Source organism: Crossiella cryophila (assembly GCF_014204915.1).
Taxonomy (GTDB): Bacteria; Actinomycetota; Actinomycetes; order Mycobacteriales; family Pseudonocardiaceae; genus Crossiella; species Crossiella cryophila.
This window is the reverse complement of record NZ_JACHMH010000001.1, coordinates 966,182-1,079,605: the sequence shown is the minus strand read 5'-3', so window position 1 is coordinate 1,079,605 and position 113,424 is coordinate 966,182. Positions and strand designations below refer to the sequence as shown.

At 71.0% G+C, this 113,424-nt stretch carries 107 protein-coding genes (2 of these 107 only partly in view); 52 read left to right on the top strand and 55 right to left on the bottom strand.

Going from position 1 to position 113,424, the window contains the following annotated elements; all coding sequences use genetic code 11:
- The 5 genes from rplI to HNR67_RS05150 all read right to left on the bottom strand — a co-directional run.
- Positions 1 to 72, bottom strand: partial view of a 50S ribosomal protein L9 gene (gene rplI, locus HNR67_RS05170; protein ID WP_185000971.1) — the 5' portion only. Its footprint begins 381 nt before the window's first position; 72 of the gene's 453 nt are visible here — the first part of the coding sequence; its start codon is at positions 70 to 72; its stop codon lies off the left edge, out of view.
- 28 nt (positions 73 to 100) lie between these two features.
- Entirely contained in the window at positions 101 to 340 is a 240-nt protein-coding gene (gene rpsR / locus HNR67_RS05165) for a 30S ribosomal protein S18 (RefSeq protein ID WP_086781836.1), read from the bottom strand.
- Positions 341 to 421: 81 nt separating this feature from the next.
- Positions 422 to 931: a single-stranded DNA-binding protein gene (locus HNR67_RS05160; protein WP_185000970.1), complete on the bottom strand. Its 510-nt coding sequence runs from the start codon at positions 929 to 931 to the stop codon at positions 422 to 424.
- Positions 932 to 949: 18 nt separating this feature from the next.
- On the bottom strand, positions 950 to 1,297 hold the full coding sequence (gene rpsF / locus HNR67_RS05155; protein WP_185000969.1) for a 30S ribosomal protein S6: 348 nt from the start codon (positions 1,295 to 1,297) through the stop codon (positions 950 to 952).
- A 115-nt stretch (positions 1,298 to 1,412) separates the two neighbouring features.
- Positions 1,413 to 2,411: a hypothetical protein gene (locus tag HNR67_RS05150; protein WP_185000968.1), complete on the bottom strand. Its 999-nt coding sequence runs from the start codon at positions 2,409 to 2,411 to the stop codon at positions 1,413 to 1,415.
- A gap of 154 nt (positions 2,412 to 2,565) precedes the next feature.
- Here HNR67_RS05150 and HNR67_RS05145 point away from each other — a divergent pair, with 154 nt between their 5' ends.
- From HNR67_RS05145 to HNR67_RS05130, 4 genes are all read left to right on the top strand, one after another.
- Positions 2,566 to 3,336 (top strand): deoxyribonuclease IV, encoded by a 771-nt coding sequence (locus HNR67_RS05145; RefSeq protein ID WP_185000967.1) that lies wholly within the window; start codon positions 2,566 to 2,568, stop codon positions 3,334 to 3,336.
- Complete coding sequence (locus HNR67_RS05140; RefSeq protein WP_221489777.1) at positions 3,333 to 4,688, top strand: hypothetical protein; 1,356 nt, start codon at positions 3,333 to 3,335, stop codon at positions 4,686 to 4,688. The genes HNR67_RS05145 and HNR67_RS05140 overlap by 4 nt, the downstream gene beginning before the upstream one ends.
- A 13-nt stretch (positions 4,689 to 4,701) precedes the next feature.
- Complete coding sequence (locus tag HNR67_RS05135; RefSeq protein ID WP_185000966.1) at positions 4,702 to 5,898, top strand: SGNH/GDSL hydrolase family protein; 1,197 nt, start codon at positions 4,702 to 4,704, stop codon at positions 5,896 to 5,898.
- Positions 5,899 to 5,990: 92 nt separating this feature from the next.
- A complete protein-coding gene (locus tag HNR67_RS05130; protein WP_185000965.1) occupies positions 5,991 to 7,214 on the top strand; it encodes an SGNH/GDSL hydrolase family protein in 1,224 nt (407 codons plus the stop codon).
- Here HNR67_RS05130 and HNR67_RS05125 read toward each other — a convergent pair.
- From HNR67_RS05125 to HNR67_RS05110, 4 genes are all read right to left on the bottom strand, one after another.
- Complete coding sequence (locus HNR67_RS05125; protein ID WP_185010164.1) at positions 7,195 to 8,745, bottom strand: glycosyltransferase family 87 protein; 1,551 nt, start codon at positions 8,743 to 8,745, stop codon at positions 7,195 to 7,197. The genes HNR67_RS05130 and HNR67_RS05125 overlap by 20 nt on opposite strands.
- An 88-nt stretch (positions 8,746 to 8,833) precedes the next feature.
- Positions 8,834 to 9,205: a hypothetical protein gene (locus HNR67_RS05120; protein WP_185000964.1), complete on the bottom strand. Its 372-nt coding sequence runs from the start codon at positions 9,203 to 9,205 to the stop codon at positions 8,834 to 8,836.
- A gap of 147 nt (positions 9,206 to 9,352) precedes the next feature.
- Positions 9,353 to 12,013 (bottom strand): transglycosylase domain-containing protein, encoded by a 2,661-nt coding sequence (locus tag HNR67_RS05115; protein WP_185000963.1) that lies wholly within the window; start codon positions 12,011 to 12,013, stop codon positions 9,353 to 9,355.
- Between the two features lie 289 nt (positions 12,014 to 12,302).
- The gene (locus HNR67_RS05110) at positions 12,303 to 12,707 is read right to left on the bottom strand and encodes a DUF5318 domain-containing protein (protein ID WP_185000962.1); all 405 of its coding nucleotides are present in this window, start codon (positions 12,705 to 12,707) and stop codon (positions 12,303 to 12,305) included.
- A 166-nt stretch (positions 12,708 to 12,873) separates the two neighbouring features.
- On the opposite strand from HNR67_RS05110, the gene HNR67_RS05105 reads away from it, so the two are divergent.
- Together HNR67_RS05105 and HNR67_RS05100 are read left to right on the top strand one after the other, a co-directional pair.
- Positions 12,874 to 13,401, top strand: a complete 528-nt coding sequence (locus HNR67_RS05105; RefSeq protein ID WP_185000961.1) for a PadR family transcriptional regulator — start codon at positions 12,874 to 12,876, stop codon at positions 13,399 to 13,401.
- A gap of 26 nt (positions 13,402 to 13,427) precedes the next feature.
- Complete coding sequence (locus HNR67_RS05100; protein ID WP_185000960.1) at positions 13,428 to 14,513, top strand: inositol-3-phosphate synthase; 1,086 nt, start codon at positions 13,428 to 13,430, stop codon at positions 14,511 to 14,513.
- A gap of 6 nt (positions 14,514 to 14,519) precedes the next feature.
- Here the strand turns inward: HNR67_RS05100 and HNR67_RS05095 are convergent, their stop codons facing one another.
- Positions 14,520 to 15,560, bottom strand: a complete 1,041-nt coding sequence (locus HNR67_RS05095; RefSeq protein WP_185000959.1) for a zinc-dependent alcohol dehydrogenase family protein — start codon at positions 15,558 to 15,560, stop codon at positions 14,520 to 14,522.
- A gap of 35 nt (positions 15,561 to 15,595) precedes the next feature.
- Here HNR67_RS05095 and HNR67_RS05090 point away from each other — a divergent pair, with 35 nt between their 5' ends.
- The gene (locus HNR67_RS05090) at positions 15,596 to 18,391 is read left to right on the top strand and encodes an FAD-binding and (Fe-S)-binding domain-containing protein (protein ID WP_312986471.1); all 2,796 of its coding nucleotides are present in this window, start codon (positions 15,596 to 15,598) and stop codon (positions 18,389 to 18,391) included.
- Here HNR67_RS05090 and HNR67_RS05085 read toward each other — a convergent pair.
- Positions 18,357 to 18,872: an SgcJ/EcaC family oxidoreductase gene (locus HNR67_RS05085; RefSeq protein WP_185000958.1), complete on the bottom strand. Its 516-nt coding sequence runs from the start codon at positions 18,870 to 18,872 to the stop codon at positions 18,357 to 18,359. The genes HNR67_RS05090 and HNR67_RS05085 overlap by 35 nt on opposite strands.
- 140 nt (positions 18,873 to 19,012) lie before the next feature.
- Here HNR67_RS05085 and HNR67_RS05080 point away from each other — a divergent pair, with 140 nt between their 5' ends.
- Positions 19,013 to 19,450, top strand: coding sequence for a MarR family transcriptional regulator (locus HNR67_RS05080; protein WP_312986470.1), 438 nt, complete (start codon positions 19,013 to 19,015; stop codon positions 19,448 to 19,450).
- A 220-nt stretch (positions 19,451 to 19,670) separates the two neighbouring features.
- Positions 19,671 to 21,794, top strand: a complete 2,124-nt coding sequence (locus tag HNR67_RS05075) for a PhoX family protein (protein ID WP_312986468.1) — start codon at positions 19,671 to 19,673, stop codon at positions 21,792 to 21,794.
- A 13-nt stretch (positions 21,795 to 21,807) separates the two neighbouring features.
- On the opposite strand, the gene HNR67_RS05070 is transcribed toward HNR67_RS05075, so the two are convergent.
- Entirely contained in the window at positions 21,808 to 23,109 is a 1,302-nt protein-coding gene (locus HNR67_RS05070) for an MFS transporter (protein WP_185000957.1), read from the bottom strand.
- A gap of 39 nt (positions 23,110 to 23,148) precedes the next feature.
- On the opposite strand from HNR67_RS05070, the gene HNR67_RS05065 reads away from it, so the two are divergent.
- The 3 genes from HNR67_RS05065 to HNR67_RS05055 all read left to right on the top strand — a co-directional run bounded on the left by HNR67_RS05065 (position 23,149) and on the right by HNR67_RS05055 (position 26,058).
- Positions 23,149 to 23,838 (top strand): SDR family oxidoreductase, encoded by a 690-nt coding sequence (locus HNR67_RS05065; RefSeq protein ID WP_185000956.1) that lies wholly within the window; start codon positions 23,149 to 23,151, stop codon positions 23,836 to 23,838.
- Positions 23,839 to 23,922: 84 nt separating this feature from the next.
- Positions 23,923 to 24,534, top strand: coding sequence for a PadR family transcriptional regulator (locus HNR67_RS05060; protein WP_246492460.1), 612 nt, complete (start codon positions 23,923 to 23,925; stop codon positions 24,532 to 24,534).
- Positions 24,535 to 24,573: 39 nt separating this feature from the next.
- Positions 24,574 to 26,058, top strand: coding sequence for an FAD-dependent monooxygenase (locus tag HNR67_RS05055; protein WP_185000955.1), 1,485 nt, complete (start codon positions 24,574 to 24,576; stop codon positions 26,056 to 26,058).
- Here HNR67_RS05055 and HNR67_RS05050 read toward each other — a convergent pair.
- The 6 genes from HNR67_RS05050 to HNR67_RS05025 form a co-directional block, all read right to left on the bottom strand.
- Positions 26,055 to 27,386 (bottom strand): amidohydrolase family protein, encoded by a 1,332-nt coding sequence (locus HNR67_RS05050; RefSeq protein ID WP_185000954.1) that lies wholly within the window; start codon positions 27,384 to 27,386, stop codon positions 26,055 to 26,057. The genes HNR67_RS05055 and HNR67_RS05050 overlap by 4 nt on opposite strands.
- On the bottom strand, positions 27,340 to 28,548 hold the full coding sequence (locus HNR67_RS05045; RefSeq protein WP_185000953.1) for a VanZ family protein: 1,209 nt from the start codon (positions 28,546 to 28,548) through the stop codon (positions 27,340 to 27,342). The genes HNR67_RS05050 and HNR67_RS05045 overlap by 47 nt, the downstream gene beginning before the upstream one ends.
- Positions 28,549 to 28,622: 74 nt before the next feature.
- Complete coding sequence (locus tag HNR67_RS05040) at positions 28,623 to 29,762, bottom strand: VanZ family protein (protein ID WP_185000952.1); 1,140 nt, start codon at positions 29,760 to 29,762, stop codon at positions 28,623 to 28,625.
- A 110-nt stretch (positions 29,763 to 29,872) separates the two neighbouring features.
- On the bottom strand, positions 29,873 to 31,027 hold the full coding sequence (locus tag HNR67_RS05035) for a nitric oxide synthase oxygenase (RefSeq protein ID WP_312986463.1): 1,155 nt from the start codon (positions 31,025 to 31,027) through the stop codon (positions 29,873 to 29,875).
- A gap of 125 nt (positions 31,028 to 31,152) precedes the next feature.
- Complete coding sequence (gene trmB, locus HNR67_RS05030; RefSeq protein WP_185000950.1) at positions 31,153 to 31,875, bottom strand: tRNA (guanosine(46)-N7)-methyltransferase TrmB; 723 nt, start codon at positions 31,873 to 31,875, stop codon at positions 31,153 to 31,155.
- A gap of 82 nt (positions 31,876 to 31,957) precedes the next feature.
- Positions 31,958 to 32,575 carry a hypothetical protein gene (locus HNR67_RS05025; RefSeq protein ID WP_312986461.1) on the bottom strand — a complete coding sequence of 206 codons (618 nt, stop codon included), beginning with the start codon at positions 32,573 to 32,575 and terminating at the stop codon, positions 31,958 to 31,960.
- Positions 32,576 to 32,750: 175 nt separating this feature from the next.
- Here HNR67_RS05025 and HNR67_RS44125 point away from each other — a divergent pair, with 175 nt between their 5' ends.
- Entirely contained in the window at positions 32,751 to 33,218 is a 468-nt protein-coding gene (locus HNR67_RS44125; RefSeq protein WP_312986460.1) for a universal stress protein, read from the top strand.
- Positions 33,219 to 33,385: 167 nt separating this feature from the next.
- Here the strand turns inward: HNR67_RS44125 and HNR67_RS05015 are convergent, their stop codons facing one another.
- Positions 33,386 to 33,775: a hypothetical protein gene (locus tag HNR67_RS05015; protein ID WP_185000948.1), complete on the bottom strand. Its 390-nt coding sequence runs from the start codon at positions 33,773 to 33,775 to the stop codon at positions 33,386 to 33,388.
- A 123-nt stretch (positions 33,776 to 33,898) separates the two neighbouring features.
- On the opposite strand from HNR67_RS05015, the gene HNR67_RS05010 reads away from it, so the two are divergent.
- The 3 genes from HNR67_RS05010 to HNR67_RS05000 are packed head-to-tail and all read left to right on the top strand — an operon-like array spanning position 33,899 to position 35,897.
- Positions 33,899 to 34,333, top strand: a complete 435-nt coding sequence (locus tag HNR67_RS05010; protein WP_185000947.1) for a PPOX class F420-dependent oxidoreductase — start codon at positions 33,899 to 33,901, stop codon at positions 34,331 to 34,333.
- Between the two features lie 56 nt (positions 34,334 to 34,389).
- Positions 34,390 to 34,983: a TetR/AcrR family transcriptional regulator gene (locus HNR67_RS05005; protein WP_185000946.1), complete on the top strand. Its 594-nt coding sequence runs from the start codon at positions 34,390 to 34,392 to the stop codon at positions 34,981 to 34,983.
- Positions 34,980 to 35,897 (top strand): SDR family oxidoreductase, encoded by a 918-nt coding sequence (locus HNR67_RS05000; protein ID WP_185000945.1) that lies wholly within the window; start codon positions 34,980 to 34,982, stop codon positions 35,895 to 35,897. The genes HNR67_RS05005 and HNR67_RS05000 overlap by 4 nt, the downstream gene beginning before the upstream one ends.
- 2 nt (positions 35,898 to 35,899) lie before the next feature.
- On the opposite strand, the gene HNR67_RS04995 is transcribed toward HNR67_RS05000, so the two are convergent.
- Entirely contained in the window at positions 35,900 to 36,559 is a 660-nt protein-coding gene (locus HNR67_RS04995; protein WP_185000944.1) for a response regulator, read from the bottom strand.
- Between the two features lie 27 nt (positions 36,560 to 36,586).
- Positions 36,587 to 37,774: a sensor histidine kinase gene (locus HNR67_RS04990; RefSeq protein ID WP_312986455.1), complete on the bottom strand. Its 1,188-nt coding sequence runs from the start codon at positions 37,772 to 37,774 to the stop codon at positions 36,587 to 36,589.
- A gap of 118 nt (positions 37,775 to 37,892) precedes the next feature.
- On the opposite strand from HNR67_RS04990, the gene HNR67_RS04985 reads away from it, so the two are divergent.
- The 6 genes from HNR67_RS04985 to HNR67_RS04960 all read left to right on the top strand — a co-directional run bounded on the left by HNR67_RS04985 (position 37,893) and on the right by HNR67_RS04960 (position 45,574).
- Positions 37,893 to 39,416 carry a dynamin family protein gene (locus HNR67_RS04985; protein WP_185000943.1) on the top strand — a complete coding sequence of 508 codons (1,524 nt, stop codon included), beginning with the start codon at positions 37,893 to 37,895 and terminating at the stop codon, positions 39,414 to 39,416.
- Positions 39,374 to 39,772: a nucleotide exchange factor GrpE gene (grpE, locus tag HNR67_RS04980; protein WP_407645172.1), complete on the top strand. Its 399-nt coding sequence runs from the start codon at positions 39,374 to 39,376 to the stop codon at positions 39,770 to 39,772. Before HNR67_RS04985 ends, grpE begins: the two co-directional genes overlap by 43 nt.
- A complete protein-coding gene (locus tag HNR67_RS04975) occupies positions 39,769 to 41,643 on the top strand; it encodes a dynamin family protein (RefSeq protein WP_185000941.1) in 1,875 nt (624 codons plus the stop codon). Before grpE ends, HNR67_RS04975 begins: the two co-directional genes overlap by 4 nt.
- A 121-nt stretch (positions 41,644 to 41,764) precedes the next feature.
- Positions 41,765 to 42,496 (top strand): hypothetical protein, encoded by a 732-nt coding sequence (locus tag HNR67_RS04970; RefSeq protein WP_185000940.1) that lies wholly within the window; start codon positions 41,765 to 41,767, stop codon positions 42,494 to 42,496.
- A 295-nt stretch (positions 42,497 to 42,791) separates the two neighbouring features.
- The gene (locus HNR67_RS04965) at positions 42,792 to 44,612 is read left to right on the top strand and encodes a phosphoenolpyruvate carboxykinase (GTP) (RefSeq protein ID WP_185000939.1); all 1,821 of its coding nucleotides are present in this window, start codon (positions 42,792 to 42,794) and stop codon (positions 44,610 to 44,612) included.
- Positions 44,613 to 44,713: 101 nt separating this feature from the next.
- Complete coding sequence (locus HNR67_RS04960) at positions 44,714 to 45,574, top strand: helix-turn-helix domain-containing protein (protein ID WP_185000938.1); 861 nt, start codon at positions 44,714 to 44,716, stop codon at positions 45,572 to 45,574.
- On the opposite strand, the gene HNR67_RS04955 is transcribed toward HNR67_RS04960, so the two are convergent.
- Both HNR67_RS04955 and HNR67_RS04950 read right to left on the bottom strand, forming a co-directional pair.
- The gene (locus HNR67_RS04955; protein WP_185000937.1) at positions 45,571 to 47,145 is read right to left on the bottom strand and encodes an alpha/beta hydrolase; all 1,575 of its coding nucleotides are present in this window, start codon (positions 47,143 to 47,145) and stop codon (positions 45,571 to 45,573) included. The genes HNR67_RS04960 and HNR67_RS04955 overlap by 4 nt on opposite strands.
- 291 nt (positions 47,146 to 47,436) lie before the next feature.
- Positions 47,437 to 48,312: a septum formation family protein gene (locus HNR67_RS04950; protein WP_185000936.1), complete on the bottom strand. Its 876-nt coding sequence runs from the start codon at positions 48,310 to 48,312 to the stop codon at positions 47,437 to 47,439.
- 211 nt (positions 48,313 to 48,523) lie between these two features.
- On the opposite strand from HNR67_RS04950, the gene HNR67_RS04945 reads away from it, so the two are divergent.
- A complete protein-coding gene (locus HNR67_RS04945) occupies positions 48,524 to 48,814 on the top strand; it encodes a DUF3311 domain-containing protein (RefSeq protein WP_185000935.1) in 291 nt (96 codons plus the stop codon).
- A complete protein-coding gene (gene mctP / locus HNR67_RS04940) occupies positions 48,811 to 50,463 on the top strand; it encodes a monocarboxylate uptake permease MctP (RefSeq protein ID WP_185000934.1) in 1,653 nt (550 codons plus the stop codon). Before HNR67_RS04945 ends, mctP begins: the two co-directional genes overlap by 4 nt.
- Here the strand turns inward: mctP and HNR67_RS04935 are convergent.
- Positions 50,415 to 51,443, bottom strand: coding sequence for an alkaline phosphatase D family protein (locus tag HNR67_RS04935; RefSeq protein ID WP_185000933.1), 1,029 nt, complete (start codon positions 51,441 to 51,443; stop codon positions 50,415 to 50,417). The two genes, mctP and HNR67_RS04935, sit on opposite strands and share 49 nt — an antisense overlap.
- An 81-nt stretch (positions 51,444 to 51,524) precedes the next feature.
- Here HNR67_RS04935 and HNR67_RS04930 point away from each other — a divergent pair, with 81 nt between their 5' ends.
- Complete coding sequence (locus HNR67_RS04930; protein WP_185000932.1) at positions 51,525 to 52,949, top strand: M20/M25/M40 family metallo-hydrolase; 1,425 nt, start codon at positions 51,525 to 51,527, stop codon at positions 52,947 to 52,949.
- A 24-nt stretch (positions 52,950 to 52,973) separates the two neighbouring features.
- Here HNR67_RS04930 and HNR67_RS04925 read toward each other — a convergent pair whose 3' ends face one another.
- From HNR67_RS04925 to HNR67_RS04905, 5 genes are read right to left on the bottom strand one after another with little or no spacing between them, the layout of a single operon-like run.
- Positions 52,974 to 53,924, bottom strand: coding sequence for a DMT family transporter (locus HNR67_RS04925; protein WP_185000931.1), 951 nt, complete (start codon positions 53,922 to 53,924; stop codon positions 52,974 to 52,976).
- Positions 53,925 to 53,954: 30 nt separating this feature from the next.
- The gene (locus HNR67_RS04920; RefSeq protein ID WP_185000930.1) at positions 53,955 to 54,869 is read right to left on the bottom strand and encodes a spermine/spermidine synthase domain-containing protein; all 915 of its coding nucleotides are present in this window, start codon (positions 54,867 to 54,869) and stop codon (positions 53,955 to 53,957) included.
- Positions 54,866 to 55,687, bottom strand: a complete 822-nt coding sequence (locus HNR67_RS04915; protein WP_185000929.1) for an SAM-dependent methyltransferase — start codon at positions 55,685 to 55,687, stop codon at positions 54,866 to 54,868. The genes HNR67_RS04920 and HNR67_RS04915 overlap by 4 nt, the downstream gene beginning before the upstream one ends.
- Positions 55,684 to 56,601 (bottom strand): spermine/spermidine synthase domain-containing protein, encoded by a 918-nt coding sequence (locus tag HNR67_RS04910; protein WP_185000928.1) that lies wholly within the window; start codon positions 56,599 to 56,601, stop codon positions 55,684 to 55,686. Before HNR67_RS04910 ends, HNR67_RS04915 begins: the two co-directional genes overlap by 4 nt.
- Positions 56,594 to 57,757: a diaminopimelate decarboxylase family protein gene (locus HNR67_RS04905; protein ID WP_185000927.1), complete on the bottom strand. Its 1,164-nt coding sequence runs from the start codon at positions 57,755 to 57,757 to the stop codon at positions 56,594 to 56,596. Before HNR67_RS04905 ends, HNR67_RS04910 begins: the two co-directional genes overlap by 8 nt.
- A 305-nt stretch (positions 57,758 to 58,062) precedes the next feature.
- Here HNR67_RS04905 and HNR67_RS04900 point away from each other — a divergent pair, with 305 nt between their 5' ends.
- From HNR67_RS04900 to HNR67_RS04885, 4 genes are all read left to right on the top strand, one after another.
- A complete protein-coding gene (locus HNR67_RS04900; protein WP_312986449.1) occupies positions 58,063 to 58,869 on the top strand; it encodes a transporter substrate-binding domain-containing protein in 807 nt (268 codons plus the stop codon).
- Positions 58,870 to 58,949: 80 nt separating this feature from the next.
- Positions 58,950 to 59,744 carry an amino acid ABC transporter permease gene (locus HNR67_RS04895; RefSeq protein WP_185010148.1) on the top strand — a complete coding sequence of 265 codons (795 nt, stop codon included), beginning with the start codon at positions 58,950 to 58,952 and terminating at the stop codon, positions 59,742 to 59,744.
- Complete coding sequence (locus tag HNR67_RS04890) at positions 59,744 to 60,511, top strand: amino acid ABC transporter ATP-binding protein (RefSeq protein ID WP_281403228.1); 768 nt, start codon at positions 59,744 to 59,746, stop codon at positions 60,509 to 60,511. Before HNR67_RS04895 ends, HNR67_RS04890 begins: the two co-directional genes overlap by 1 nt.
- A 126-nt stretch (positions 60,512 to 60,637) precedes the next feature.
- Complete coding sequence (locus HNR67_RS04885) at positions 60,638 to 61,540, top strand: ROK family protein (RefSeq protein ID WP_185000925.1); 903 nt, start codon at positions 60,638 to 60,640, stop codon at positions 61,538 to 61,540.
- A 6-nt stretch (positions 61,541 to 61,546) separates the two neighbouring features.
- Here the strand turns inward: HNR67_RS04885 and HNR67_RS04880 are convergent, their stop codons facing one another.
- On the bottom strand, positions 61,547 to 62,257 hold the full coding sequence (locus tag HNR67_RS04880; RefSeq protein ID WP_185000924.1) for a TetR/AcrR family transcriptional regulator: 711 nt from the start codon (positions 62,255 to 62,257) through the stop codon (positions 61,547 to 61,549).
- A gap of 93 nt (positions 62,258 to 62,350) precedes the next feature.
- Between HNR67_RS04880 and HNR67_RS04875 the strand changes: the two genes are divergently transcribed.
- A complete protein-coding gene (locus HNR67_RS04875) occupies positions 62,351 to 62,899 on the top strand; it encodes an SCP2 sterol-binding domain-containing protein (RefSeq protein ID WP_185000923.1) in 549 nt (182 codons plus the stop codon).
- A gap of 13 nt (positions 62,900 to 62,912) precedes the next feature.
- The gene (locus tag HNR67_RS04870) at positions 62,913 to 64,124 is read left to right on the top strand and encodes an acyl-CoA dehydrogenase family protein (protein WP_185000922.1); all 1,212 of its coding nucleotides are present in this window, start codon (positions 62,913 to 62,915) and stop codon (positions 64,122 to 64,124) included.
- A gap of 97 nt (positions 64,125 to 64,221) precedes the next feature.
- On the opposite strand, the gene HNR67_RS04865 is transcribed toward HNR67_RS04870, so the two are convergent.
- The gene (locus HNR67_RS04865; RefSeq protein ID WP_185000921.1) at positions 64,222 to 64,974 is read right to left on the bottom strand and encodes a DUF2470 domain-containing protein; all 753 of its coding nucleotides are present in this window, start codon (positions 64,972 to 64,974) and stop codon (positions 64,222 to 64,224) included.
- A 116-nt stretch (positions 64,975 to 65,090) separates the two neighbouring features.
- On the opposite strand from HNR67_RS04865, the gene HNR67_RS04860 reads away from it, so the two are divergent.
- Positions 65,091 to 66,191 carry a hypothetical protein gene (locus HNR67_RS04860; protein ID WP_185000920.1) on the top strand — a complete coding sequence of 367 codons (1,101 nt, stop codon included), beginning with the start codon at positions 65,091 to 65,093 and terminating at the stop codon, positions 66,189 to 66,191.
- Here HNR67_RS04860 and HNR67_RS04855 read toward each other — a convergent pair.
- The 6 genes from HNR67_RS04855 to HNR67_RS04830 form a co-directional block, all read right to left on the bottom strand.
- Positions 66,188 to 67,360: a VWA domain-containing protein gene (locus HNR67_RS04855; protein WP_185000919.1), complete on the bottom strand. Its 1,173-nt coding sequence runs from the start codon at positions 67,358 to 67,360 to the stop codon at positions 66,188 to 66,190. The two genes, HNR67_RS04860 and HNR67_RS04855, sit on opposite strands and share 4 nt — an antisense overlap.
- Positions 67,357 to 69,594 (bottom strand): DUF5682 family protein, encoded by a 2,238-nt coding sequence (locus tag HNR67_RS04850; RefSeq protein WP_185000918.1) that lies wholly within the window; start codon positions 69,592 to 69,594, stop codon positions 67,357 to 67,359. Before HNR67_RS04850 ends, HNR67_RS04855 begins: the two co-directional genes overlap by 4 nt.
- Positions 69,594 to 70,688 (bottom strand): ATP-binding protein, encoded by a 1,095-nt coding sequence (locus HNR67_RS04845; RefSeq protein ID WP_185000917.1) that lies wholly within the window; start codon positions 70,686 to 70,688, stop codon positions 69,594 to 69,596. The genes HNR67_RS04850 and HNR67_RS04845 overlap by 1 nt, the downstream gene beginning before the upstream one ends.
- Positions 70,685 to 72,100, bottom strand: coding sequence for a DUF5691 domain-containing protein (locus tag HNR67_RS04840; protein ID WP_185000916.1), 1,416 nt, complete (start codon positions 72,098 to 72,100; stop codon positions 70,685 to 70,687). The genes HNR67_RS04845 and HNR67_RS04840 overlap by 4 nt, the downstream gene beginning before the upstream one ends.
- A complete protein-coding gene (locus tag HNR67_RS04835) occupies positions 72,097 to 73,395 on the bottom strand; it encodes an SWIM zinc finger family protein (protein ID WP_185000915.1) in 1,299 nt (432 codons plus the stop codon). The genes HNR67_RS04840 and HNR67_RS04835 overlap by 4 nt, the downstream gene beginning before the upstream one ends.
- A gap of 84 nt (positions 73,396 to 73,479) precedes the next feature.
- Positions 73,480 to 74,667, bottom strand: a complete 1,188-nt coding sequence (locus HNR67_RS04830) for a homogentisate 1,2-dioxygenase (protein ID WP_185000914.1) — start codon at positions 74,665 to 74,667, stop codon at positions 73,480 to 73,482.
- Positions 74,668 to 74,736: 69 nt separating this feature from the next.
- On the opposite strand from HNR67_RS04830, the gene HNR67_RS44115 reads away from it, so the two are divergent.
- From HNR67_RS44115 to HNR67_RS04815, 3 genes are read left to right on the top strand one after another with little or no spacing between them, the layout of a single operon-like run.
- Complete coding sequence (locus HNR67_RS44115; protein ID WP_185000913.1) at positions 74,737 to 75,627, top strand: hypothetical protein; 891 nt, start codon at positions 74,737 to 74,739, stop codon at positions 75,625 to 75,627.
- Complete coding sequence (gene fahA, locus HNR67_RS04820; RefSeq protein WP_185000912.1) at positions 75,624 to 76,817, top strand: fumarylacetoacetase; 1,194 nt, start codon at positions 75,624 to 75,626, stop codon at positions 76,815 to 76,817. Before HNR67_RS44115 ends, fahA begins: the two co-directional genes overlap by 4 nt.
- 8 nt (positions 76,818 to 76,825) lie before the next feature.
- Positions 76,826 to 77,473: an IclR family transcriptional regulator gene (locus HNR67_RS04815; protein WP_185000911.1), complete on the top strand. Its 648-nt coding sequence runs from the start codon at positions 76,826 to 76,828 to the stop codon at positions 77,471 to 77,473.
- Between the two features lie 6 nt (positions 77,474 to 77,479).
- On the opposite strand, the gene HNR67_RS04810 is transcribed toward HNR67_RS04815, so the two are convergent.
- A complete protein-coding gene (locus HNR67_RS04810) occupies positions 77,480 to 77,959 on the bottom strand; it encodes a DUF1203 domain-containing protein (RefSeq protein ID WP_185000910.1) in 480 nt (159 codons plus the stop codon).
- Positions 77,960 to 78,001: 42 nt separating this feature from the next.
- A complete protein-coding gene (locus HNR67_RS04805; protein ID WP_185000909.1) occupies positions 78,002 to 78,607 on the bottom strand; it encodes a TMEM165/GDT1 family protein in 606 nt (201 codons plus the stop codon).
- A 364-nt stretch (positions 78,608 to 78,971) separates the two neighbouring features.
- Here HNR67_RS04805 and HNR67_RS04800 point away from each other — a divergent pair, with 364 nt between their 5' ends.
- From HNR67_RS04800 to HNR67_RS04775, 6 genes are all read left to right on the top strand, one after another.
- Positions 78,972 to 80,462, top strand: a complete 1,491-nt coding sequence (locus HNR67_RS04800; RefSeq protein ID WP_185000908.1) for a cytochrome ubiquinol oxidase subunit I — start codon at positions 78,972 to 78,974, stop codon at positions 80,460 to 80,462.
- Between the two features lie 11 nt (positions 80,463 to 80,473).
- Positions 80,474 to 81,454 (top strand): cytochrome d ubiquinol oxidase subunit II, encoded by a 981-nt coding sequence (cydB, locus tag HNR67_RS04795; protein ID WP_185010145.1) that lies wholly within the window; start codon positions 80,474 to 80,476, stop codon positions 81,452 to 81,454.
- A complete protein-coding gene (gene cydD, locus HNR67_RS45535; RefSeq protein ID WP_185000907.1) occupies positions 81,451 to 84,879 on the top strand; it encodes a thiol reductant ABC exporter subunit CydD in 3,429 nt (1,142 codons plus the stop codon). The genes cydB and cydD overlap by 4 nt, the downstream gene beginning before the upstream one ends.
- A gap of 8 nt (positions 84,880 to 84,887) precedes the next feature.
- A complete protein-coding gene (locus HNR67_RS04785) occupies positions 84,888 to 86,021 on the top strand; it encodes a GAF domain-containing sensor histidine kinase (RefSeq protein WP_185000906.1) in 1,134 nt (377 codons plus the stop codon).
- A 247-nt stretch (positions 86,022 to 86,268) separates the two neighbouring features.
- The gene (locus HNR67_RS04780; RefSeq protein WP_185000905.1) at positions 86,269 to 86,697 is read left to right on the top strand and encodes an XRE family transcriptional regulator; all 429 of its coding nucleotides are present in this window, start codon (positions 86,269 to 86,271) and stop codon (positions 86,695 to 86,697) included.
- The gene (locus HNR67_RS04775; RefSeq protein WP_185000904.1) at positions 86,694 to 87,320 is read left to right on the top strand and encodes a hypothetical protein; all 627 of its coding nucleotides are present in this window, start codon (positions 86,694 to 86,696) and stop codon (positions 87,318 to 87,320) included. Before HNR67_RS04780 ends, HNR67_RS04775 begins: the two co-directional genes overlap by 4 nt.
- Here the strand turns inward: HNR67_RS04775 and HNR67_RS04770 are convergent.
- Genes HNR67_RS04770 through pdhA form a run of 3 tightly spaced genes read right to left on the bottom strand, consistent with a single transcriptional unit; the run spans position 87,317 to position 90,912 of the window.
- Positions 87,317 to 88,654, bottom strand: a complete 1,338-nt coding sequence (locus HNR67_RS04770; RefSeq protein WP_185000903.1) for a dihydrolipoamide acetyltransferase family protein — start codon at positions 88,652 to 88,654, stop codon at positions 87,317 to 87,319. The genes HNR67_RS04775 and HNR67_RS04770 overlap by 4 nt on opposite strands.
- A 9-nt stretch (positions 88,655 to 88,663) precedes the next feature.
- Positions 88,664 to 89,686: an alpha-ketoacid dehydrogenase subunit beta gene (locus tag HNR67_RS04765; protein ID WP_185000902.1), complete on the bottom strand. Its 1,023-nt coding sequence runs from the start codon at positions 89,684 to 89,686 to the stop codon at positions 88,664 to 88,666.
- Positions 89,686 to 90,912 (bottom strand): pyruvate dehydrogenase (acetyl-transferring) E1 component subunit alpha, encoded by a 1,227-nt coding sequence (gene pdhA / locus HNR67_RS04760; protein WP_185000901.1) that lies wholly within the window; start codon positions 90,910 to 90,912, stop codon positions 89,686 to 89,688. The genes HNR67_RS04765 and pdhA overlap by 1 nt, the downstream gene beginning before the upstream one ends.
- A 367-nt stretch (positions 90,913 to 91,279) precedes the next feature.
- On the opposite strand from pdhA, the gene HNR67_RS04755 reads away from it, so the two are divergent.
- Entirely contained in the window at positions 91,280 to 92,263 is a 984-nt protein-coding gene (locus tag HNR67_RS04755; protein ID WP_185000900.1) for an ABC transporter substrate-binding protein, read from the top strand.
- A 2-nt stretch (positions 92,264 to 92,265) separates the two neighbouring features.
- Here HNR67_RS04755 and HNR67_RS04750 read toward each other — a convergent pair whose 3' ends face one another.
- Positions 92,266 to 93,024 carry a sugar phosphate isomerase/epimerase family protein gene (locus HNR67_RS04750; protein WP_185000899.1) on the bottom strand — a complete coding sequence of 253 codons (759 nt, stop codon included), beginning with the start codon at positions 93,022 to 93,024 and terminating at the stop codon, positions 92,266 to 92,268.
- 63 nt (positions 93,025 to 93,087) lie between these two features.
- Here HNR67_RS04750 and HNR67_RS04745 point away from each other — a divergent pair, with 63 nt between their 5' ends.
- Positions 93,088 to 94,224: a GTP-binding protein gene (locus tag HNR67_RS04745; protein ID WP_185000898.1), complete on the top strand. Its 1,137-nt coding sequence runs from the start codon at positions 93,088 to 93,090 to the stop codon at positions 94,222 to 94,224.
- On the opposite strand, the gene HNR67_RS04740 is transcribed toward HNR67_RS04745, so the two are convergent.
- Positions 94,218 to 95,219: a LacI family DNA-binding transcriptional regulator gene (locus HNR67_RS04740; protein WP_185000897.1), complete on the bottom strand. Its 1,002-nt coding sequence runs from the start codon at positions 95,217 to 95,219 to the stop codon at positions 94,218 to 94,220. The genes HNR67_RS04745 and HNR67_RS04740 overlap by 7 nt on opposite strands.
- Positions 95,220 to 95,365: 146 nt before the next feature.
- Between HNR67_RS04740 and HNR67_RS04735 the strand changes: the two genes are divergently transcribed.
- The 4 genes from HNR67_RS04735 to HNR67_RS04725 are packed head-to-tail and all read left to right on the top strand — an operon-like array spanning position 95,366 to position 98,758.
- Complete coding sequence (locus HNR67_RS04735) at positions 95,366 to 96,322, top strand: substrate-binding domain-containing protein (RefSeq protein WP_221490424.1); 957 nt, start codon at positions 95,366 to 95,368, stop codon at positions 96,320 to 96,322.
- A 2-nt stretch (positions 96,323 to 96,324) separates the two neighbouring features.
- Positions 96,325 to 97,275 (top strand): ABC transporter permease, encoded by a 951-nt coding sequence (locus HNR67_RS44100; protein WP_246492459.1) that lies wholly within the window; start codon positions 96,325 to 96,327, stop codon positions 97,273 to 97,275.
- Positions 97,272 to 98,096 carry an ATP-binding cassette domain-containing protein gene (locus HNR67_RS04730; protein ID WP_312986436.1) on the top strand — a complete coding sequence of 275 codons (825 nt, stop codon included), beginning with the start codon at positions 97,272 to 97,274 and terminating at the stop codon, positions 98,094 to 98,096. Before HNR67_RS44100 ends, HNR67_RS04730 begins: the two co-directional genes overlap by 4 nt.
- The gene (locus HNR67_RS04725) at positions 98,096 to 98,758 is read left to right on the top strand and encodes a nucleoside/nucleotide kinase family protein (RefSeq protein ID WP_185010142.1); all 663 of its coding nucleotides are present in this window, start codon (positions 98,096 to 98,098) and stop codon (positions 98,756 to 98,758) included. Before HNR67_RS04730 ends, HNR67_RS04725 begins: the two co-directional genes overlap by 1 nt.
- Here HNR67_RS04725 and HNR67_RS04720 read toward each other — a convergent pair.
- Positions 98,739 to 99,413, bottom strand: coding sequence for a DedA family protein (locus HNR67_RS04720; protein WP_185000894.1), 675 nt, complete (start codon positions 99,411 to 99,413; stop codon positions 98,739 to 98,741). The two genes, HNR67_RS04725 and HNR67_RS04720, sit on opposite strands and share 20 nt — an antisense overlap.
- A gap of 99 nt (positions 99,414 to 99,512) precedes the next feature.
- Here HNR67_RS04720 and HNR67_RS04715 point away from each other — a divergent pair, with 99 nt between their 5' ends.
- A complete protein-coding gene (locus tag HNR67_RS04715; protein WP_185010140.1) occupies positions 99,513 to 100,904 on the top strand; it encodes an FAD-binding oxidoreductase in 1,392 nt (463 codons plus the stop codon).
- On the opposite strand, the gene HNR67_RS04710 is transcribed toward HNR67_RS04715, so the two are convergent.
- The 7 genes from HNR67_RS04710 to HNR67_RS04680 all read right to left on the bottom strand — a co-directional run bounded on the left by HNR67_RS04710 (position 100,873) and on the right by HNR67_RS04680 (position 108,423).
- Positions 100,873 to 101,478, bottom strand: coding sequence for a TetR/AcrR family transcriptional regulator (locus HNR67_RS04710; protein ID WP_185000893.1), 606 nt, complete (start codon positions 101,476 to 101,478; stop codon positions 100,873 to 100,875). The two genes, HNR67_RS04715 and HNR67_RS04710, sit on opposite strands and share 32 nt — an antisense overlap.
- Complete coding sequence (locus tag HNR67_RS45530) at positions 101,475 to 102,956, bottom strand: FAD-dependent monooxygenase (RefSeq protein ID WP_312986434.1); 1,482 nt, start codon at positions 102,954 to 102,956, stop codon at positions 101,475 to 101,477. Before HNR67_RS45530 ends, HNR67_RS04710 begins: the two co-directional genes overlap by 4 nt.
- Positions 102,957 to 103,090: 134 nt before the next feature.
- Positions 103,091 to 103,798, bottom strand: coding sequence for a VTT domain-containing protein (locus HNR67_RS04700; protein WP_312986432.1), 708 nt, complete (start codon positions 103,796 to 103,798; stop codon positions 103,091 to 103,093).
- Between the two features lie 1,361 nt (positions 103,799 to 105,159).
- Positions 105,160 to 105,429, bottom strand: coding sequence for a hypothetical protein (locus tag HNR67_RS04695; RefSeq protein ID WP_185000891.1), 270 nt, complete (start codon positions 105,427 to 105,429; stop codon positions 105,160 to 105,162).
- A 36-nt stretch (positions 105,430 to 105,465) separates the two neighbouring features.
- Entirely contained in the window at positions 105,466 to 106,605 is a 1,140-nt protein-coding gene (gene nagA, locus HNR67_RS04690) for an N-acetylglucosamine-6-phosphate deacetylase (protein WP_185000890.1), read from the bottom strand.
- On the bottom strand, positions 106,605 to 107,534 hold the full coding sequence (locus tag HNR67_RS04685) for an ROK family protein (protein ID WP_312986430.1): 930 nt from the start codon (positions 107,532 to 107,534) through the stop codon (positions 106,605 to 106,607). The genes nagA and HNR67_RS04685 overlap by 1 nt, the downstream gene beginning before the upstream one ends.
- Before the next feature lie 265 nt (positions 107,535 to 107,799).
- Positions 107,800 to 108,423, bottom strand: coding sequence for an RNA polymerase sigma factor (locus HNR67_RS04680; protein WP_185000889.1), 624 nt, complete (start codon positions 108,421 to 108,423; stop codon positions 107,800 to 107,802).
- A 149-nt stretch (positions 108,424 to 108,572) separates the two neighbouring features.
- Here HNR67_RS04680 and HNR67_RS04675 point away from each other — a divergent pair, with 149 nt between their 5' ends.
- Positions 108,573 to 108,857 (top strand): YciI family protein, encoded by a 285-nt coding sequence (locus tag HNR67_RS04675; protein ID WP_185000888.1) that lies wholly within the window; start codon positions 108,573 to 108,575, stop codon positions 108,855 to 108,857.
- 50 nt (positions 108,858 to 108,907) lie between these two features.
- Here the strand turns inward: HNR67_RS04675 and HNR67_RS04670 are convergent, their stop codons facing one another.
- Positions 108,908 to 109,843, bottom strand: coding sequence for an aldo/keto reductase (locus tag HNR67_RS04670; RefSeq protein WP_185000887.1), 936 nt, complete (start codon positions 109,841 to 109,843; stop codon positions 108,908 to 108,910).
- Positions 109,844 to 109,926: 83 nt separating this feature from the next.
- Between HNR67_RS04670 and HNR67_RS04665 the strand changes: the two genes are divergently transcribed.
- Complete coding sequence (locus tag HNR67_RS04665) at positions 109,927 to 110,478, top strand: hypothetical protein (protein ID WP_185000886.1); 552 nt, start codon at positions 109,927 to 109,929, stop codon at positions 110,476 to 110,478.
- Here the strand turns inward: HNR67_RS04665 and HNR67_RS04660 are convergent.
- On the bottom strand, positions 110,453 to 111,034 hold the full coding sequence (locus HNR67_RS04660; protein WP_185000885.1) for a TetR/AcrR family transcriptional regulator: 582 nt from the start codon (positions 111,032 to 111,034) through the stop codon (positions 110,453 to 110,455). The genes HNR67_RS04665 and HNR67_RS04660 overlap by 26 nt on opposite strands.
- Positions 111,035 to 111,126: 92 nt before the next feature.
- Here HNR67_RS04660 and HNR67_RS04655 point away from each other — a divergent pair, with 92 nt between their 5' ends.
- The gene (locus HNR67_RS04655) at positions 111,127 to 111,807 is read left to right on the top strand and encodes an alpha/beta fold hydrolase (protein WP_185000884.1); all 681 of its coding nucleotides are present in this window, start codon (positions 111,127 to 111,129) and stop codon (positions 111,805 to 111,807) included.
- Between the two features lie 262 nt (positions 111,808 to 112,069).
- On the opposite strand, the gene HNR67_RS04650 is transcribed toward HNR67_RS04655, so the two are convergent.
- Positions 112,070 to 112,453 (bottom strand): hypothetical protein, encoded by a 384-nt coding sequence (locus HNR67_RS04650; RefSeq protein ID WP_185000883.1) that lies wholly within the window; start codon positions 112,451 to 112,453, stop codon positions 112,070 to 112,072.
- Between the two features lie 187 nt (positions 112,454 to 112,640).
- Here HNR67_RS04650 and fbaA point away from each other — a divergent pair, with 187 nt between their 5' ends.
- Positions 112,641 to 113,424, top strand: the 5' portion of a protein-coding gene (fbaA, locus tag HNR67_RS04645; RefSeq protein WP_185000882.1) for a class II fructose-bisphosphate aldolase. Its footprint extends 251 nt past the window's final position; 784 of the gene's 1,035 nt are visible here — the first part of the coding sequence; the start codon lies at positions 112,641 to 112,643; its stop codon lies off the right edge, out of view.

The window sequence follows — 113,424 nt, the reverse complement described above, 5'->3', positions numbered from 1 at the left end:
GCCGTCCTTCACCTCGACGATGTCACCAGGACCACCGAGGCCGGTCACGTCAGCGGTGAGAATGAGCTTCATCGCCAACTCCTCTCTAATGGTCTCTGGGTCAGCGAGCGGTTGAGGTGTAGGGCAGCAGCGCCATCTCGCGCGAGTTCTTCACCGCGATGGCGACGTCCCGCTGGTGCTGGGAGCAGTTGCCGGTCACCCGGCGGGCGCGGATCTTGCCGCGGTCGGAAATGAACTTCCGGAGCAGCGCGGTGTCCTTGTAGTCGATCAGGTGCGCGGTCTTGTCCTTGCAGAACGCGCAGACCTTCTTCTTCGGCTTGCGCACAGGCGGCTTAGCCATGTGTCGTCCTCCTGGAGCTGGACGTGGTCGTGTTCGGAGTCTCTTGGGGTGCGGTGCTGGAGCGCTGGCGAGGCAGCCGGATCAGAACGGCGGCTCGTCGTTGAAGCCGCCACCGCCGCCGGAGCTGGCCGCCGGGGGCGCGGAGCCCCACGGGTCGTCGGCAGGAGCACTGCCGCCGCCGGACGCGCCGTACCCACCGCCGCCGCCACCCTGGCCGCCGCCACCGCGACTGGCGCGGTTGACCTTGGCCGTGGCATAGCGCAGCGAGGGGCCGATCTCGTCGACCTCCAGCTCGATGACGGTGCGCTTCTCGCCTTCCTTCGTGTCGAAGGAGCGCTGGCGCAGGCGTCCCTGGGCGACCACGCGCATACCGCGGGTCAGGGACTCGGCGGCGTTCTCCGCCGCCTGGCGCCAGATGCTGCACCGCAGGAACAGCGCTTCGCCGTCCTTCCACTCGCCGCTCGCGCGGTCGAGTGTGCGGGGCGTGGAGGCGATGGTGAAGCTCGCCACGGCCGCGCCGGACTGGGTGAAGCGCAGTTCCGGATCGGCGGTCAGGTTTCCGACCACCGTGATTACCGTCTCACCAGCCATGATTCGCGTACTCCCGCGTCAGGACTTGGGGCCCTTGGACGCCTTGGCAGCAGCCTTCGCGGCGGCCTTGGCGAACTTGGCGGGGTCGCGGCGCAGAACCTTGGTACGCAGGACGGTGTCCTGCAGGTTCAGCTGGCGGTCGAGCTCCTTGACCGCGTCCGGCGAGCTGTTGATGTCGATGACCGTGTAAATCCCCTCAGGGGACTTGTTGATCTCGAACGACAACCGGCGCTTGCCCCAGACATCGACCTTCTCCACGTTCCCGCCCGAAGTGCGGATGACGTTGAGGAAAGTGTCCAGCGTGGGAGCGACGGTGCGCTCATCCACGTTGGGGTCCAGGATGACCATCAGTTCATAGTGACGCACGTAGACCTCACCTCCTGTGGACTAATTCGGCCACGGACGTTCCGTGGCAGGAGGGTCGTCGCGTCAGCAACCCGAGCAGGCTAACAGCCCAGTGCCGGTTGCTCCCAATCGGTGATCAGGCGGTACGCCGAAGTACCCAGGTACGGACCAGGCCCGCGGTCACCATGGACAGCGCGAGCACCGCGAGCAGCACCGGAGCCGCCACCCGGCCCGCGCCGTCGGTGGGCAGTGCGCGGGCCTGACCGGCCGAGGCCACTCCGTCGCCGCCCTCGGGCAGCCCGTAGGCGCCTGCCGAGCCGGGCGAGGCCTGGCCGTAGCGGTCGCCGGGGGCCAGCGCGCCCAGTCCGCCGGGCACGGCCGCGGGCAGTCCGGAGTAGTCGTAGAGCGGCACCCGGCCGTAGTCGTAGAGGCCACCGCCCTCCAGGCGCGGCAGCTGGAAGTCCGGGATCGGCGTGCCGGCGCCAGGAGTGCCGGGCGGCGGGGTGCCGGGGTTGGACGAGCCGGGCGGCGGGGTGCCGGGGTTGGACGAGCCGGGCGGCGGCGTGCCAGGCGGCGGGTTGCCGGGGCCGGGGCCGGGCTGGCCGGGATTGGTGGTGCCGGGCGGCGGCTTGGGCGAGGACGATCCGCCTGGCAGGTTCTTCGCGCCCTCCTGGATCGGCGCGGCCACCGCGTTCAGCGTCTTGACCGTCACCCCGCAGCCCGCGCTGAGCACCTGCTGCACGCCCTTGAGCACCTCGCCGAGGATCGGCCCGAGCAGTGGGATCCGGCGCAGCGCGTCGATCACCCGGCCGGCGATCTGCCCGCCGGTGATGAACCCGCCCTTGCCGTCGGGCACCGCGCCGATCGGGATCGGCGGCAGCGCGCGCACGGCCTTGTCCACGGCGCCGGCCAGCGGCGGGCCGAGCAACGGCACCCGCCGGACCACCTCGACCACCGGCGCGGCGACCGCACCGGCGCTGAGCTGGATGGGCTGACCGGGTTTGCCCTGGACAGTGGCCCCGCAGTCGCCGATCAGGATCGGTTCAGCAGCCTGGGCGGAACCGGCTAGACCCACCATGCTGACCATGGCGAGCAGCACTGTTGCCACGGAAAGTCCTGCGAGTCGAGCGAGCATGCCCATCCCTCCGGTGCGTACCGACCGGTAACGTTCCTTAGGTGCAACGACGGTAGGTCGCCAAGGTGACGGTTGCCACCCCAAACCATGACGGAATGACGCACAACCTCTACTCGGGGAGTGGGCGTCGGACCCGCCGACTACGCTCTCCGGCATGCGCATCGGGGCACACGTCGCCGACGACAACCCGCTCGGCTCGGCGCAGGACCGCGGCGCCGAGGTCGTCCAGTTCTTCCTGTCCAACCCGCAGAGCTGGGAGTCACCCAAGCCGCACCCGCAGGCCGAGGCCCTGCGGGAGGCCGGGATCTCGGTCTTCGTGCACTCGCCATACGTGATCAACGTGGCCTCGCTGAACAACCGGATCCGCATCCCCTCGCGCAAGTCGGTGGTGCAGCAGGCCGAGGCGGCCAAGGCCAGCGGCGCGCTGGGCCTGGTGGTGCACGGCGGGCACGTCACCAAGGGCGACGACCCGGCCGACGGCATCGCGAACTGGCGCAAGCTGTTCGAGCGGCAGGCCGAGGCCGGTGGGTTCGCGGTGCCGGTGCTGATCGAGAACACCGCGGGCGGGGACAACGCGATGGCCCGCCGCTTCGACATGCTGTCCCGGCTCTGGGACGCCGTCGGCGAGTTCGGCGCCGGGTTCTGCCTGGACACCTGCCACGCGCACGCCGCGGGTGAGGACCTGGTCGGCATCGTGGAGCGGGTCAAGGCGATCACCGGCCGGATCGACCTGGTGCACCTGAACAACTCCAGGGACGAGTTCGGCTCGTCAAGGGACCGGCACGCCAACATCGACACCGGCACCATCGAGCCGGGGGTGCTGGCCGCGGTGGTCAACGCCGCCCAGGCCCCGGTGGTGGTGGAGACCCCAGGTGACGGGCAGGCAGGCGACATCGCCTACCTGCGTTCCCAGCTACCCGCGTGATCCGCTTCGGCAGGACCGCGCTCGCCGCGCTGGTCCTGCTGTGCGGACTGCTGCTGATCGGCGGCTACGCGAACAAGGCGCGCTGCGCCGGACCCGAGTTCGACCAGTGGGGCCGCAGCGCGCCGGAGTACGCCAACCGGCACGGCGACCTCTGCTACTCCGACATCCAGCACCTGTGGCTGGGCCGGGAGGTCGACCGGCACGTCTTCCCCTACCTCGGTGGCGGCCTCGGCGAGGACGGCCAGCTCATCGGCGGTTCGGTGGAGTACCCGGTGCTCAGCGGCCTGCTGATCTGGGCCGGGGCGATCTTCGCCAACAACGACGCGGACTTCCTGCTGTACTCCAGCCTGTTGCTGGCCCCCTTCGGCCTGCTGGTGGCCTGGCTGCTGGGCGGGCTGGCCCGCTGGCGCGCGCTGATCTGGGCGCTGGCCCCAGGGCTGGTGCTGCACGCCTTCCACAACTGGGACCTGCCCGCGGTGGCCTGCGCGGTCGGCGCGGTGTACGCGGTGCACCGCGGCTGGGGCCGGGAGGGCGCGAGCCGTCCGCTGGTGGAGCGGGCGATGGTGGCAGGCGTGCTGCTCGGCCTTGGCGCCGCGCTGAAGCTGTACCCGGGCTTCTTCGCGCTGCCGCTGGCGTTGTACGTGCTCACCGGCGGGGCGCACGGCCGCTGGCTGCCGGGCGGGAAGCGCTGGGACATCGCGGGCGCGGTCCGGGTGCTGCTGTCCACCGTGGTCACCGTGGTGCTGGTGAACCTGCCGTTCGCGGTGCTGGGTTACGAGGGCTGGCGGGCCTCCTTCGTCTTCCAGCAGGAGCGCAAGGTCGACATCACCACCAACTCGATCTGGTTCTGGGCCTTCCGCCCGGAGTCCGATCCGGCCAACGCGGACTTCCAGGCGCTGGTCGGCTGGCTGTCCCCGACCTTGATCGGCCTGGCCTTCCTGCTGGCCTGCCTGGTCGGCTGGCTGCGCTGGAGCGGCACCGGCGAGTACCCGTGGGTCGGTGTGTCCGGCGCGATGCTGTGCGGATTCCTGTTGCTGCACAAGGTGCACTCCCCGCAGTACACGCTGTGGCTGCTGCCCTTCTTCGTGCTGCTCGCGGTGCGCTGGGGCTGGGTGCTGGCCTACACCGTGGCCGATCTGGCGCTGGGTGTCGGGGTGTTCCTCTGGTACCACGCGATCGAGTTCGGCCTGCCCATGTCGATCTACGACAGCCTGCCCGCGCAGGCGGTGATGATCGGGGTGTGGGGCAAGGTCGCGCTGCTGCTCGCGTTGTTCCTGATCCTGCCGTCCACGCCGGTCACCTTCGCGCCGGAATCAGGTGAACGGCGAATGGTCACGCTCTCATCGCGCTGATTGGGTCTGCCCCATGGTGTTCAGCGGAAAGCGCTTCCTCGCGAGCACGGCCGTGCTGGCCCTGCTGGTCTCCGGCAGCCCGGCCACGGCCGCGCCCGGTCCCGGCTGGATCGGCACCTGGGCGGCCGCGCCCACCTCGGCGGTGCCCGGCTCGGAGCAGGGCTATGCCAACCACTCGATGCGCAACATCGTGCACACCAGCATCGGCGGCAGCCAGGCGCGGGTGCGGCTGTCCAATGCCTTCGGCACCGCACCGGTGCTCTTCGGCCGGGTCACCCTCGCGCTGGCCGCGGGCCCGGACACCCCGGCCGCGGTGCCCGGCAGCATGCGCGTGCTGACCTTCGGCGGCGCCACCTCGGTGACCGCGCCCGCCGGGGCCGACCTGGTCAGCGACCCGGTCGCGCTGACCGTGCCCGCCGACGGCGACCTGCTGGTCACCACGTTCACCCCGGAGCCCTCCGGCCCGGTCACCCACCACTCGATGGCGATGCAGCACTCCTACTTCAGCCGCGACGGCGACCACGCCGCGGCCGAGTCCGGGGCCGCCTTCACCGAGCAGACCGGCAGCTGGCACTACGTCAGCGCGGTGGACGTGCGCGGCACCGCCGCCCGCGGCAGCGTGGTGGCGCTGGGCGATTCGATCACCGACGGCTGGAACGCGGGCATGAACACCAACCTGCGCTGGCCCGATCAGCTCGCCGACCGGCTGAACTCCCGCTTCGGCGTGCTCAACGCCGGGATCAGCGGCAACCGGGTGCTGCTGGACGGCGGCCCGCTCGGGGTGAGCGCGCAGGCCAGGCTGGACCGCGATGTGCTCGCCGCGGCCGGGGTGCGCACGGTGATCGTCTTCCAGGGAATCAACGACATCCTGCAGGAACCCCGGCAGCGCGACGCCCGCAAGATCATCGAGGGGCTCAAGCAGATCGCGCAGCGGGCCAAGGCCCGTGGCCTGCGGGTGCTCGGCGGCACCATCGCGCCGATCAAGGGCATCTGGGGCTTCACCGAGGAGCTGGACGCCCCGCGGCAGGAGGTCAACCGGTTCCTGCGCAACAACCCGTACTTCGACGGCCTGGTCGACTTCGACGCGGCGCTGCGCGATGGCTCGGACCCACTGCGGATGGCCCCGGCCTACGACTCCGGCGACCACCTGCACCCCAACGCCGCCGGTTTCCGCGCGATGGCCGCCGCCGTGCCGCTCTCAGCACTGTGAACCGGAATCAGAGGATCGGCGGATGGTCCCGCTCCCAGCGCGCTGATTAGGTCGAACGCGTCCCCGTCGACGTGGCTGCAGGAGGCTCGCGAATGGCGTCCAACGGTAAGCGCTGGCTGGTTGCGTTCAGTGTGGTGGCGTTGCTGGCCTCGGGTGGTCAGGCCGTCGGCGAGCCCTCGGCCGCGCCACCGGGCAACTGGGTGGGCACCTGGGCGGCCGCACCCTCGGCCGCGCTGTCCAACACCGAGTCCGGCTACCCGAACTACTCGATCCGCAACATCGTGCACACCAGCATCGGCGGCGCCCAGGTCAGGGTCCGGCTGTCCAACGCCTTCGGCCGCGCGCCGGTGCTGTTCGGTCAGGTCACGGTGGCGCTGGCGGCCGGGGCGGACACGCCGGCCGCGGTGCCGGGCACGATGCGCACGCTGACCTTCGGCGGCGAGCGGGAGATCACCGCGCCGCCCTTCGCCGACGTGCTCAGCGATCCGGTCGCGCTGAACGTGCCAGCCGATGCCAACCTGCTGGTCACCACGTTCACCCCGAACCCATCGGGCCCGGTCACCTACCACTCGCTGACCATGCAGAACTCCTACTTCACCCGTAACGGCAACCACGCCGGGGCCGAGTCGGGGGCGGCCTTCACCGAGCAGACCCGGCAGTGGCACTACGTCTCCGGCGTGGACGTGCGCGCGCCGGGCGTGCGCGGCAGCGTGGTGGCGCTGGGCGACTCGATCACCGACGGCGCGAACTCCACCTGGGGCGCCAACCTGCGCTGGCCGGACCAGCTCGCCGACCGGATGAAGGCCGGTCCGGCGCACCTGCGGCTGGGCGTGCTCAACGCGGGCATCAGCGGCAACCGGCTGCTGCTGGACGGCGGCGGCGCCGGGGTGAACGCGCTGGCCAGGCTGGACCGGGACGTGCTGGCGGCCACCGGCGCCCGCACGGTGATCGTCTACGAGGGCATCAACGACATCCAGCAGACCCCGCACCAGACCGATCCGAACCGGATCATCGCCGCGCTCAAGCAGATCGCGCAGCGCAGCAAGGACCGAGGGCTGCGCGTGCTCGGCGCCACCATCACCCCATTCAAGGGCTGGCACTCCTACAGCGAGCAGCTCGAAGCCACCCGGCAGGCGGTCAACCGCTACATCCGCAACAACACCGACTACGACGGCCTGATCGACTTCGACGCGACCATCCGCGATCCGCAGGACCCGCAGCGGATCAAGCCCGAGTACGACCAGGGCGACCACCTGCACCCCGGCGACGCCGGGTTCAAGGCGATGGCCGCCGCGGTCAGCCTGTCAGCGCTGTAGTCGCGGCCTCGGCCTGCTCGCGCTGCTTCTTCGCGGCGCGGGCAGGCCCGAGCACGAAGGCATCCGGCGCGCCGTCCAGCGGACCGCCTGCCGGATCGTCCACCCCGAAGGCCCGCACCCGGTCCAGCTCCGGCCGGTAGATCTCACGCAGGATCAGCACGCACAGCAGCACCACGAAGACATCCCGGATGACCACCGCGCCCAGGAACCAGTCCTGTGGCAGACCCTTGTTGTCCGGGCCGAGGTAGAAGTACATCCGCGGCGCCCAGACCAGTGCGTCCACCACCATCCAGGCCAGCAGCAGCCGCCAGCGCGGCAGCGCAAGCACGGCCAGCGGCACCAGCCACAGCGAGTACTGCGGACTCCACACCTTGTTGGTCAGCAGGAAGGCCGCCACCACCAGGAAGGCCAGCTGGGCCACTCGCGGCCGGCGCGGCGCGGACAGCGCCACCCAGCCGATTCCCGCGCAGCACAACAGGAACAGCACCGCGGTGACCGTGTTCAGCACGGTCGGCGAGGCCCCGGCAGGCAGCGGACCATCGAAGCCGCTCCAGCCGGTGAAGTACTGGATGACGTTGTAGATGCTGTCCGGGTCGACCCCGCGTTCGGAGTTGAGCCGGAAGAACTCCCGCCAGCCGTCCGGGTAGAGGAAGTAGATCGGCGCGTTCACCGCGGCCCAGGCCAGCGCCGCGGTCCAGGTGGTCCGCCACCAGTGCCCCATCCGCCCGGATCTCAGGCACAGCACCAGCAACGGCCCGAGGAAGAACAACGGATAGAGCTTCGCCGCCGCGCCCAGCCCCAGCAGCACCCCGGCCAGCCCCGGCCGGTTCCGCGCCCAGGCCAGCAGCGCCACCGCGGCGAACGCGGTGGCCAGGGTGTCGAAGTTGGTGAAGGCGTGCACCACGACCAGCAGCGAGACCGCCGCGATGGCCGCGTCCCACGGCCGCCGCCCGGTGAGTTTGAAGGTGGCCCAGATGGTCACCAGCCAGGCCAGCGCCAGCCACAGCGAGCTGAAGTTGAAGTAGACGATCACGGCCATCGCGTTGGGCAGCCAGCCACTGCTGGCGATGGCCACCCAGCCATGCGCGAGCTGGGCGTTGAACCACTGGAACAACCCGCTGAGCACGGGGTACTCCATGTAGCGGATCTGCCCGTCCGGCGTCCCGTTGTCGTCCTTCCAGGACGTCTTGTACGGGAACAGCCCCTTGTCCAGCCGCTCCGCGGTGTAGAGCGGAACGGTGTCGGAGTAGCACATCGCCACGTACTGCCGGGAATCCCGCCAGTCCAGCTGCACCACACCCTGGTCGTCCACATACTCCTGCACACACGGCGCCTTGGCCGTGTACCCCAGCGCCAGCGTCAGGGTGGCCAGCAACAACACCACCCGCAACGGCGTCCAGAACCAGTGCCGCCCCACCACCGCATGCCGCCCCAGCAACCCACCGATCGGCTTGCTGGCCTGCCGCGCGATGGGCTCGGACCAGGTCGAGACCTCCCGCTCCCGCGGTGTCAGCGACTCGGTGTCCGCGATCCGTTTGGACGCGGGCGGCGCCTGGCTCCAGTCGCCATCGGTGGCCTGCGGCTCGGGCCGCTCCGGTGCATGGGACACCTGGCGGATGCTACGGGCAGGACGGCAGGCCGGTGACCGAGGTTCCGGAACCCGGGTCGAACGGCGACCGCAACACGATCTCGAAACACCCCTCCGCCGACACCGAGCCGAACGCCCCCGACCCGGTGGCCCGAACCAGGGCCACCACGGTGATCCGGCCCTCCTGCCGATCGAACTTCTTCAGCTCGCCCTGGCTGTACTTGAGGATTTCCACGGCCGCGGGCTCGGCCAGCCCACCCGGGTCGGCCGCCTGTTTCCGCAGGCTCTCCGCGGCCTCCCCGGCGAACCGGACCGTCAGCCCGTCCACCTCGCCCTGCCGGGAGTTCCCAGCCAGGTAGAACGCGAAGCCGACACCCAGCACGACCAGCAACAGAACGGCCACAGCTCCGGAAAAACCCCAGGCGGGCCAGGCCCTCCGCCCGGCCCGCTCGGCGTGATGATCGGTCATGAGCCCTGGTAACCGGCCTTCCGCAAGGTCTACCCGACACGAAAAAGGCGGGGAGGTGAAACTGCCACCTCCCCGCCCTGATCATTCGCCGTTGCCGCCACCTCCGCGGCCGCCGCGTGGCTGGCCACCCGGTGGCGGATCCTCTTCGGAGGTCTTGGTCGGTTTGCCGGTGCCGGTGGTGGTCGGCTTGCAGCTCGGGAAGGGCCAGCCGCCGCAGGTCGGGGTCGGCCTGGTGTTGGTCGGCCTGCTGCTGGTCGGTTCCTCGCTGCTGGTCGGCGGGACCGAGCTTTCCGAGGTGGAGGTCGCCGAGGTGTTGCTGGTGCTGGTCACCGGCGCCTCGAACTGGCCGATCGGGTTGGCCTCGGGGAAGTTCTCGACCTTGGTGCCGTTGAGGTAGGAGTCCATGAACTCCTTCCAGACCCACCCGGGCTCGTCCTTGCCGTACATGTCCTTCAGGGAGGACTGCATACGGCCTTCCTTCCACTTGCCCCGGAGAATCTCGTTCTGGTCGGTGCCGACCCAGACCGCGGTGGAGACCGACGGGGTGTAACCCACCATCCAGGCACGCGAGTTGTGGCTGCTGCCCTTCTCCTTCTCGTACTGGTGGGTGCCGGTCTTGGAGGCGGACAGCCTGCCCTTGTCCAGTGCCACCCCGGAGGACTTGGCCACCGGCTTGAGCGCCTCGGTCACGTTGCGCGCGATGTCGGTGTTGTGCTTGCTGTCGTTCTGGTCGAAGGCGGGCTTGGCGGGCTCGTTGTGCTCAAGCAGGGTTTTGCCCGTGGCGTCGACCACCTTGGCCACGAAGTGCTGCTCGTTCTTCATGCCGTCGTTGGCGAAGGTGGCGTAGGCCGCGGACATGTCCATGGTCCGGACCTCGTAGCCGCCCAGCGCGATACCCGCGGACGGAGAACCGCCGTTGCCCAGCCCCAGGCTCGGCTTGTTGTTGATCTCGGCCGGGATCCCGGCCTCCTGGGCCGCCTTGGCCACCGTCTTGGTACCCACCTGCAGGGCGAGGTCGACGAAGGCGGTGTTGACCGAGAACTGGGTCATCTGCCGGATCGAGCACTGGGTGCACGAGTATTTGCCCGCGTTGGACACGGTGTAACCGCTGTTGCCCTTGCCGAAGGTGCGCGGCGAGCTGGCGTCGAAGGTCGAGCCGAGGCCGATGTCCTTCTCCAGCGCCGCGGCCACCACGAATGCCTTGAACGAGGAGCCCGGCGGCTGTGCGGCCTTGGCGTAGTCGAAGCCCTTGCCGTCCCGGCTGCCGTAGTAGGCCAGCACACCGCCGGTCTTCGGGTCGGTGGCCACCAGTGCCGACTTCAGGTTCTCCGGCTGGCCGGTGGCGAAGACCACCTTCTGCACGGCGGCCTCGGCGGCCTCCTGCGCCTTCTTGTCGATCGTGGTGGTGATCGTGTAGCCGTTCTTCTGCGCCGTGGCCATCTTGATCTGCTTGCGTTCCAGCTCGAGTTCGACCTGCTGCTGGATCAGGGCCCTCGTGCCCTTGATACCGCCACGCGCGGCGATCGCTTCCGCCCGGTCGCGCAGCTGGCCGGGCTGGTCGCCGTCCTCCGGGAACTGCATCTGGTCGCGGGCGGCCTTCTGGATCTTGCCGTTCTCGACCATCTTGTCCAGCACGTCGTTCCAGCGCTTGACCGACTTCTCCCGGTTGATCGCCGGGTCCCACTCGTACGGGCGCTGGATGACCGCGGCCAGCAGAGCGGCTTCCTCCGGGCGGTTGATCTCCTTGGCACTCTTGTTGAAGTACGCCTTGGCCGCCGCCTCGATGCCCTCGGCACCACGGCCGTAGGTGATCACATTGAGGTAGTTGGTCAGGATGTCGTTCTTGGAGTACTGGGCGTCCATCTTCGCCGACTTCACCAGCTCGGTGAACTTACGGGTCAGCGTGGGCCGGTCATCGCCGGTGGAGATCTTGATGTACTGCTGGGTGATACCGGAGCCACCGCCGGTGCCGCCGGTGAGGTTGTTGAACACCGCGCGCACGATGCCGATCGGGTCGAAGCCCGGGTTCTCGTAGAAGTTCTTGTCCTCGGTCGAGAGCACCGCTTCCTTGATGACCTGCGGGATCTCCTCGAACTTCAGCTGGACCCGCTCGCCGCCCTTCGGCACCACCTTGGCCAGCTCGCTGCCGTCGGCGTAGTTGATCGTGACCACCTGGTTGTGGCCCTTGAAGACCTCTTCCGGGGTGAGCACCGTGACGAACTGATAGGCCACGATGAAGGCCACCACCGGCGCCAGGATGGCCAGGCCGGTGAGCACGTAACCGGTGCGGCGGACGCGGCGCCAGATCTTCTTCTTGCGCAGTTTGCGTTCCTCCTCCGGATCCGGTGCGTCGGCGTCGACCACGTGGCTGTCGTCGTAGTCCGGGTCGCCGGGCAGGGGTTCGCGGTGGGTGAGCAGTTCGGGCTCACGCGGGTACGGGTCCTCGACCGGCGGGAACAGGTCGGTGGGCGCCTCGCCGGGGTGCTGGCGCGGCGGCATGCCACCGGGGCCGCCAGGTCCACCGGGTCCGTTCGGGCCGCCGTTGAACGGGGGGCGCTGGCCGGGCGGGCCGGGCGGGCGACCGCCGGGGCCACCGGGCATCGGCGCGCCGCCGGGCGGGGTGTTCGGACCGCCGTGACCCATCGGGGCGCCGCCGGGGGGCGTGTTCGGGCCGCCGTAGGGCATCGGGCCGCCGCGGGGCGGGGTGTTCGGGCCGCCGGGGCCGCCCGGTCCACCCGGCATCGGGGGACGGCCGCCCTGTGGGGGCATCGGGGGGCGCGGGCCGCCGGGAGGCCCGCCCTGCGGCCCACCCGGGGGCGGGCCCTGGCGGGGGCCCGGCGGCGGAGTGTCGTCCTCGTCCCAGTTGGGCACCCACTGCCCGGTGTGCTCACCGGTCTGTTCAGGTCCACTCGGCCGGCCGTCACGCCGTCGGTCGTCGCGCTCGTTCACGAAAAGGCCCTTCCACCGCCGTCGCACGGTGCGACGTCGTTTGGCGGTCGTTCGTCAGTACGTACCAGCGACATGAGCCGGATCACTCCGCGGCAGTCTTCCTTTGGGAGCTGTCGCTGCGCAGTCCACCCGTCCCCAGGACGTATGACTGCACCAGGTGGTTCCAGCTGCAGGTGCGGCACACCTCGACTACGTAGACGCTGAACTCCTCGAAGAGGGTTGCCATCCTGGCGAGTTCTTCAGCTGTGCGGGCCGAACCCGCAGCGTGCTTCAGCTCGTCGCCGTAGACCCAGGACACCAGCGTCAGGGGTTCCTTGCGGCACACGGGGCAGGTCACCGTGCTCGGTTCACCGTGGAACTTCGCCGCTCGGAGCAGGTATGGACTCGCGTCGCACACCTCCATGACCCCAGACCGGCCGGAGTAGACCTCGGCGAGCAGCGCACGGCGCTGCAACGCGTAGTCCACCACCTGCCGCTGGGTTCGCACCCCATCAGACTACGTGGCTGACACAAGGCCCCGGTGAGCCGTTCAGGGCAGTGCTGCCGGGTCGTTGCCCATCTCACGCCCGGAAGCCGGTGCTGTCGATGTATCGGCCCGATATAGTCCGGCTGCCTGTCAACCGTGTCACAGCCACGTCCGGAAGGGGTGCCAGATGCTGGAGCTGGCGATCCTCGGCATCCTGCACCGGGCCCCGATGCACGGCTACGAGCTGCGCAAACAGCTGGGCTGCCTGCTCTGCGGGCATCGCCCGGCGTTCTCCTTCGGCTCGCTCTACCCCACCCTGCGGCGGTTGCAGCGAGCCGGACTGATCGCCGAGGACGGCGGCGAGCCCAGCGCGTCGGCCGGCCGGGCGCGGCGGGTGTACGGACTGAGCGCGGCAGGCCGGGAGCACTTCGCCGGCCTGCTCGCCGAGGTCACCCCGCAGCACTGGGAGGACGACTGCTTCGGCGTCCGGCTGGCCTTCTTCTCCCGCACACCGCCGGAGGCGCGGCTGCGGATCCTGGCCGGCAGGCGGCGCTGCGTGGCGGAACGGCAGGAACGGATCAGGTCCACCCTGGACCGCTCCTGCGAGCACGTCGACCACTACACCCGGCAGTTGCAGCGACTCGGCCTGGACGGCGCCGAGCGCGAGGTGCGGTGGCTGGACGAGTTGATCGAGGCGGAACACCGCCAGCGATGAGGACGACCTTGAAGGAGGACCCGGCCATGTCCGGAGACCGCCGCAGTGTGCGGGTGGCCATCGTCGGCGTCGGGAACTGCGCCGCGTCCCTGGTGCAGGGCGTGCAGTACTACCGCGACGCCGACCCCGACAGCCGGGTGCCCGGCCTGATGCACGTGCAGTTCGGCGACTACCACGTCCGCGACATCGAGTTCGTGGCCGCGTTCGACGTGGACGCCAAGAAGGTCGGCATGGACCTGTCCGAGGCGATCCTGGCCAGCGAGAACAACACCGTCAAGATCTGCGACGTGCCGCCGCTCGGCGTCAGCGTGCAGCGCGGGCACACCCTGGACGGCCTCGGCCGCTACTACCGGGAGACCATCCAGGAGTCCGACGAGCAGCCGGTGGACGTGGCGCGGGCCTTACGCGAGGCCGAGGTGGACGTGCTGGTCTCCTACCTGCCGGTGGGTTCGGAGGCGGCCGACCGCTTCTACGCCCAGGCTGCCATCGACGCCGGCGTCGGCTTCGTCAACGCGCTGCCGGTGTTCATCGCCAGCGACCCGGTGTGGGCGGAGAAGTTCCGCGCGGCAGGCGTGCCGATCGTGGGTGACGACATCAAGTCCCAGGTCGGCGCCACCATCACGCACCGCGTGCTGGCCAGGCTGTTCGAGGACCGCGGGGTGGTGCTGGACCGCACCATGCAGCTCAACGTGGGCGGCAACATGGACTTCATGAACATGCTGGAGCGCGACCGCCTGGAGTCCAAGAAGGTCTCCAAGACCCAGGCCGTCACCTCCCAGGTCGACCACGACCTCGGCGCCCGCAACGTGCACATCGGCCCGTCGGACTACGTGGCCTGGCTGGACGACCGCAAGTGGGCCTACGTCCGGCTGGAAGGCCGCGCCTTCGGCGACGTGCCGCTGAACCTGGAGTACAAGCTGGAGGTCTGGGACTCCCCCAACTCCGCGGGCGTGATCATCGACGCGGTCCGCGCCGCCAAGATCGCCCTGGACCGCGGCATCGGCGGCCCGGTGCTGTCCGCCTCCTCCTACTTCATGAAGTCCCCGCCGGAGCAGTACGACGACTCGGTGGCGCGGGACAAGGTCGAGCAGTTCATCCGCGGCGAGGACTGAGCCCGCTCAGCCGGCGGCCGGGCTGATCATCGTCATGCCCGCCGCCGCGCTGGTGTGCATCAGCGGCAACGCCTCGGCCGCCCCGGCCAGCCCGATCTGCCGGGTGATCAGCCGGTCCGGTCGCAACTTCCCGCTGCTGACCAGGGCCATCATCTCCGGGTAGGCGTGCGCGGCCATGCCGTGGCTGCCCAGCAGGGCCAGTTCGTGCGCGATCACCCGGCCCATCGGCAGTGGGGTCGCCGCGCCGGGCAGCAGGCCGACCTGGACGTGTCGGCCGCGGCGGCGCAGGCCGTTGATCGAGCTGGCCGCGGTGGCCGGGTGGCCGAGGGCGTCCAGGGACAGGTGCGCGCCACCGCCGGTCAGGGTGCGTACCGCCTCTGCGGTGTCCACGCCGGTGCCGTTGACCACGGCGGTGGCGCCGAGTTCGGTGGCCAGGGCCAGGGCCTCGTCGTTGAGGTCGATGGCGATCACCTGGGCGCCCGCGGCGGCGGCGATCAGCACCGCGGACAGGCCGACGCCGCCGCAGCCGTGCACGGCCACCCACTCGCCGGCGCGGGCGCCGCCGATGTCGCGGACCGCGCGGAAGGAGGTGGCGAACCGGCAGCCGAGGGCGGCCGCGGTGTCATAGGCCATGGCCTCGGGCAGCGCGACCAGGTTCACGTCGGCCTGCTGGATCCGCACGGCCTCGGCGTAGGAGCCCCAGTGGGTGAAGCCGGGCTGGGTCTGCGCTGAGCAGACCTGCTGGTCACCGGCCTGGCAGGACAGGCAGGAGCCGCAGGCGCTGATGAAGGGCACGGTGACCCGGTCGCCGGGCCGCCAGCGGCGCACGTCCGCGCCGACCTCGCGCACCACTCCGGCCAGCTCGTGCCCTGGCACGTGCGGGAAGGTGCTGATGTCCGCGTCGTGGCCCATCCAGCCGTGCCAGTCGCTGCGGCACAACCCGGTGGACTCCACCGCGATCACCGCATCGGCCGGGCCGGGCACCGGGTCGGGCAACTGCTCGACGGTCACCGGACCGCCGAAGGACTCGTAGACCACTGCGCGCACGGGCGAAACATAACCCGGCTCTGCACAATGCGATCGTGGGTATTCGAGAGGTCGATGAGTTCGGGCGGCGGTTGCGGGCCGAGCTGCCCGCCGCGACCAGGCTGGACCCGCAGACCCGGGCCGCCTACGGCTCAGACGCCTCCATCTACCGGGTGCTGCCGACCGCGGTGCTCGAACCCCGCGACCTGGACGAACTGGGCGCCGGGCTGGCTATCGCGCGCGAGCACGGCGTGCCGGTGACCAGTCGCGGCGGCGGGACCTCGGTGGCGGGCAACGCGATCGGCACCGGGCTGGTGATCGACTTCTCCCGGCACCTCAACCGGGTGCTGGCCATCGACCCGGAGGCCCGCACCGCGACCGTGCAGCCGGGGGTGGTGCTGGACGAGCTGCGCCGCCAGGCCGCCGGGCACGGGCTGACCTTCGGGCCGGACCCGTCCACCCAGTCCCGCTGCACGCTCGGCGGCATGATCGGCAACAACGCCTGCGGCCCGCATTCGGTGGCCTGGGGCACCACCGCCGAGGTGGTGCACCGGCTGGACCTGCTGCGCGCCGACGGCCGGGCACTGACCGCCGGGCCGGGCGGCAGCGATGACGCGGAGCTGGACCGGCGGCTGATCTCGTTGCGGGACAAGCATCTGCGTGAGCTTCGGTTGGAGCTGGGCCGGTTCCGCAGGCAGGTCTCCGGGTACAACCTGGCGGAGTTGTTGCCGGAGAAGGGTTTCCACCTCGCGCGGGCGCTGGTCGGGTCGGAGGGCACCTGCGCGGTGCTGACCGGCGCGACCGTGGCGCTCACCCCGCTGCCCGCGGCCAAGGTGTTGCTGGTGCTGGGTTTCGCCGATGTCTACACCGCGGCGGACCAGGCCCCGCTGCTGGCCGCGGCCGGTGCGCTGACCGTGGAGGGGATGGACGAGCTGCTCATCGCCGCACTCGGCGACGGGCCGGGAAGTGTTGCGGCGAAAGAACTCCCGCCCGGCCGGGCCTGGCTGTACTGCGAGGTCGCCGGGGCGGATCAGGCACAGGCGCGAGCGCGGGCCGCTGAGCTGGCCGGGCTGGTCGAGGCCAGTGCGCTGGTGGTCACCGACCCGGCGCGGACCGCGGCGCTGTGGCGGATCCGCAAGGACGGCGCGGGGATCGCGACCCGGATGGCCGACGGCGGCGAGGCATGGCCGGGCTGGGAGGACTCCGCGGTGCCACCGGAACGCCTCGGCGGCTACCTGCGCGAACTGCACGCGCTGCTCGGCGCGCACGGCTACCGCGGCATCGCCTACGGCCACTTCGGCGAGGGCTGCCTGCACCTGCGCTGCGACTGGGATCTGCTGACGCCGCACGGGGTTTCCCGCTACCGCGAGTTCATCGAGGCCGCCGCCGACCTGGTGGTCGCGCACGGCGGCACCAGCTCCGGCGAACACGGCGACGGCCGGGCCCGCTCCGCGCTGCTGGCCCGCACCTACTCACCCGCGCTGCTGGCCGCCTTCGCCGGGTTCAAGCGGATCTTCGACCCGGACAGCCTGCTCAACCCGGGCGTCCTGGTCGACCCGCGCCCGCTGGACGCGGATCTGCGGCCCGGCCACGACCGGATCGAACTGCCGGTGGTGCACGCCCTGCACGCCGACAACGGCTCCTTCGCCGCCGCGGTGCGCCGTTGCGTCGGGGTGGGCAGCTGCCGCCAGGCCAGCGGCGCGATGTGCCCGTCGTACCAGGTCACCGGGGATGAACTGCACTCCACCAGGGGCCGGGCCAGGGTGCTCGGGGAAATGCTGCGCGGGGAACTGCTCGACCCGGACGCCACCGAGGTGCACGCGGCGCTGGACCTGTGCCTGTCCTGCAAGGCTTGCCGGAACGAGTGTCCGGTGCAGGTGGACATGGCCACCTACAAGGCCGAGTTCCTGCACCACCACTACCGGCGACGGCTGCGGCCGCGGGCGCACTACACGCTGGGCTGGCTGCCGCTGCTGGCCCGCCTGGCCCGGCCGGCGCCCGGTCTGGCCAACGCGGTCATCGCCCGCCCGGCCGCCCGCCGACTGGCCGGACTCGAACCCCGGCGTGACCCGGTTTCCTTCGCCCGCAACAGTTTCCGCACCTGGTGGCGGCGGCGTGGTGGCCCCCTCGGCACCGGCACCCCGGTGCTGCTGTGGCCGGACACCTTCACCAACTTCGTGCAGCCGGAGATCGGCATCGCCGCGGTCGAGGTGCTGGAGGCGCTGGGCTACCGGGTGGACCTGCCCCGCGGGCCGGTCTGCTGCGGGCTGACCTGGCATTCCACCGGTCAGCTGGACATCGCCCGCCGGGTGCTGCGCCGCTCGGTCCGCGCGCTGGCCGGCCAGGGGCTGGTCATCGGGCTGGAACCGTCCTGCACCGTGCTGCTGCGCGAGGACGCCGCCGAACTGGTGCCAGAGGCGGCCGGACTGGGCGCGCGGGTGCGCACACTGGCCGAGGTGGTCGCCGCGCACCAGGGCGACTGGCCGTTCGGGCACTTGGACGCCAAGGCGATCCGGCAGCCGCACTGCCACCAGCAGGCCACCTTCGGCGATGAGGCCGAGCGGGAGGTGTTGTCCCGCTTGGGGATCGAGGTCGACCAGGTGGACGCGGGCTGCTGCGGGCTGGCCGGGAACTTCGGTTTCGAGCCTGGGCACTGGGACGTCGCGCAGGCCTGCGCGGAACGCCAGCTCTACCCCAGGATCAGGGCCGCGCCGGCCAGCACGATGGTGCTGGCCGACGGGTTCTCCTGTCGAACCCAGGCCGGTCAGGGCACTGAGGTCACCGCGGAGCACACTGCGAGCGTGCTGCGTCGGGCACTCAGCCTTCCGGCATCTTCGAGGAGTGGTGGTTGATGATCACCCAGTGCCCGTTCCGCTTCTCGTAGACGAAGGTGTAGCGGGCGTCGGTGGTGCTGCCGTTGGCGAAGGTGAACCGGTAGGTGCCGGTGTCCACCGCCGAGTGCGGGCCCTGGATGGTGATGAAGCTCTGCAGGATGCGCCCGCGTGGCTTGTTCTCCAGGAAATGGTTGAAGTAGTCCACGATCCCGGCGCGGTCGGTGCGCACCCGGTTGGACAGGGTGGGCAGCAGAACAGCGCCGTGGCCGTAGCGGTTGGCGACGGTCTGGCTATTCCCGGTAGCGATTGCGGCGTCCCAGGCGGTGAACTGCGCGGCAATCTCCTGCTTGCTGGGCAGATCCTGGACGCTCGCGGTCGATAAGGTCGCCGCACCATCTGCCCCGGTCGCACTAGCCGCGGCGCCACCGCCGAGGACAAGCCCGATGACCAGTGCGGATGCCGCGAGAACCCGGATACGTCCGTTTTGCGCATTTAGCACGAGAGTTCCTCCTCGTTGACGGCCGAGCGGGGAGACTTTGCGCCTGTTCCGGCTATTTCGCGAGGGCCTGCACAAGAATTCCAATGCGGATGTGACGCACATTACTTAGGTTGCCTAAGGAAATTTGTTAGGGTGACTAAGTGCCTACTCGGTATATCAAGATCGATTCATTGGCGCGGGAACTCTGCCCGCTGGTGTTCCGGCTCTACTACGTGGTGCGCCGGGAAACTCCGCAGCACCAGCTCACCCTCACCCAGGCATCGGTGCTGGCCACGCTGGCCGCCGGCGGGGCGGCGCGGATGAGCGTGCTGGCCGAGCGCGAGGGCGTCCGGATGCCGTCGATGACCGATGTGATCGCCCGGCTGGAGCGACTGGGTCTGGCCAGTCGCCTGCCGGATCCGGCGGACCGCAGGGCGGTGCTGGCCGAGGCGACCGAGGACGGCACCCGGTTGATCGCCGAGCTGGTGCGGGCGCGGGAGGAGTTCCTCGGCCGCAGGCTGGCCGGGCTCGCCGCGGCTGATCAGGCCGCCATCGCCGCCGCCCTGCCCGCACTGCGCCGCCTGTTGGCGGTCAGCTGAACTTGGGACCGTGCTCGACACCCCAGTGGGTGATCACTGTGTGCGGACCATGGCTGGTTAATCACTCACGGTGATGGCTGGCCCGGCGTATTTCACCGTTTTGCCCGCTAGTCAGGTTGCAAGCTGACAACAGAGCGTGGTTGTTTGTCTTCTGTTCACTTTCAGGTCTTCCCTGGCTCGCTTGACGGCCCTACGGTCACGCCGTTCCCAGACTGACGTCGTGGAGGTACGTGTGTCTCAAGGAGAGCAGGGTCGCCGTCTGCTGCCGCTGCTGCCCAACCATGCGGTTGGGCGCTCGTCGGTGACCTGCGAGTACCGATGTGGCAACGCGTGTGCGCACGAAGAACCGAACAACTCGGCGAATGAGTACTTCGGCGACATGGCCCGCAAGGCGATGTCCCGGCGGGGCATGCTGCGCGCGGGCGCCGTGCTGGCCATCGCGGGAGCGGGCGCCACCACGCTTGCCGGCACCGCGGCCGCCGACGTCAAGCTGGACCTGGGCGTTGGTCCGGTGGACGTCGATGTCGACCTCGATCTCGGCTTCGGCGGGGGCCGCCGCACCGCGGGGGTGAACTTCGAGCCGGTCGCGCCCAACCGCGAGGACAAGATCGTCGTCCCCAAGGGCTACACCGACGAGGTGCTGATCCGCTGGGGCGACCCGGTGGTGCCCGGCGCGCCCAAGTGGGACTTCGAGAACCAGACCGCGGCCGCCCAGGCCAAGCAGTTCGGTTTCAACAACGACTACTGCGCCCTGGTGCCGATCCCCGGCTGCGACGACAAGTGGCTCATGGTGAACAACCACGAGTACACCGCCGAGGAGTTCATGTTCCGCGGCTGGAACAAGGACAACCCCACCCGCGAGCAGGTCGAGATCGCCTGGGCCGCGCACGGCCAGTCCGTGGTGCTGGTCGAGCGCAACCGCCGCACCGGGCGGCTGGAAGCCAAGGTGGACAAGCAGTACAACCGCCGGATCACGCTGACCACGCCGTTCGAGGTGCGTGGCCCGGCCGCCGGTTCGCAGTACCTCAAGACCTCGGTGGACCCGACCGGCACCGTGGTGCTGGGCACCCAGAACAACTGCTCTGGCGGACTCACCCCGTGGGGCACGATCCTGTCCGGCGAGGAGAACGTCAACCAGTACTTCGCCAACGCGGACAAGGTCACCGACCCGGTGGTGGCCGCGCGGCTGGCCCGCTACGGCTTCCCGAAGGGCACCAGCACCCGCAAGTGGGAGCGCTTCGACAAGCGCTTCGACCTGGCGCAGGAACCCAACGAGGCCAACCGGTTCGGCTACATCGTGGAGATCGACCCGTTCGAGCCGAACCAGCCGCCGATCAAGCACACCGCGCTCGGCCGGTTCAAGCACGAGGGCGCCAACGTGATCGTGGCCCGCGACGGCCGCGTGGTCGCCTACATGGGCGATGACGAGCGCTTCGACTACATGTACAAGTTCGTCACCGACGGCAAGATCAAGCACGGGCACAGCAAGCGCGCCCGCGAGCACAACAAGCGGCTGCTCGACTCGGGCACGCTCTACGTGGCCCGCTTCACCGGCGACAGCCCGGCCGCGGAGATCGACGGCTCCGGCAAGCTGCCCAGCGACGGCGAGTTCGACGGCACCGGCGAGTGGATCCCGCTGGCGCACAACAACAAGTCCTTCGTGCCCGGCTTCACCGCAGAAGAGGTCTACGTCTTCACCCGGCTGGCCGCGGACAAGGTCGGCGCGACCAAGATGGACCGGCCGGAGGACGTCGAGCCGAACCTGCACAACCGCCGGATCTACGCCGCGCTGACCAACAACACCGACCGCGGCAAGGCGGGCAAGGAAGGCGCCACCGAGGTCGCGCCGCGCCTGGGCAACAAGAACGGCCAGGTGATCGAGATCGAGGAGCGGTTCTCCGACAACACCGCGACCCGGTTCAAGTGGAACCTGCTGCTGGTGTGCGGCGACCCGAAGGCCGCCGACACCTACTTCGGCGGGTACGACAAGACCAAGGTCAGCCCGATCTCCTGCCCGGACAACGTGGCCTTCGACGGCTACGGCCACCTGTGGATCTCCACCGACGGCAACGCGCTCGGCTCCAACGACGGTCTGTTCGCCACCCCGCTGGAGGGTAAGGAACGCGGGCACGTCCGCCAGTTCCTGACCGTGCCGATCGGCGCGGAGACCTGCGGACCGATCATCGACGAGCGGTTCGTGCTGGTCTCGGTGCAGCACCCGGGTGAGGTGGACGGCGCTTCCGTGGAGAAGCCCGCCTCGCACTGGCCGGACGGCGGCACCAGCCAGCCGCGGCCGTCCGTGGTCGCGGTCTACAAGACCAACGGCGGCCGCATCGGCACCTGATCCACCCCGCTGCTCAGCGGTGCTCGTTGCCTCGCCGCATGGCGAGCACGAGCACCGCTGACATCAGCATCGCCCCGCCGACCAGCCACAACCCGGTGCGCTGACTGCCGGTGGCATCGGCCAGCGCGCCGGTGAGGTAGGGCGCGACGAACCCGGACAGGTTGCCCAGCGAGTTGATCAACCCGATCGCGCCCGCCGCCGCGGCCCCGGAGAGGAACGTGGTGGGCAGCGCCCAGAAGGTGGGCATCGCGGCCAGCACCCCGCAGGCGCACACGGTCACCGCGATCATCGCGGCCAGCGGATTGCCAAGGTAGAGCGCGATCGGGATGGCCAGGCCGCCCAGCAGCGCGGGCAGCGCCACGTGCCAGGTGCGTTCCCCGGTCCGGTCGCCGTGCCTGCCCCACCAGATCATCACCGCCGCGCCGATGGCGTAGGGCACCGCGTTGATCAGCCCGCGCTCCACCACGGTGTAGGCGGTGCCGAACTGCGCCTCGAAGCCCTTGATGATGGTGGGCAGGAAGAAACCGAGCGCGTAGAGCCCGTAGACGATGCCGAAGTAGACCAGCGCCAGGGCCAGGATCCGCGGTGAGGTGAGCGCCTTGCGCAGGGTCCAGCCGTGCTTGGCCTCGGTCGCCTTCTCCTCCGCGGCCAGTTCCGCGGTCAGCCAGGCCCGTTCCTCATCCGAGAGCCACTTCGCCTCGGCAGGCCGGTCGGTGAGGAAGAACCAGGTCACCCCGGCCAGCAGGATCGCCGGGATGCCCTCGGCCAGGAACATGAACCGCCAGCCGGACAGCCCGAACACGCCGTCCCCGTAGCTGATCAGCAGGCTGGACACGGTGGCCCCGATCGCGCTGGAGACCGCCACCGCGGCCATGAACTGCGCGACCACCTTCGCCCGCTGGTAGGCCGGGAACCAGTAGGTCAGGTACAGGATGATGCCGGGGAAGAAACCGGCCTCGGCCACCCCGAGCAGGAAGCGCAGCACGGACAGCGTGGTCGCGTTGGGCACGAAGGCCATCGCGGTCGCGATGATGCCCCAGCTGATCATGATCCGGGCGATCCAGCGCCGGGCCCCGAACCGGTGCAGGGCCAGGTTGCTGGGCACCTCCAGCAGCAGGTATCCCACGAAGAATATGCCGGAGGCGAAGCCGAACGCCTTCTGGTCCATGCCCAGCTCGGCGGTCAGCCCGTTGGGTCCGGCAAACCCGATGTTGACCCGGTCCAGGTAGTTGATGAAGTACAGCAACCCCAGGAACGGGACCAACCGCCAGGTGACCTTGCGCATGACCCGGTCCCGCAACGCGACGGTGTCCATCCCGGGTTCCTAACCCCCCGACCGGCTACGGTCAAGCCCATGACCTCCCGCCCCCGCGCCCTGGTGACCGGCGCATCCCGCGGCATCGGCAAGGCCATCGCCCAGGCCCTGGCCCCCACCCACGACCTGCTGCTGGGTGGCCGGGACCAGGCCGCGCTGTCCGCGCTGGCCACCGAACTGGGCAACGCCCTGCCCTGGCCGCTGGACCTGGCCGACCCCGACGCGCTCACCGCGGCCACCGCCGAGATCGACCGGCTGGACCTGCTGGTGCACAGCGCGGGCGTGGCCGAACTGGGCGCCGTGGCCGACACCCCGGCCAAGGTCTGGCGGGAGACCTACGAGATCAACGTGGTCGCGGTGGCCGAGCTGACCAGGGTGCTGCTGCCCGCCCTGCGCCGTGCCCGCGGCACCGTGGTCCTGATCAACTCCGGCGCCGGCCTGCGGGCCAACCCCGGCTGGGGCGCCTACGCCGCCAGCAAGTTCGCCCTGCGGGCCCTCGGCGACGCGTTGCGCGCCGAGGAGGAGCCGCACGGCGTCCGGGTGACCTCGGTGCACCCCGGCCGCACCGCCACCGACATGCAGCGCGGCATCCGCTCCGCCGAGGGCGGCGACTTCCGGCCGGAGGCATACCTGACCCCGGAATCGGTGGCGAGCGCCGTGCTCATGGCCGCGACCGCGAGCCAGGACGCCCACCTCACCGAGATCGTCATCCGCCCGGCGGCCCGCTGACCACAGCCGCCCGGCTGCCTGGCCGACCTTGACAGCTATCAGTCGGTGCCAAATACTCGGCACCGACTGATAGGAGGCGAGCGATTGACTGCGAGTGATCGCCGCGCGGTGTCCAACCCGCTGGGACTGGCGGTGCTGGGGTTGCTGATGGAGTCACCGACGCATCCCCATGCCATGGCCGCCACCCTGCGGGAACGAGGCATGGACCGGGCGTTCAAGGTGACCACCGGCTCCCTGTACGACGTGGTCCGGACGCTGGAACGGGCCGGGTGGATCGAGGTGCGGGAGACCGTCAGGGTCGGCGCCCGGCCGGAACGGACCATCTACCAGCACACCGAGCTGGGGCGGGCGGAGTTCGTGCGCTGGGTGGACGAGCTGATCCGGGTCCCGGCCGAGGAGTACCCGAAGTTCCTCTCGGCGGTCAGCTATCTCGGCGCGCTCGGGCCGGCCGGCGCCGTGGCGGCGTTGCGGGCACGGGCCGACCGGATCCGCGCGTCGCTGGCGGAGATCCGGCAGGGACACCACGAGGTGCTGGCGGCAGGCGAGGTGCCGCGCCTGTTCGTGGTGGAGGCCGAGTACGCGGTGCGGATGCTGGCGGCCGAGCTGGACTGGGTCGAGGAAATCACCACCGACATCACGACCGGCAGGCTGGCCTGGCCGGAGCCGGTGACCGGCTGGGTCGACGCCAACTCGTAACGCCTTGCGCAGACCGGGAATCCGACGGATGGAGGTCCGATGAAGGTCATGGTGGCCGGGGCAGGCCCGGCCGGGTTGATGCTGGCGGCCGAACTCGCACTGGCCGGGGTCGGGGTGGAAGTGGTGGACCGGCTGCCGCGACGGTCGCCGTTCTGCCGCGGGTTCACCCTCAACGCCCGCAGCCTGGAGTTGCTGGACCGGCGCGGCATCGCCGACCGCTTCCTGGCCGAGGGCCCGACGGTGCCCTACGGCATGTTCGCCGATCCGCACCGTCCGCTGGATCTGACCGCGATGGACACCGATCACCCGTACGTGCTCGGTATCGCGCAGACCCGGGTCGAGGAACTCCTGGAGCAGTGGCTGGCCGAGCTGGGTGTGGCGGTGTCCTGGGGGCACGAGGTGATCGACCTTGACCAGGACGGTGCCGGGGTCGAGGTGACCGTCCGGACCGGCGGTCAGCGCGGGCGCAGGCGGGTCGGCTACCTGGCAGGCTGCGACGGCAGCCGCAGTGCCGTGCGGAAACTCGCCGGGATCGGCTTCCCCGGCACCGCGGCCGGCACCTACGGCCTGCTCGCCGATGTGGAACTGGCCGATCCCGCCGACCTGCCGTTCGGGATGACCGACGGCGCGCACGGCACGGTGTTCGTGATCCCCCGGCCTGGCTATGTGCGGATCGTGCTCGACGAGCCTGCCCCGCCCGCCGACCGGGACGAACCGGTGCGACTGGCCTATTTCCAGCAGCGGCTGAACGAGGTGCTGGGCCGCCCGGTGGAACTCCGCGACCCGCGCTGGCTCACCCGGTTCTCCGACGCGGCCAGGCAGGCGGACCACTACGTCGCGGGCCGGGTCGTGCTGGCCGGGGACGCCGCGCACATCCACCCGCCTGCCGGGGCGGTGGGCGTGAACGTGGCGCTGGCGGACGCGGTCAACCTCGGCTGGAAGCTGGCCGCCAGCGCACTGGGCCGCGCGCCGGCGGGCCTGCTCGACAGCTACCACCACGAGCGGCACGAGGTCGGGGCACGCCTGCTGCGCACCACCCGCGCCCAGGCCATCCTCGGGCGGCGGCACCCGGACCTCGATCCGGTCCGGGACCTGTTCGGGGAACTCGCCGGGCTTCCCCCGGTCAACACCTATCTCGCCGAACTGGCCGCTGGGGTGAGCACCCGGTACGACCCCCGGATCCCCGGCGAGCACCCGTGGCTGGGCAAACTCACCCCGAACCTGAAACTGGTCATGGGCGAACAGCGCACCAGCGTCGCCGAACTGCTCCGGCCGGCCCGCCCGGTGTTCCTCCACCTCGGTGACCGCGCCCTGCCGACCATTCCGGACGGGACAGTGGACATCCACCACGCCCACTGTCCCGATCACCCCGAACTCGAGGGCCTGCTGATCCGCCCCGACGGGCACACCGCCTGGATCTCCACCACGACCGACCCGCAACCCGCCGACACCCTCGCCGCCGCCTGGTCCACCTGGCTCGGCACCCGCACCACCACCAGGACCGCGGCCGCACCAGGTGACTAGCCGCTGATCCGCTCGGCGATCCGGCGCACCTCGGCCTGCGCCTTGCCCCGGTCCACCCTGGTCGGCTCATGCCCGCTGACCACCAGCTCACCGGCCACCCACACCTCGGTGACCTGACTCGCCGCCGAGGACCACACCAGGTTCGACAGCAGCTGCACGTCCGGGGCCGAGGTGCCCAGCGGGAAGGCCGGGCTGTCCACGTCCACGTGCACCACATCGGCCCAGCGCCCGGCCTCCAGCGCGCCGAGGTCGGGGCGGCCGATGGCCTGTGCGCCCTCGCGGGTGGCCATCAGCAGGGCCTGCGGGGCGGTCAGCGCGGCCGCGTCGTCCGCGCCGAGGCGGGCGAACAGGGCGGCCTGGCGGGCCTCGTCCCAGATGTCCAGGTCGTCGTTGCTGGCCGGACCGTCGGTGCCGAGGCCGACGCGCAGGTTGCCCGCGCGCATGTCCAGCAGGCGGGCGGTGCCGGAGGCGAGTTTGGCGTTGGAGTTGGGGCAGTGCGCGACCGCGACGTCGTGCCGCCGGAAGATGTCCAGGTCGGTGTCGGACAGGTGCACCGCGTGCGCGGCCAGCACCCGGCCGCCGAGGGCGCCGATCTTCTCCAGCAGCTGCGGCACCGAGCCGTGTTCGGCGCGCACCGCGATGTCCTCCTGCAGGCCCTCGGCCACGTGGATGTGCATCAGCGCGCCGCGATCGCGGGAGAGCTGGGCGACCTCGGCGATGATCTCCGGGGTCAGCGTGTACGCCGAGTGCGGGCCGTAGCCCAGCTCGACCCGGTCGGCCGGGCCGAAGCGCAGGCCGTCGGCGTCGATCCAGCGGGTGGTGTGGTTGGTCAGGTCCTGCCAGCTGCCCAGCCGCTCCAGGCCGGGGGCGTTGATGATGCCGGGGGTGAGCAGCACCCGGCCGCCGGTGTCCAGCACCGCCTCGACCATGTGCTCGCCGTGGAAGAACATCTCCACGCTGGTGGTCACCCCGGCCCGGAGCATCTCGATCGAGCCGAGCAGCATGCCGTCGTAGGAGTCCCTCGGCACCATCCGGCCCTCGGCAGGCCAGACCGCCTCGGTCAGCCAGCGCATCAGCGGCAGGTCACCGCCCAGTCCGCGCAGCGGCATCATCGGGGTGTGCGCGTGCGTGTTGATCAGGCCGGGGAGCAGGATGCCGGTCAGCTCCCGGACCTGGGCGCCGGCCGGCAGCGCGGGCGCGTCCGCGATGGGTCCACAGTGGACGATCCGGCCCGCTTCGTCGATGTCGACGACGGCGTCCCGCAGCACCGAGCAGGCGGCGTCACAGGGCAGGACTACGGGGGCTTTCAGGCGCATCGACACTGGCATGTACGGATCCTGCCAAATCCGGCTCGGCCGGTGGCGTCGGCCTCGGGTGGTCCAGCACACAGCGCAGCCCGGCGAACAGGTCGTGCCAGGCCCGCTGATCGCGGCGGAACACCGGGGCCAGCAGCAACAGGGTGAACGCGGCCAGTCCGCCGAGGCCGATCAGGATCAGCATCTCCTTCTCCGGCAGGCCGAACCGGGCCGCCAGGTCGAGCTGCTCCTGCAACCGGATCAGCACCACCGCCGCGGTGAAGGCCAGCCCGGTGAGCACCACCAGCACACCAGCCGGGCCGAAGATCTCGCGCAGCACCAGCCTGCCCAGCGGGGCCGGGCTGCCGTCGGCCTTGCGCACCTTGAACTTCAGCAACCGGCCAGCCGGGGTGTACCCGTGGTCCAGCAGCGGCAGCACGATCCGCGCCAGCAGGTAGACCAGCACCAGCAGCAAACCCGGTTCGTAGCCGGTGAACGCGTTGAGCACCAGCGCGGCGAACCCGATGATGACCACGTCCAGCCCGTAGCCGACCACCTGGCGGGGCAGGCTGGCCGAGTCGGCCAGCGCCCTGGTTTCCGCCGCGGGCAGCAGCTTCGGCACGATCAGCGCGGCAGGCGCGATCAGCCCGCCGAGCGCGGCGCCGAGGGTGTTGGCCATCAGGTCGTCGATGTCGAAGAGCCGGTACGGGCAGGGGTAGATGCCGAAGTTGCCGGTGACCTGGGTGATCTCGATCAGCAGCGAGGCGCCGAAGCCGATCGCCAGCACCCAGCGCCGCCGCAGCCCGTGCACCCGGCGCAGCAGCACACCCAGCGGCACGAACAACGCGATGTTGAAGACGAAGCTGAGCATGGACTTGGAGGTCAGCCCGGCCAGGAAGCCGGACCGGTTGTGCTTGGCCAGCTCGGTCTGGATGTCGCTGATGAACTGGAACGGCACGAACTGGGTGCTCTGCCTGCCGGTGCACACGCTGTCGATCGGCGGGAACGGCATGAACACCAGCGCCAGCAGCACCAGCCCGTACAACAGCGTCGCGTACAGCACGAACGACCGGCGCGGGTCGACCCGGCCGAACCGCATGTAGTGGAAGACCACCACCGGTATCAGCAGCGCGAGGCCGACGATCAGGAAGTAGAACAGGCCGGTCTGGATGTTCTGCACGTACAGCTGAGGCACAGCGGGAATTCTGTTGCCTGCGGCAGTGATCCAGATCGGCTTATCGGCCAGTGCCGCTCAGCATTCCGGCTGATTCACCCAGTAGGGGTCAACCTACGAACGGAGTCAGGGTCCTCGATCCGCTCCTGCCCGATCGGCTGGACCGGCCGCCGCCGCACCCGCACGCCCTTGGTGCCGGAGATCCGCTCCGGCCAGCCGAGCTGGTCGCGGCGGAACATCGGCGCCACCAGCGCGCCGTAGGCCAGCACCAGGCCGAGCACCGCGCACAGCGCCAGCGCGGTGAGCACCCGCAGGTTGTCCGACCAGTCCCCGGTGAGCACCGGCGCGATCAGCACGAAGCACCACAGCCCCGGCAGCTCCAGCGCTTCCCGCCCGGCCAGCCGGAACAACCCGGCAGGCGAGCCGTCACCGCGGCGCACCCGGTAGCCCAGCAGGTAGCCACCCGGCGTCCAGCCGCGGGTCAGCCACGGCACCACCACGCGGGTCAGCAGCACCGGGGCCAGCGCGACCAGCGCGCCGCCGCCGGTTGTCAGGAAGAACATGCCGCTGAGCAGCAGGTCCACCGCGAGCGCGGCCAGCTTGCGGGGCACCCCGACGGTGTCGGCGAAGACCGGCACGGCCGGCGCCAGCTTCGGCAGCACGATCACCAGTGGGGCCAGTGCGAATCCGAGCAGCGTGCCGCCGGTGTTGGCGATCAGGTCGTCCACGTCGAAGAGCCGGTAGGCGCAGGGGTACAGGCCCCAGTTGCCGGTGAGCTGGGTCAGCTCGAAGGCCAGTGACACCCCGAGCCCGGCCGCCGCGGTGGTGCGCAGGCCCTTGCCGAAGGCCCGGCGCAGGAACACACCCAGCGGCGCGAACAACGCGATGTTGAAGGCGAAGCTGAGCATGGACTTGGAGGTCAGCCCGGCCAGCAGCCCGGACCGGTTGTGCTTGGCCAGCTCGGCCTGGATGTCGGCGATGAACTGGAACGGGGTGAACTGGGTGGTCTGCTGCACCCCGGTGCACACCTTGACCGGGTCGGGGAACGGCAGGAACACCAACGAGATCGCGATCGCGGCGTAGGCCAGGAAGGCGTAGAGCACCAGTGCCCGGCGCGGCTCCAGCCTGCCGTAGCGCCGGTAGTGCACCGCGGCCATCGGCAGCAGCAGCGCGAAGCCGATGCCAAGGAACAGCAGCAGGCCGGTGCGGACGGAGCCGAGGTAGGTCGCGATCACCTGGTCAATGCTCGGGAAATTCGCGTCCCGCCCCATCGACCGCGCAGCCGGGAACGCTCAGCCGAAGAGTCCGTCCCGCCGCGTGCCGGATCGGCCGGATGGCCGAGGGGTCAGACCGAGTCGAGCCGTTTCCGCAGCGCGGCGAGCCGGCCACCTGGCGGGGCAGGCGGCTGGGAGAACTTGGCCGGGCCGCCGAACCGGGCCCGCTGCACCGCCCCGGTGTCCACCCGGAAGGCAGGCCGCCCGCCACTGGGCCGCTGCCGGGACCGCAGCCAGGCCAGCCGGTGCTGGGCCTCGCTGTGGTGGTCGGTGATGGTGACCTCGGCGGCGTCGAAGGAGTGCAGCACCGCGCGGTTGAGTTCCAGGGTGGCCCGGTCCCGCCACAGCGTGCGCTCGGAGCCGGTGTCCAGTCCCAGCCGCTCGGCGACCGCGCCCGCCATCGCGTACGCGCCCTCGTCGGCCAGTGCCCTGGTGCCGATCTCCGCGCCGACGAAGAAGGAGTTGAACGGCGCGGCCGGGTAGTTGACGCCGCCGATGGACAGCCGCATGTTGCTGATCACCGGCACCGCGTGCCAGCGCAGGCCCAGCTCGCCGAACCAGGCCAGTTCGGGATGGGTCAGCGGCACCTCCAGCACGGCCTCGCTGGGTACCGTGAACAGCTTCGCGCCCTCATCCGCGGTCTCCACCACCAGCGGCAGCAGGTCGAACCGGCCGGGCAGGGCCGGGGTCCGGTAGCCGAGCGCGCGCATCGAGTCGGTGAACTCGGCGTAGCGCGGATCGCCGATGATCGAATCGTCCTCGCCGCGGTGCCCGGCGTAGCGCACCAGCTGCTCGTTCCAGATGCACGGACCTGGCCGGTCCGGGGTGTCCGGCGCGAACACGGTGACCAGCGGGCGGATCGCGCCCTCGTTGGTGGCCTGGCGCAGGTGGTCGAAGCATTCCGCGGCCACCGCGGCCGGCCTGCGCACCCCGCGCAGATCGCGCACCTTCAGCCGCCGCCACGGCATGCCGCTGGTGCACCAGCCCGAGTCGCGCAGGGCCACCCTGGCGCCGTAGGCCAGCTCCGCCGGGGTGTGCCGGTAGGTGCCGCTCTTGCCGACCTCCGCGCGGACCTCGGCCAGGCGCTGGCTCAGCGGTCCGGCGCCGGAGTGCGAGTCATGGAACATGCGGAGGAACTCCTCCGCGGCCATGAGATCGACCTGGGCGGCCGGGGGGCTCGCCGCCGCCGGCGCGAAGCTGATCACCTGGGTGTCGACTACGGTCACGGGTCGGTAACGTAGTTCGTGAACCCGGTCACGCGTCACTGCCGTACGGGGCATGAAAAGCAGCAGCTTTTCTCACCCGATCCAGTGGTCAATTCACCGAGAGTGGCGATCTTGACCACGGACCGTCAGCTGCGCTCGAAGATCAGATCGTGGATGACCCGGCCCTCTTCGTGCGCCCGCTGCTCGAACTTGGTCACCGGCCGCCAGTCCGGCCGCGGCGCCCAGCCACCCGGCTGGTCCGCGAACCGGTTGCGCAGCAACGGGGTCGCCCGGCAGGCGGCCATCATCTCCACCGAGTACTGCTCCCAGTCGGTGGCCAGGTGCAGGGTGCCGCCTGGCCTGATCCGGGAGGCGGCCAGCGCGACGAACTCCGGCTGCACCAGCCGTCGCTTGTGGTGCTTCTTCTTCGGCCACGGGTCCGGGAAGAAGATCCGCACCCCGTGCAGCGAGTCGGCCGGGATGTTCTCCCGCAGCAGGGTGACCGCGTCCCCGCGGAGCAGCCGCAGGTTGGTCAGGCCGAGCTTCTCCACCCGCAGCAGCAGCTGGGCCAGGCCGGGCTTGTAGACCTCGGCGGCGACGTAGTTCAGCTCGGGCGCGGCGGCGGTGAGCTGGGCGGTGGTCTCGCCCATGCCGGAACCGATCTCCAGCAGCACCGGGGCCGGCCTGCCGAACCAGGCGTCGAAGTCCACCGGGTCCTTGCCCAGCTCGTCGACCTTGCGGCCCAGCGTCGGCCAGTACTGCTGGTAGGCGCGTTCCTGTCCTGGGCTGAGCCGGGCGGTGCGCTGCACAAAGCTCACCACGGTGCGCCAGTGCGCAGGCCGGACGGGGTCCTGCCCAGTCGAAGTCATCGTTCCCTCACGCCGCGGTCCTGCGATTACGGCCCCGACTCTGCCAAATGGCAGTGCCGGGGCCGCAGTCGGGTCCAGCGGGCTACCAGCCCTCGATCTCTGCCAACCGGGCGGCGAGTCCGGCGAGTCCGGCCACGGCCACCGCGGGCCGTGGGTCGTTCTCGTGTGCCGGGTGCACATCGAGCCAGCCCAGGTGCGCATCCGTCAGGGTCACCGTGGTCGGCAACCCGGTCGAGGTGCCGGGATCCGACGGCACGTACTCCCAGTAACCGTCTTCACCATCACCCACCCAGGGGACGTAGAACCACCCGGGACGGTTGGCCAGCAGCTCGTGCACACCGTCCTCGACGGCGAATCCGGCCTGCCGGTGCACCAGGTCGCCGCGATGCAGGGCACGCAGCCACCATGGCGCCTGCACCGTGTTGCCGCCGTGCGAGGCGGCCCGGAACAGGTGCAGCACCTGGCGCTCCGGCGCCCGTTCCACCCAGGACCGGCGGGCCTGCGCGGGGGTGCTCGCGGCGGTGGCGTAACCCATGCGTTCGATCGCCTGGGACCATTCCAGTGCCGCGGTCGGCTCAACCCTGAGCCCGGAAAGTCGTGCTGGCGGGCGCCGCTTGATCTGGTCCCCGCGCTGGTTCGGCAGTCTCGACAACGCTGTCGATGCGCTCACCGTCGGTGAGTCGAGCATCGGTTCGGTCATGATCACCTCCGACCTCTGTGAGGTCTCACCCCCATCTGATCCCTGTTCAGGCCCGCTGTCATGTCGAAGTGCGCTGTTTCACGGCGCGTTAACGCAATGCATACGCCGCGCAACCTCGGCGACATCCCCGTACTGTGACGTAGACAACATCCGGTCCCTGCCCTTGGGGTGTTCCGTGGCTGAGCGCTTGCGCGAATCGGTGGACATCAGCGGTGGAGTGGTGGTCGGCGTGGACGGTTCGGCGTCCTCGCTGCGGGCCCTGCGAGTGGCGGTCGACGAGGCGTGTCTGCGGGAGTTGCCGCTGCACGTGGTGCGGGCCTGGACGTTGCGCACCGCACCCCGGCCGCCGGACTGCCCGGCCGGATCGGTGGCCAGCGTGACCGAGTACTCGGAGTGGCTGCGCAAGCAGACCGCGGAGCTGGTCGAGCAGCACCTCGGCAAGCGCGAGGACTGCCAGATCACCGTGCACGTGGTGCACTCGCCCTCGCCGCAGGGGCTGATCGCCGCGTCCAACGGCGCCGATCTGCTGGTGGTCGGCCATCGCGGCCGGGGCGGGTTCGCCGGACTGGTGCTGGGCTCGGTGGCCGACCAGGTGGTCCGGCACGCCCGCTGCTCGGTGCTGGTGGTCCGGCCCAACGTCTAGGCAAAAAAGAGTGGAGCCCCGGCGACCCCCCGAAGGTCGCCGGGACCCCACTGCCGACTTCGCGGGCCCCGAACCCGCAGCCATCGGTTGCTTCCCTGTGAAGTCCTCGTCCTGGAGGACGCCACTGGGTATACCCGGGTTGCGTTGTTTCCGAAAATTTCTTTCCGCTAGCCCGGGGAGTCCGTGCGCAGCTCGTGCAGCACCAGTCCGTGGCTGGCCGCCAGCTCGCCCACCTGCTCCGCGCTGGCGCCGCTGACGCTGAGCGATCCTACCCACTCGTTGTCCAGTTCCCTGCGCACCGCGAAGCCGGCCCCGGTGAGCACCCTGGCCAGCTCCTCGCACTGCGGGCTGCGCACCAGCACCACCGGACCTCGTTGGCGCACAAGGAGTTCCGGATGTGTCAGGCCCTCGGCGGCGCCGTTGTCGGACCGGGTCGCCTCGGGCGCGTGCTCGGGCTGGACCCCGGCCAGCCTGCGCAGTACCCGCCCGAATCGGCAGGTGGGATGCGCGGTGGTCCTGGTCCCGCATGGTTCGGTCGCGGTGACCGTCTCGATCATTGCCGGGGCTCCTGGGGGTGAGATCGCCTCCCTGGCCAACAATGACCGGAAAGAGTGGTTTCTCGCGTCCTCCGTTGGTCGGGACTTGGCGTCATACCGTGGACGGACCCCTACGGTTCGACCATGGGCTACAACGACGCGCCAGCAGGGTGGTGGCGGGAGTTCATCGCCGCCACGCCACCGCACACCGGCAAACTCGCCGTCACCCGCAAGGACGGCTCCCCGCACGTCTCGCCGATCTGGGTCGACCTGGACGGGGACGACCTGGTGTTCACCACCTACGCGCCCTCGATCAAGGGCAAGTCGATCGCGCGCGACGGCCGGGTGTCGATCTGCTTCGACAACGAGCACCCGCCGTTCGACTTCGTGACCGTCACCGGCACCGCGACCACCACCGACGACCCGGAGACGGTCCGGTACTGGGCCGGCCGGCTGGGCGCGCGGTACATGGGCGCGGACCGGGCCGAGGAGTTCGCCAAGCGCAACGGCGGCGAGGGTGAGCTGCTGGTCCGGGTGAAGATCGACAAAGTGGTGGCCAAGACCGACGTGGCCGACTGACCCCCAGTTTATGAACCACGGTTCACAAACTTAGTGAACCGTGGTTCACTAATGCCGTGGCCAGACCGAGAACCATCACCGACCAGCGGTTGCTCACCGCCGCCGCCGTGGTGCTGGGCCGCAGCGGCCCCGCCTTCACCATCGCCGAGGTGGCCAGCCAGGCCGGCGTGGCCACCGGCACGGTGATGCAGCGCTTCGGCAGCAAGCACGGGCTGCTGCTGGCACTGAGCCGGGCGCACCTGGCTGAGCAACTCCTCGCCATGCGCACCGCGGCCGCCTCCGCCGCCGGTCCGCTGGCCGGGGTGCGGGCGGCCGCCGCGGTGGGCTACGAGCTGCTGGACAACGCCGGGCAGGCGGCCAACAACCTGGCCCAGCTCGGCGTCGACCTGGCCGATCCGGAGCTACGCGAGGAACTCGCCCGCGGGAACGCCGCGGTCAACGAGGAGCTGCGGGTGCTGCTGAGTGCGGCCGCGCTGCCAGGGGCGCCGCCGCCGGAGCAGGCCGCGCGCATCCTCGGCGCACTGGCCGCGGGCACCGCCGTGCACTGGTCGGTCCGGCCACGGGGACGTCTGGTGGACCGGGTCCTGGCGGACCTGGACGCCGTGCTCGCGGGCTGGTCGCGGCCCGCGCCGGGAGAGGAGTCGGAATGAGCAAAGCGTTGGCGGACAAGGTTGTTCTGGTCACCGGGGGCACTCGCGGGGCTGGCCGGGGGATCTCGGTGGAGCTGGGTGCGCTGGGCGCCACGGTCTACGTGACCGGGCGCAGCAGCCGGGCCACCGGGCCCTCGCCGATGGGCCGGGCCGAGACCATCGAGGACACCGCCGAACTGGTCACCGCGGCGGGCGGCACCGGCATCCCGGTGCGCTGCGACCACACCGAGGAGTCCGATGTGGACACTCTGGTGGCGCGCATCCGCGAGGGGCACGGGCGGCTGGACGTGCTGGTGAACGACGTCTGGGGCGGCGACGGCTTCTCCGAGCACAAACCGGTGTGGGAACACGACCTCGGCAAGGGCCTGGCCATGCTGCGCAACGGCCTGGACACCCACCTGATCGCCCTGCACAAGGCACTGCCGCTGCTCATCGCCCAGCCGGGCGGGCTGCTGGTGGAGATCACCGACGGCGATGAGATGTTCAACCAGCGCTACCGCGAAGCGGTCTACTACGACCTGGTCAAGGCGGCGATCCTGCGGCTGGGCAAGGTTCTGCACCAGGAGCTGGCCCCGCACGGCGGCACCTCGGTCGCGCTCACCCCCGGCTTCCTGCGCTCCGAGGAGGTGCTCGACCACTTCGGCGTCACCGAGGCCACCTGGCGCGAGGCCATCGCCAAGGACAAGCACTTCGGCATCTCCGAGACCCCGCACTACCTCGGCCGCGCAGTCGCCGCACTGGCCGCCGACCCGGACCGGGCCCGCTGGGGCGGCCAGTCGCTGTCCTCCTGGCAGCTGGCCAAGGCCTACGGCTTCACCGACGTCGACGGGTCCCGCCCGGACTGCGGCAGTTACTTCGCCGACAACGTCTTCACCGAGTCCCCGCTGGACCGGGACCCAGCGCAGTACCGCTGAACTCAGGCGTCGCCGGGGCGGGCCAGTCCGGTCTCATAGGCCAGGACCACGGCCTGCACCCGGTCGCGCAGGTCCAGTTTGGACAGGATCCGGCCGACGTGCGTCTTCACCGTCGCCTCGGACAGGAACAACGTCTTGGCGATCTCGGCGTTGGACAGGCCCTTGGACACCAGCACCAGCACCTCGCGCTCCCGCTCGGTGAGCGTGTCCAGCACGGTGGCATCGCGCAGCTGACCCGACTCCGGCGAACCGAGGAAGCGCTCCAGCAGCCGCCGGGTGACACTCGGCGAGACCACCGCGTCGCCGCCGGCCACCGCGCGCAACGCCGAGACCAGGTCGGCGGGCGGGGTGTCCTTGAGCAGGAAGCCGCTGGCCCCGCCGCGCAGCGCGGCCAGCACGTACTCGTCCAGGTCGAAGGTGGTCATCACCAGCACCTTGGCGGTGCCGTCGGTGCTGATCCGCTTGGTCGCCTCCACCCCGTCCAGCACCGGCATCCGCACGTCCATCAGCACCACGTCCGGGCGCAGCTCGGCTGCCTTGCGGACCGCCTCGCTGCCGTCCGCGGCCTCGCCGACCACCTCGATGTCGGCCTGGGCGTCGAGGACCATGCGGAACCCGATGCGCATCAGTTCCTGGTCGTCCACCAGCATCACGCGGATCACGGTGCCGAGCTTAGAGGTCACCGGTGCTCACGACCCGGCGGCGCGGTTGGTCAGCGGCAGCCGGGCGAAGACCTGCCAGCCGCCGTTGGGCCGCGGCCCCGCCTCCAGCTCACCGCCGAACACGCTGGCCCGCTCCTGCATGCCGATCAGCCCGTTGCCGCCGGAGACCAGTTCCGGGCCGGGGCTGCCTGGCGAGCTGCTGCCGCTGTCGAGCACCTGCACCTGCACCGCGTCCGCACCCCGGTAGACCCGCACGATGGCGCGGACCCCGGCGCCACCGTGCTTGATCGTGTTGGTCAGCGACTCCTGCACGATCCGGTACACGCCAAGCCCGATGCCCGCGGGCAGCTCGTCCAGGTCGCCGCGCAGCTCCAGCTGCACCGGCAGGCCCACCGCGCGCACCTTCGCCACCAGCTCCTCGACCTGGCCCGCGCTGGGCTGCGGGGTCAGCTCCGGATCGTGCTCGTCGGTGGTGCGCAGCACGCCGAGCAGCCTGCGCAGCTCGTTGAGCGCCTGCCTGCCGGTGGCCGAGATGGTCTTGAGCGAGCGTTCGGCCAGCTCCGGTTTGTCCTTGATCATGTAGGAGGCGCCGTCGGCCTGGACCACCATCACGCTCACCGCGTGCGCCACCACGTCGTGCAGCTCGCGGGCGATCCGGGTGCGCTCCTGGGCCACCGCGATCTTGGCCTGCTGATCCCGTTCCAGTTCCAGCAGCAGCAATCGCTGCACCGCCTCCTCGTTCAGCGCCCGCCGGGCGGCCACGATCTCGCCGAGCAGCCAGGCGAAGGAGGGCGCGGCGAACCAGCTGAACACCGACCAGGCAGGCGGGCCGGGCTCAGGGAAACGCAGCAGGATGGCGAAGTTGACCAGCATGATGGCCAGGGCGAAGCCGCAGGACGCGGTGCGGTTGCTGTAGACGGCCAGGGTGTAGAGCATGATCGGGATGCCGAACTCGCCGATCCGGTAGTCCATGTCCACCGGATGCGTGAAGATCCGCAGCACCTCGGCGAAGACGATCAGCCCGGCAGCCACCATCGGCTGACGCCTTCGCACGATCAGCGGCACCGTGAGCAGCGCGCCGACCGAGTAGAAGTTGGCGTCGGTGACATCCCACTTCGGGTTCTTCCACGCCATGTCCAGGATGGTCAGCACGAGGACCAGCGCGGTGTCGCCCACCATCGGGTGGGACCGCAGCCACAGGCTCAGTCTCCGCACCCGACGAGCCTAAACACCGGTTCCGGCAGCTGCGTCGTACCGGAGGCGTACATTTCCTCCCCCTTGTGGATTACCCGTGATCACCCGGTGCGGCCGGGCTGCGTGCGACGATGCACCGGTGAACCCGGGGCCACTGTCCGCAGCCGTCGCCCAGCTCTGCCAGCGGCTGACCCCGCAGGTCGGCTCGCGCACCGCGGCCGGATTCGCCGAGGTGCTGCGCAGGCTGGGCGCCCCGTTGCAGGTCGCGGTCGCCGGCCGGATCAAGTCGGGTAAGTCCACGCTGGTCAACGCGCTGATCGGGCGGCGGGTGGCGCCCACCGACATCGGCGAGTGCACCCGGCTGGTCACCCGCTTCCACTACGGCACGGTGGACCGGGTCGAGGTGGTCTTCACCGACGGCCGCAAACAGGTGCTGCCCTTCGACGCCGACGGCATGATCCCGGCCAGCCTGGGCGTGGACCTGGACACCGTCTCGCATCTGGAGGCATACCTCACCAGCGCGGTGCTGCGGGACCTCACCGTGATCGACACCCCCGGCCTGGGCTCACTCGACGCGGCCTCGGTCGCGCGCACCGAGTCCGAACTGCTCGGCGAACCGGGCAAGGGCGCCGACGCGCTGGACGAGGTCTCCCGCAACGCGGTGGTCGGCGCGGAGGCCGTGCTCTACGTGGTCACCCAGACCGTGCGCTCGGACGACCGGGCCGCGCTGGCCGCCTTCACCGCGGCCACCGCCAGCCGGGAGGCGGGCCCGGTGAACGCGATCGCGGTGCTGAACAAGGCCGACACCATCGTCCCTGAGACGGTGGCCGGCTCCGGCGGCGATCTCTGGCAGGCCGCCACCCTGCTCGCCGCGCACCAGGCCGAAACGCTCAAACCCAGGGTCGCCGACGTGCTGCCGATGATCGGCCTGCTCGCCGAGACCGCCGAGACCGGCGGCTTCACCAGCACTGACGCCGACGCGCTCAGACAACTCGCCGCCCTGGACGAGACCACCCGCGCCACCATGCTGCTCTCCGCCGACCTGTTCCTGAGCTGGGACGCCCCGGTGCCTGCCGCGACCAGGGAACACCTGCTCACCCGGCTGGACCTGCACGGCATCGGCACCGCGCTGGACCTGCTCACCGCCGACCCCGGACTGACCGCGGGCAACCTGCGCCGCGGCCTGCTGGAGGCATCCGGCCTGGCCGCGGTCCTGGCCAAACTGGACCTGGTGTTCAAGGCCCGCGCCGACGGCATCAAGGCCGCCGCCGCGCTGGCCTCGGTCACCGCACTGGCCCGCGCCTCCGGCGACCCCGGCGAACGCCAGCGGGTGCACGACGCGATCGAGGTCCTGCTGGCCAAACCCGAAGCCCACCAGCTCCGCCTGCTGGAAGCCCTCACCCTGGTCACCTCCGGCCAGGTCGCCATGCCCGAGGACCTGGCCGAGGAGGTGCTGCGGGTCGGCGGCTCGGCCAAGGTCGACGAACAACTCGGCCTGCGCGGCCGCCCGCACCCGGAACTGCTGGCCTACGCACTGGAACGGGCAGGCTGGTGGCGGGCCTTCGCCTCGTTCGGGGCGACTCCGGCGCAAAGCCGGGTGGCGCACGTGGTGCACCGCGCATACTTCCTGATCTGGCAGCAGCTCGGCGGAGGATCCAGATGACGACCGGGGGAACCGAACCGGTGGACGCCGCGTCGGAAGAGGTCATGTTCGACCTCGCGGGCGGAGAGCGGAAGAAGCTGATCCAGCTCTGCCTCTACGCGCTCGACCGGGCCCGCAGCGCCGGTGTCGCCGAACGGATCGTGGACGGGCTGGCCGGGGTCGGGGTCGTCCCGGTCCGGCCGGACGGGCAGCGCTTCGACCCGGCAGTGCACGAGGCGGGCGGCACCGAACCCACCGACGATCCGGCGCTGGCCGGGCTGGTGGCCGAGACCGAGGTGGTCGGCTTCCTCGACCACGGGGCGCCGGTGCGGCCGCCGATCGTGACCGTCTACACGCTGCGCGAGGGGATCGGGTGAGCACGCCGGTGACCTCGGGGGTGCCGTTGCCCAAGCTGGTCCGGCACACCGTCGGGCGGCTGGTCGAACTGCTCAAGGACGCCGATCCCGATGCGGCCCGGTGGGTGGCCGCGGTGCGCGACGGGCGGCCGTCGGTGCCGTCGGTCGTGGTCGTCGGTGAGACCAACCGGGGGAAGAGTTCGCTGGTCAACGCGTTGCTCTCGGCGGAGAACCTGTCGCCGGTGGACGCGCATGTGGCCACCGCCAACTACCTCGTCTTCGCCCACGGCGAGGACTGGGCCGCGCAGGCCTGTTACCCGGGACAGGTGCAGCCGGTGTCCTTCCCGGTGGAGCAGCTGCACCGCTGGGTGACCGTCTCCGGCGAGCTGCCCGAAGGCCAGCTGCCGCCCCGGTTCGTCCGGGTGCAGGCGCCGATCCCGCTGCTCAGCCGCCTCACCGTGATCGACACCCCCGGGGTCGGCGGGCTGGACTCGATGCACGGCGAACTCGCCGCCGAGGCCGCCGCCAACGCCACCGCGCTGCTGTTCGTGGTGGACGCCTCCGCCCCGCTGACCAGCGGGGAGCTGACCTTCCTCGCCCAGGCCGGGGAACGGGTGGAGACCGTGCTGTTCGCGCTCACCAAGACCGACCAGTACCGGGGCTGGCGGCAGGTGCTGGAGGCCAACCGGGCGTTGCTCGCCGAGCACGCGCCGCGCTTCGCCGACGCCGTCTTCCACCCGGTCTCGGCACGGATGTTCGGCCTGGCCAAGACCGCGCCAACACCGGAGACCGGGGCGCTGCTGCGCGAGCAGTCCGGGATCGCGCCGTTGCAGACCGGGCTGCAGGAGCTGGTCGCCGCGCACGCGGCCATGCTCGCCGAGGCCAACACACTGCGCGCCGCGGCCACCGCGCTGGCCGGGCAGGCCGTGCAGCTCTCCGCCGAGCAGCGCGCGCTGAGCACCGGCGAGGCCGAGGCCGAATCCCTGCGGGCCCGCAAGGACGAGCTGGTCGCGCTGCGCCGCTCGGCCACCAGGGGCTGGCAGGTGAAGCTGCGCGGGGAGACCCAGCGGGCCAGGCTGGAGAGTTCGCACGAGGTCGCCAGGCAGATGCGCGATGTGCAGTCCTGGTTCCGCCGGGCCATCGACGCGGCCAACCGGGACGGCCTGCAACGACTGCCGCAGGAGCTGGACGCGGCCCTGCAACTGGTCTCCGGCCGGTTGAGCCAGGCGCTGGCCACCAGGCTGGACGCGCTGGCCCAGGCGGTGCTCGCGGAACTGTTCGCGCCGGATGAGCTGGAGGTCATCCGGGCCCAGTTCGCCCGCGCCGGGGCGCCGCCGGTGCTGTTGCGCAGCCCGGACCGGCGGCCGCCCAACGCCGAGGACAAGCTGCTGGTGTTCATGGGTGTCTCCGGCGGCCTCGGCCTCGGCAAGGCGGCCGCGCTGCCGCTGGCCGGGCTGGGCATCGCCGCCTCCAGCGCGCTGGTGCTGCCGGTGACCATCGTGCTCGGCCTCGGCGCGGGCTGGTGGCTGGCCCGCACCCGCAAGCAGACCGCGGACAAGACCTACCTCAAGCAGTGGCTCACCGAGGTGGTCGCGGACGCCCGCTCCACCATGGAGCAGCTGGTCTCCGAACAGCTCATCGAGGCCGAACAGCAGCTGTCGCTGGCCATGGACGAGGCGCTTGGCAAGCGGATCGGCGCGATCGAGGACGAGTTGCGCGAGGTGGACAAGGCGCTGCGGCTGGACACCGCCGAGCGCAACCGGCAACTCCAGGTGGTCGGCAAGCGGCTGGCCGAGGTGAAGGCCGGGCGGGCCCAGGCCGAGATGCTGCTCGGGCGGATCAGGGAGCAACGGAACAACGCGGCGGGCCGGGAGCAGCCCGAGGGGCGTTGACAGGTTGTCACCATTTCGATCGGTTGCCGACTTGGCGATGGAACCGAACGGGCCTACCGTAAGTCCAAGTGGCAAGAAACGCCCAGCTTGCCCGCACCCCGGGTAGTACGAGGGGGATCAGGTGTACATCGAGGAGCACGGCGCCGGCGACGGTGACATCAAGGTGACCATCGACGGTGCGGAGCAGACCGTCGAGGCCGTCAGCGACAGCAACCACGACGGCATCGACGACACCGCGGTGGTCGAGACCGACGACGGCTACCTCAGCTTCACCGACACCAACGGTGACGGGACCGCCGATGTCATGCGCACCCTGGACGAGAAGGGCGCGGTGGTCAGCACCTCGCGCTTCGACTCGGCCAGCGGCGAGTGGGTCACCGAGGGGCAGCGCTCCAGTGCGGGCCCGCAGACCGCGGTGGGCACCGGGTCCGGGCTGATCGTGCACACCGCCGACGGCGAGCAGCACCTGCAGGGCGAGCTGACCGACACCGACGGCGACGGCAAGGGCGACACCCTGGTGGTCACCGACGCCGACGGCGACACCGTGGTCTTCGCCGACATCGACGGCGACGGCGACGCGGACGTGGCCACCGAGATCACCGGCAGCGGCCAGGTGATCGTGAGCGAGCACCGCGGCAACGGCGAGTGGGTCGTGGTGCACGACGAGAACCTCGGCCAGGCCATGGGCAGCGAGCCCGCCCGGCTCTCCGACGCCGACTGGGAGATCGAGACCGCCACCGGCGGCTCCGGCGCCCAGGGCAACTTCCACGTGGACCCGGTCACCGGCGAGTGGGTCGACTCCACCGGCAACGGCACCGGGATCGGTGGCGCGCAGCAGCCCCGCTGGACCTAGTTCCCCGCCCGCACGTGCCAGATCAGCCCCATCCGGAATCCGGGTGGGGTTGATCTCTTTGTGGGACACGCCACCGGAGAGCGCTTGCTGGCCGGGCGCGCGCTGGAAATGTCACCCGTTCATCTCCGCGCCACAAGTGGCTGAATCGATCCCCTTATCGGTCCTGTGAGCGAGGCGACACTCCGGGTGTCGGCAGCGCCTGGTGGGTACCGCTAGCCTCAAACCAATCCCTTTTCACGCCACGCCCGGCGCCCCCGGGCGTAGCGACGCTTTCTTCGCTCAGGCAGGAGACGCCATGACCGCACTGACCATCCCCGGTCTCGATCAGGCACCCACGACGCACGCGCGCCTGCTTTCCTGGGTGCGCGAGGTCGCGGAGCTGACCGCGCCGGACGAGGTCGTCTGGGTCGACGGGTCGCCCGAGGAAGCTGAGCGCCTCAACCAGAAACTGGTCGACGCAGGCACCTTTGTGCGACTCCAGAACAAACCGAACTCGTTCTGGTGCGCCTCTGACCCCAATGACGTGGCCAGGGTTGAAGAGCGAACCTACATCTGTTCTGTTGACGAGGCCGACGCCGGCCCGACCAACAACTGGATGAATCCGGTCGAGATGAAGTCCATCATGACCGAGCTGTACCGCGGTTGCATGCGCGGCCGCACCATGTACGTCATTCCGTTCTGCATGGGCCCGCTCACCGCGGAAAAGCCCATGCTGGGCGTGGAAATCACCGACTCCGAATACGTCGTGGTGTCCATGGGCGTCATGACCCGCATGGGCAGCAAGGCGCTGGCGGTCTTCGGCGACGACGCCGACTTCGTGCCCTGCCTGCACTCGGTCGGCGCTCCGCTGGAGCCCGGCCAGGCCGACGTGCCGTGGCCCTGCAACGACACCAAGTACATCACCCACTTCCCGGAGACCCGCGAGATCCAGAGCTTCGGCTCCGGCTACGGCGGCAACGCGCTGCTGGGCAAGAAGTGCTACTCGCTGCGCATCGCCTCCACCATCGCGCGCGAGGAGGGCTGGCTGGCCGAGCACATGCTCATCCTCAAGCTCACCTCGCCCGAGCAGAAGGTGCACTACATCGCCGCGGCCTTCCCCTCGGCCTGTGGCAAGACCAACCTGGCCATGCTGGAGCCGACCATCCCCGGCTGGAAGGTCGAGACCCTGGGCGATGACATCGCCTGGATGCGCTTCGGCGCGGACGGCAGGCTGTACGCGGTGAACCCGGAGGCCGGTTTCTTCGGCGTCGCGCCGGGCACCAACTGGAAGACCAACCCGAACGCCATGCGCACCATCGAGCGCGGCAACTCGGTGTTCACCAACGTCGCCCTCACCGATGACGGCGACATCTGGTGGGAGGGCATGGAGAACGAGCCCGCGCACGCCACCTCCTGGAAGAAGCAGGACTGGACGCCCGCCGACGGCGAGGCCGGGGTGCTCAGCTCGCACGCGAACTCCCGGTACTGCACGCCGATGTCGCAGTGCCCGGTGCTCGCCCCGGAGTGGGACGACCCCAACGGCGTGCCGATCTCGGCGATCTTCTTCGGCGGCCGGCGCGCGGGCACCATCCCGCTGGTCAACGAGGCGCGGGACTGGCAGCACGGCGTGTTCATGGGCGCCACCCTCTCCAGCGAGAAGACCGCGGCCGCCGCGGGCAAGGTCGGCGAGGTCCGCCGCGACCCGATGGCCATGCTGCCCTTCATCGGCTACCACGCCGGTGACTACTTCGCGCACTGGATCTCCCTCGGCAAGAACGCCGACTCGGTCAAGCTGCCGAAGATCTTCTACGTCAACTGGTTCCGCCGGGGCGATGACAAGCGCTTCCTGTGGCCCGGATTCGGCGAGAACGGCCGCATCCTGAAGTGGGCCATCGAGCGCATCGAGGGCAAGGCCGCCGCGGTGGAGACCCCGATCGGCCACGTGCCGACCGCGGCCGACCTGGACCTGTCCGGGCTGGACGCGTCGCTGGCCGACATCGAGGCCGCGCTGGCCGTCGATGCGGCCGAGTGGCGGGCCGAACTGCCGCTGATCGAGGAGTGGTTCACTCAGATCGGTGACAAGCTGCCCAGCTCGCTGCGTGACGAGCTGGAGGCGCTCAAGCAGCGTCTTGGCTGATCAGAGTCATGCACCAGTACTCGGGGCCCGGTGGCCAGCGTCGTCCGCCGGGCCCCGAGTCAGGTTTGTGTGACCCTGTGGCAAGGGACACAGTGAGGTGCATGCCCGAACGTCCTGGTCCCGCCACCCGCACCCGCCGGGTGTGCGCCGCGCTGCGTGCCCTGCGCAAGAACAATCGCCTTACCCTGCACCAGGTCGCGATCGCCCTCGGCGTCTCGGTGACCAAGGTGCAGCGGATGGAGACCGGGCGGCGCGGACTGCGGGCGGACGATGTCACCGCCCTGCTCACGCTCTACCAGGTGCCTGCCGAGGAACGCGCGGAACTGCTCGCGCTGGTGCGCCCGCCCGCCTCGCCGGGCTGGTGGCAGGCCCCCGGCTCGCGGCTGCCAGCCGACCTGCGGCAGCTGATCGGCCTGGAGGACGAGGCCGCGGTGGTGCGTGATTTCGAGCTGGCCATGGTGCCCACCCTGTTGCAGACCGCCGAGTACGCCCGCTCCGCGCTCGGCGGCATGGACCACCGGCTGCACGAGCCCGATCTGGGCCGCCAGGTCGCGGCCACCATGACCAGGCAGATGGTGCTGTCCCGGCCGATGCCGCCGAGCCTGCACTGCGTGGTGGAGGAGAGCGCGCTGCACCGGCCGATCGGCGGACCGGGTGTGCTGGCCCGGCAGTTGCAGGCGCTGTGCCTGCTGGCCGAGCGGCCCAATGTCACGCTGCGGGTGCTGCCGCTGAGCCGGGGCGCGCACCCCGGCCTGCGCGGCTCGATGACCATCCTGGAGTTCGCCGACGCGCCGCCGCTGGTGCGGGTTCCGGTGGCGGGCACGCACACCTTCCTGCAGCACACGCACGAGGTGGACCTGGCGCGGGAGGCCTGGCAGGTGCTGGAGCACCTGTCCCTGCCTCCCGCGGAGTCCGCGCACCTGCTCGGCGGCTACGCCGGCGAACTGGCCTGCGCGAGTTAGCCGATGGCCGGGAACGGTTGCCGGGGGGTGGCCGGGACGGCCGGGTCGGGCAGCGGGTTGCCCGCGCAGGTGCTGCCGTTGGCCGGCAGTGCGCCGGTGGTCAGGTAGGTGCTGACCTTGGCGTCCACACAGGCGTAGCCGCGCAGGTACATCCAGTGGTCGCCCTCATCGGCGACCACCAGCAGCGGCGAGCCCTTGGGCAGCACCCGCTGGGCCCGCTGGGCGCCTTCCAGGGTGGTCTGCGGGTCGCGCACCGAGTTCACCAGCAGCATCGGCGGCAGGCCGCGGCCGGTGATGGCAGGCAGCCGCAGTTCCGGGCGCTGCCAGGCCATGCACTGCTGGATGATCTTGTGCCAGCCCATCAGCGGGTACTGACGGCCCAGCCGCTCGGAGTCGGCGATGGTCCCGGCCCTGCCACCGCGGTAGGGCGTGTCGTTGCAGATGATGGACAGCGCGGTGCCGGTCTGGGCGGCCGGGTCCGGCTTGAGCAGGTCATCGGCCAGGCGCTGCTCCGTCGCGGACCTCGTCGCCGGGGCGCCCTCGCTGAGCCGCTTGACCAGGGCCAGGCTCTCACCGAGGCCGGGGAAGGTCTCCTTCTGCCCGAGCGCGCCGATGATCAGCATGTCCAGGCTCGCGCCGTTGTGCTTGTTCCCGTTCAGCTCAATGGGTTTCGCGGCCATCCTGGCCCGTACGGTCTCGTAGTTCGCGCCTGCCTCGGCCGCGGTGGCGCCCCAGCCGTAGCGGTCGTGGTGGCGGGCCAGCCAGGGCAGGAAGTCCACCCGGAACCGGCGTTCCATGCCGCGGGCCTGGTCGTTGAGCAGCTCCTGCCAGCTCGAGGTGACATCGGCGACCGAGTCCAGCACGAACCGGCCCACCCGGTGCGGGAAGTAGGTGGCGTAGAACGGGCCGAGCCAGGCGCCGCCGGACACCCCGTAGTAGTTGATCTTGCGCTCGCCCAGCAGGTGGCGCAGCAGGTCCAGGTCGTGCGCGGTCTGCTCGGTGTTGACGAACTTGCCCAGCTCGCTGTTCTGGCAGGCGCGGGCGATGTCCTCGTTGGCCTGCAACAGTTTGTTCAGGTTGGCCTGGCCGCGATCGCGCCAGTCCGGCAGCAGCGGGGGCAGCTCCGGCGCGCAGGCGACCTGGCTGCTGCCGCCGGTGCCGCGCACGTCGATGCCGTACACGTCGTGACTGGCCAGCACCGCGCGCTGGCCGGTGGCCAGGAAGTCCAGCGGGAAGGCCCGCCCGGCCTGGCCGGGGCCGCCGGGGTTGGTGAACAGCACGCCCTGCCGGGCGCCGGTGGCGCGCAGCCGGGTGATCGCCACGGTGATGTCCTTGCCGTCCCTCGGCCTGCGCCAGTTCATCGGCGCGGTGTAGCGCGCGCATTCCAGCGCGGTCCCGCCCGGTGGCAGGCCGGGCGGTGGGTTGGCCTGGTCGAAGCAGGCTTTCCAGTCCAGCCGCTGGGTGAGGTAGCGGCTCGGGGTGGACGTGGACTCGGTGGCGAAGGCGGCCGCCGGGGCGGCCAGCAACAGGGCGGCGACGGTCAGCACAGTGGCCCTGCGTCTTGCGTTCATGCGGTTTCCCCCTCAGGAAAGGCGCCGCGGACGAGGAAGTCACAGCCGCGGCGCTCAATGGTCACGCTAGGGAAAAACGGTGGAGCGCGCAGTGAACCTGGACCACACTCAGGGCGTCTTCAGGGGAGTACGTAAGGGGAAAACCAGCGACAACAAGGGAGGTGTGCCGTGGCCGGACTGGCGATGCTCGTGCTTGCTGTGGCCGCCGTGGTGATGGTCCTGCTGGCACAGCGGGGGGAAGAACCGGGGGCGGAGCTGGACGCGCGTAGCCACGAGCGTCTGCCGAGCAGGTCAGGCCGGTAGTTCGGCCTGGCCGCCGATGCCGCGGACGGTCTTGGAGACCGGCTTGTTCGTCTCGGCGAAACAGGTGCCGACGGTGTAGCCCTCCGACCAGTCACGTTCGGAGGGCACCCGCCAGCTGGTGGCCACGTCCGGCCGGCCGTCCAGGGCCAGCAGGTAGTCGATGACGACCTGTTTGCAGTGCTTGTCCATGCTCGCGTGCAACTGCTCGGCCGAGGGCATCTTGTCGGTGCTCTTGCCCAGGTTCTTCACCGCGGGCAGCGCCTCACCCACGTGCGGCTGGTCGCAGGGCACGCCGACGAGCGTCTCCGCCTTCGACGGTGAGCCTGCCGTGCAGAGCTGGTAGGCCCAGAAGTCCTTCTGCAGCGCGCCCTTGAGCGAGCCGGTGCGGCTGACCGGGGCGCCGTCCGGGCCGACCTCGACCACGGTGCAGATCACGTAGTGCTGGCCCTTGGCCCACAGCGACTTGTCCGGCCAGATCGCGGCCACCCGCAGCCTGCTGGCCGGGGCGGCCTCGCTGCCCATGTACTCGGTGAGCTTCTCGGTGCACCGGGGGATCGAGTTGGCCAGCAGCGTGGCGTCGTCCGGATAGGCCTTGGGCAGGTGCTGCGGCAGCGTCTCCAGCCAGGTGACCTCGGCGTCGTGCGCGCGGGTGCAGGCGACCTTGCCCAGCACCTTGGAGTCGAAGCACTCGCCGACCCCCGGCAGCTTCTCCTCCGGTGGCGCGGTCAGCACCCCGCTTGGCCGCACCGGGGTGCTCTGGCCGGTGCTCGCGGTGGTCGGTTCGCCGGGCACGGTGGCCGGGCCCGCGGTGCAGCTCGCGGCCAGCAACGCGGACAGCGCGAGCAGGATCGCGGCCTTCCGCATGCGTGGCTCCCCTCGCTGACCGTGATCGTCCGACTACCGTTGCGCACCGCTGGTGCGCTGATGGTCACGATTCGGGCACTTCGAACACAGGGTTTTCCTGCTGCCCGATGACGACTATCGCCACACATGCCTAACATCCGCGACACATCCGCGCCCGCCAAGGTCACCGTAGCGGTGGCAGGCCCGCGGGGGAGGACAACGGAGGAGTTCGATGCCGTCTGGTTCGTCACCACCCGTACCCGCGCGCCCGAGTGGGCTGCGCTGGAACTGGTGGAACCTGCTACTCGTGGTGCCACTGCTGATGCTGGTCACCCCACTGATCAACTTCGATGAGCCCCGGGTGCTCGGCCTCCCGTTCTTCTACTGGTCGCAGTTCCTCTTCGTGCCGATCGGCGTCATCTGCGTCGGACTGGTCTACCTCAAGACCAGGGACGAGCCGGTGGTCACCACCGCGCCGGACCGCCTCGACGTGGACAAGCTGGATGAGGGGGACAAGGCGTGAACAACATCCAGTGGACCGAGCTGATCGTCTTCGCCGTGCTGTTCCTGCTGGTGACGGTGCTCGGGTTCGTGGCGTCCAAGTGGAAGGCCGGTGACACCCTCGACCACCTGGACGAATGGGGTCTCGGCGGGCGCAAGTTCGGCTCGTGGATCACCTGGTTCCTGGTCGGCGGCGACCTCTACACCGCCTACACCTTCGTCGCCGTGCCCGCGCTGATCTTCGGTGCGGGCGCCATGGGCTTCTTCGCGCTGCCCTACACGGTGATCCTGTACCCGCTGGTGTTCCTGCCGCTGCTGCGCATGTGGTCGGTCTCCAGGGTGCACGGCTACGTGACCCCCGCCGACTTCGTCCGCGGCCGCTACGGCTCGCGCATCCTGGCGCTGCTGATCGCCATCACCGGCATCGTCGCGACCATGCCCTACATCGCGCTGCAGCTGGTCGGGCTGGAAGCGGTGCTGCGCACCATGGGCTTCAACGGCAGTGGCTTCCTCGGCCACCTGCCGCTGTTCATCGGCTTCCTGATCCTGGCCGTCTACACCTACCAGTCCGGCCTGCGCGCCCCGGCGCTGATCGCCTTCGTCAAGGACACGCTGATCTACATCGTGATCCTGGTGGCGGTCATCTACCTGCCTGCCAAGCTGGGCGGCTGGACCACCATCTTCGACCGCTCGGCCGAGATCCTGTCCCAGCCGGGCCCCAGCGGCGCGCCAAAGGGCTCGCTGCTGCTCAACGCGAACAACCAGCTCCAGTACGCCACCCTGGCGCTGGGCTCGGCGCTGGCGTTGTTCCTCTACCCGCACTCGCTGACCGGCATCCTGGCCTCCAAGGGCCGGAACGTGATCAAGAAGAACATGGTCGCGCTGCCGGCGTACTCGCTGCTGCTGGGCCTGCTCGCGCTGCTCGGCTACGTGGCCCTCACCGCGGGCACCAAGCCGATCACGAACAACGCCACCGGGCGGCCGGACTCCAACACCATCGTGCCGGTGCTCTTCGACCAGATGTTCCCCAGCTGGTTCGCCGGCGTCGCCTTCGCCGCGATCGGCATCGGCGCACTGGTGCCGGCCGCGATCATGTCCATCGCCGCGGCCAACCTGTGGACCCGCAACATCTACAAGGAGTACCTGAAGAAGGACGCCTCACCCAAGCAGGAGGCGCAGCAGGCCAAGCTGGCCTCGCTGGTGGTCAAGTTCGGCGCGGTCGCCTTCATCGTCTTCGTCGACCCGGCGTACTCGATCGACCTGCAGCTGATCGGCGGGGTGATCATCCTGCAGACGCTGCCCGCGGTGGCGATCGCGCTCTACACCCGCTGGTTCCACGTCTGGGGCCTGGTCGCGGGCTGGGTGGCCGGTATGGGCTACGGCCTCTACCTGCTGTACCTGATCCCGAACCCGGCCGCGGGCCGCGCGCACTTCGGTGGCTCCGCGCTGACCCTGGACAAGCTGTCGCTGCTGGGCTGGGAGCCCTTCGCCGGTTCCAAGACCCAGATCTACGTCGGGTTCATCGCCCTGGTGGTGAACCTGGTGGTCGCGGTCGTCGGCACGCTGATCGCCCGCCAGCTCAAGGTGTTCAACGGCACCGACGAGACCAAGGGCGAGGACTATCACGCCGATGAGGGCGACTCCTCGCTCAAGGCGGTCGCCTCGCACTGACGCGGGAACGCGAGGTTCCCCGGGCCGCCCGGTCCGGGGAACCCCGCCCGCCAGAGACGTTCGTCGATCTCGCACAGCACCGATCCGGCCACGCCAACGGCCAGCTCCGGCGCCCCGGCCACCTGCCGGGTGCCGGCCGGGCCTGGTCCGCCACGCAGCACCAGCGGCGATTCCACCCTGGCCCGCCGCCACAGCGCGCCCAGCCGTTCCCCGGTCAGTTCGGCCACCGAACCGTGTCCGGCCACCACGTCCCACAGCGGCCGCCGCCTGGCCAGCTCACCTGCCAGCCAGCGTTCCTGCCCGGCGCCCAGCAGCGAGCCGGTCTGCCGGTACTGCTGGGTGTCCACCAGCCGCAACGCCAGCAACCGGCCCCAGCGCAGGCTGCGGTAGATCGGCATCCGCCCGCCGTCGGGCCGGGAGGCCGCGCGCAGCGGCTGGTGCTCGTAGTAGGCGCGGCAGGCCGCCACCCACTCCCCGGACAGCTCACCCGGCCCCCAGCTGGAGACCTGCGGCGCGCTGGCCCTGGCCAGCTGCGCGGCCGGGGTGAGCCGGGCCATCGCCCGCTCCCGCGCCGAACCCGCGCCCGAAGGCCGGTGCTCGCCGAGGCACAGCACCAGGTCGGCCGCGGCGGGCAGGGCGTCGCCGCTGGTCACGGCCAGCCGCAGGGGTTCGAGCGCGACCGGATGCGGGGTGGTCCTGGTGCGGCCGGTCAGCGAGAGGTGCCTGCCGTGGCGGAACCGGAAGTAGTACTCGGTGCTCGGTTCGAGGCCGTCGACCTCCACGTGCACGCTGTGCCCCCACTCGGGCAGCGCGTCGGCCACCCCCTCGCGCAGCACCCTGGCGCCAGCCGGATCGGCGCTGAGCTGCCAGGGCACGGACAGCGGCAGATCGGGCCCGCCGGTCAGCCGGGTCCAGAGCACCACCGAGTCCGGTTCGGGGTCACCGGAGGCCACACCGAGGGTGAACGGGTCCTGTCGCACCTTGAGCAGGTAATCAGTCGTGTGAGTCCGGTGCGTGGCGGCAAGGTGCCATTGGAGTGAATCTAGTGTTTGAATCGAGACGTGGATCGAGCCGTACTGACTGACACCGTCCGCTCGCGGTGGGACAACGACGTCCTGACGAGCCTGTCCGAACTGGTCTCCGTGCCGGCCATCTCGCCTGCCTTCGACCCCGACTGGGCCCGCAACGGCCACCTGGAGGCCGCGGTCGAGCACGTGCGCCGCTGGCTGGTGGCCCGCGAACTGCCCGGCGCCACCGTGGACGTGGTGCGCCTGGAGGGCCGGACCCCGCTGCTGCTGCTCGACCTGCCCGCCCAGCCGGGCACCGAGGAGGCAGGCACCGCGCTGCTCTACGGCCACCTGGACAAGCAGCCCCCGGTGGGCGGCTGGTCCGAGGGCCTGGGCCCGTGGACGCCGGTGCTGCGCGATGGCCGCCTCTACGGCCGGGGCTCGGCCGATGACGGCTACGCCGGCTACGCCGCGGTCACCGCGATCGAGGGCCTGCTCGCCGCCGGTGGCACGCACGGCCGCTGCGTGGTGCTGCTGGAGACCGGCGAGGAGTCCGGCAGCCCTGACCTGCCCGCCTACCTGGAGCACCTGAGCGCCCGGCTGGGCGCGGTCACCCTGGTGGTCTGCCTTGACTCCGGCGCCGCCGACTACGAGCGGATGTGGCTGACCACCTCGCTGCGCGGGCTGGTGCAGACCCAGCTCACCGTGCGGGTGCTCGAGTCCGGCCAGCACTCCGGCTCGGCCAGTGGCGTGGTGCCCAGTTCCTTCCGGGTCATCCGGCAGCTGCTGGACCGCCTGGAGGACTCGGTGACCGGCCAGGTCCGGCTGCCCGAGCTGCACGTGGAGATCCCGGACGAGCGGGTGCTGGAGGCCAAGGAGGCGCTCGCGGTCTTCCCCGGCCTGCTGCTGAGCCTGTTCCCGCTGATGCCGGGCATGCAGCCGGTGACGACCGACGAGCTGGAACTGGCGCTGAACCGCACCTGGCGGCCAACGCTGTCGATCATCGGCGCGGACGGCCTGCCGGTGCCGGATGACGCCGGCAACGTGCTGCGCCCGCACACCACGCTGATGCTGGGCTTCCGGCTGCCCCCGACCGCGGACTCCGACGCCGCGCTGGCCGCGGTGCGCCGCGCGCTGACCACCGAGGTGCCCTACGGCGCCCAGGTGGAACTCGGCAAGGTCGAGGCGGCCAACGGGTGGAACGCGCCGAGCCTGCGGCCGTGGCTGCGCGAGGCGCTGGACACCGCGGGCGAGCAGGTCTTCGGCGCCGGCTGGAAGGCCACCGGCGAGGGCGGCTCCATCCCGTTCATGGGCCTGCTGCACGAGGCGTACCCGGCGGCGCAGTTCGTGGTCACCGGCGCGCTGGGCGCGGACAGCAACGCGCACGTGCCGGATGAGTCGCTGCACCTGGACTACGCCCGGCGGATCACCGAGGCGATCTCCTACGTGCTGGACGCGCACGCCCGCTCCGGCGAGTGAGCCGGACCCGGGCCGCCTGGAGACTCAGGCGGTCCGGGCCTGCCGGATCCCGATCAGCACCCCCAGCAGCACCACGGCCATCCCGGCCACGCCCAGCAGCGGCGGGGTCTTGCCGCTGGCCAGGAACACATAGACCAGGCCGGAGATGGTCTCGAACACGATCAGCTGACCGGCCACCGAGACCGGCAGCCTGCTCGATGCCTGGTTCCACAGCAGGGTGCCGCCCCAGCTGACCAGCACGCCGAGCACCAGGCTGCCCAGCAGCAGGTACCAGAGCGAGTCGGCGCCGATACCGCGGCCGACGGCGTCCCCGGTGACCAGCAGCAGCGGCGCGGCCAGCACGGAGAGCCCGAGCGTGGCGATGCCGATCAGCGTGGACCAGTCCGCCGAACTCACCTGCGGGTTGGTGCGCAGGAAGTGCGCGTTGGCCACCCCGAACCAGGTCCACATGGCCAGTGCCAGCACCGCGCAGCCCACCCCGAGCAGCTGCTCGCCCAGCGAGCGACCGCCAAGGCCGGACCAGTCGATCTCGCTGAGGTTCACCGCGACCAGGCCGAGCAGGATCACCCCGACCGGCAGGGCCAGCCTGCGGAAGGGGAACTCGCGGCGGCGCAGGTTGCCGTAGACGGCCACGGTCACCGGCAGGGTGCCGATGATCACCGCCACCACCGGCGCCCCGACCAGCGCGATGCCCTGGACCAGCAGGAAGTAGTAGCCGACGTTGCCGGTCACGGCGAAGAGCAGGCAGGAGCGCCAGACCGGCCAGGAATGCCCGCGCAGCCGGGTGCCGGTGAACACGATCAACGCGACGGAGAGCAGGCCGTAACAGACGTAGCGGCCCAGGGTGACCGCCACCGGGGAGAACTCCGGCAACAGCACCGGCACCAGGAAGGCCAGGCCCCAGATGAGGTTCGCGCCGATGCCCAGCCCGATCCCGGCCAGGCCCGCACCGCGCACGGCGGTCTGCTGACTCATGTTCTCCCCCTGTTTCCGGTGCGCCGCCGATCAAACACGGACGGCCAGGGTGTCCGCATCACTGATCACCCGTCCGGCCGCCGCCAGTGCCCGGCGCAACCGCAGCGGCAACGCGGTCATGTGCCGGTGGGTGGCCGCGTCGTAGCACTCCGGCTCCGCCTTCAGTTCGGCCAGCCGCCGCTCGATCAGCTCCTCGGTCAGCGTCGCCGGGTCAAGGCCGTCGCTGGCCAGCACGAAGCCCCAGGGAATGCCGTAGGCGGGCACGGTCAGGGTGTAGGGCAGCACGTGCCGGAACACCGAGCGCAGGGTGTGCGCCACGCTGGCGAAGAACTCCGGGTCCAGGAAGCTGGCCGCGCCGGCCTGGGTGACGAACACCCCGTGCGGCCCGAGTCTCGCCTTGATCTGGCGGTAGAACTCGCGGGTGAACAGGGCCGGGGTCGGCGAGCCCTCGACCGCGTCCGGCAGATCGGCCAGCACCAGGTCGAAGCCGCCCGGCTGCTGCCCGAGCAGGGTGCGTGGATCGCCGAACTCCAGGCGGCAGCGCGGATCAAGCTGCGCGCCGCGGTGCATGTGCGGCAGGTGGGTCAGCGAGTGCCGGTGCAGTTCCGGGTCGATGTCCAGCTGCACCACCGAGGTCAGCTCCGGCATCGCGCACAGCCGGTGCAGCACCCCGCCGTTGGCCCCGCCGAGGCAGAGCACCCGGCGGGTGTGCGGCAGCAGGCAGTAGCCGGGCAGCAGCAACGCCTCGTGGTAGGCCGCCTCGTCCGCCTCGGTGGACTGCACCCTGCCCTCGATCACCATCGCCCGGCCGTAGCCGCCCAGCTCGACGATCTCGAAGCCCTGCCGGGCGGTGCGCCCGGTCACCAGGACCGAGCGCACCGCGTGCACGTGACATTCGGCAGGACCGAGGTACTCCTCGATCTGCTTGTCCCACAACGGTTTCATCGAGCAGTCGCGGTCACGAGGGCATAGCCGAGCTTGCCTGCCTTGGTCACCGCGTTCTCGTAGTCGGCCAGCCGCACGCTGGTCTCGAAGTACTCCGCCGAGGTCAGCGCGATGATCTCGGCCTTCAGCTCGTGCCGGACGATCACCGAGCGGTCCTGCCAGTCCCGGAAGGTGGGCGTGAGGTCCTGCACCACGTCCACCGCGAAACCGGCCCCGGACAAGGCTTCCCGGTACTCCGGCACCGTGTTCACCGTGGGGCAGGCCCATTCCACGGTGAGCTGCCGCCACTCCTGCTCGGACAGCTCCCCGGTGCGCACCCGCTCCATGAACGCCAGCCGCCCGCCGGGCCGCAGCAACTCATGGCAGCGAGCGAACAACCGCGCCGGATCGAAGTGGCAGAACGCGCCCGTGCCGTAGATCCCGTCGAAGGGCGCGGCGAACCCGTGCCGGTAGACATCCCCGTGTGCCAGCGAGACCCGGTCCGCCAGCCCGGCCTCGGTCAGCCGCTGCGCCGCCTTGCGCAACGGGCTGGCCGCCACGTCGATGCCGGTGATCCGCCAGCCGAACTCACCGGCCAGGAACGCGGCCACCGGCGCGGTGCCGCACCCGATGTCCAGCACCGCGGAATCCGGTGCCAGGTCCATCGCGGCGGCCAGCGCGCGCAGCTCGGACGCGCTGTTGTCGCTGAACTGCCCGATGTACTCACCCGGCCCGTACACCCGGGGGTAGACCAGGTCGTGCACCAGGTTGTTGCCGGCCATGTCCTGGTCGTACAGCTCCGCGACCAGGGCGAAGTCCTCCGGCGCTGCTCTCGTCACAGCCTCTCCACAAGCAGCTCGATGGGAGCGGCCGAATCCGCGACCGGGGCGCGCAGCGCGGTCCGGACGTTCTTCGGCAGCAGGAACATGTGGTGGTGGGTCTGCCCGTCGTAGAGCCGGGTGGGCGCCGGGCAGGTGCGGGCCAGCCGCTGGTCCAGCTCGGCCGGGCTCAGCGCCAGCGGGTCCACCGAGCCGACCGCGCCGATGCCGGTCAGCCAGACCGTGCCGTAGGACTGCGGGTAGCTGAGGTAGCCGTGTGCCTGCCCGAAGACCTGCTCGATCACCTGGAAGATCCGGGCGGCGAACTCCGCCGAGACCGGGCCGACCGACCCGCACCAGGACACGTACAGCCCGCGCCCGCTCAGCCTGGACCGCACCAGCCGGATCGCCTCGGCGGCGAACAACCTGCTCGCCGGGCTGCCGGGCAGGGGTTCGCTGAGGTCGTTGACGATCAGGTCGAACGGCTCGCCGCCGCCGGCCAGGTAGTCCAGCGCGTCGGCCACCACCAGCCGGTACCTCGGGTCCGACCGGAACTCCGTGCCCACGTCGGGCAGGTGCTCGCGGGCGATGTCGACCACGGTGGTGTCGATCTCCACCTGCACTACCTCGCCGACGCCGGGGTAGTTCAGCAGCTCGCGCACGATCCCGCCCGGACCGGCGCCGACGCACAGCACCCTGGCCGCCCGCCCGTCCAGCAGCTGCATGGCCGGGTGCACCATCGACTCGCTGTAGATGTACTCATCCGCGGCCACGTGCTGGATCCGCCCGTCCAGGAACAGCCCGCGTCCGTAGGCCTGGGTCTCCAGCACCTCGATCCGCTGGAACTCGCTGTCGAGGACCACGACCTCATCGGTCACCCGGTGGCAGTGCCGCTCACCAGGGGCGATCTCCTCGACGGTCCAGCGCTCAGCCACGCTCGGGGTTCCGGATCAGCGTGTGCGAGCCGTCCGGGTGCACCAGCACCTCACTCGGCTCGTCCTGGCCGAGGAACTGGGTGATCATCGAATAGCAGTAGCTGCCCGCGTTGGCGAAGACCAGCACGTCCTCGGTGGCCAGTTGCGGCAACGGCGCGCCCTTGGCCAGGAAGTCGCGGGAGTAGGTGGTGGAACCGACCACGTCGGCGGGGCGGTCCGCGGGCGCCTCGCCCGATCGGCCCAGCACACTCACCTCATGGAACTCGCCGTAGAACAGCGAACGGGGGATCAGGGTGGCGCTGGAATCGACGCAGACCAGGGACCGGTCCGGCCGGTTCTTCACATCCAGCACGCTGGTGCAGAACACCGCGGTATCGCCAAAAAGCGCGCGACCGGGCTCCAGGATCAGTTTGATAGGACGACATCGCTTCTGTGAATAGGCGGTGAACATCTTGCTGATGGCTTCGTCGTATTTGGCGTAGTCGAACTCCTCGATTCCGTCCTCGGTCACCGGGAAGCCGCCACCGAGGTCGACGTAGGCGAGATCGGGGAAGAAATCGGACAGTTCAAGCGTACGAGCCACGCCCTGCATCATCGTTTCCAGGGAAACAATGTTGGTGCCGAGGTAGACGTGCGTGCCGGTGATGGTGAGCTGGTACTTGTCCGCGATCTTGGCGGCCAGCTCCAGCTCGTTCTCCAGCAGCCCGATGCGGCTCTCCGCGCCGATGAAGACGTTGCCGAGGGAGTTCTCGTCGATGTTGAGCCGGATGCCGCAGCTGGTGCCCGGCGCGATCGAGCCGTACAGCTCAAGCTGACCGAGGGAGTCCAGGTTCACCGCGACGCCCAGCTTCGAGATCAGCTCGAGGTCGGAGCGGCGCACCCCTGTCGAGGTGTAGATGATCTCCGAGGGGGCGAACCCGCAGTCCATGGCGAGCTTGAGGTGCCGCGCCGAGTTGACGAAGATCCCCATTCCGAGCCCGTGCAGGAGCTTGAGCAGCTCGGGGTTGTTGTTGGCCATCGAGGCGAAATGGACCGCCTTGTCCGGATAGGCCAGGCCGGTGAAGCGTTCGGCATTCCGCCTGATCAAGGACTCGTCGTAGAGGTAGCACGGGGTGCCGTACTGGCTGACGGCAGCTGAGATCGATTTCTCGTCCATGGCAGGCTGCGGCCCTTTCGATAGTGATGCTACGCCGAGATATCGACGGATTATTTGTCTAGCAGCGCCGAGTTGCCTGGGTCAATGCACGTTTGGGCAGCCTCGCCGAGCTGACGAATTGACTATTCGGGGAATAGAACAACCCGCTTGGTGGAGTGCTCAACCAGAAAGCCGTAACGCCGTTAGCCCAGGCAGCGCAGCCTGCATAGTCATGGACCCGTGACCGTCAACCTGCTGTGCTAGGGCCCATCAGGATGGCAGGATGCGCAGAACTTGCCCGGAAACTGACTACGAGGAGTGACACCGTGGCTCGTCGATCCAGACACCAGGTGCTCGCCCTGCTGCCGGCGGCAGCCCTGCTGCTCGCCGCGTCCGCGTGCGGCGGCGGAGGCGGCACCACCACCGCCAACGGTGTGCAGCTGGCCGAGGCCGGAAAGATCAAGACCTGCACCCACCTGCCGTACGAGCCCTTCCAGTTCAAGGAGGGCAACAACATCGTCGGGTTCGACGTGGACCTGGTGGACCTGGTCGCCAAGGACCTGGGCGTCAAGCAGGAGATCGTGGACGGCCCGTTCGACACGATCGCCTCCGGCCAGGACCTCAACATCAACAAGTGCGATGTGGCCGCGGCCGGGATGACCATCACCGACACCCGCAAGCAGAACTTCGACTTCTCCAGCCCGTACTTCCTGGCCACCCAGGCGCTGCTGGTCAAGAAGGGTTCCGGGGTCACCAACCTGGACTCGCTCAAGGGCAAGAAGCTGGGCGTCCAGGCCGACACCACCGGCAAGGTCTACGCCGAGAAGAACACCGGCGATGACGTGAAGAAGGTGACCTTCGAGGACCTCGGCCTGCTGCTGGAGTCGGTGAAGAACGGCTCGGTGGACGCGGCCATCAACGACGACTTCGTGCTCAAGGACTACGCGCGCAAGAACACCGACGTCGAGATGACCACGGCGTTCAACACCAATGAGAACTACGGCATCGGCGTCCGCAAGGGCAACGACGCGCTGCTGAAGAAGGTCAACGAGGTGCTGGCCAAGGCCAAGAGCGACGGCACCTACGCGACCCTCTACGAGAAATGGTTCAAGGAGAAGCCCAAGCAGGGCTGACCCGACCGTCCGGGGCCGGTGCGCGATCCGCACCGGCCCTGTCTGTTTGCCAGGAGCTTGTGATGTCAGGAAAGACCGGCATGAGCCGGAGACAGCGTGCCCGGCTGTTCCGGGGCATCCAGTACGGCGCGCTCGTCGTCATCCTCGTGGTGCTGGCCTTCGCCGCCGACTGGGGCAAGATCGCCACTTCGTTCCTCGACCTCGACGTCGCGGCGGAGCTGTTCCCGAACGTCATCGTCATCGCGCTGAAGAACACCATCATCTACACCGCGCTGGGCTTCTCCTTCGGCATCGTCTTCGGTGTCGTGCTCGCGCTGATGCGGTTGTCCTCGGTCGGCCCGTACCGCTGGATCGCCACCCTCTACATCGAGTTCTTCCGCGGCCTGCCCGCGCTGCTGGTCTTCCTCGCGGTCGGCTTCGGCATCCCCACCGCCTTCCCCGGCACCCTGATCGACCGCATGGTGATCATCACCCTGGCGCTGGGCATCGTGGCCTCGGCCTACATGGCCGAGACGATCAGGGCCGGGATCAAGGCGGTGCCCAAGGGACAGGTCGAGGCGGCTCGTTCGCTGGGCATGTCCCCGGCCCGCACCATGATCACCGTGGTCATCCCGCAGGCGTTCCGGATCATCCTGCCGCCGCTGACCAACGAGCTGATCATGCTGGTCAAGGACTCCTCGCTGGTGTTCTTCATCGGCTCCACGCTGGATCAGCAGGAGCTGGCCCAGTTCGGCCGCCAGGCGCTGAGCCAGTACCGCAGCATGACGCCGTTCGTGGTCGCCGGCCTGTGCTACCTGATCATCACCATCCCGCTGTCGATCCTGCAGCAGCGGCTGGAGCGCAAGGCCAACACCACTGCGAAGGGGGGCAAGTGATGACCGAACAGCCCATGGTCGTGGTGTCGCAGCTGCACAAGAGCTTCGGCCCGCTGGAGGTGCTCAAGGGCATCGACCTGTCGGTGGCCCGTGGCGAGGTCGTGTGCGTGATCGGCCCGTCCGGCTCCGGCAAGTCCACCCTGCTGCGCTGCGTGAACCTGCTGGAGGAACCCAGTGCGGGCACCGTGGTGGTCAACGGGGTCGAGCTGACCGACGAGGACTGCGATCTGGACGGCGCCCGGATCAAGATCGGCATGGTCTTCCAGTCGTTCAACCTGTTCTCGCACCTGAGCGTGCTGGACAACCTCACCGTGGCCCAGCGCAAGGTGCTCAAGCGGGGCAAGGCCGAGGCCGAGCGGATCGCGCACGAGAACCTGGAGCGGGTCGGGCTGTCGGAGAAAGCCACCTCGATGCCGGCCCAGCTCTCCGGCGGTCAGCAGCAGCGGGTGGCCATCGCCCGCGCGCTGTCGATGAACCCGGAGCTGATGCTCTTCGACGAGCCGACCTCCGCGCTGGACCCGGAACTGGTCGGCGACGTGCTCGGCGTGATGCGCCAGCTCGCCGACGAGGGCATGACCATGCTGGTGGTCACGCACGAGATGCAGTTCGCCCGTGAGGTGGCCGACCGGGTGCTGTTCATGGACGACGGCCACGTGGTCGAGGAGGGCCCGGCCGAGCAGGTGATCGGCAACCCCCGGCAGGAGCGCACCCAGACCTTCCTGGCCAGGGTGCTGGATCCGACCCACCAGGGCCGCAGCGAGGCCTGACCCAACGCGCCGGCGCGGCCGTCATACTGTCTACAGTGGACAGTATGACGGCCGCTTCGCCGTGTGTGGATGAACCTGTGGAATCTGTGGACAAGTGATCATGCGGGCCTGTGGATGGAGCAACCGATGAGCGATCTCGCGCTGGCCGTCGACGTGGGCGGCACCAAGATCGCCGCCGGTCTGGTGGACGGCTCCGGCACTCTGCTGCGCACCGCCCGCCGACCCACCCCGGCGCACGATCGCGAGGCGGCCTGGACCGCGGTCACCGAGGTGATCGAGGAAGCGCTGTCCGGGCCGGAAGGCGCGGCGGTGCGCGGGATCGGCGTCGGCTGCGCGGGACCGGTGGACACCACCAGGGGCACGGTCAGCCCGATCAACATCAGTGGCTGGCAGGACTTCCCGCTGCGGGACCGGATCAGCGCGCTGCTGCCCGGCCTGCCGGTGGCACTGGCCGTGGACGGCGCCTGCACCGCGCTCGGCGAGCACTGGGCAGGGGCCGGTCAGGGCACCGACTTCATGCTGGGCATGGTGGTCTCCACCGGGGTCGGCGGCGGACTGGTGCTGGGCGGGCGGCCCTTCGGCGGGCGCACCGGCAACGCGGGCCACATCGGGCACGTGGTGGTCGAGCCGGACGGCCACCCCTGCACCTGCGGCGGACGCGGCTGCGTGGAGACGGTGGCCGGTGGCCCGCACCTGTCCCGCTGGGCCCGCGAGCAGGGCTGGACCGGCCAGGACACGGTCGCACTGGCCGCGGACGCGCGCGCGGGCGATCAGCTGGCGCTGGCCGCCTTCGAGCGCGGCGGGCACGCGGTCGGCCTGGCCATCGCCGCCGCGGCCGCGGTCTGCGACCTGGACCTGGTGGTCATCGGCGGCGGGGTGGCCGCGGTCGGGCCGCTGTTGTTCGACCCGATCCGCCGCTGCCTGGACACCCACGCCGGCCTGTCCTTCCTGGCCGGCCTGCGGGTGGTCCCGGCCACCCTTGGCGGGGACGCGGGCCTGGTCGGCGCGGCCAGGCTGATCAGCGGCTGAACCGGCTCAGGCGCTGACCTCGTCGCTGCGCTGCAACCCGGCGTCCTCGGCCTGCGACGGCCGCCAGCCGGTGCCCTGCACCAGGTTGCCGAAGCCCATCCAGACCAGGTTCATCAGCCGCCCGGACATCGCCTTGGGCGTCTCCTCCGGGTGGTCCAGCCACCAGTCGGCCAGCGATTCGCCCGCGCCGACCAGCCCGGCGGCCAGCGGCTCGGTCTGGCCCTCGGCGAAGGAACCCACGCCCTGGGCCTGGGCCGCGTGCTCCAGCAGCAGCCCGATCACCGAGATGGCCCGCTTGCGGCCAGCGGTCAGCTCGGCCGCGAACGGCTCGCCCTGGGTGCCTGCCTGCCGGTGCAGCACCCGCCAGGAGTCCCGGTTGTCCGCGACGAAGGCGAAGAAGCCCTGGATGCCGCGCCAGAGCTGCTCGCGCGGCGGCAGGCTCTCGTCCACCACCCCGGCGATCGCCTCCACCAGCCTGGTCGCCTCCCGCTGGATGCAGGCGGCGAACAGCTCCTCCTTGGCGCCCAGGTAGGCGTAGATCATCGGCTTGGAGATCCCGGCGACCTCGGAGATCTCGTCCATGGACGCGGCGTGGTACCCGCGCTGGGAGAACACCGCCACCGCGGCGTCCAGGATCTGGCGTTCCCGGACCGCCCGTGGCAGTCGTTTCGCGCGCGCGGGTCGGTCGCCGTTGGACTCAGCCCGGTTATCGGTCATTGGCACCCCCGTTGACGTGACAGGAAGGGTACTCTTGCCAGGGAACCTACTCGAAAGTAGAGTTACTCGTCAGTAGGTAAGCGGGAGGTTTTGATGACGAACAGCGATCCGATCGCCGCCCTTGCCGAGGTCGATCCGAAGAAGATCAGCAAGGAGGAGTTCGTCTCGCTCCTCTCCGCCGCCTCCGAGGTGGCCAGCAACGGGGGGACCGTCGACCTCAGCTCGATGGACCCGCAGACCTTCGCGCGGCTCATCTCGCGGGCGTCCAAGGACCAGATCGAGGCCGTGATGGCCCGGCCCGAGCTGCGGGTGCGGGTGCTGGACGAGGTGTTCCGCCGGATGGAGGCGCACTTCAAGGCGGAGAAGGCAGGCACGGCCAAGGCGATCGTGCACTGGCGGATCCAGGCCGGCGAGGACTTCGAGCGCTACGAGACGGTGATCGCCGACGGCGCCTGTTCGGTGAACAAGGACAACCAGGCCGAGCCGAGGGTGACCGTGACGCTGTCCCCGGCCGAGTTCCTCAAACTCGCCTCCGGCAACGGCTCCGCCCCGGTGATGTTCATGACCGGCAAGATCAAGGTGAAGGGCGACCTGGGGTTCGCCGCGGGCCTGTCCAACCTGTTCAGCATCCCCAAGGCGTGAGGGAGTAGCACCGGTGACCTTCTCACTGGAACTGAACGAGGAACAGCGCGATCTCCGTGACTGGGTGCACGGGTTCGCCGCGGACTCGGTTCGGCCAGCCGCCGCCGAATGGGATGAGCGGGAGGAGACGCCCTGGCCGCTGATCCAGGAGGCGGCCAAGATCGGGCTGTACAACTTCGAGTCGCTGGCCACCTTCTACGCCGACCCCACCGGGCTCTCCCTGCCGATCGTGCTGGAGGAGCTGTTCTGGGGCGACGCGGGCATCGGCCTGGCGATCTTCGGCACCAACCTGGCGGTGGCCGGGATCTTCGCCGCAGGCACGCCTGAGCAGTTCGTGGAGTGGGTGCCGCAGTGCTTCGGCGAGGTGGACGACCCCAAGGTGGCCGCGTTCTGCTCCTCGGAGCCGGAGGCCGGTTCGGACGTCTCGGCCATGCGCACCCGCGCGGTCTACGACGAGGCCAAGGACGAGTGGGTGCTCAACGGCCAGAAGGCCTGGGCCACCAACGGCGGCATCGCCAACGTGCACGTGGTGCAGGCCGTGGTGGACAAGGAACTGGGCTCCCGGGGTCAGGCCGCCTTCATCGTGCCGCCCGGCACCAAGGGCCTGGTCGCCACCAAGAAGATCAAGAAGCACGGCCTGCGTGCCTCGCACACCGCCGATGTGTTCCTGGACGACGTCCGGGTGCCCGGCAGCTGCCTGCTCGGCGGCAAGGACAAGCTGGACGAGAAGCTGGCCAGGGCCAGGGAGGGCAAGAAGGGCGGCGCCCAGGCCGCGATGAAGACCTTCGAGCTGACCAGGCCGCCGGTGGGCGCGATGGCCATCGGCATCGCCAGGGCGGCGTATGAGTACGCGCTGGACTACGCCAAGCAGCGGATCACCTTCGGCCGCCCGATCATCGAGAACCAGTCCATCGCCTTCACCCTGGCCGATATGAAGATGGAGATCGACGCGGCCCGGCTGCTGGTCTGGCGGGCGGCCTGGATGGGGCGCAACGAGGCCAAGTTCGAGGCGGCCGAGGGCTCGATGTCCAAGCTGAAGGCCGGTGAGGTCGCGGTCTGGGCGACCGAGCGGGCGATCCAGATCCTGGGCGGCAACGGCTACACCCGCGAGCACCCGGTGGAACGCTGGCACCGGGACAGCAAGATCTTCACCATCTTCGAGGGCACCAGTGAGATCCAGCGCCTGGTGATCGCCCGGCAGATCTCGGGCATGCACATCCGCTAGACCCCGGTCCGGGAGGACGTGGCCCCCTCCCAGGCCGAACCACGAAGCCCGGCTTCCCGGCAGGAGCCGGGCTTCGTGCTGTGCGGGGTGCCGGGGTTCAGTCGCTGTGCAGGGAGGCCATGAACGGGCAGCCGACCAGGCGGCGCAGTTCCAGGGACAGCTCGTGCTGGGTGGTCACCGACTTGGAGAAGGCCAGCCGCACGTCGTGGTCGCCGTCGGCCGCCTCCACCCGCAGCCGCAGCCCGAGCCGGTCCAGCCCCAGCGGCCGCACGTGCCCGCCCTGCAACTGCTCGGGGATGTGCCGGGCGAGCAGGTCCACCACATCGCGGTGGGACAGCTCCAGGTGCCGCAGCCAGTCGTCCTCCATGAGGCAGAACGGGTCCGGCTCGGCCTTGGTGTACTCCTGCGGGGTCAGCGAGCAGGTGCCCTCGGCGTCGGCCAGCACCAGCGAGGCAGGCACGAGACGCAGCATGGTCGCCCCGTGCCCGACGTCGAGCAGCCGGGGATCCGGCCTGGTCACGGCCACCGACAGGGCTTCGGCGCGGGCCCCGCGCTCGTCCAGCGCCTGCAGGAAACCGGTGATCCAGAGCAGTCCGCGCACCGGCTCGCGCAGCCGCACCGGCGCCGGGTCGGTCAGCTCGACCATGGCGGTCAGCTCCCCGTGCGGGGCCTGCCAGGCCAGTCCGACCAGCTCGTGGTCCTCATCGAGCAGCAGCGAGGTCGACCCGTCCGCGTGCACGTGGTGCAGCAATGGCTCCACCCGCGGCGTCTCCCCCTCCACCGCGGGCATCAGCACTGCCTTGCCGCCTCGGACACCCATCGTCCTGGCCCGCTCTGCGGCCCCAGGCATCGGTGGGCGACGACTCTTGGTCTCCACGGATCACCTCCAACTTAGGCAAGGCTAACTTGAGTTGGGGTTGGAGGAAAGTCAACCGACCGAGCGACGTCGGTCTCTATCCTTGGCCGGTGCAGCCCATCCCGCCCGCCGTGGTCGCCCATCCGGTGACCGACCGTCCCGCGATCGAGGACCCGCGCGCCGCGGCCGTCCAGACCTACTTGCGCAACTTGCTCATCACGCCGGTGCTGGTGATCGTGCTGGCCGGGGCGGTGTGGCTGCTGTTCACCGTGGTGGACCTCCGCACCGAGGCGCTGCAGGTCGTGCTGGGTCTCCTGCTGCTGCTCGTGGTGCTGCTGCTGGGCATGCTGATCCGGTACGGGCCGGTCATGCGGGGGAGCCGGGACCTCATGCGGGCGGAACGCTGGCGTCCGGTCCCGGTCACCGTGCTCGGCGTGACCGCCCGCCACTTCCTGGTGGAGGCCGACGGTGCGTGCCTGCGCTTCCCCGAGGTGCGCGGCCGGGTCGCGCACCGGGTGGCACAGCGGACCGGCAGGCTCTGGCTGGTCGGCCCCTCCTCCGCCGGGGCCGTGGTGGCCATGCTGGACGGGTTCGGGGTGCCGTTGTCCGGCCGCCGGGTCGAGCGCCCGGCCGGCCTGACGCCGCCTGCCGCGGAGTCCTTCGGCAGTGCGGGTGTCGCGGGCGATGATCCGCTGGTCGCGGCGTGGGCCGAGATGTCCAGCCGGGCGGTCCGGTACCGGGTCTGGCCGCATCTGGGCGCGTTCGCCTTTGTCGCGCTGCTCTTCCTCGGCGCCTGGCTGACCCAAGGGGCGGAGACGATCTTCGGCGTGGTCTGCCTGGTCGCGGTGGTCGCCTTCTTCCCCATCCAGCTGCGCAGGCACAACGCGGCCAAGCGCCGCTACCAGCCGTGGACCAGGCTGCCGGAACTGCTGCGGGCTGGCCCGTGGCAGCCGGTCGGCATCTCGCTGGCCCCGTGGCAGCCCGGCCGGGACGGGCACGCCAACGCGCACGGCGTCATCCGGCTGGTCAACGGCACCGACCTGAACATCCAGCTCCGCGACGCCAACCTGGACCTGGTCGGCAACATCCAGCAGGTCCAGGGCCTGTGGATCGCCGGAGACCCGGTGCCCGGCAAGCTGTTCGCGGTGGGCTACCCCGGCTTCCCGATCCTCGGCCTGGCCACCTTCGAGCCGGGCATGCGGCCGGTCTAGGCCCCCACCTGGATCCCCTCCGACTCGGCCCACGCGGCCACGTCCTCCTTGCGCAGCGCCGTGGCCAGCAGGTCGGGGAACAGGTCAGGGGTGCAGGCGAAGGCGGGTGCGCCCAGTGCGGAGAGCTGGGCGGCCAGTTCGTGGTCGTAGGCGGGTTTGCCGCTGTCGGACAGGGCCAGCAGCACCACCACGGTCACCCCGCTGGCCACCAGGTCCCGGACCCGGCGTTGCAGTTCGCCAGCCACACCGCCCTCGTACAGGTCGCTGATCAGCACCAGCACCGTGTCGGCCGGGCGGCGGATGTGCTGCTGGGCGTAGGCCATCGCCCGGTTGATGTCGGTGCCGCCGCCGAGCTGGGTGGCGAAGAGCAGGTCGACCGGGTCCTCGAGTTCCTCGGTCAGGTCGGCGATCTCGGTGTCGAAGACGACCAGCCGGGTGTGCACCGCGCGCAGCGAGGCCAGGGTGGCGCCGAAGACCGCGGAGTAGACCACCGACTCGGCCATCGAGCCGGACTGGTCGACCAGCAGCAGCACGTCCTTGAGCGCCGAACTGCGGCTGCGCCGCTGGGCGCCGATGAGCTGGTCCACCACCACGGTGCGCTGGACGGGCTGGTAGTTGCGCAGATTGGCCCGGATGGTGGCATTCCAGTCCACATCGGACAGTCGCGGCCTGCGGGTGCGCCGCGACCGGTCCACGGCGCCGGCGACCGCGGCGATCAGCCGTTCGGCCAGCCGCTGCTCGATCTCCTCGACCACCTTGCGCACCACCAGCCGCGCGGTCTCCCTGGTGCGTGCCGGGATCGCCCTGGACAGCGAGACCAGGGTGCCGACCAGCCGCACGTCCGGCTCCACAGTGGACAGCAGTTCCGGCTCCAGCAGCAGCTTGGTCAGCCCGAGCCGCTCCACCGCGTCCCGCTGCATCACCTGCACCACCGAGGCAGGGAAGTAGGTGCGCACATCGCCGAGCCAGCGGTGCAGCACCGGCGCGCTGGAGCTGAGCCCGCCGCTGCGCTTGCCCTCGCTCTCGCCGGGCATGCCCTGCCCGCCACCGCCGTAGAGCGCGGTCAGCGCCGCGTCCCGGCGCCGGTCGTCGGCGTCCAGCTCGCCCAGCTCGTTCGCGGCCGGGCCCAGCAGCAGCCGCCAGCGGCGCAGTCGTTCCGCCTCGCTCATCGGGTGCCCGCCCTCCGGTACAGCTCACGCACGAATCCGGTCAGCCGCTCGGCCCGCCCGGGGTCCCAGTCGGTGTTGGCGACCGCGGTCCGGCCCGCGCCCGCGGCGATCCGCTCGGCCAGGGTGCGGCGTTCCGGACCGCTGAAGGTGCCCACCGCGCGCCGCAGCAACGGCAGCGCGTCCTCGAAGTCCTCGCCGGCCAGTCCGGACAGCCAGCCGTCCACCAGGCCCAGCAGCCGGGTGTCCGCGGCCAGCAGCGCGGCCGAGCCGTGCAGGAACCCGGCCACGAACGCGGCCGCGGCGCCGGGGACGCCGCGCAGCGAGACCGCGCGGTGCAGCCGGGCCGCCACCGCCTCGGTGTCCAGCCGCCCGGACTCCCACAGCAACCGGCAGGCCCGCCCGGTGGGCAGCCCGTGCCCGGCCTTGGCCGGATCCCGCGCGCCCAGTTCGACCAGCCGCCGCAACGCCTCCCACCAGGCCGCCGCGTGCTCCTCGTCCGCGGCCAGCCGCACCGCCTCATGCGCTCCGTCCACAATGGACAGCGCGTGGCCCGCGGTCTCCTCGTCGATGTTCAGGCAGGCCATCGGCAGCCCGACCGCACCGCGGGCGAGCAGCCCGTGCAACGCGGTGCGCAGCAGTTCGGGATCGGTGTCCCTGACCGAGCCGTAGCGGACCGTGCGGGCCAGCGCGGGCAGTGCGGTGAGCAGTTCGATCGCGTCGGTGGCCGCCGCGGCGCACCGGTCCAGCCCGGCCCGCGCGGCCAGCACCGCCGCCGGCAGCTCCGCGCCCACCGCGACGTCGAGCACCTGGGCCGCCTCGGCCACGCTGGGCAGCTGGGCGGACTCGGTGACCAGCACCTGGGTCGCCGCGGCCTCGACCGTGGTGCCGTGCCGGGCCGCCGCGGCCAGCGCCACCGCCAGGCCAGGGTCCCAGCGCAGCGTCCAGCCCTCGGTGAAGGTGCCCAGCCCGCCGGTCTCCTCCGGCTCGCCCCAGTGCACCTCCAGCACCCGCAACCGCCGCAACAGCTTCGAGCGTTCCCGGTCGGTGTCCTTGCGCAGGTCCAGCCGCAGGTTCCGCTCGGCGGCCTCCGGGGGCAGCCGCAGCCGCCGCTGCAACCGGGCCACGTCCGCGGCCAGTGGCGAGCGCGGCACCTTGTCCCCGACCGCGCCCAGTTCCTCGCCGACCACCAGGCGTTCCCGCACCAGCTTCAGCCCGGTGTCGTCCCCGCCGCAGAGCACCGCCAGGGTCGCCTCGGTGACCTCGGTCAGCCCGGCCGATGGCCGCCCGCGGATCGCGGCCAGGGTCTCGGCCAGCCGCACCGCCTCCACCGCACTCGCCGTGGAGGCCGGCAAACCCTGATCCCGCAACACCTGCGCGGTCCTGGCCAGCCAGCGCGGCAGCACGTCCCCGGCAGGTGCCCGCTCCCACAGGTGCGCGTACCAGCCCGGCGAGTCCACCCCGGCGCCGTAGCCGGAGGTCGCGGCCAGCCGCCCGTGGCTCCACGGCACCCAGCTGCCTGCCACCTTCAGCTTCGGCTGCCCGCGCAGCAGCGCCGCGTCCCCGGTGGCGGCCGGAAGCTGTTGCAGCGCGGGCACATGCCATGCGCCGCAGACCACCGCGATCGGCCCGTCGGTGTCCTTGAGCGCCTTGCGCAGGTTCTGCCGCATGGCCGCCTCCCGCCGCAGCGTGTGCTCGTCCACGGTGTCGGCGAACTCCTCGCGCAGCGCGCCCATCGCCTCGGCGACCGCCTCGGCCAGGCCAAGCGGGTCCGCGGCGGAGTGCTCGACCACGTCCTCCCACCAGCGCTCCGGATCGTCGAACCCGGCCGCCTCTGCCAGCACCGCCAGCGGATCGACCAGCACCTTCTTCTCGGCGGACTCAGCAGGCGGATTCACCGCCCTGGCCAGCGACATCGCCGCGGGCAGGTCGAAGAAGCGCACCGCGGCGCCGTGTTCGGCGCCCCAGCTCAGCGCCTGCCACTCGGGGGAGAAGCGGGCGAACGGCCAGAACGAGGCGCTGGCCGGATCGGCCTCGTCGTGCAGCAGCAACGCCACCGGCGGCGTCAGCTCCGGCACGTGCGCCAGCAGCGCGTCCCCCTCCGGCGGCCCCTCGATGAGGATCACCTTGGGCGCCAGCGCCTCCAGCGCCGCGCGCACCATCCGCGCCGAGCCGGGGCCGTGGTGCCGGATGCCGAGCAGGGTGACCCGCTCGGGCAGGGACTGGGTTCGGGCCATCAGACGCCGAGTTCCCGGCAGGCGCGGTAGAGGTCCCGCCACTCCTGGCGTTCCTTGACCACGGCCTCCAGGTACTCCTGCCACGCGGCCGCGTCCGAGACCCGGTCCTTGACCACCGCGCCGAGCAGCCCCGCGGCCAGCTCGTCCGCGCCGATGGTGCCGTCGCCGAAGTGCGCGGCCAGCGCCATCCCACTGGTCACCACCGAGATCGCCTCGGCGGTGGACAGGCTGCCGCTGGGCTTCTTCAGCTGGGTGCGGCCGTCCGCGGTGCCGCCGTTGCGCAGCTCGCGGAAGATCCGCACCACCCGGCGCACCTCGGCCAGCGAGGGCGGCTCGGCAGGCAGCTGCAGGGCGCGGCCGAGCTGGGCCGAGCGCTGCGCGACGATCGCCACCTCGGCGTCCTCGGTGGCGGGCGGCGGCAGCACCACCGTGTTGAACCGCCTGGCCAGCGCGGCCGACATCTGGTTGACCCCGCGGTCCCGGTCGTTGGCGGTGGCGATGATGGTGAACCCGGCGATGGCCTGCACCTGCATGTTCAGCTCCGGCACCGGCAGCGCCTTCTCACTGAGCACGGTGATCAGCGAGTCCTGCACCTCCGAGGGCATCCGGGTCAGCTCCTCGATCCGGGCCACCGCCCCGGTGCGCATCGCGCGCAGCACCGGCGAGGGCACCAGCGCGGCCTCGCTCGGGCCCTCGGCGATCAGCCGGGCGTAGTTCCAGCCGTAGCGGATCGAGTCCTCGCCGGTGCCGGCTGTGCCCTGCACCACCAGGGTGGAATCACCGCTGACCGCGGCCGCCAGATGCTCGGACAGCCAGGACTTGGCCGTGCCAGGCACACCGAGCAGCAGCAGCGCCCGGTCGGTGACCAGGGTGCCCACCGCGACCTCCACCAGCCGCCGGTCGCCGACGTACTTGGGCGTGATCACGGTGCCGTCCGGCAGCTTGCCGCCGAGCACGTAACGCACCACCGCCTGCGGGGACATCCGCCAGCGCGGCGGGCGCGGGCGGTCGTCCGCGGCGGCGACCGCGGCCAGTTCGGCGGCGTACTGCTCTTCGGCGCTGGGGCGGAGTGCGCCGCCGGTCTCGGTCGTCACGCCGGGTCCTTCCGATCGTCGAGCGCACGGAACAGTTCGGTGCGCAGTTCCAGTACTGAGTGTTCGGCGCCGTGCTCCGGCCAGCGCTGGCTGATCAGCGGCCACTGCTGCGTCAGCACGCCCAGGTCGCCCCGGCGCATCAGCAGTTCGGGCGGGTAGCCGGGCCGCCAGCGGCGGTCGCTCATCTCGGCGTAGCGGGCCAGCACCGCCCTGGTGGTCTCGGCGGGCCACGGGCCGGGCAGCGCGGAGCAGGCGTGGTCGAGCACGTCGTAGTTCCACCGGCCGACCAGCCCGGTCAGCGCCCGCGCGGCCAGGTCGGTCGGCAGCTCGCTGAGGATGTCCAGCAGATCGGCCTGGGAGAGCACCTTGGCCACCGCGGGCAGCCAGCGCAGCGGATCGGTCGACCGCGGCAGCGCGGCGGCGATCCCCTTGAGCAGCATCGGCGCCCACGGCGAGCCGCGCAGCAACCGTTCCGCGCCTGGCCCGAGCAGTTCGGTGAACAACTCCGGCGGCACCCCGCTGGCCGCGCCGAGCAGCCGCCCGCTGACCCCGCTCTCCAACGTGCCTTCCCGCAACAGGTCGCGCACCTCGGCCGGATCCGGCTCCGCGCCGTAGGGGCCGTCCTCGCGCACGGTCAGCTCGTCCCTCGACACCTGCAGCCCGGCCCGCAACCGGGTCGCGGACCGCTGGGACAGCGCGGATCCGGGCAGCAGCCGCAGCAACCGCACCGCCTCGTTGTGCACCGCACCGGCCCGGTCGTCCAGCGCGGACTCCAGCAGCGGCTCGTCAGCGGCACTGAGCCCGTCGGCCAGCGCGGTGATCAGCAACCGCCGGTCCCCGGCCCGCCACAGCCCGGACCAGCCCTGCGCGATCAGCTGCCGTACCCCGGCCGGATCGGACAGCCGGGCCCAGCGCAGCCCCGCCTTGCGTTGCGGCAGCGGCAGGTCGAGCAGGTCGTTCAGGTCCTCCAGCCGGTCCGGCGTCTCCGGCGTGCCCGCGGCCCAGGACCAGGACGGCCGCATCCCGGCCAGCCAGCGCCCCCGCCCGCCGAGCACCTCGACGATCTCCGGCCGGCAGCCGGTGCGCGCGGTCCCGGCGGCCAGCAGGTCCGGCAGCGCCCTCGGCGGCGCGATCCGGCCCGCCCTGGCCACCGCCAGGCACCACTCGGTGAGCAGGTGCGCGTCCTCCCAGGCCAGGATCTGGCTCAACAGCGCGGCAGTGCGGTCCGGGGCGGCCGGTCTGGTCTCCACCGGCGCGGGCGCGAGCAGTTCGATGCCGCCGCTGCGCGGTCGCGCCGCGCCGTGCCGGGCCAGCCCGAACGCGGCGCAGTCGGCCAGCAGCTCCTGACTGTCCACAGTGGATCGAGTGGCGCCGACCAGCAGCCGCTGCACGGTCTCCAGCCACGCGCTCACGTCAGCACCACCGGCGCCTGACCCGGCGCGGCGACCGCGCCCAGGGTCAGCGTCCACCCGTTCCACAGGCACACCGCGTCGAACGGCCCGCCGCCGTGCAGGGCCAGCGCCCGGTCCACCGCGCTGTCCTGGCGCACCGGCAGCCACCGGTCCTCGGCGTCCACCAGCCCGTGCTCGTTACCGGCCACGCCGAGCCGGACCTGTTGGCAGCCCAGCGGATGCCGACGCTGCCAGGGATCGGCCACCAGTGCGGGCTCCAGCCCGGCCAGTGCCGAGGTCCAGTCCGCGGGCAGCTCGATCGCCCCGGCCGCGTGCACCTCACCCATGTCCCCCACCGACATCCGCCGCGGCAGACCCGCTGGGTAGGGGTGCAGCGTGCCCTCGAACTCCCCGCCCAGCGGCAGCGCGGGCATCAGCCCCGGCCCGCCGAGCACGCCGTGCCGCTGCACGGTCACCCACTCCCGCCGCTGCCTGGCCCAGGCCCACTGCTGCACGGTGCGGATCCGCCCGTCGTCGGAATCCCGCAGCAGCAACGTCACCCAGTGATCCGTCCAGCCCTGCCCGGCCCGGACCTCCTCCTCGCGCACGGTGAAACCCAGCCGCCGCCGCACCACCCCGGCCAGCTCTTCCGGCGGATCCGGCGCGATGGTGGCCAGCAGGTGCAGCCCGCCGATCCGGTCCGCGGCGATCTCGGCCCAGTGCCGCCCGCCCGCGCGCACCACCGCGGACAACTCGGTGATCGACTCGGCCAGTCCCGGCGCCTTGGCGTCCACCATCCGGGCCGCCGACACCCGCCACCACTCCGGCTCCCGCGAGGGCAGCCCGGCGATCCCGCCGGTGGCCAGATCGGCCAGCCACTCGCGCAACCCGGTCACCCCGGCCTGCACCGCCGCGGCCCGCTTGGCCGCGGTGCGCGCGCTGGCCGCCGCCCGCCGCTGCACCGTCTCGGCCGAGGGCGCAGGCTCCACGGACACCCCTCGGGTCTCCCGCCTGCCCAGCCACTCCGCGGCCCAGGGCGGCGGCACGCCGGGCTCGACCTTGTCCAGCGCGTGCAGCAGCTGCACGGCCAGCGCGTGCTTGCACGGGAACTTCCGGGACGGGCAGGAGCACCTGGCCGCGCGGTCGGTCAGGTCGACGCACACCTGGTACGGCTTCGCGCCGCTGCCCCGGCACAGCCCCCAGAGCAGCCGGTCGTCCCGCCCCAGCCAGTCCCAGCCGGCCAGGGCGGTCAGCTTGGTGGCGCTGGCCACGACCTGCTGGTCGGGCGCCAGTGCCAGCACCGCGTCGACATCCACGGTGGCAAACCCTATGGCCCCGCCCTGACAGTCCGTCCCCCTCCGCACACGCTGCGAAAGGGAACGGACCGTATCCGTTTCAGGTCAGCTCCAGTCGGGTCCGCGCCTGGCCCAGGACCAGGCGTAGCGCGGGTCCTCGCAGTCCTGCGCGGCCTCACCCAGCTCCAGCGGCCGGAAGGTGTCCACCATGACCGCGGTCTCGTCGAAGTAGTCCGCCCCAAGGGACGCCTCAACGGCCCCCGGCTGCGGTCCATGAGTGCAGCCGGAGGGGTGCAGGGACATGGACCCGAGGCCGATCCCGGAGCCCTTGCGCGCCTCGTAGTTCCCGCCGACGTAGAACATCAGCTCGTCGGAGTCCACGTTCGCGTGGTTGTAGGGCACCGGCACCGCGAGCGGGTGGTAGTCGACCTTGCGCGGGCAGAACGAGCAGACCACGAAGTTCGGGCCCTCGAAGGTCTGGTGCACCGGCGGCGGCTGGTGCACCCGGCCGGTGATCGGCTCGAAGTCGCGCACGTTGAACGCCCACGGGTACAGGCAGCCGTCCCAGCCGACCACGTCGAACGGGTGGTTGGCGTAGGTGAACCTGGTCAGCCCGGAACGGTGCCGGACCAGCACCTCCACGTCGGTGCCCTCGACCAGCAGCGGCTCGGTCGGCCCGCGCTGGTCCCGCTCGCAGTAGGGCGCGTGCTCCAGGAACTGGCCCTTGCTGGACAGGTAGCGCTTGGGCGGCCCGATGTGCCCGGTGGCCTCCAGCACGAGCAGCCGCAGCTGCTCAGGGCCGGTGGGCACCACCCGGTAGGTGCAGGAGGTCGGGATGACCACGTAGTCGCCGTCGGCCACCGCCAGCGGCCCGTAGATGGTCTCGATCACCGCGGCGCCGGTCTGCACGTAGAGCAGCTCGTCACCGAAGGCGTTGCGGTAGAGCGGGCTGGCCGTGGTCGGCGCGGTGAAGCAGATCGCGACGTCGGCGTTGCCGAAGAGCAACCGCCGCCCGGTGACCGCGTCCACCTCGGCAGGCGCGTCCCATTTCAGGTCCTGGGTGCGGAAGTGCCGTGGCTTGAGCGGCTGGTTGGCCGTGGTCGTGCCCCGCCATTCGGCCACGACCTCGGCGTTCACGATCGCGGTCGGCAGATGCCGGTGGTAGAGCAGGGCCGAGTCGGAGGAGAAACCCTCCACGCCCATCAGCTCTTCGGCGTAGAGCTTGCCGTCCGGATCGCGGAACTGGGTGTGGCGCTTTCGGGGGATCGAACCCACCGCGCGGTAGTAAGGCATTGCTCCCTCCGGGTGTTCGGAGACCGGACATTTTTGTTCGGTTCCGTGGACACCACTAGCGTGTCAGCCGTGTCAAGCGTCGCTGAGCTCCGTGCGCCCGGTCCGCGCGGTACACCGCCCCTGCTCGCAAGGCTGGTCGACGACGCGGCGTTGTTCCCGCCGGGCAACGCCCCGATGGCGGACGCGCTGCGCAATCACCTGCAGGCCAGGACCGAGTCCTGGTCCGGTGTGGTCGGTCTTTTCCTGTGCAACGCCTCCCGGCTGCCCGAGCTGATCACCGAGCTGATCAAGATCAAACCGGTGAAGCCGGTCGGTCTGTCACTGGTGATCGACACCGGCCTGAGCGCGGTGCCCAAGGCCATCTCCATCGTCGAGTCCCGCACCGAGCTGCTCGCCCTGCGCATGGTCGAGATGCCCGCGCCGTCGGAGGTCGACGACGTGTGGCTGGAACGCGTCTCGGAGTTCGTGCCAGAGGACGTCATCCGGGTCATCGAGCCACGCCGCCCCAGCCAGAACACCGAGGCCGGGACCAGCAGCGAATGGCTGGACAGCGTGCGCGGCGTGGCCGAGCACGGCAGCTGGCCCAAGCTGCGCTGCGGCGGCCAGACCCCGGAGGCGTTCCCGAGCATCGACGAGGTCGCCGACTTCCTCAGCGTGGCCAGCACCACCGGTGTGCCGTTCAAGGCCACCGCCGGGCTGCACAACGCGCTGCGGCACCGCGACGAGGAGACCGGGTTCAACCACCACGGCTTCCTCAACCTGCTGGTCGCCACCGCCCGCACGCTCTCCGGCAAGGACGCCCGCGAGGCGCTGGCCAGCGACGACCCCGAGGCACTCGCCGAGGAGGCCAAGGCACTGCCGGAGGCGGCCGCGCACGCCGTCCGCGGGGTGTTCGCCTCCTACGGCTCCTGCTCGCTGACCGAACCGGTGGAGGACCTGGAAGGGCTGGGCCTGTTGTGAGCTGGATCAAGGACCCGGCCTTCACGGCCCAGTCGCCATTCGGCCCGCAGACCCTGCCCTACGGCGTGATCGACGCGGGCTCCGGCCCGGTGGTGGCGGTGCGGGTGGGCGACCACGCGCTGCCGCTGCGCTCACTGGACCTGGGAGCCCGCCTGAGCCCGCTGGTGGCCGGTGAGTCCCTGGATGACCTGCTGGCCGCCGAACGGCCGCTGTGGAGCGAACTGCGGGCCCGGCTGACCGAACTGGTCCAGCTGCCGGCCACCCCGGTCGGCGCCGACCTGCTGCCGCTGAGCGCGGTCCGCTCGCTGCTGCCCTTCCGGGTCGGCGACTACGTGGACTTCTACTCCTCGCGGCACCACGCGGAGAACGTCGGCCGGATGTTCCGCCCCGACGGCGACCCGCTGCTGCCCAACTGGACCCACCTGCCGGTCGGCTACCACGGCCGGGCGGGCACCGTGGTGGTCTCCGGCACCGACGTGGTCCGCCCGCACGGCCAGAGCCGCCCGCCAGGCGCGGACGCGCCGGGGTTCGGCCCGAGCAAGCGGCTGGACATCGAGGCCGAGGTCGGCTTCGTCTGCGGCGGCCCGGTGGCCTCCAGGGTGTCCACCTCGGCCGCGGCCGAGCACCTCTTCGGCGTGGTGCTGCTCAACGACTGGTCCGCCAGGGACATCCAGGCCTGGGAGTACGTGCCGCTCGGCCCGTTCCTCGGCAAGTCCTTCCTGACCTCGATCTCGGCCTGGATCACCCCGCTGGAGGCGTTCAGCAACGCCCGCCTGCCCACCCCGGCCGCGCCCAACCCGCTGCTGGACTACCTGGTCGAGGACCAGCCGTGGGGCCTGGACCTGCGCATCCAGGTGAACTGGAACGGCTCGCTGGTCGCCGAACCGCCGTTCGCTGAGATGTCCTGGTCGGCCGCCCAGCAGCTGGCGCACATGACGGTCAACGGCGCCACCGTGCGACCGGGCGACCTGTTCGGTTCCGGCACGGTCTCCGGTGCGGACAAGCGCCAGCGCGGTAGCTTCCTGGAACTGTCCTGGGGCGGCAAGGAACCGGTCACCCTGGCCGACGGCACGGAACGGACCTTCCTGGCCGACGGCGACACGGTGGTGCTGACCGCCACCGCGCCAGGGCCCGATGGTTCGCTGGTGGGCCTGAGCGAGGTCGCCGGAACCGTGGTGAGCGGAGAGTAGGGAGCGGTATGGGAGCGGTGCCCGGAGCGGCCAGGGAGAGTTCCCTCACCCTGGAGCGCGGGCTCGCCCTGCTCCAGGCGGTGGCCGACGCGGACACCGAGGCCCCCAGCATCAGCGACCTGGCCACCGCCATCGGCGCCAGCCGAGCGGCCATCTACCGGCTGCTCGGCCCGCTGCAGGCCCGCGGCCTGGTCCGGCGCGAGGGCTCCAGGGTCCGGCTCGGCCTCGGCGTGCTGCAACTGGCAGGCCGGGTGCTGCCGCAGCTGCGTTTCGCCGCGCTGCCCGCGCTGCGCGGCCTGGCCGAGAAGATCGGCGCCACCGCGCACCTCACCGTGGTGCACGGCAACGAGGCCCAGGCGGTCGCGGTGGTCGAACCCTCCTGGACCGCCTACCACGTCGCCTACCGGGTGGGCACCCGTCACCCGGTACAGCGCGGCGCCGCGGGCAGAGCCATCCACCTGCCTGCCGAGGGCCCCGAGTGGGTGGCCAGTTCCGGCGAACTCCAGGCGGGCGCGCACGGCGTGGCCGCCCCGGTCCGCGGCGTGCCCGGCCTGCAGGCCAGCGTCGGCGTGGTCTCCTTCGAGCCACTCAAGGCCGACGAGGTGGGCCCGCACGTGGTGGCCGCCGCGGCCGCGGTCGCCGTCGCGCTGCGCTGAGTTCGCTCACGCGACGTCCCGGCACCGCCGGACCTCGAAGTGGAAACAACCGAATTCCACCGCGCGCACGTGCACGAGTGCGATGTCCGGATCCCCGAACATCTCGGCCAGCACGCATTCGGCGACCTCGCCCGGCTGGACCAGCCGCCCGCCCAGGATCCGCCCATTCCGCTTGTACGCCCGATAAACCCGGGGCGCCTTCCGATGCTCGTCAGGGAAACCCTTGTCCACCGGCCCACCACAGTCCGCGGCATGGATGAAAATCGGGCCCGACTCCAGGTAGGGGCCGGGATCGGCCCCGGTGTCGGCCACCCAGCCACCCAATGGCGCATAGGACACCAGCGCGATTTCCTCGCCCGCCTTGGCCCGGCCAAGACAACACCGCAACGGGCTGCCGCCCTCTTCGTCAACGAGTAGTTCGGCGCCTTCCTGGGCGCGCAAAACCGCCAAAGTCTCCGGCGGAACAGCCAAGATCTCGAATCCCATATCGCCAGCCTCGCCGTCCTGCCCGGCGAAGTCCGGCGGAAATCAGCCGCCGAACACGGCCTGCCCGGCGGCCAGCAACGCGAACACGGTGAACACCCCGCCCGCGACCCGCTGGATCAGGTGGGTGGGCAGCCGGTGCCGCACCTTCCGCCCGACCAGCACCGCGATCGCGGCCACCGTCACCAGCGCCAGGAAGGCGCCAAGGCCGACCTCCAGCGGTGCGGCGTAGCGGGCGGTCAGCGCGGCGATGGCCAGCTGGGAGGCATCGCCCCACTCGGCCGCGAACAGCACGCCGAAGGAGGTCAGCGTCGCCCGCCAGGCCGGGACCTCCTGCTCACCGGCGCCCGCCGCGTCGTCCTCGCCCTGATCCACCTTGCGGAAACCCTCGCGCAGCAGCATGAACGCGCCGATGCCGAACATCAGCGCGACCACCGCGGCCACCAGTTGCGGTGGCAGCAGGGTCAGCGCGCTGCCGAAGGCGACCGCGATCACGCACTGCACCGCGAAGGCCGCGGTGACCCCGATGAACACCGGCCAGGCCCGGTACCTGGTGGTCAGCACCAGGGTGGCGATCAGCGTTTTGTCCGGCAGCTCGACCGGTAGCACCAGCGCGAACGCGGCGCCCAGCGCGAGCAGGGAGAACGTCATCTGCCTGGGTCCCTCTCCGTGGATTCGACCCAGACGGAGGCAGGATGACTCCGACCGGGCATGGTCAACCCGGCCGGAGGTCTCGTTCGCCCACGGAAACCGTGGGTGAGGGACCGGAACGCCGCAATGGGCGTTCAGTATGTCGATCACCTCGCCGAACCACCGCAGGCGAACCGGCGGCGACTGCGGGAACTACTCCCCTCAGGCAAGGCGATCCTAACCCGGCGAACCGGGCGAAGCGAGCTACGGCGCGGGGTGAGGCCGGTCACCGGGACCTTGGTCCCGCCACCGGGGGACCCTCGGCCGGGCGAGAGAGGACTCCGGTACCTGCTGCTCAGGCCGGGTACGGGGCAGGCTGAAAGCCGTGGAGGTCCTCGATATCGCGCGGTGGCAGTTCGGCATCACCACCGTCTACCACTTCCTGATGGTGCCCCTGACCATCGGTCTGTCGCTGCTGGTGGCAGGCATGCAGACGGCCTGGCACCGCACCGGGAACCCCAAGTACCTGGCGATGACCAAGTTCTGGGGCAAGCTGATGCTGATCAACTTCGCCATGGGCGTGGTGACCGGCATCGTGCAGGAGTTCCAGTTCGGCATGTCCTGGAGCGAGTACTCCCGCTTCGTCGGCGACGTCTTCGGCTCGCTGCTGGCCATCGAGGGCCTGGTCGCCTTCTTCGTCGAGTCGACCTTCCTCGGCCTGTGGATCTTCGGCTGGTCCCGGCTGTCCCGGCGGGTGCACCTGGCCTGCATCTGGGCCGCCTCGCTGGCCACGGTCGCCTCGGCCTACTTCATCCTGTCCGCGAACTCCTGGATGCAGCACCCGGTCGGCGCCACCCTCGGCCCCAACGGCCGCCCGCAGCTGCGCTCGATCGGCGACCTGCTGACCAACTCCACCGTGCTGGCCGCCTTCCCGCACACCATGTTCGGCGCACTCGCGGTGGCCGCCGCACTGCTGGTCGGCGTCTCGGTCTGGCACCTGGCCCGGCGCAAGGGCACCGACACCCCGGTGTGGCGGGCCTCGGTCAAGCTGGGCGGCTGGGTCGGCGTGATCGCCTTCGCCGGGGTCGCGCTCACCGGCGACCTGCAGTCCAAGCTGATGTTCGAGCAGCAGCCGATGAAGATGGCCGCGGCCGAAGCCCTCTGCCACACCGAGAAACCGGCCGGCTTCTCGATCTTCGCCGTCGGCGATGTGACCCGCGCGGACTGCGAGAGCGTCAAGAGCGTCACCGTGCCCGCGCTGCTGTCCTTCCTGGCCAACAGCGATCTCAACTCCGAGGTCAAGGGCGTCGAGGACCTGGTCAAGATCTACAAGGCCAAGTACGGCGAGAACTACCCCAACGACCCGCGGATGGGTTCCTTCGCGGGCAAGCCGATCGAGTACGTGCCCAACCTGCCGGTGACCTACTGGGGCTTCCGGCTGATGATCGGCTTCGGCGCGCTGGCCGCGCTCGCCTCGGCCGCCGCGCTCTGGCTGACCCGCAGGGGACGGCTGCCCAAGGGGCGCTGGTTCGTCTGGGCCGCGCTCGGCGGGATCGCCACCCCGTTCCTGGCCAACAGCTTCGGCTGGATCTTCACCGAGATGGGCCGCCAGCCGTTCGTGGTGGTGCCCAACCCCAGCGGCGTGGACGGGGTGTGGATGTACACCGCGCAGGCGGTCTCCGCGATCAGCACCACCGAGGCGCTCATCTCGCTCATCTCGCTGACCACGCTCTACGGCGTGCTCGCCGTGGTCGAGTTCTTCCTGCTCCGCCGCTACGCGATGGCGGGCGTCGCCGGGGTGATGCCACCCAAACCCGAGGAACCGGACGAGGGCGAGAACAAGAAGTCCGACGACGTACTGGCCTTCGCCTACTAGGAGTGTCCACAGTGGAACTCGCCACCATCTGGTTCGTGCTCATCGCCCTGCTGTGGTTCGGCTATCTGTTCCTGGAGGGCTTCGACTTCGGCGTCGGCATGCTGCTGCACGTGCTCGGCCGCGACGACACCGAGCGCCGGGTCATGGTCAACACGATCGGCCCGGTCTGGGACGGCAACGAGGTGTGGATGATCGTCGCGGTCGGCGCGACCTTCGCCGCCTTCCCGTCCTGGTACGCCTCACTGCTCTCCGGCGCGTTCCTGCCGGTGCTGGTGATCCTGCTGGCGCTGATCGGGCGCGGGGTGGCCTTCGAGTACCGGGGCAAGGTGGACAGCGCGCGCTGGCGGCGCAACTGGGACCGGGTGATCCTGCTCGGCTCCTGGCTGCCGCCGCTGGGCTGGGGCCTGGTGCTGACCGCGACCGTGGTCGGCCTGCCCCTCAACGCCCGCGGTGACCTGGTCGGCGGCCCGATCGCCCTGCTGCGCTGGGAAACCCTGCTCGGCGCGCTCGCGGTGGCCGGGTTCAGCCTGGTGCACGGCGCGGTGTTCACCGCGTTGAAGACCGAGGGCGAGATCCGGGACTGCGCCCGCCGCCTGGCCCTGCAGGTCGGCCCGTTCGCGCTGCTGCCACTGGCCGGTCTGCTCGGATTCTCCCTGCTGGGCGGGGCGATCGTGCTCACCCTGGGCGCGCTCGCGCTGTGGCGGCTGAGCATCGGCCGGGAGGGTCAGGCGTTCGCGCTGCTCGGCGGACTGGCCGCGGCCGCGATCGCCACCCTGTTCGGCTCGCTCTACCCGGACGTCCTTCCGTCCACTTTGGACACCGCGTTCTCGCTCACCGTGGCCAACGCCTCGGCCAGCCCGTACACGCTGACCGTGATGACCTGGGTGGCCGGCTTCGGCACCCCGGCGGTGCTGGCCTACCAGGCCTGGACCTACTGGGTGTTCCGGCAGCGGATCGGCACCCGGCACATCCCGGCGGTGCACACGCCATGAGGACCCGTGGCCCGCTGGGCGCCCTGCCCGCGCTGTCCCGCTCCACCCGCCGCGCCCTGGCGGTGACCGCGGTGCTCGCCGCCCTCACCGCCTCGGCCCTGGTCGCCCAGGCCTGGGCACTGGCCACCGCGCTCGCCGGGATCGTGGCAGGCCGGTTCGAGCTGGCCACCCCGGTCACCGTGCTGGCCATCGCGGTCGCCGCCAGGTCGATCCTGGCCTGGGGCACCGAAACCGTCGCCGCCCGCGCCGCCGCCGGCGCCAAGGAGGAACTGCGCACCGCGCTGCTCACGCACGCGCTGCGGCTGGGCCCGGAGTGGATCGCCGACCCGGAACGCGCCGGCGGCGGCCCGGCCGCACTTACCGCGCTGGCCACCAAGGGCCTGGACGCCCTGGACGACTACTTCACCCGCTACCTGCCCGCCCTGGTCACCGTCGCGGTGGCGCCCCCGCTGGTGGGTGCGGCGATCCTGTGGACGGACTGGCCGTCCGCGCTGGTGATCGCGGTGACCGTGCCGCTGCTGCCGCTGTTCGCGATCCTCATCGGCGGCTACACCGCGGAGGTGGCGGCCAAGGCCGCCGACGCCACCCTACGGCTGTCCAGCCACGCCGCCGAACTGGTCCGCGCGCTGCCGGTGCTGACCGCGTTCCGCCGGGCACAGGCCCAGACCGAGGCGATCCGCCGGGTCGGCGAGGCACACCGCACCGCGGTCGGCAGGACGTTGCGGATCGCCTTCACCTCGGCGCTGGCACTGGAACTGCTGGCCACGCTGTCGGTGGCGCTGGTCGCGGTGCTCATCGGCACCCGGCTGGCCGCGGGCGGGCTGACGCTGGAGGTCGGCCTGCTGGTGCTGATCCTCGCGCCCGAGTGCTACCAGGCAATTCGCGCGGTCGGCGCCGCGCACCACGCCAGCGAGGACGGCATGGAGGTCGTCCGCCGGGTGACCAAGATCCTCGACGAGCCCACGCCCAAGTCAGGCAGCGTGCCCGCGCACCGCGGCCGGGTGTTCGTGGCCGGCCTGCACGTCCGCCGCCGCGACCGGGACGCCCCCGACGGCCTGTCCTTCTCGGTGGCCCCAGGCGAACTGGTCCACCTGCACAGCCCCAGCGGCACCGGCAAGTCCACCGCACTGGCCGTGCTGCTGGGCTTCCGCGACCCGGACCATGGCAAGATCACCGTCGACGGCGTCGATCTGTCCGAAGTGGACAGAGAGGGCTGGCGTCGCCAGATCGGCTGGGTCCCGCAACGCCCCCAGTTCGCCGCCGCCACGGTCACCGCCGAACTCACCGAGTCCGTCCAGGACCTGCCCGGCGAACCACCCCGCATCGCCGAACTCCTCGACCTCACCCACCAACTCGGCATCGACCACCTGCTGCACCGCCCCCCGGCCGAACTCTCCGCGGGCGAACGCCAGCGCCTGGCCGTGGCCCGCGCCCTGCTCCGGCTGCGCCGCGGCGCTTGGCTGCTGCTGCTCGACGAACCCACCGCGCACCTGGACCCGGCCACCGCCACCGCCGTGCTCAACGCGGTCGAGCAGGCCAAGGCCGCGGGCGCCGCGGTAGTCCTGATCTCGCACACCACCCCCGAACCCACCGCCGGGACACCCCTCGGCGGTGTCGAGGTGACGCGGGCGGCACCCCACCCTCGCCGCCCGCGTCACCGTCCACTGCGGACACTGTTGTCCCGCCGCTCACTACTGGGCGCCCTGCTCGGCGCGACCGCCCTGGCCAGCGGCATCGCCCTGACCGCCACCTCGGCCTGGCTGATCGCCAAGGCCTCCACCCAGCCCCCCATGCTGACCCTGCTGGTCGCGGTGGTCGGCGTGCGCACCTTCGGCCTCGGCCGGGCGGTGCTGCGTTACCTGGAACGCCTGGTCACCCACGACGCCGCCTTCCGCACCGCCAACACCCTGCGCACCAGCCTGTGGCGCGACCTGGTCGCCCAGGGCCCGCTGCCCCGCACCGACGGCCTGCACCGCCTGGTCACCGACACCGACACGGTCCGCGACCTCATCCCCAGAGTCCTCATCCCCCCGGTGGTGGCGGCCGTGGTCGCCACAGTCGCCATCACCATCCAAACCCTCATCCTCCCCGCGGCGGGCCTCACCCTGGCCCTGGCAGTCCTCGCCGCGGCCACCCTCGCCCCCCTGCTAGCGGTACTCGCCGACAACAAGGCCACCCGCAACCTGTCCCAGGGCAGAAGAACCCTCGCCAACGCCATCCTCACCCTGCTGACCGCCGCCCCGGACCTGCTCGCCACCAACGCAGCCCACCAACGCCACCGAGTAGTCACCCAGGCCGACCAAACCCTGGCCACCCAATCCCGCCGCCAAGCCCTGGCCAACGGCCTCGCCCTGGCCCTGCTCACCCTCTGCACCGGCACGGCGACCACCCTGGCCATCCACCAGGGCGCCGAAGCAGTAGCCGCCGGAACCCTCAACCCCCTGCTCGCCCCCGTCCTGGCCCTCCTGCCCCTGGCCCTGACCGAAACCCTGTCGCTGCTCGCCCCAGCCGCCCAGCAACTCCGCCCCCTCCGCACCGCCTACGCCAACCTGACCAGCCAATCCACCCCCGCCCCAGCCCGCACCTCCGCCGGAGCCCCCGCCCCAACCTCCGCCCCCGCCCCAACCTCCGGCCGAGCCGCCGCCGCTCCCGCCCTCGCCGCCGCCCCCGACCTCGACCTCGACCCCTCGCCCACCCCCGCCCCCGCCCTCACCCGCGCGCGCGAGGGGGTCCCCCCAATTCCAGACTGCCCCACCCCACCCCCACCCCCCTCCCCAAACCCCCGCCAAGATCGCGACCTATCCACAATCCCGACCTATCCACAGCCCCCCGAAATCCGCCTTGACCACATCGACGTCCGCTGGCCAGGCACCCCCACCCCCACCCTCCGCGACCTCACCCTGCACATCCCGCCCGGCGCCCACACCGCCATCGTCGGCCCCTCCGGCGCTGGCAAATCCACCCTGCTCGCCGTCCTGCTCGGTTTCCTGCACCCCGACCAGGGCCACGCCACCATCCCCGCCACCGCCGCCTGGTCCCCCCAGGACCCACAACTGGTCTCCACCACCGTCCGGGAGAACCTCCTGCTCGGCGACCCGCACGCCACCGACGACGAACTCCGCGCCGCACTGCGCACCGTCGCCCTCGAGGACTGGCAGCAGCGCCTGGACACCCAGGTCGGCGTCGGCGGGGCCGCGGTGTCCGGTGGCGAGGCGCAGCGCCTCGGCCTGGCCCGCGCACTGCTCTACGCCCGGGGGACCGGGGTGCTGCTGATGGACGAGCCGACCGCGCACCTCGACGAACCCACCGCGCGGCGGGTGCTGGCCGCGATCCGGGCCGAGTTGCCGGGCAGCACGCTGGTGCACGTCACCCATCGGGCGGCGGAGGCGGCGGGGGCGGACCTGGTTGTGCGGGTCGGGGCATGATTCTGGTCATGGACCCCTCGCTCGCCGCTCGTGCGCTGGCCGCCTCGACCGAGATCACCTCGGCGGCGTTGTCCGGCGATGACCCGGACGCGGTGCTGCCGCTGGTGGTCCGGCGGGTGGCGGAGCTGGCGGAGGCGGATCTCGGGCTGGTCATGGTGCGCAACGACGACGGCGGGCTGACCGTGGAGGCCGCGCACGGGCAGAGCGCGGAGGACCCGGTGGGCGCCGTGCTGTCACCGCGCTCGGCGGCGGCGCGGGTGGCGCGCAGCGGGGTGCCGGTGGTGGTGGACGACCTCAACCAGGACCCGCGGACCGCGCCGTTCGTGCCACGGGCGTTGCGCGGCTACGGGCCGTTCGCGGTGGCGCCCTTCGGCACCAGGGAACAGCGGCTCGGTGCGCTGGCGGTGTACCGGCGCAAGGCGGCCAAGCCCTTCGCCCAGTCCACTGTGGACGTGGTGAACTCCTTCGCGGTGCAGGCGGGGCTGGCGCTGGTGCTGGCCGAGGGATCCACCGCGCGCCAACGGATCGCGGTCTACCAGGAGCGGGAGCGGATCGCGCGTGACCTGCACGACGTGATCGTGCAACGCCTCTACGCGGCAGGCGTGCAGCTGGAACTGCTGGGGCGCAGGCTCGCCGGCCGTCTCGACGAGGCGGACGCGCACCGGATCGCGGACACCGTCGACGAGCTGGACAAGACCATCGCCGAGGTCAGGGCCACCGTGCGCACCCTGCGCTCGGCCGATCCGGACGGCGCGGACCGGGCCCCCGACCTGGTCGACTCGGTTCGCGCGGAGATCGCCATCGCGGGTGAACTCCTTGGTGTGCAACCCAAACTCCAGATCAACGGCGATCTCACCGATGTGCCGACCGCGGTGGCCGACCACGCGCGGGCCGCGTTGCGCGAGGCACTGTCCAATGTGGTCCGGCACTCCGGCGCGCGTTCGGTGTGGGTGCGGGTGAACCGGGATGTGGACGGGCTGCGGCTGCAGGTCGCCGACGACGGCTGCGGGATTCCGCGCGGGGTGACCCGGCGCGGGCTGCGGCACATCGAGGAGCGGGCGGCCGCTGCCGGCGGGCGCTGCCGGGTGGCGTCCTCGCCGCGCAGTGGGACCACGGTGAGCTGGGAAGTACCGCTGCCCTGAACCGCGGCTCCGCTCGACTGGGGACCAAGCGGAGCCGCGGCTGGAGCGTCAACGGGCATGAGGGTCCCCCAGTGTGTCCCCCCTGCGGTGAAGCCATTCGGCGACGTTCACCGCCGTCGAAATCAGGCCCCCCTGTCTTCACCCCCGTTGAAGCCCGCTCAGGTAATCACAGGTTGCCAACTGTTGTCAACAGTAGTGAAGATGACCCCCGTTGTTTCTCCACCCATGTGAAAGTACCCTGCTCAAGGTGGGTACTGGGGAACACGATGGCGAGGGGCCACCGCCCTTCGCCGAGGCGCTGAACCTGCTGTTCGACAAGCGCAGGCGAGCCGACGGCCGGATGTTCAGCAACGAGGACATCGCGGCCGCCATTCGCGCGAACGGCGGCGCCATCACGCAGAGCTACATCTGGATGCTGCGCAACGGTCAGCGCGACGATCCCAAGGCCAGCCACCTCAGGGCCCTGGCCACCGCCTTCGACGTGCCTGCCGGCTACTTCCTGGACGCGCCGGTGCACGAGCGGGTCCGGGCCGAACTCGACGGCCGGGTAGCGCAGGCCGGGGCCTCCGACGCGCTGCTGGACCGGGTGCGCGAGCTGTCCCCGCTGCACCAGCACCTGATCATGGTGATGATCGAGCAGGTCGGCGAGCTGGAGAAACGGGAGACCGACCGGTGACCACCGAACAACCGGAAACCCTGGCCCGGCCGCTCGCGGCCCGGATCGCCACCGAGATGCTCGCGCCCTGGGTCTGGGTGCTGGCGCTGCCACTGCTGGTCGCCTGGCCGGCCACCGGGCACCGGATCGGCCCGACCCTGTTGTGGGGACTGGTGGTCGGGGTCACCGGCGCGGTGCTCCCGATGCTGGTGATCCTGCGCGGCGCCAAGGCCGGCCGCTACGACACCCACCACGTGCACAACCGGGAGGGCCGCACCGTCCCGCTGCTGCTCTGCCTGGCCTCGCTGTCCACCGGCTGGCTGATCCTCTTCCTCGGCCAGGCCCCGCACCAGCTCATCTCGCTGGCCGCGGCCATGTTCGTCTCGCTGCTCGCCTGTGTGGCGATCACCCTGGGCGCGCGCTGGAAGATCTCGCTGCACGCCGCGGTCGCCGCCGGCGCGGTGGTGATGCTGGTGCTCGTCTACGGGCCATGGCTGTGGCTGGGCGCTCTGCTCGCGGCCTGGGTGATGTGGTCGCGGGTCGCCCTGCGGGACCACACCACCGGCCAGGTGCTCGTCGGCGGCGCCGTCGGCATCCTGGCCGGTGGTGGTGGTTACCTCGGCCTGGAACTACTGCTGACCTAGAAGGTGAAGGCCATCGCCGGGTCGGCCAGCAGCGCGCCGACATCGGCCAGGAACTGCGAACCCTGCTGCCCGTCGACCACCCGGTGGTCGAAGCTCAGCGCGAGCTGGCACACCTTGCGCGGCACCACCTGCCCGTCCACCACCCACGGCATGTCCCTGATCGCGCCAAGGGCCAGGATCGCGGACTCGCCGGGATTGATGATCGGGGTGCCGGTGTCCACCCCGAACACGCCGATGTTGGTGATGGTGAAGGTGCCGTGCTGCATGTCCGCGGGCGTGGTCTTGCCGTCGCGGGCGGTCGCGGTGAGCTGTTCCAGCGCGATCCCCAGCTCCCGCAACGACATCGCGTCCGCGTCCCGCACCTTCGGCACCACCAGGCCACGCGGGGTCGCCGCGGCGATGCCCAGGTGCGTGTAGGACTTGTAGACGATCTCGTTCGCCGCCGCGTCCCAGCTCGCGTTCACATCAGGGGTGCGCCGGATCGCCAGGCACACCGCGCGCGCCGCGAAGGCCAGCGGGGTGAGCTTGACGTCGCGGAAGCCGGGATGCGTCTTGAGCCTGGCCCGCAGTTCCATCATCGGCGTGACGTCGATGGTGAGGAACTCGGTGACGTGCGGGGCGGTGAACGCGCTGTCCACCATGGCCTGCGCGGTCGCCTTGCGCACCCCGCGCACCGCCACCCGGCGTTCCCTGGTGGCCGGATCGTAGGCCGGAGCCTCCACAGTGGACACATCGGAACCGTTGCGGGCAGCCGATTCCACGTCCTCGCGGGTGATCACGCCGTCCCGGCCGGAGCCGTTGAGCGCCCGCAGGTCCACGCCGAGTTCCTTGGCCAGCTTGCGCACCGGCGGTTTGGCCAGCGGCACGTAGCCACCGGCGGCCACCGGTTCCGGCGTCACCGGCGCGGCGACGGGCGCCGCCGCCACGACCGGTTCCGGCGCGGCCACCGGCGCGGATCCCTTGCGGGCCCGGCGTTTGGCCGCTCCGGTGCGCGGGCCGTAGCCGACCAGGGTGGCGATCCGCCCGCCCGGCATCTCCTCGCCGATCTTGCCGTCGGAGACCGGCGGCTCGGCGGCAGGCGCGCCGCCGGGGTCGACGTCCACGGTGATGATCGGCACCCCGACCTCCACCGTCTCCCCAGGCTGGGCGTGCAGCTGGGTGACCACCCCGGCGAACGGGCAGGGCAGCTCGACCGCGGCCTTGGCGGTCTCGATCTCCACGATGATCTGGTTGACGGTGACCACATCGCCCGGCTTGACGTGCCAGGTCAGGATCTCCGCCTCGGTCAGTCCCTCACCGGTGTCGGGCAGGGGGAACTGCTTGAACTGCGGCATTGTGTCCCCTCACCAGCCCAGCGAGCGTTCGACGGCGTGCAGCACCCGGTCCAGGTCGGGCAGGAAGTCGTCCTCCAGCTTGGAGGCCGGGTACGGGGTGTCGAAGCCGGTGACCCGCAGGATCGGCGCCTCCAGCGAGTAGAAGCACTCCTCCTGCACCCTGGTGGTGATCTCGGAGGTGATCGAAGCCTCCGGCGGCGCCTCGCTGACCAGCACCAGCCGTCCGGTGCGGCGCACCGACTCGAACACCGGGCCCAGGTCCAGCGGGGACAGCGCGCGCAGGTCGATGACCTCCAGCTCCAGCCCCTCCTCGGCGGCCGCGGCCGCGGCGTCCAGACAGGTCTTCACGGTCGGGCCGTAGGCCGCGACGGTGACGCTGGATCCCTTGCGCAGCACCCGGGAGGCGAACAGCGGACCCGGGGTCACCGTGGTGTCCAGCTCGGCCTTCTCGTGGTAGCGCTGCTTGGGCTCGAAGAACAGCACCGGGTCGTCGCAGCGGATGGCCTGCTGGATCATCCAGTAGGCGTCCACCGGGTTGGAGCAGGCCACCACCTTCAGGCCGGCGGTGTGCGCGAAGTAGGACTCCGGCGACTCCGAGTGGTGCTCCACCGCGCCGATCCCGCCGCCGAAGGGCACCCGCACGACCACCGGGATCTTGAGCTGCCCGCGCGAGCGGTAGTGCAGTTTGGCCAGCTGGGAGACGATCTGGTCGAAGCCGGGGAAGATGAACCCGTCGAACTGGATCTCGCACACCGGCCGGTAGCCGCGCAGGGCCAGGCCGATCGCGGTGCCGATGATGCCGGACTCGGCCAGCGGGGTGTCGATCACCCGCTGCTCGCCGAAGTCCTTCTGCAGGCCGTCGGTGACCCGGAAGACGCCGCCGAGCTTGCCGACGTCCTCACCCATCACCAGCACCTTCGGGTCGGCCTCCATCGCCGCGCGCAACCCCAGGTTGAGCGCCTTGCCGATGGTGACCTTCTGCGTCTTGGGCACCGTGGTCTCGGTGTCGCGGTCCATGGTCGGCGCGGCCATCAGCGCTCACCCCCGGCGGTCGTGGCGAAACCGTCCAGGTAGGACAGGTAGTCGGCGCGCTGCTTGTCCAGCTGCGCGGTCTGCTCGCTGTAGACGTGCTCGAACATCTGCGCCGGCGCCGGATCCGGCATGTTGACGCAGGTCTCGCGCAGCTGGGCGGCGAGTTCGTCCGCCTCGGCCTGCACCGCCTCGAAGAACTCGGCGTCGGCCCACTGCTGGTGCACCAGGTAGACCTTGACCCGCTCGATCGGGTCCTTCAGCTTCCACATCTCCAGCTCGTCGGCCAGCCGGTAGCGGGTCGGGTCGTCGGAGGTGGTGTGCGCGTCCATCCGGTAGGTGAACGCCTCGATCAGCACGGGGCCGTTGCCGCTGCGGCACTCCTCCAGCGCCCACCTGGACACCGCGAGCGAGGCCAGCACGTCGTTGCCGTCCACCCGGATGCCCTTGAAGCCGTACCCGCTGGCCCGCTGGTACAGCGGCACCCTGGTCTGCCGCTCCAGCGGCTCGGAGATGGCCCACTGGTTGTTCTGGCAGAAGAAGACCACCGGCGCGTCGTAGACCGCCGACCACACCATGGCCTCGTGCACATCGCCCTGGCTGGTCGCGCCGTCACCGAAGAAGACCATGGTGGCCTCGCCCTCGGAATCGCCGACGACGCCGTCGAACTTCTGGCCCATCGCGTAACCGGTGGCGTTGAGGCACTGGTTGCCGATCACGATGGTGTAGAGGTGGAACCGCTTCTCCAGCGGGTTCCAGCCACCGTGGTCGGTGCCCCGGAAGATGCTCAGGATCTGTGCCGGGTCGATGCCCCGGCACCAGGCCACCCCGTGCTCGCGGTAGCTGGGGAAGGCCATGTCGGTGGGCCGCATCGCCCGCCCGGCGCCGATCTGCGCGGCCTCCTGACCCAGCAGCGGCACCCAGATGCCCAGCTGGCCCTGCCGCTGCAGCGCGTTGGCCTCCCGGTCGGCCCTGCGGACCAGCACCATGTCCCGGTACAGGCCGCGCAGCTCCTCGGGGCTGATGTCGATGTCGAAATCGGGGTGGTGCACCCGCTCGCCCTCCGGCGTCAGCAGTTGCACCAGGTCAGCGCCACCCGCATCGGTCTCCCGCAGGCCCGCGATGACCTGCTCCGCGGTCGGTCGGGCCGCGGTGGCGGCGGGGACTCCGGGATGGGGCGCATCCGGTTCACCCGCACGGGGTTGCGTCCAGTACTCCGGCGACGACATCTGTCCTCTCCTCGTCTGCAGGGCCGGCCGACCGCTTGTGACGGTCGGGCGCGACGGCGCCGACCATCGCCGCCGCCATCTGGTTGAGATGGCACGTGATCAACCGTCGGCGTTGACGGTCACTCGCCTCATCCTGACATGCGATCACTCTTTCCAGTGATGCCAACCACACGCCGGTGGTCCCGGTGACAGGTTGATCAAGAACGCAGCGCGACAGACCACCCACCCTGGGCAACATCCGACGATCCCCCTACCTTGCTCAGGGGTGTCGGCTGACTCGGCGGGAGAACACATGATCAAGCTCCATCCACGGACACGGGGCAGAACCACCGTGTCCTGCCTGGTGCTTGTGGGGATCCTAAGCCCGTTGAGCGCCTGCGCGACCGAACAACCCGCCCCAGCACCCGGCGCGCCGCAGCAGCGCACACTGGTGATCTACGCCGGCCGCACCGAAGCGCAGATCGGCCCGATCCTGGGTCAGATGGCGCAGGCCATCGGGGTGAAACTGGACGTCCGCTACGGCGACACCAGCAAGCTCTCCGACCAGCTGGTGGCCGAACGCCAGGACAGCCCGGCCGACCTGTTCATCTCCCAGGACGCGGGCACGCTCGGCCTGCTGGAGAGCAAGGACCTGCTGGCCGAACTGCCCGACGGCCTCCGGCAGTCGGTGCCGGGCGCCTTCCGCTCGGTCAGCGGCCACTGGGTGGGCACCTCGGCCAGGGCCAGGGTGATCGGCTACGACCCCAGGCAGGTCGCCAAGGCCGACATCCCGCGCGGCACCGACGACCTCATCCAGCGACGCTGGCGGGGCAAGATCGGCTTCGTCCCCGGCAACGCCTCCTGGCTCTCCTTCGTCACCGCGCTGCGGGTGCTGCGCGGCGAGGACGGCGCCCGCTCCTGGCTGCTGGGGTTCAAGGCCAACAACCCGCGCCGCTACGAGAGCCACCCGCAGCTGCTGGACGCGGTGGACAGCGGCGAGGTCCCGCTGGGCCTGCTCAACCACTACTACTGGTTCGAGAAGTCGGCCAGGGTCGGCGTGGACAAGATGCGTGCCCAGCTGCACCACGTCACCGGCAGCGATCCGGCCGCGCTGGTCAACATCGCCGGGGTCGGCGCGCTGCGCGGGGACGATGTGCCGCTGGCGCACAAGGCGGTGGAGTACCTGCTCTCCGCACCGGCCCAGCAGTTCTTCGCCGACCACCTCGCCGAGTACCCGGTGCGCGCCGGGATCAGCTCGACCAGGCACCGGCTGCCGCCGCTGGCCGAGATCAAGGGTCCGGACCTGAACCTGAACCGGCTGGTCAGCGTGCAGGACTCGCTGAAGCTGCTGGCCGAGGTCGGGCTGGGCTGACCTCAGCCCAGCCAGCCCAGCAGGGTGGCCGCGTCCCGCTTGAACACCGCGGGGTCGTCGTCCACCACGAACTCCAGCAGCGCGTGCCTGCGCACCCCGTCCGCGGCCAGTTCGGCCAGCACCGGCTGCCACAGATCGGGCCGGGCATCCAGCGGCAGCCGCTCGTCGTAGCCGTCCGCGCCCCAGGAGAAGACGTGCGCCGCGGCCACCGCGGGCAGCAGCGCGCGCACCTCGGTCAGGCACTCCTCGACCTCCGGCAGCTCGCGTGGCTGCCAGTAGGGGACCAGGTTCTCCTGACCCGCCTCGGCGAACAGCTTCACCGCCGAATCCAGCGTCTTGGTCAGCGTGTGCACGTGGAACTCCACCGCCACCCGGATGCCCTCGGCAGCGGCCAGTCCGGCACAGCGCACCAGCTCCCGCACCACCCGCGCCCGGTGCTCGGCGTCGGAATCCTCCGGCGCCCGCTTGCCGGCCCAGACCCGGATCGTGGGCGCGCCCAGCGCCACCGCGGTGCGCAGCACCTCGTCGAAGGCGGCAGGCTCGCTGTCCCCGGCGTCGAAGTAGGAGGCGTAGCCCTCCACGGTCAGCCCGGCCGCGGTGGTGGCCGCGCCGACCTGCCGCGCCACCGCGAGTGCACCGGCTGGCACGTGTACGTCCCCGGCCCAGCTGATCGCGGACAGCCCGGCCGACGCGGTCAGCTCGACCACCTCGGTCGCGGCCAGCCGCCGAAAGGTCACCGACACCACACCCGGAACGATCACAACGCCCTCCCTGGACAGAACCACCAGCACTGACGCTAACGATAACCGTTATCATTCACAACCATGCCCGCCAGGATCCCCGTCACCGTGCTGTCCGGATTTCTCGGCAGCGGCAAGACCACGCTGCTCAACCACGTGCTGGCCAACCGGGCCGGGCTGCGGGTCGCGGTGGTGGTCAACGACATGAGCGAGATCAACATCGACGCGCGCCTGGTCGCCGACCACGCCAGGCTGGACCGCACGCAGGAACGCCTGGTCGAGCTGACCAACGGCTGCATCTGCTGCACCCTGCGCGCCGACCTGCTGGACACCGTGGGCGAACTGGCCAGGGACGGCCGCTTCGAGCACATCCTGATCGAGTCCACCGGCATCTCCGAGCCGATGCCGGTGGCCGCCACCTTCGAGTGGACCTTCCCTGACCAGACCAGCCTGGCCGAGCACGCCCGGCTGGACACCATGGTCACCGTGGTCGACGCCTCCACCTTCCTGGCCGAACTGCGGGCAGGCGAGGCACTGGCCGACCGGGACCTGGCCGCCACCGAGGACGACGAACGCGGCATCGCCGACCTGCTCATCGACCAGGTCGAGTTCGCCGACACCCTGGTGGTCAACAAGACCGACCTGGTCACCCCGGCCGACCTCGGCCTGCTGGAGGACCTGCTGACCAAGCTCAACCCCGGCGCCCGCAGGCTGCGCACCGAACACGGCGTGCTCGACCCCGCCGAGATCCTCAACACCGGCCGCCACAACCCGGACACCGCCGCCCAGCACCCCGGCTGGGCCCAGGAACTCTCCGGCACCCACCTGCCGGAGACCGAGGAGTACGGCATCAGCAGCACTACCTACCGGGCCACCCGCCCCTTCCACCCGGCCCGCCTCGCCGAGGCCCTGGCCGACTGGACAGGTCTGTTGCGCAGCAAGGGTTTCTGCTGGCTCGCCACCCGCCCGGAGATCATGGCCCTGTGGTCCCAGGCAGGCCCCAACCTGACCATCGACCCGGCCGCGCTCTGGTCGGCCACTGACGGCCCACGCGGCCAGGAGATCGTCTTCATCGGCCAGCGGCTATCCCCCGACGAGCCCTACCTCCGCCTGGACCCGGCCCTGCTCACCGACGCGGAACTCGCCGCCGGTCCCGAAGCCTGGCGTGCCCTCCCAGACCCGTTGCCGCAGTGGCACATCGAGGACCTGCACGATCACTGACAACCGCAGGACCGCCGGTGCACGAACCGCGCGGGCAGCCGCACCGTGCGCGGCGCCCGGTCCGGCTCGGCGATCCGGGCCAGCAGCATCCGCACCGCCGTCCGCCCGATCTCGGTGATCGGCTGCGCCATCGTGGTCAGCGGCGGATCCACCAGATCCGCCCACTCCACCTCGTCATAGCCCACCAGTGCCAGGTCCCGCCCGGCCCGCAACCCCAGCTCGCCCAGCGTGCGCAGCACCCCGACCAGCATCGCGTTGTTCCCGGCGATCACCCCGGTCGGCGGTTCCGGCAACGCCAGCAACCGCCGCAACGCCACCGCCGCCTGCGCCACCGCCGACTCCCCGGAGACCATCAGCGCCTCGTCCACCGGCAGTCCGGCCCGGCCAAGGCCGAGCCGGTAGCCGTGCACCCGCTCACTGGTCGTGGTCAGCCCGGCCGCCCCGCTGACCAGCCCGATCCGCCGATGGCCGAGTTCGGCCAGATGCGCCACCAGCGCCGCGGTCGCGCCCGCGTTCTCCGGACCGACCTGGTCCAGCAGGCCGTGACTGGGCAGCCGGTCGATCAGCACCACCGGCGTGCCGAGCTGGCGTAACTCCGGCAGCAAGGTGCCGGAGGCGCCCGCCGACGGGGTGAGCAACAGTCCGTCCACCCGCCGCGAGCGCAACGCGCGCACCGCGGCCTGCTCGGCCGAGGGCTCGTCGTGGGTGTCGATCAACAACAGGGTGAACCCGGCCGCGGCCGCCTCGCCCTCCACCGCCTGGATCAGCTCGGCGAAGTACGGGTTGGCCACCAGCGAGATCGCCACCCCCAGCGTGCGGGTACCCCCGGTGACCAGCGAACGAGCGATCGCGTTTCCGGTGTAGCCGGTCTGCGCGACCGCGGCCAGCACCCGGCCGCGGGTGTCCTCGGCGACCTGCCTGGTCCCGTTCACCACATGCGACACCGTCGTGATCGACACGCCGGCCAGCTCGGCGACGTCCCGCATGGTGACCATCCGACCCACCTCCCGCAAGCGCTTGCGCAAACGCTTGCCGCCAGTGAACCCGCTCACTAGCGTTGCGCGCCACACGCTTGTTGGAGGCAGCCATGGGACGACGAGGTCCTCAGTTGGTCGCACTGCTCGCCACCGGCGCCATCGCCATGGCCGGCACCGCCTGTTCCAGTCAGAAGGCCACCGACGGCCGGGGCAACGACGACGGCAAGATCAAGATCGGGCTGGTCACCAAGACCGACAGCAACCCGTTCTTCGTCGCCCTGCGCGAGGCCGCCAAGGCCCAGGCAGGCAAGGACGGCGCGGAACTGATCGCGCTGGCCGGGAAGTTCGACGGGGACAACGAGGGCCAGGTCGCCGCACTGGAGAACCTGGTCCAGCAGGGCGTGGACACCATCCTGGTCACGCCGAGCAACTCCACCGGCATCCTCGGCGCGATCAAGAAGGCCAGGGAGAAGGGCATCCTGGTGATCGCCCTGGACACCGAGACCAACCCGAAGGACGCCGTCGACGCCACCTTCGCCACCGACAACCTCGAGGCCGGCAAGCTGCAGGGCCAGTACGTCAAAGCCGCCCTCGGCGACCGCGTTCCGCAGCTGCTGATGCTCGACGGCAGCCCCGGCGGCACCGTGGACGAACAGCGGCACAACGGCTTCCTGCAGGGCATCGGCCTGACCGAGTCGGACCCGAAGGTGCTCGGCAAGGAGTCCACCAACGGCGACCAGAACAAGGCCCAGCAGGCGATGGAGAACCTGCTCCAGCGCGCCGCCGCGGTCAACGCGGTCTACACGATCAACGAGCCGGCCGCCCGCGGTGGCTTCGCCGCGTTGCAGGCCAAGGGACTGGCGGACAAGGTCGTGGTCGGCTCGGTCGACGGCGGCTGCCAGGGCGTGCGCGATGTCAAGGACGGCAAGTACGCGCTGACCGTGATGCAGTTCCCCAAGAAGATGGCCGAGGACGGCGTCAAGGCCGGGGTCGAGTTCACCAGGAGCGGCAAGAAGCCGAGCGGGTTCACCAACACCGGGGTCACCGTGATCGCGGACAAGCCGGTGCCGGGCATCCAGGCCAAGGACACCGCCTGGGGCCTGCAGAACTGCTGGGGCTGAGGATGAAGGCCCTGGTACTGCGCACCCCCGCGGTCGGCCCGGCGCTCGCGCTGCTGGCCGCGGTGCTGATCTTCTCGCTGACCACCGACACCTTCGCCACCGCGGACAACCTGTCCCTGGTCGTGCAGCAGTCCCTGGTCATCGGCACCCTCGCCCTCGGCCAGACCCTGGTCATCCTCACCAGCGGCATCGACCTGGCCAACGCGGCCATCGCGGTGCTCGGCACGCTGCTGATGGCCCAGCTCGTGCTCGGCGGCACCTCGGCCCCGCTGGCGCTGCTGCTCGGGATCCTGGTGGCCATCGGCATCGCCGCGATCACCGGTGGCGTGGTCACCGGGATCAGCCTGCCGCCGTTCATCGTGACCCTGGGCATGCTCACCATCGTCACCGCCGCGGCCCGCATCTACGCGGGCGGCCAGAGCTACCCGGTCACCGACGAGCTGCTCACCTTCCTCGGCACCCGGCAGTACCTGTTCGGGTACGTCGAGGTCACCGTCGGCATGGGCCTGGCGCTGGTGATGTACCTGATCGCCTGGTACGCGCTGACCCGCACCGCATGGGGCAGGCACGTCTACGCCGTCGGCAACGACATCGAGGCCGCTCGCCTCTCCGGCATCAAGGTCCGCCGCACCGTGCTCAGCGTCTACCTGGTCGCCGGGCTGGTCTACGGCATCGCCGCCTGGCAGGCGCTGGGCCGGGTGCCCAACGCGGACCCGAACGCCTTCCAGACCGGCAACCTGGACTCGATCACCGCGGTGGTGCTCGGCGGCACCAGCCTGTTCGGCGGCCGCGGCAGCGTGCTCGGCACCCTGGTCGGCGCGCTGATCGTGGCGGTGCTGCGCTCCGGACTCACCCAGGCCGGCATCGACAGCCTCTACCAGGACGTCGCCACCGGCGTGCTGGTGATCGTCGCGGTCGCGGTGGACCGCTTCTCCCGAGGGAGGCAGGCGTGACCCCGGTGCTGCAGGCCCGTGGCCTGGTCAAACGCTATGGCAAGGTGACCGCGATCAACGGCGCCGACTTCGACCTGGAGCCCGGCGAGGTGCTGGCCGTGGTCGGCGACAACGGCGCCGGCAAGTCCAGCCTGATCAAGGCGCTCTCCGGCGCGCTGATCCCGGACGAGGGCGAGATCCGCATCGACGGCGAGGTGGTCCGGCTCTCCGGACCGCTGGACGCGCGCAGGCACGGCATCGAGACCGTCTACCAGAACCTGGCCCTCGCACCGGCCCAGGACATCGCCAGCAACCTCTTCCTCGGCCGGGAACGCCGCCGTGCCGGGGTGCTCGGCTCGGTTTTCCGGCTGCTGGACACCAAGGGCATGCGGGCCGAGGCGGCCAGGGTGCTCGGCGAGCTGGGCATCGGCATCTCCTCGATGACCCAGGCCGTGGAAACCCTCTCCGGCGGGCAGCGGCAGGGCGTGGCGGTGGCCCGCGCGGCCGCGTTCGGCAACCGCGTGGTGATCATGGACGAGCCCACCGCCGCGCTCGGCGTCGCCGAGTCGGGCAAGGTGCTGGAACTGATCAACCGGATCCGCGAGCGCGGCCTGCCGGTGGTGCTGATCAGCCACAACATGCCGCACGTGTTCGACATCGCCGACCGGGTGCACGTGCACCGGCTGGGCAAGCGGGTGGCCCTGGTGTCCCCGAGGGAACGCACCATGAACGAGGTGGTCGGCCTGATCACCGGCGCGCTGCGCATTGACGAGAACGGGCAGCTGGCCGAGGTCGCGCACGCGGTGACCACCGGGCTGCGGACGGGGGAGACCGGCACGTGATCGCGGACTTCAGCGAGCTGGTGGCCAGGGCGGACCGGCTCGCCGCGGCCGGGCGGCGGCAGCTGCTCGGCATCGCCGGCGCGCCAGGCGCGGGCAAGTCCACCCTGGCCCAGCGGCTGGCCGAGGCCCTGCCCGGCAAGGCGGTGCTGGTCGGCATGGACGGCTTCCACCTGGCCCAGCGCGAACTCGACCGGCTCGGCAGGGCCGACCGCAAGGGCGCCCCGGACACCTTCGACGGCCACGGCTACCTCGACCTGCTGACCCGGTTGCGCGCCAACGGCCCGGACACCCCCGGCGCGGTCACCGTGTACGCGCCGGAGTTCCGCCGGGAGATCGAGGAGCCGGTGGCCTGCGCGGTCCCGGTTTTCCCCGACACGCCGCTGGTCATCACCGAGGGGAACTACCTGCTGCTGACCGAGGACCCCTGGTCAGGGGTGCGCGCGGCGCTGGACGAGGCGTGGTTCCTGGCCCCGGCCGAGGACCTGCGGCTGTCCCGGCTGATCGCCCGGCACCGCGAGTTCGGCCGCAGCGAGTCCCAGGCCCGGCAGCGCGCACTCGGCTCGGACCAGGACAACGCGGTCCGGGTGAACTCCACCGGCGAGCTGGCCGACCTGGTGCTGAGCGGGATCCGGTGGCCGGAGGTCAGCTCGGCCCGTTCTTGACGTCGGACTCCTCGTGCATCGGCCGCCGCATCTCCTGGCGGTAGCGGTACACGCCGTAGCTGGTGCCCACCACGAAGAAGGCCACGAACCCGATCACCGCCACGGTCTGCAGCCACGGGTACCGGTTGAGCAGGCCAGCCGCGTAGTAGCCGAGCAGGATCAGGATCGGCGACCAGGTCAGCGCGCCGGTGATGGTGGCCCAGGTGTAGCGCTTGCGGTCCATGCCTGCCGCGCCCGCGATGGCCGGGGCCAGCGTGCGCACCCAGGGCAGCCAGCGCGCGGCCACGATCGCCCAGAACCCGTACTTGTCCAAGAAGTCCTTGGCGCGCTGCAGGTTCTGCTGGTTGAGTACCTTGCCGCCCTCGCGGGCCAGCATCCTCGTCCCGGTCTTGGCGCCGACGAAGTAGCCGAACTCGTTGCCCAGGATCGCCACCAGCGTGCTCACCCCGGCCAGCGCCCAGGCGTCGATCGGCCGGTCGTGGTTGGCCAGCACCACGCCCGCGGCGAACAGCAGCGAGTCGCCGGGCAGGAACAGGCCGATGATCAGACCGCACTCGGCGAAGATGAACGTGGTCACGATGATCCACACCAGCGCCGGGCCCGCGGAGTCCAGCGGGGACCAGGCCAGTGTCGTGGACACACTTGACGCGCTCATCACATCCGAGACTACGTGGCTCACGGTGAACGCATCATCGACTTTTTCCGTCTCGTGCGCGTGTTTCTGTGGAACTACCGTGGACGGGTGAACGATCGGGTGAAAAGCGTCGAACTGCTTGACCAGCTCCGCCGCGTTCTTGGGCCGGACGGGGTCATCACCGACCCGGATGTCACCGAGAGTTACCGCCGGGACATGATGCCGCTCGCCCCGGCAGGCGCGCCGCTGGCCGTGGTGCTGCCGGCGGACACCGCGGCGGTCCAGGCGGTGGTCCGGGCCTGCGCGGCGGCGGGCACGCCGATCGTGCCGCGCGGGGCCGGCAGCGGCCTCTCCGGCGCGGCCAACGCGGTCGACGGCTGCGTGGTGCTGGCCATGACCAGGATGAACCGCATCCTGGAGATCGATCCGGACAACCGCCTCGCGGTGGTGGAACCCGGCGTGGTCAACCTCGACCTGCGGCAGGAGGTGGAGAAGGAGGGCCTGTTCTACCCACCGGACCCCTCCAGCTACGACTGGTGCACCATCGGCGGCAACGTCTCCACCAACGCGGGCGGCCTGTGCTGCGTGAAGTACGGGGTGACCACCGATTCGGTGCTCGGCCTCGAAGTCGTGCTGGCCAGCGGTGAACTGCTGCGCACCGGCCGCCGCACGGTCAAGGGTGTGGCCGGCTACGACCTGACCAAGCTGTTCGTCGGCTCCGAGGGCACCCTGGGCGTGATCACCCAGGCCACCCTGGCGCTGCGCCCGCTGCCGCAGGCCCCGGCCACCATGGTCGCCGCCTTCCCCTCCACCGAAGCCGCGGGCGTCGCGGTGGCCGGTGTGGTGCGCGAGGGCCTGGTCCCGTCCCTGATGGAGATCATGGACGCGGCCTCGATCCGGGCCGTGGAGGCCCACCTCAACACCGAACTCGGCGCGGGCAGCGGCAGCGCGGCCCTGCTGATCTGCCAGTCCGACGCGGGCGGCGAGGTGGCCAAGCGGGAGCTGGAGAAGATCGAACAGCTCTGCCTGTCCGCGGGCGCCGAACTCGCCTACGTCACCACCGACGTGGCCGAGGGCCGGATGCTGCTGGCCGCCCGCCGCGCGGTGCTGACCGCGCTGGAGGTCTACGGCGCCTGGCTCACCGACGACGTCTGCGTGCCGCGTACCAGGATCGCCGAGCTGATCAGCGGCTGCGCGGAGATCAGCGCCCGGCAGCGGCTGCTGATCGCGGTGGTCGGGCACGCCGGCGACGGCAACATGCACCCCACCATCGCCTACGACCCGACCGACGCCGACCAGTTCGAGCGGGCCAAGCTGGCCTTCGACGAGATCCTGGAGGTCGGCCTGGCCCTCGGCGGCACGGTCACCGGCGAACACGGCATCGGCAAGATCAAACGGGAGTGGCTGGCCAGGGAGATCGGCGAGGTCGGGATCGGCGCGCACCGGGCGATCAAGCGCGCGCTGGACCCGGACAACCTGTTCAACCCGGGTTCGATGTTCGCGCTGGACTGATCACCAGGTCCAGGAACCGGTTCAGGTAGGCGCGGACCTCCTCGGGTTCGCGCCGCACCGGGTTCATCAGCATCACGTAGGTGACTACGCCCGCCAGGCTCTCCATCAGCATCTCCAGGTCGATGCCCAGCGGCAGTTCGCCGTGCTCCTGCAACAGCCGGAACACCTGCAGTGCCACCTCCTTGCGCGGCCGCACGTAGGTCTCGGAGTAGGCCCGCATCAGCTCGGGGTGGCTGGTCGCGGTGCTGGCCAGCCGCCCGACCAGCTGCCGGAAGTCCGGATCGCCCACCGCCCGCACCAGGATCTCCACCAGCTTGGCCCTGGTGACCTCGCCGTCGGCGAACATGGCCAGCACCTCGGCCGGGTTCATGAACCGGTCCCGCCCGAACTCGATCGCCTGCGCCAGCAGCAGTTCCTTGCTCGCCCACCGCCGGTACACGGTGAGCCTGGCGACCCCGGCGCGCTTGGCGACCTGCTCGATGCTGGTGCCCTCCACCCCGCCCTGGATGAACATGTCCAGGGCGGCCCGCAGGATCGCGGTGTCATTCCCCGGATCGCGGGGACGGCCCCTCATCCGGCCCGCCCGGTCCGCAGCACGTTCGCCAGCCACCGGTGCAGCTTCGCCGGTACCGGCCGCCCACGCCAACCCAGGTGCGCGTCCGGCCGCACCAGCCAGGCCTGCGCCATCGGCCGCTCCAGCAACACCACCTCGTCCCCGAGCAGCTCCCGCACCACCGCGGCCAGCGGTTCGTACCGGCCCAGCAGCGCCCACCGCCCGCGCAGTTCGGCGTGCAACCGGGTCGCCGTGCCGTCCTCCCGCCTGCAGATCAGGTCCGGCACCCGCTCCCCGGCCCGCAACCCGGTGTCCAGCGGCGCGAACCGCCAGGGCGCCAACGGCCCACGCCGGTAGTGCACGCCGAGTTGGGAGGCGGCCCTGGCCAGCCGCCGCTGCACCGAGGGCAGGTTGAGCAACGGCGCGGCCAGCCGATCCCGCAGCACCCGCCGCACCCGCCCGTCCCCCAATGCCAGCCGGGTCGCCCCGGTGGTCCCCTCCAGCACGGCGGCGGCAACCGGCCGCCGCTCGGCCTGGTAGCTGTCCAGCAGTGCCGCGTCCGCCCGCCCGGAAGCCACCAGTGCCAGCTTCCAGCCCAGGTTGTCCGCGTCGCCGAGCCCGGTGTTGAGGCCCTGCCCGCCGAACGGGCTGTGGATGTGCGCGGCATCCCCGGCCAGCAACACCCGGCCCTGGCGGTAACGCTCGGCCAGCCGCCGGTGGATGCGGAACACCGAGGTCCACACGGCCCCGTCGAAACGCACCCCGCGATAGCCGGTGCGCGCGGGCAGCAACTCGCTCAACTGCCCCAGCACGTCGTCCGCGCCGACCCCGCGTTCACAGGGCGCGACCAGCCGCCACAGGTTCGACTCCGGCAACGGGAACGCGGCGAACACCCCGTCCGGACTGATCCAGGCAGCGGCGGTGTCCCTGGGCAGCCCCCAATCCAGGTACACGTCGGCGAGCAGGAAGTTCTCCACCACCTGCGCCCCAGGAAACCCGAACCGCCCCAGCCGCCGAACCGCGCTGTGCGCCCCATCGCACCCCACCACCCAGCCTGCCCGGCTCACCGCGACGTCAGCGCCGTGCCGAACCTCCACCGACACCCCACCCCCGTCCTGGCTGAGCCCAACCACCTCATGCCCCCACTCGACCTTGCCCCCCAACCGCTCCAGCAACTCCCGCAACTGCCCCTCCACCGCGGCCTGGGAGATCAACAACGTCCGATGCCTGCTCCCCAACGGCACCTGATCCACCCGGATCCGCACCAGCTCGGTCCCGTTCGCGCTGACGCTGACCCCGCTCACCCGAACCGCCCGCTCCGGCAGATCCCCCAACGCCCCCAACCGATCCAGCACCTCCACCCCCCGAGCCTGCAACCCCAGCGCCCGCGAGGTGACCGCGGGCGCGGGCGCCCGATCCACAATCCGCACCGCCACTCCCCGCAGCAGCAACGAACACCCCAGCACCAGCCCACTGGGCCCGGCTCCAACCACCAGCACCGCTGTCTCCACCGGGACCCCCATTAGTTAACAGCACAGTACTGTTTACTAATGTAGCCCAGTCACGAACTACCGGGGAAGCACGAAAAAACACCCCGCACCGGAGCCCGGCACGGGGTGTTCGAGAAGTGAACTCAGATCTTGGGGATCACCTGGGTGTGCTGCTCACCGAGGTCAACCGGCCCCTGCTTGCGCTTCTTCCGCCGCTCCCGCACGAACTCGAAGATGATCGGCAGGATCGAGAGGAACACGATCAGGATCAGCGCGGCCTCGATGTTGTTCTTGATCAGCGGCACATCACCCAGCGCGGCCCCGAGGAAGGTCAACCCAGCGGCCCAGGCGATACCGCCGATGACCGAGTAGGTGAAGTACTTCTTCGCGTCCATCCGGCCGATCCCGGCCACCGCGGTGATGAAGGTCCGCACCACCGGCACGAACCGGGCCAGGATGATCGCCCGAGCGCCATACCGCTCGAAGAACTCATGCGTCTTCTCGAGGTACTCCTGCTTGAAGATCTTGGAGTTGGGCCGGTTGAACAACGCGGGCCCGGCCTTCCAGCCAATCCAGTACCCCACGGCGTTGCCGAGGATGCCCGAGATCGTCAGCAACAAAGCGACAACCCAAACCGGCACCCCGAAGGCGCCAGTGGCGGCGAAGAACCCCGCGATGAACAGCAGCGAGTCACCAGGCAGGAAGAACGCGAAGGCCCCGCACTCGGCGAACACGATCAGGCACAGACCGACGAGCGCGAAGGTCCCCATCTGCTGAATGAGGAAGACCGGATTCAGCCAGTCGATTCCAAAAAGAGCGAGCGGCACGGCCGCACTCGTAACGGTCGTCACCCCGCCCACGGTACAGGGACCCCCACCCCAACCCGCCCCGGACTACCACAACACCCCCACTCCCCTGGATCCCGCCACGCCGAAAACCCACCCCCACCAGCCCCAACCACCCGACAAACCGGACAATGTGACCATCCTCGCCCCACCCAAGAAAACGGTCCCCCGCCGACCGCACAACCACCCTGCTTGGGTCCAACTCCGCCGCAGCGCAGCTCCAGCGCGAGGAAACAGACGGAACGCGCCCCAGTCCGCATCGCATCCAGGCCCGCACGGCACCCCACGCTGATCGCGACTGAAGCCGACCGCAGCTGAAGCCGACCACAACTGAAGCCCATCAGGGCTCAAGCCGATCGCGACTCATCGGTACCCAGCGATCGCAGCAAGTCCGATCGCTGCACGAACCGCCGTCGCCCCCGAGTCCCACCACCACCGAGATCAGCGACCACGCCCCAAGCCCCGAGACCTTGCCACCGCGAGACTCCACCGCCACGACCTCTCACTGCCGAGATCCCGCAGCACCCAAGGCCGCACAGCCGTCGAGGCCACGCCGCCCCGCAAACCCTCCCGGGCCCGCAAGTCGCCACCCACCCGCCACCCCGTCGCACCCACCAACCGCCCCAGGTAAGCCCAACGCCCCCAACACTTCCCTGCGCCGTGCCAGCCCCACACCTCAGGACCTCACCCCACGCAAGCTCCCCAGCCCCGTTCCAGCGGGAGCCACCGACCTGAGCCAGCCTCGCTCCAGCGCAAGCCGCCCAGCGGCCCCGACCTCACCTCAGCCCACGCCGTCAACCTGCATCAGCCCCGCGTAACGCGAGCCCCCGCCCCACCAGGACCCGCCCCACCAGGACCCGCCCCACCAGGACCCGCCCCACCCACAACCCGCCCCACCCCAGCCCTCGCCCAGCCCCGCCTAAGCCCAGAGCCCCCAGTTCTCGCTCATCCCCGCTCAGCCACAACGCGCCTCAGCCCTGCCCCGCCCGCAACCCGGCCAAACAGCCCCCAACTCCCCCGCCCATCACACCGCGCAACCCATCCCCACCACCCCGCGCGCGCCCGAGGGGGACCCCCACGACATCAACGCTACCGCCCAGCCCCGACAAAACAGCAGCTCAAAGCCCCCAAGATCCGCACTTATCCACAAAGCCCCAGTTATCCACAGCCCGCGCCCCAGCCACTTGCCGACAACCCAGAGTCACGACAACCTGGTCCCAGGCGCGCCCACCAACCCAGCCCGCACCAACCCAGCCCGCACCAACACAGCCCGAACCCACCCAGCCCACACCAAAATCAGCCCGCACTCACCGAACCGCCCGCACCCGCCGCCACTCAGCAGCGACAGACCCCAGACCCGGAGGTGATCACCAAAGTGTCAGCACACCGATGACCGCACCCGCGGCCAGCCCCAGCAGCACAGCGAACAACAGCAGCACCCAGGCCGGGAGTGACGGCGGTGGCAGGCCGATGCCGCGGGCCGAGGTGAACCGGTCCGTCGGTCCGGTGTCGTTGCTCAGCGGGAGCACCGGCATCGGCGGGAACGGAGCCTCGGCCGGAGGCATGCTCGGGCTGCCCGCTGCCTGGGCGCGCAGGGCGTCAGCGAGCAGCTTCTCCGGATTGTCCGAGGCGGCCACGCCAACACCGTAGTGCGGTGTGCGGCAGATGCGCGCTCAGGACACCCACTCGCCGCGGTGCAGTACCCGGGTGGGCCGGAGTCCGGCGTCCAGCACGACCAGGTCGGCGGCCAGGCCCGCGCTGATCGAGCCGGTCACCTTGGTCAGGCCGAGCAGGGCCGCGGGGCGGGTCGAGCAGGCGGTTGCCGCGTCGGTGACGCTGAGGCCGCACTCCAGGACCAGGTTGCGGAAGGCCGCGTCCATGGTCAGGGTGCTGCCGGCCAGTGAACCGCCGCCGGCAAGCGTTGGCACGCCGTCGGTCACGGTGACCTCCAGGCCGCCGACGTCGTACACGCCGTCGCCGACCCCGGCGGCCGCGATGGCGTCGGTGATCAGGACGGTGCGCCCGAGCCCGGCGTGCCGGGCGGCGAGCCGGATCGCGGTCGGGTGCAGGTGCACCAGGTCGCAGATCAGTTCCACGGTCACCCGCTCGTCGTCCAGCAGGGCGCCGATCGGGCCGGGCTCGCGGTGGTGCAGTGGGCGCATGCCGTTGAACAGGTGTGTGGCCACGCTGGCTCCGGCGTCCACCGCGGGGCGGACCTGGGCCTCGGTGCCGTCGGTGTGGCCGATGGCGGCGATGACCTCCTGGTCGACGAGCTGGCGGACGGCTTCCACGCCGTTGTCCAGCTCGGGGGCCAGGGTCACCATCCGCACGGTGCCGCGACCGGCGTCCAGCAGGGTCTGCACATCGGCCTTGGCCGGTGGGCGCAGGATCGCCGGGTCGTGCGCGCCGCAGCGGGCCGCGGACAGGAACGGGCCCTCCAGGTGCACGCCCGCGAGCAGGCCGTCCTGGGTCAGTTCGGCCAGCGCCGCGATCTGCCGGGACATGGCCGGGATGGACCCGGACACCAGGCTCCCGAGCAGGGTGGTCGTGCCGTGCCGCCGGTGCGCGGTGGCGGCCTTGAGCACCCGTTGCTGGTCGGGGTTGGAGAACGATTCGCCGCCGCCGCCGTGGCAGTGGATGTCCACGAACCCGGGGACCACCCACTGACCGGTGACGTCGACGACCTCCTCGGTCGCCCGCTGACCGTTGGACGAGCCCGCGCCGACCTCGGTGATCAGTCCGCCCTCGACCCGAACCCAGCCGTCATCGAGCACACCGCCAGGAGTGACGACCTTGCCGCCGACGAGTTTCATCAACCCTCCAACAGGTCCATGGCCAGCAGCGCGGCTCCGAGGCAACCTGCCTCGTCACCCAGCGCCGCCAACCGCAGTTCGGGTCGGCGCTGGAACGAGACCAGCTCGTCCAGCCGGTCGCCAAGGGGGGCGAGCAGCAGCTCACCCGCCATGGCCAGGCCACCACCGAGGACCACGGCCTGCAACCCGAGCAGGGTGGTCAACAGGATCACGGCCTGGGCCAGTGCCTCGACCGCCTCCGCCCAGACGGCGGCGGCGTCGGGATCGCCCGCGCGGACCGCGTTGGCGACATCGATCGCACCGCGCACGGGGCGGCCGGTGCGTTCGGTGTAGCGGCGGGCCACCGCTGCGGAGGAGGCGCGCAGCTCCAGGCAGCCGTGCTGGCCGCAGCCGCACCGCTCACCGGCGCCGAGGGAGAGGTGGCCGACCTCGCCCGCGTAGCCGCCGCCGGAGTGCAGTCGGCCGCCGAGCAGCAGGGCGGCGGCGATACCGGTGCCGATGGGCATGACCACGGCGTCGGTGAAACCGCGCGCCGCGCCCAGTCGCGCCTCGGCCAGGCCGCCCGCGCGCACGTCGTGGTCGAAGACGACCGGCAGGCCGAGGCGTTCGCGCAAGGCGGCGCGGAACGGGTAGTCGCGCCAGCCGAGGTTGGCCGAGAACACGCCCACCCCGGCCTCGGCGTCGACGATGCCCGGCACCACGACGCCGACCGCCTCGATCGGGTTGGCCGACTCGGCCGACCAGGTCTTGACCAGGTCGGCGATCAGGCTGACCAGGGCGTCCGCGGTCTCCGCACCGGTGGCGCCACGCGGCGTGGCCCGCCGCAGCCGGTCGACCAGCACGGGCGCGGCGGGGTCGCCCTCGACCAGGGCTGCCTTGATGTCGGTGCCGCCGACGTCAACGGCGACCACGGTTCGCGAGCTGGGCACAACTCGAATCCTGGGGCATGCGACGACTCTGGTCTAGACCTCTGCGCGAACGACGCCCACGGGAATGCCACAAATTGCGCGTGAGAGCGATTCCAAGCGCGATTTCGCGTGCTCGGGCTGCCGAGGCGCCGAGGCCGCGGCCGACACCCCGGGACCCGACCGGACCCCGCACGCCGGGTGGTGAGGACAGCCAGGAAGGCGATGGCAGCGACGTCCGCGCAACCGGCGCCCCAGCGTGGGCGACGCCCACGCGGCGAGCGCGGCCTCAGCCCTTGAGCACCTTCTGCAACGCGTCCAGGGCGCGGCTTGCGGTGGACTTCACCGTGCCGCGGGAGATGCCGGTGGACTCGGCGATCTCCTGTTCGGACAGGCCGCCGTAGTACCGCAGCACCAGCACCTCGCGCTGGCGGGGCGGGAGCTGGCCCAGGGCGCTGACCACGGCCTGGTGTTCGGCGGTCAGCATGGCCAGGGACTCGGCCGAGCGGGCCGTGGTCAGGTGCGGTGGCTGGTACTCGCGGGCGGTCTTGCGGCGGCGGAGTACCGAGCGGCTGCCGTTGACCACGGCGGTCCGCAGGTAACCGACGGCCGCCGCGCCGTCGCGCAGACCGCCCCAGTTGCGGTGCAGGCCGGTGAACGCCTCCTGCACGACGTCCTCGGCGGTGGCCGGGTCGTCGACCAGCAGGATGGCCAGGCGGACCAGGCGCATGCGGTGCTGGCGGTAGAGGTCTTCCAAGGTCAAAGGCGCTTCGGGAGCCTGGACACCACTGGTCTGTGGTGTGTTGCCGTCCAGGGTCCGGAGATGGCTGAAGGTGCGCTCGACCGTCGCTTCGACGTTCGGCGCCTGATTTCCGGTGGCACGGCTGTCCCCGCGCGGCGCGTCCCAACCCACGCACAGAAGGTACCCGCGCTGGTCAAGGGCTGGCGATCTCGGTGCCTGGGATCACCTCCCCGGGCAGGGCCCGGCGGCGGGGCCCGCGAGTAGCGTCGGCGTGTCGTCCCGCCTGCCGGCGGGGCTGGGTTCTGCCGAGGAGGGGCGCGATGGCGCGGTTCGTGGTGGAGTGGGTCTTCGGGACCAACCGGGACGAGCGGCTGGCGGTCCGGCCCGCACACCGGGAGTGGGCTGCTGAGCAGGCCAAACAGGGGGTTCTGCTGGCCGGTGGGCCGTGGGCCAACGACACCGGCGCGCAGGTCGTGCTGGAGGCGGCTGACCGGGACGAGCTGGCCAAGATCCTGGACAGCGACCCCTACGCCTCGGCCGACGTGATCGCCGAGACCCGGATCCGGGAGTGGACCGTGGTCACCGGCGCGTGGGTCACCGGCTGAGCGCACGCCCGCGTCCCGGCGGCCGGAACTGGCCGCCGGGAACCCGGTGACTAGCGGGCGCTGGCCTCGGTGAGCCGCTGGATCTCGCCCTCGGCCAGCTCCAGGGTGGCCGCGCCGAGCAGGTCGTCGAGCTGTTCGACGGTGCGCGCGCTGGCGATCGGGGCGACCACCGTCGACTGGGCGCCCAGCCAGGCCAGCGCCACCGAGGCGACCGAGCTGCGGTGTGCGGCGGCGAGTTCGTCCAGCACGGCGAGCACCCGCAGGCCACGCTCGTCCAGGTAGGCGCCCGCACCGGCGGCGCGTGGGCTGTCCACCGTGACGCCGGGGCGGTACTTGCCGGTCAGGAAGCCCTTGGCCAGGCCCCAGTACGGCACCGCGGACAGGCCCTCGATGGCCACCAGCGCCGCGAGCTTGCCCTCGTAACCCTCGCGTTCGACCAGGTTGTACTCGGGCTGGAGCGCGACGTAGCTCGCCAGGTTCTCCCGCTTGCTGATCTCCAGCGCCTCGGCCAGCCGGTCGGTGTCGTAGTTGGAGGCGGCCAGGTACCGGACCTTGCCTTCCTTGACCAGCTCGGTGAACGTGCCCAGCGTCTCGGCCAGCGGAACCGTGCTGTCGTCGATGTGCGCGTAGTACAGGTCGATGTGCCCGGTGCCCAGCCTGCGCAGCGACCCCTCCACGGCGACCTTGATGTTGGCCGCGGACAGGCCCTTGGCGGTGGGCAGCTGACCGACCTTGGTCGCGATCACCAGGTCGTCGCGGCGACCGCGGCGGGCCAGCCAGCGGCCGATGACGGTCTCGGACTCCCCGCCCGAGTTGCCCTCGGCCCAGACCGAGTACACATCCGCGGTGTCGATGAAGTTCCCGCCAGCCGCCGCGTAGGCGTCCAGCACCGCGAACGACTGCTGCTCGTCCGAGGTCCAGCCGAACACGTTGCCACCGAGGCAAAGCGGGTAGACGTCCAGGTCACTCGTGCCGATTCTTGCCACGACCTAAGCAAACACCCTGCTCGACGGCGACATTCCGGGTATTCGCTTGGACTTTTCGATTTGACACTGCTGGGCTGACCGGCATGCGTTCCACCCGTTTCTCCACGGGCGGCCTGATCGTGGCTGTGCACTGGTCCGCCCCTGGCGAGTCCGCCGAGCTGACCGAGCACCAGGGTGAGGGCCGGTTCGAGCCGGGCCAGACCAGCACGGTGCACCTGGTCGCCGGCCGTGCGGGCGCGCCACCCGGCCTCGCGCTGGCCCTGACCTACGCGCCGACCGACGAGGTCTGCCTGCCCGCGATCCACCTGATGCCCTCGGCCGAGACCCTCTTCGTCGGCGCCGGGCGGGACCTGCTGACCTACGCGCTGACCCCCGGCCAGGTGCGCCGGGTGGACCAGGACGTCGCCGAACTGGGGTTCTTCGGCTGGGCGCAGCACGGCGACCTGGTGCTGGGACGGGCCGAGCTTGGACTGACCGGCTGGTCCGCGGACGGACAACGACGCTGGTCGGCCTGGGCGGAACCGCCGTGGGACTACCGGGTCGACGGCGACCGGGTGCGCCTGGACGTCATGGGCCAGGCCAGCGAGTTCGCGCTGCTGGACGGGCCGGTCAGCCGGACCAGCCGAGCGCGGTGAGCACCAGGTCGACCGCCTGCGCGGCGAAGCCAGGGGGTGGCTGTTCCTGGCGGAGCAGGACGCGGGTCCACATCGCGCCGGCGAGCAGGTCCACCACGAGCTTCGGATCGATGTCCGCGGCGATCTCGCCACGCTGCCGCGCGCGGTCGAAGATGACGAGTTCACCGGCCAGGCGGTCGGCGAAGAACTCGTGGGCCAGCCGGGACAGCACCGGGCGGCCCGCGGCGGTCAGTGCCGCGGTGATCACGGACGCGCTGGGCTCGGTGGTCAGCAGCCGGAGCACGTGGCCGGTCAGGGCGAGCAGGTCGCCGCGCAGGGTGCCGGTGTCGGGGGCCGGGAGTTCCAGCAGGGCCGAGTTCAGCAGGGCGGCGCCGAGCAGCGCGTCCTTGTCCGTCCACCAGCGGTAGATCGTGGTCTTGTGCACGCCGCTGCGTGCGGCCACGCCCTCCATGGTCAGGCCGTCGTAGCCACGTTCGGCCAGCAGCTCCAGGGTGGCGGTGAAGATCGCCTGCGCCTGGCGGGGGCCGTCGCCAGGCCGGCGTGCCGCGTTCACCATGCGGAAAACACTACGCGACGTTGCGTTGCGCCGGGTGGTCGACGTAGCTTCGAATGCAACGCGACGTTGCGTTGCATTCGAAGGGGGTGGGCATGACGCCGATTGTGCTGGTGCACGGGATCCGGGTCAGCGGGAGCATGTGGCTGGCTCAGCGGGCGTTGTCAGGGGGAACCGTTGTGCGGGCTCCTGACCTGCCGGGACACGGGACCCGGCGAGGTGAGCGGTTCACCGTGGCCGGGGCGGTCGAGGTGATCAGGGCGGCCATCGACGAGGTCGGCGGGCGGGCGGTGCTGGTCGGGCACTCACTGGGTGGCTACCTGGCCATCGCCACCGCGGCCGCGCACCCAGAACGGGTGGCCGAGCTGATTCCGGTGGGCTGCACCCTGCGACTGACCCCTGCCCTGGTCCGGCCCTATCGGTGGGCGGCCGCGGCGCTGGCGGGGCTGCCGGATGGCGGGCTCGCACTCACCACCCGGCTGGCGCGGCTGGTCCTCGGGGCCGGACCGGGTGCGGCCTTCACCTCGGGCGGGGTGTCGCACGCGGCGGTGCCTGCGGTGCTCGACGGGCTGCTGGGCCTGGACCCGCTCGCCGACCTGCGGCGTTATCCGGGGCCGGTGCGACTGGTCAACGGCGCCCGCGACCACTTCCGGGCAGACGAGCGGTTGTTCCTGGCCGCCTGCGGCAACGGCAGGCTGGACCTGGTGCCCGGCGCCGGACACCTGCTGCCGCTGACCAAGCCCCGCGAACTGGCCGCGCTGATCACGCAGCCCTGAGCACGCAGCCCCGGTCACCCCGCGCTGGTCACGCTGAGCTGGTCGCCCCGCCGATCACGCAGCTTGATCACGCTGGGCTGATCACCCCACGCTGGTCACGCCGTGCCGGTCACGCCGTGCCGGTCACGCCGTGCTGATTGCGCAGCGCCGGTCACCTCGCGCTGGTCACCCCGCACTGGTCACGCCGGGCCGGTTACGCCGCGCTGATCGCGCAGCCCGGATCACCCTGCGCTGATCCTCCGCGCTGGTCACCCCGCGCCAATCACTCCGGCGGCCAGCGCTTGATGAACTCCAACAACGCCTTGCCCTCCGCGGTCAGCTCCTTGCCCTTGCCCTTGCAGTCGGGGCAGGCCGGGTGGGTGTTGGCCGTCTTGTGCGCGCGGGTGATCACGTTGTCGCCCTCGCGCAGCTCGATGTACTCCTGGAACGGGATCACCTCGGCGTCGGCGGCCTTGCTGGTGGCCAGCGCCTTCAGTTCCTCCCACTCCTCCTTGAGGTCGGCCAGCTTCTGGGCCACCGGGGCCGAGCGGACGAACTGGGCCGCACGGCGGCGCAGGCGCAGTTCCTCCTGGCTCAGTTCTTCCGCTCCCGGTTCGGTGTTCTTCCCGGTGCCCGAGCACCTGGGGCAGGGCACGTCCCAGCTCATCTCCACCTCCGGCGCCGGTGGCGGGGCACTAGGTCACCACCGGCACCCGGAAGACTACCGAGAGTTCGAGGAATTCAAGATCGACCCACCGGGGGAACTTCCGGCTAGCGCCGCCGTGTGACGAAGGCCGCTGTGCCGCCTCGTAGGATGTGGCACGCACAAAGGCGCCCATGAGGAGGACGGTTCGATGCCGATCGCAACCCCCGAGGTCTACGCGGAGATGCTCGACCGGGCCAAGGCGAACGAGTTCGCCTACCCGGCGATCAACGTGACCTCGTCGGAAACCCTCAACGCCGCGCTGCGGGGCTTCGCCGAGGCCGAGAGTGACGGGATCGTCCAGGTCTCCACCGGTGGTGCCGAGTTCCTCTCCGGCACCAAGGTCAAGGACATGGTCACCGGCGCCGCGGCGCTGGCCGAGTTCGCGCACGTGGTGGCCGCGAAGTACCCGGTGAACATCGCGCTGCACACCGACCACTGCCCCAAGGACAAGCTGGACGGGTTCGTCCGGCCGCTGATCGCGATCTCCGAGGAGCGGGTGGCCAGGGGCGAGAACCCGCTGTTCCAGTCGCACATGTGGGACGGCTCGGCGGTGCCGCTGGAGGAGAACCTGGTCATCGCCACCGAACTGCTGGACCGTGCGGCCAAGGCCAAGATCATTCTTGAGCTGGAGGTCGGCGTGGTCGGCGGCGAGGAGGACGGCGTCGACAACGAGATCAACGACAAGCTCTACACCTCGCCTGAGGACTACCTGCAGACCGTGGAGGCCCTCGGTATCGGCGAGAAGGGCCGCTACCTGCTGGCCGCGACCTTCGGCAACGTGCACGGCGTCTACAAGCCGGGCAACGTCAAGCTGCGGCCGGAGATCCTCAAGCAGGGCCAGGACGTGGTGTCGGAGAAGCTCGGCCTGCCAGCCGGGTCCAAGCCCTTCGACCTGGTCTTCCACGGCGGCTCCGGCTCGCTGCTGGAGGAGA

What these genes read in the sequence shown, in the direction of transcription:
- trmB (WP_185000950.1), bottom strand. Translation starts at nt 31,875, where the DNA reads ATGACTTCGACTGGGCAGGACCCCGTCCGGCCTGCGCACTGGCGCACC.
- HNR67_RS05130 (WP_185000965.1), top strand. Translation starts at nt 5,991, where the DNA reads ATGGCGTCCAACGGTAAGCGCTGGCTGGTTGCGTTCAGTGTGGTGGCG.
- HNR67_RS04710 (WP_185000893.1), bottom strand. Translation starts at nt 101,478, where the DNA reads ATGAGGGGCCGTCCCCGCGATCCGGGGAATGACACCGCGATCCTGCGG.
- HNR67_RS04925 (WP_185000931.1), bottom strand. Translation starts at nt 53,924, where the DNA reads ATGAGTCAGCAGACCGCCGTGCGCGGTGCGGGCCTGGCCGGGATCGGG.
- HNR67_RS04740 (WP_185000897.1), bottom strand. Translation starts at nt 95,219, where the DNA reads ATGGTCACCATGCGGGACGTCGCCGAGCTGGCCGGCGTGTCGATCACG.
- HNR67_RS04865 (WP_185000921.1), bottom strand. Translation starts at nt 64,974, where the DNA reads ATGCCTGGGGCCGCAGAGCGGGCCAGGACGATGGGTGTCCGAGGCGGC.
- HNR67_RS05070 (WP_185000957.1), bottom strand. Translation starts at nt 23,109, where the DNA reads ATGGACACCGTCGCGTTGCGGGACCGGGTCATGCGCAAGGTCACCTGG.
- HNR67_RS04920 (WP_185000930.1), bottom strand. Translation starts at nt 54,869, where the DNA reads ATGAAACCGTTGTGGGACAAGCAGATCGAGGAGTACCTCGGTCCTGCC.
- HNR67_RS04880 (WP_185000924.1), bottom strand. Translation starts at nt 62,257, where the DNA reads ATGACCGATAACCGGGCTGAGTCCAACGGCGACCGACCCGCGCGCGCG.
- HNR67_RS05145 (WP_185000967.1), top strand. Translation starts at nt 2,566, where the DNA reads ATGCGCATCGGGGCACACGTCGCCGACGACAACCCGCTCGGCTCGGCG.
- HNR67_RS05105 (WP_185000961.1), top strand. Translation starts at nt 12,874, where the DNA reads ATGCTGGAGCTGGCGATCCTCGGCATCCTGCACCGGGCCCCGATGCAC.
- HNR67_RS04650 (WP_185000883.1), bottom strand. Translation starts at nt 112,453, where the DNA reads ATGAGCTGGGACGTGCCCTGCCCCAGGTGCTCGGGCACCGGGAAGAAC.
- HNR67_RS04675 (WP_185000888.1), top strand. Translation starts at nt 108,573, where the DNA reads ATGGCGCGGTTCGTGGTGGAGTGGGTCTTCGGGACCAACCGGGACGAG.
- HNR67_RS04950 (WP_185000936.1), bottom strand. Translation starts at nt 48,312, where the DNA reads ATGCGGAAGGCCGCGATCCTGCTCGCGCTGTCCGCGTTGCTGGCCGCG.
- HNR67_RS04735 (WP_221490424.1), top strand. Translation starts at nt 95,366, where the DNA reads ATGGCCGGCACCGCCTGTTCCAGTCAGAAGGCCACCGACGGCCGGGGC.
- HNR67_RS04830 (WP_185000914.1), bottom strand. Translation starts at nt 74,667, where the DNA reads ATGCCTTACTACCGCGCGGTGGGTTCGATCCCCCGAAAGCGCCACACC.
- HNR67_RS04805 (WP_185000909.1), bottom strand. Translation starts at nt 78,607, where the DNA reads ATGACGTTCTCCCTGCTCGCGCTGGGCGCCGCGTTCGCGCTGGTGCTA.
- HNR67_RS04955 (WP_185000937.1), bottom strand. Translation starts at nt 47,145, where the DNA reads ATGAACGCAAGACGCAGGGCCACTGTGCTGACCGTCGCCGCCCTGTTG.
- HNR67_RS05050 (WP_185000954.1), bottom strand. Translation starts at nt 27,386, where the DNA reads ATGCCAGTGTCGATGCGCCTGAAAGCCCCCGTAGTCCTGCCCTGTGAC.
- HNR67_RS04960 (WP_185000938.1), top strand. Translation starts at nt 44,714, where the DNA reads ATGCCCGAACGTCCTGGTCCCGCCACCCGCACCCGCCGGGTGTGCGCC.
- HNR67_RS04815 (WP_185000911.1), top strand. Translation starts at nt 76,826, where the DNA reads ATGGGAGCGGTGCCCGGAGCGGCCAGGGAGAGTTCCCTCACCCTGGAG.
- HNR67_RS04655 (WP_185000884.1), top strand. Translation starts at nt 111,127, where the DNA reads ATGACGCCGATTGTGCTGGTGCACGGGATCCGGGTCAGCGGGAGCATG.
- HNR67_RS05025 (WP_312986461.1), bottom strand. Translation starts at nt 32,575, where the DNA reads ATGACCGAACCGATGCTCGACTCACCGACGGTGAGCGCATCGACAGCG.
- HNR67_RS04855 (WP_185000919.1), bottom strand. Translation starts at nt 67,360, where the DNA reads ATGAGCGAGGCGGAACGACTGCGCCGCTGGCGGCTGCTGCTGGGCCCG.
- HNR67_RS04770 (WP_185000903.1), bottom strand. Translation starts at nt 88,654, where the DNA reads ATGCCGCAGTTCAAGCAGTTCCCCCTGCCCGACACCGGTGAGGGACTG.
- HNR67_RS04665 (WP_185000886.1), top strand. Translation starts at nt 109,927, where the DNA reads ATGCGTTCCACCCGTTTCTCCACGGGCGGCCTGATCGTGGCTGTGCAC.
- HNR67_RS04885 (WP_185000925.1), top strand. Translation starts at nt 60,638, where the DNA reads ATGAGCGATCTCGCGCTGGCCGTCGACGTGGGCGGCACCAAGATCGCC.
- HNR67_RS04765 (WP_185000902.1), bottom strand. Translation starts at nt 89,686, where the DNA reads ATGGCCGCGCCGACCATGGACCGCGACACCGAGACCACGGTGCCCAAG.
- rpsR (WP_086781836.1), bottom strand. Translation starts at nt 340, where the DNA reads ATGGCTAAGCCGCCTGTGCGCAAGCCGAAGAAGAAGGTCTGCGCGTTC.
- HNR67_RS04945 (WP_185000935.1), top strand. Translation starts at nt 48,524, where the DNA reads ATGCCGTCTGGTTCGTCACCACCCGTACCCGCGCGCCCGAGTGGGCTG.
- HNR67_RS04745 (WP_185000898.1), top strand. Translation starts at nt 93,088, where the DNA reads ATGCCCGCCAGGATCCCCGTCACCGTGCTGTCCGGATTTCTCGGCAGC.
- HNR67_RS04810 (WP_185000910.1), bottom strand. Translation starts at nt 77,959, where the DNA reads ATGGGATTCGAGATCTTGGCTGTTCCGCCGGAGACTTTGGCGGTTTTG.
- HNR67_RS05100 (WP_185000960.1), top strand. Translation starts at nt 13,428, where the DNA reads ATGTCCGGAGACCGCCGCAGTGTGCGGGTGGCCATCGTCGGCGTCGGG.
- HNR67_RS44100 (WP_246492459.1), top strand. Translation starts at nt 96,325, where the DNA reads ATGAAGGCCCTGGTACTGCGCACCCCCGCGGTCGGCCCGGCGCTCGCG.
- HNR67_RS05000 (WP_185000945.1), top strand. Translation starts at nt 34,980, where the DNA reads ATGAGCAAAGCGTTGGCGGACAAGGTTGTTCTGGTCACCGGGGGCACT.
- HNR67_RS05150 (WP_185000968.1), bottom strand. Translation starts at nt 2,411, where the DNA reads ATGCTCGCTCGACTCGCAGGACTTTCCGTGGCAACAGTGCTGCTCGCC.
- HNR67_RS05010 (WP_185000947.1), top strand. Translation starts at nt 33,899, where the DNA reads ATGGGCTACAACGACGCGCCAGCAGGGTGGTGGCGGGAGTTCATCGCC.
- HNR67_RS05135 (WP_185000966.1), top strand. Translation starts at nt 4,702, where the DNA reads ATGGTGTTCAGCGGAAAGCGCTTCCTCGCGAGCACGGCCGTGCTGGCC.
- HNR67_RS04965 (WP_185000939.1), top strand. Translation starts at nt 42,792, where the DNA reads ATGACCGCACTGACCATCCCCGGTCTCGATCAGGCACCCACGACGCAC.
- HNR67_RS05115 (WP_185000963.1), bottom strand. Translation starts at nt 12,013, where the DNA reads ATGCCGGGTGGACCGGGCGGCCCCGGCGGCCCGAACACCCCGCCCCGC.
- HNR67_RS04785 (WP_185000906.1), top strand. Translation starts at nt 84,888, where the DNA reads ATGGACCCCTCGCTCGCCGCTCGTGCGCTGGCCGCCTCGACCGAGATC.
- HNR67_RS04660 (WP_185000885.1), bottom strand. Translation starts at nt 111,034, where the DNA reads ATGGTGAACGCGGCACGCCGGCCTGGCGACGGCCCCCGCCAGGCGCAG.
- HNR67_RS04905 (WP_185000927.1), bottom strand. Translation starts at nt 57,757, where the DNA reads ATGGACGAGAAATCGATCTCAGCTGCCGTCAGCCAGTACGGCACCCCG.
- HNR67_RS05160 (WP_185000970.1), bottom strand. Translation starts at nt 931, where the DNA reads ATGGCTGGTGAGACGGTAATCACGGTGGTCGGAAACCTGACCGCCGAT.
- HNR67_RS05015 (WP_185000948.1), bottom strand. Translation starts at nt 33,775, where the DNA reads ATGATCGAGACGGTCACCGCGACCGAACCATGCGGGACCAGGACCACC.
- HNR67_RS05055 (WP_185000955.1), top strand. Translation starts at nt 24,574, where the DNA reads ATGAAGGTCATGGTGGCCGGGGCAGGCCCGGCCGGGTTGATGCTGGCG.
- HNR67_RS04890 (WP_281403228.1), top strand. Translation starts at nt 59,744, where the DNA reads ATGACCGAACAGCCCATGGTCGTGGTGTCGCAGCTGCACAAGAGCTTC.
- HNR67_RS04895 (WP_185010148.1), top strand. Translation starts at nt 58,950, where the DNA reads ATGAGCCGGAGACAGCGTGCCCGGCTGTTCCGGGGCATCCAGTACGGC.
- HNR67_RS04720 (WP_185000894.1), bottom strand. Translation starts at nt 99,413, where the DNA reads ATGAGCGCGTCAAGTGTGTCCACGACACTGGCCTGGTCCCCGCTGGAC.
- pdhA (WP_185000901.1), bottom strand. Translation starts at nt 90,912, where the DNA reads ATGTCGTCGCCGGAGTACTGGACGCAACCCCGTGCGGGTGAACCGGAT.
- HNR67_RS04850 (WP_185000918.1), bottom strand. Translation starts at nt 69,594, where the DNA reads ATGGCCCGAACCCAGTCCCTGCCCGAGCGGGTCACCCTGCTCGGCATC.
- cydD (WP_185000907.1), top strand. Translation starts at nt 81,451, where the DNA reads ATGAGGACCCGTGGCCCGCTGGGCGCCCTGCCCGCGCTGTCCCGCTCC.
- nagA (WP_185000890.1), bottom strand. Translation starts at nt 106,605, where the DNA reads ATGAAACTCGTCGGCGGCAAGGTCGTCACTCCTGGCGGTGTGCTCGAT.
- HNR67_RS04875 (WP_185000923.1), top strand. Translation starts at nt 62,351, where the DNA reads ATGACGAACAGCGATCCGATCGCCGCCCTTGCCGAGGTCGATCCGAAG.
- HNR67_RS05065 (WP_185000956.1), top strand. Translation starts at nt 23,149, where the DNA reads ATGACCTCCCGCCCCCGCGCCCTGGTGACCGGCGCATCCCGCGGCATC.